The organism is Streptomyces sp. NPDC007971, assembly GCF_042958635.1.
GTDB lineage: Bacteria > Actinomycetota > Actinomycetes > Streptomycetales > Streptomycetaceae > Streptomyces.
In genome coordinates this window covers 226,152-329,332 of the sequence record NZ_JBIBJK010000012.1, presented here as the reverse complement: position 1 = coordinate 329,332, position 103,181 = coordinate 226,152, and the positions used below count along the sequence as shown (strand labels likewise).

Below are 103,181 nucleotides of genomic sequence, written 5' to 3'. Positions count from 1 at the left end.
CCAGGTCGAAGGGGATGACGCGCACGGTGATGTTGTCCGATTCGGAGCGCTCCAGCAGCTTGCCGAGTTGGGCTCGGGAGGCGGCGCGGTCGCTGACCCTGATACGCAGAGCTGCCTCATGGATCACCAGCTCGTACGAGATGGCCAACTGCTGGCGCCTCACGCGGTGCCGGACACGCAGCTCAAGCTCCTCTTGAGTGAGTTCCGGCACTCGGGCGGAGAAGACGGCACGCGCGTAGTCCTCTGTCTGAAGCAGACCCGGCACGTACAGGATCGCCACCTCGCGCAGGAATGTGGCGTGGTGATCCAGTTCGGCGAGGTCCAGGAACGAGTTGGGCAACGAACCCCGGAACTCCTCCCACCAGCCACGGGTTCGATCGGTGGCCATGGCCACCAGTGCGGCGATGAACTCCTCGTCCGTGCAGGCGTAGTGGGATGCAAGGCGGCGCAGGCGCTCCTCGCTCACTCCCGACAGGCCCGCCTCGATCTGGCTGATCTGGACGTTGCTCACGCCGAGCATGGCTGCCGCCTGCCGGGCAGTGAGGCCCGCAGCCTCGCGGAGTCTGCGCAGTTCGACCGCCAGACGCAGCTGCCGCGCCGTTGGTTCGCGCCTGGTGGGCATCGGCTGCTCCTAACTTCAACGCGCCCGCAGGCGCGACTCGTTCGGGGGTCAGATTACGCGACCGGCTTGCCGCGCCGAAACTTTCAGGTCTACCGTCGGTGACGCACCGCACACGCAGCGGAAGTGCACCGCGCCGTCCTGCCATCACGGCTGCGGCAATGCCACCGCGCGTCACGCCCCCACTCACCGACCGGAGTTGATGACCCATGCCCGAAATCGAGACGTGGGACTACACCCTCTACGTCCCCAACGACCTCAGAGCGGTGACGGTCTGTCGCCGCACCCTGCGTCTGATCCTGACCCTGCACGGACTGATCGGCCTGGTGGACACCGCGGAGCTGCTGGCGGCGGAGCTGGTCTCCAACGCCGTACGGCACACCAAGGGGCCGGCGGCGCTGAGGGTCCGCCGCACTCCCGAGGGCATGGTGTGGATCGGGGCCTGGGACACCGACCCGGCCCCGCCGGACCCCCCTCGCCCGCTGGAGCAGGTCGCGGAGTCGGAGGACGGGCGGGGGCTGGGGCTGGTGAGGGCGTGTGCGGAGTACTGGGGGTGGCAGCCGACGGCACGGTTCGGGAACCGGGGTAAATACGTGTGGTGCGAGCTGGAGGCCGCGTGATAATCGGCTCTTCGTCGGGTTCCGGCGGCCGGGAGGGGTACTGTCGGCCGCTCATGGAGGCCAACGGGCTTGCGGTAGTGCGCAGTTGAGGACGACCGCCCGCCCCGGACCGTCTCGCATCGAGTCATCTCTTGGGTACGAGGAGAGGCAATTCCATGTACGACTACGACCTCCTGGTCGTGGGTTCGGCCAATGCCGACCTGGTGATCGACGTCGAGCGGCGGCCGGCGGCCGGCGAGACGGTGCTCGGCGGCGACCTCGGCGTCCACCCGGGCGGCAAGGGCGCGAACCAGGCGGTCGCGGCCGCCCGGCTCGGGGCGGACACGACACTGCTGGCCCGCGTCGGCGACGACGCCCACGGCCGCCTGCTCCTCGACTCGCTGCGGGCGGCCGGGGTGGACACGGTGGGCGTGCTGGTGGGCGGGGCCCCGACGGGCGTCGCGCTCATCACCGTCGACCCGACCGGGGACAACAGCATCGTCGTCTCCCCCGGCGCCAACGCCCGGCTGACGCCCGTGGACGTCCGGGCCGGCGTCAGCCTCTTCCTCGCCTCACGGGTCGTCTCGGCGCAGTTGGAGATCCCGCTGGAAACGGTCGTGGAGGTGGTGCGCAACCTCGCGCAGGGAAGCCGGTTCGTGCTGAACCCGTCCCCGCCGCGGCCGCTGCCCACACAGGTCCTGGCGGCCTGCGACCCGCTGGTCGTCAACGAGCACGAGGCCCGGGTGATCCTCGGCGACGCCTGCGTGAGCGAGGAACCGGCCGACTGGGCGCGACTGCTGCTGGCCAAGGGCCCGCGCTCGGTGGTGGTGACGCTGGGCGCCGAGGGGGCGCTGGTGTGCGACACCTCCGGTGTGACCCGGGTGCCGTCGGTGAAGGTGGACGCCGTGGACACCACGGGCGCGGGCGACGCCTTCACGGCGGCGCTCGCGGTACGGCTGGGCGCGGGCGCGTCACTGGTGGACGCGGCACGGTACGCGGCCCGGGTCGGGGCGGCGGCCGTGACGAAGCGGGGCGCCCAGGAGTCGTTCCCGACCGCCGCGGAGGCCGACGCCCTGTGAGGGGCGCGGGCACGGGAGTGCGCACACTTCGAGGGGGCCCGGTGTGTCGGCCGGACCCCCTCGGCGTTCCCCTCCGTGCCGGAACCCGGAACCCCCGACCCCCGATCCCCCCGGATCCCCCTCCACGGGTTCGAACGCCGGGTACGACCGGCGGAGCGGGGAAAGGGTCGCGCGGGGCTTCGGGATTGCCCCGGGGGCTTCCCGGAATCAGCGGACCCTGACCGCCACCGGCTTGGACGCGGTCCGGCCGTCGACGGCGCGGAAGACCTCGACGCCGGTCCCCCGGAACCGGTCGGTGATCCGGTACCGGTCATGGCGGACGGCGGCGGTGGCGGGCAGCGACTTCCAGTGGGTGCCCTCCTTCACCTGGAGGGTGACCGTGCTGCCCTCCCTGAGGCCCCGGGTGCGGCCGGTGAAGGTGACGGTCGCCCCCCTCTTCGGGTGGGCGCTGCTCGCGGAGAGGGTGAGGGACGGCTTGGTGTGCACGGCCGGTGCCGCGCCGGCCGCCGCGGCACTGCCGGCGACGAGGGCGGCGGAGACGAGAGAGACGGCGGCAATTCGAGTCTTCACAGCGAACTCCTTGTTTTCTGAACGGGTCGGGAATTCTTCCCGGCTCCCCGGCCGGGGAGCACGTCCATACAGACATGACCTGCTGGTTCACGGGTTGCAGACTTTCCAGAATTTACCGAATTTACAGCGCTTCCACAGAAAGGAGAGAACGGGCATGAATCCTGATCAGGCCTTATAAGAAAGCCCTGTGAAAGTAATATTGTTCGCCTTCTTGCCCGCGTGCCTCTCCGCGCCCCCGCCCACCCCTCCGCACTTCTCCGCCCCCCCTCATCCGCACCCATCCGCACCCATCCGCACCCGGCGGACGTCACCGGATCACGTGCTCCACGAAGCGGCGCACCGTCTCCTCCAGCACCTCGCGGCCCTCGCGGGCCCACAGGCCGTCGTTGAACAACTCGACCTCGACGGGGCCCGTGTAGCCGGCCGCGTCCACATGCCCCTTCCACTCCCGCATGTCGATCGCGCCGTCGCCGAGCTGGCCACGGCCGCTGAGGACACCCTCGGGCAACGGCGTCGTCCAGTCGGCGAGTTGAAAGGCGTGGATACGGCCGCCCGCGCCCGCCCGGGCGATCTGCTCGGGCGCCGCGTCGTCCCACCAGACGTGGTACGTGTCCACCGTGACGCCCACCTGACGGGCCGGGAAGCGCTCCGCGATGTCCAGCGCCTGGGCCAGGGTGGAGACCACGCAGCGGTCGGAGGCGTACATCGGGTGCAGGGCCTCGACGGCCAGCCGCACCCCGTGCCGCTCCGCGTACGGGCCCAGCTCGGCGAGCGCGTCGACGATCCGTTCCCGCGCGCCGCGCAGGTCCCTGGAGCCGGGGGGCAGGCCGCCCGAGACCAGCACCAGCGTGTCCGTGCCGAGCGCCGCCGCCTCCTCGATCGCCCGCCGGTTGTCGGCCAGGGCCGACGCCCGGGCCTCGGGGTCGATCGCCGTGAAGAAGCCGCCGCGGCACAGGGTCGTCACCGTCAGGCCCGCGCCCCGGACCAGCTTCGCGGTCGCCTCCAGACCGTGGGACCGCACCGGCTCCCGCCACAGGCCCACCCCGGGCACGGCCAGCTCCCGGCAGGCGTCGACCAGTTCCGGGATCGTCAGCTGCCGCACGGTCATCTGGTTGATGCTGAAGCGTTCGAGACCGGTCACTGTCACTGGGGCACTCCGTGCAGGGCGAGCAGGTTCTTCATCCGCTCCTCGGCCGGCTTCGGGTCGGGGAACAGGCCCAGGCGGTCGGCGAGTTCGTAGGCGCGGGCGAGGTGCGGCAGCGAGCGGGCCGACTGGAGACCGCCGACCATGGTGAAGTGCGACTGGTGGCCGGCCAGCCAGGCCAGGAGGACCACGCCGGTCTTGTAGAAGCGTGTGGGCGGCACGAACAGGTGGCGGGACAGTTCGACCGTCGGGTCCAGCAGCCGCCTGAAGCCCGGCACATCACCCGCGTCCAGCAGGCGTACCGCCTGCGCCGCGAGGGGTCCGAGCGGGTCGAAGACGCCCAGCAGCGCGTGGCTGAAGCCCTGGTCGTCGCCCGCGATCAGCTCGGGGTAGTGGAAGTCGTCGCCCGTGTAGCAGCGGACGCCCGGCGGAAGGCGGCGGCGCAGGCCGGTCTCGCGCCCGGCGTCCAGGAGGGAGACCTTGACGCCGTCCACCTTGTCCGGGTGCTCGGCGACGACCTCCAGAAGGGTGCCGGTGGCCGCGTCGAGGTCCGGTGAGCCCCAGTAGCCCTCCAGCGCCGGATCGAACATCGGGCCCAGCCAGTGCAGGATCACGGGTTCGGCGGCCTGACGCAGGAGATGGCCGTAGATCTCCAGGTAGTCCTCGGGGCCGCGCGCGGTCGCGGCGAGGGCCCTGGACGCCATCAGGACGGCCTGCGCCCCCGCCTCCTCCACGACGGCGAGCTGCTCCTCGTAGGCGGCGCGGATCTCCGCGAGGGTGCCCCCGGTGATCTGGTCGGTGCCGGCGCCGCAGACGATACGGCCGCCGCACGAGCGGGCCTCGGCGCCGCTGCGGCGGATCAGCTCGGCCGCGCCCGCCCATTCCAGGCCCATTCCGCGCTGGGCGGTGTCCATCGCCTCGGCGACGCCCAGTCCGTGCGACCACAGGTGGCGGCGGAAGGCGAGGGTGGCGTCCCAGTCGACGGCGGCGGGCGAGTCCGGCGACACGTCCGCGAAGGGGTCGGCGACGACGTGCGCCGCGGAGAAGACCGTACGGGAGGTGAAGAGGGCGCCCGGGGCAGGGGTGCCCGGAGCGGGCACGACGGGGTCGGTGCGCGGCTCGTAGGTCCTCAAGTTCCCCTGGGAGTCCGGCAGTCGGATGGTCACAGCGCCAGCTCCGGCACGTCGAGACGGCGGCCCTCGGCCGAGGACCGCAGGCCCAGTTCGGCGAGCTGGACGCCCCGGGCGCCGGCCAGCAGGTCCCAGCGGTAGGGCGCGTCGGCGTAGACGTGTTTGAGGAACAGCTCCCACTGGGCCTTGAAGCCGTTGCCGAACTCGCCGTTGTCCGGGACCTCCTGCCACTGGTCGCGGAAGACCTCGGCGGCCGGGACGTCCGGGTTCCAGACGGGCCGGGGCGTGACGGAGCGGTGCTGGACCCGGCAGGTGCGCAGGCCGGCGACGGCGGAGCCCTCGGTCCCGTCCACCTGGAACTCGACCAGCTCGTCCCGGTTGACCCGCACCGCCCAGGACGAGTTGATCTGCGCGATCGCGCCGCCGTCGAGTTCGAAGACGCCGTAGGCCGCGTCGTCGGCGGTGGCCTCGTAGGGCTTGCCGCTCTCGTCCCAGCGCTGCGGGATGTGGGTGGTGGCCAGGGCCTGGACGGAGGTCACCCGGCCGAACAGCTCGTGCAGCACGTACTCCCAGTGCGGGAACATGTCGACGACGATGCCGCCGCCGTCCTCGGCGCGGTAGTTCCAGGAGGGGCGCTGGGCGGTCTGCCGGTCGCCCTCGAAGACCCAGTAGCCGAACTCGCCCCGGACGGAGAGGATCCGGCCGAAGAAGCCGCCGTCGACGAGCCGCTTCAGCTTCAGGAGGCCGGGGAGGAAGATCTTGTCCTGGACGACGCCGTGCCTGATGCCCCGGGCACGGGCCAGGCGGGCGAGCGCGAGGGCGCCCTTGAGCCCCGTGGCCGTGGGCTTCTCGGTGTAGATGTGCTTGCCGGCCGCGATCGCCTTCCTGATCGCCCCCTCGCGGGCCGCGGTGGCCTGGGAGTCGAAGTAGAGGTCGACGTCCGGGTCGGCGAGGACGGCGTCCACGTCGGTGGAGACGTGTTCCAGGCCGTGCCGCTCGGCGATCTCCCTGAGGGCGTGCTCGCGGCGGCCGAGCAGGATCGGCTCGGGCCACAGCACGGTGCCGTCGCCGAGACCGAGGCCGCCCTGCTCGCGCAGGGCGAGGATCGAGCGGACGAGGTGCTGGCGGTAGCCCATGCGTCCGGTCACGCCGTTCATGGCGATCCGCACCGTCTTGCGTGTCACGTCAGTCCCTTCGCGGGCGCCGCGCGCCCCGATCGCCCTCAGCAGGGTCATCGTCCTCGGTGGCCGGTGCGGAGCCGGCAGCGACTCGCACCACGCGCACAACTCGCGCAGCAAGCGCTTTCCGCCTTGAAAAGCTAGCCCTGGCCGAGGGCCGCGACAAGGCCCGGCCCCCTACGAGTTGTTCGAGGGGGCGAACAAACCGGTTGGTTGGCCTTATGGTCTGCTCGACACCGCGCGGAACCATGACCGTGCCCGGCCTGTCTACGAGGACGTACGAGCACCCCTGCACGACCCTGAGCACGACCGGAGGACGACGAGATGACGGTGACCCTTGCGGATGTGGCAGTCCGCGCACAGGTCTCTCCGGCGACGGTGTCGCGCGTGCTGAACGGCAACTACCCGGTCGCCGCCTCCACGCGCGAGCGGGTGCTGCGGGCGGTGGAGGAACTGGATTACGTCCTCAACGGCCCGGCCAGCGCCCTCGCCGCCGCCACCTCGGACCTCGTCGGCATCCTCGTCAACGACATCGCCGACCCCTTCTTCGGGATCATGGCGAGCGCGATCCAGGGCGAGATCGGCGGCCCGGGCGGCCGGGCCGGCGGCGAGCGTCTGGCCGTCGTGTGCAACACGGGCGGATCGCCGGAGCGCGAACTGACCTATCTCACCCTCCTGCAACGGCAGCGGGCCGCCGCCGTGGTGCTGACCGGCGGGGCGGTGGAGGACGCGCCGCACGCGGCGGCGGTGACGGCGAAGCTGCGCAAGCTGGCCGACGCCGGGACCCGGGTGGTGCTGTGCGGGCGGCCGCCGGTGGCGGACACCGACGCCGTCGCCCTGACCTTCGACAACCGCGGCGGCGCCCGCGCGCTGACGGACCACCTCATCGGCCTCGGCCACCGCCGCCTCGGCTACCTCGCGGGCCCCGAGGAGCGCACGACCACCCGGCACCGTCTGGAGGGCCACCGCGCCGCGCTCCGGGCGGCCGGCATCGAGGAGGACCCCGCCCGGACGGTGCACGGCCGCTACGACCGCCGGTCCGGCCACGAGGCCACGCTGGAGCTGCTGCGCCGGGACCCGTCGCTCACCGCGATCGTGGCCGCGAACGACTCCGTCGCCCTCGGCGCCTGCGCCGCCCTGCGCGAGTCCGGCCTGCGCATCCCCGAGGACGTCTCGGTGGCGGGCTTCGACGACCTGCCCTTCAGCATCGACGCGGTGCCGTCCCTGACGACGGTGCGCCTGCCGCTGTCGGAGGCGGGTGCCCGCGCCGGACGCATCGCGATGGGCCGGGAGGAACCGCCGCCCGGGGGGATCGCCTCGGTGCGCGGGGAGTTGATGGTGCGGGGCTCCTCCGGAGTACCGCGCGCCTGAGGGACCGGCCTGCGGAGGACGGCCTGCGGAAGAGAACCTGCGAAGGACGGCCTGGAAGAGAACCCATGAGGGCCTGTCAGGGACGGCCTGGAGGATCGCGGGCGTGGGTCAGCCGGTGTCTTCCGGCAGGGGCAGCGACGCCGGGGGCATGGACGGGCGGACCGTGCCGGACTAGCCTCAGAAGCAGCGTATCTCTGACTGGGTCAAGCATCCGGGGGCGAACATGAGCGTCCAGGACGTCCGGGCCTTCAACAGGTTCTACACCGGCGTCATCGGCGCCCTCGACCACGGCCGCCACCTCTACACGCCGTACACCCTCGCCGAAGCCCGTGTGCTCCACGAACTCGCGCACGCCGATCATCTGGACGCGGCCGACCTGCGCGGACGGCTCGCGCTGGACGCCGGCTATCTGAGCCGCATCCTGAACAGGTTCGAGGAGGCGGGGCTGGTCGAGCGCGGGCCGTCCGCGGCGGACCCGCGGCGCAGGCGCGTCGCGCTCACCGTGCGCGGGCGCGAGACCGCCGGGCTGCTGGACGAGCGGGCGCGGGAGACCGTCGGGGCGCTGCTGGACACCGTGGCGCCCGAGGAGCGGCCGCGCCTCGCGGAGGCGATGCGCACCATCCGGGCCGTCCTCGGGGACGAGCGGGCACCGGGTCCCGGGGAGGTCGTCCTGCGCGAGCCGCGCCCCGGCGACCTAGGCTGGATCGTGCAGCGCAACGCGGCGCTGTACGCGGCGGAGTACGGCTGGAACGCCGACTACGAAGGCCTGGTCGCGCGGATCGTCGCGGACTTCGCCGAGGACCACGACCCGCATCTGGAACGGGTGTGGATCGCGGAGCTGGACCGGCGGCCGGTCGGGTGCGTCATGTGCGTGCGGGACGACGTGCCGGGCACCGCCCGGCTGCGGCTGCTGCTGGTGGAGCCCGACGCGCGCGGGCGCGGCATCGGCGACCGCCTCGTGCGTGCCGTCGTCGACTTCGCCCGCGGGGTCGGCTACCGCGACCTGGTCCTGTGGACCAACGACGTGCTCGCCGGCGCCCGCCACCTCTACCGGCGACACGGCTTCGGTCTCGTCGCCGAACAACCCCACCGCTCCTTCGGCAAGGATCTGATCGGCCAGGACTGGCGATTGGATCTGCACCGATCGGGCACGTGACAAGTAGGGTCCACCATCATGAAGCTGGCGTTCTCCACCCTTGGCGTCCCCGGCCTGCCCGTCCCCGAGGTCCTGGCACTCGCGACCGCGCACGGCTACCACGGCGTCGAACTGCGCGCGCACCCCGAGGAGCCGGTGCACCCGGGCATCACCGCCGCCGCGCGGGCCGAGACGGCCGCGCTGTTCAAGGAGGCCGGGGTCGAGATCCTGGGCCTGGGCGGATACGCCCGCGTCGCCGCACCCGGCGACGACGGCCCGGTCCTGGAGGAGGTCCGCCTGCTCCTCCAGCTGGCCCACGACCTGGGCGCCCCGTTCGTCCGGGTCTTCCCCGGGGCCGACCCGGACCGCCCCCGCGAGGAGTCCGACGCCGTCGCCGCCCGGCGGCTGGGCACCGCGGCCGAGGACGCCTCCGCGCTGGGCGTGCGGATCCTGCTGGAGACCCACGACTCGCACCGCACCGGTGCCGATGCGATCCGCGTCCTCGGTCCGGTCGGCCACCGGCAGGTGGGCGCGCTCTGGGACGTGATGCACACCTGGCTGGGCGGCGAGCAGCCCTCGGACAGCTACGCGGCCCTCGCCCCGCACCTCGGCTACGTCCAGGTCAAGGACATCACCTCGGCCGAGGACACCACTCCGCTCCCGCTCGGCGAGGGCGTCCTGCCGCTGACCGAGTGCGTGGACGTCCTGTCCCGGCACGGCTGGGACGGCTGGCTGTGCTGGGAGTACGAGAAGCGCTGGTACGAGTCGGCCGCCCCGCTCCCGCCGCTGCTGGGCGCGGGCCGGGACCGTCTCGTCCGACTGCTCAGCGACGCCGCGTGAGAGCGATCCGGCCAGGAGCGCGGTCCCGGTAATCGGCTGGCCCGCCCGGCCTGGGCCCCGTTAACCTCCCCCGGTGATTCCACCGCCCGCCCTGCCGCGCCCCGCCCTGCTCTCATGAACCTGACGCGCTCGCTCCTCGACGTCAGGCCCCTGCGCACCTCGCCCGTCTACCGGCGGCTGCTGATCGGGCGGACCGTGTCCGTGCTCGGCGGGTTCATGACCATGGTGACGGTCATGTACCAGGTGTGGGACATGACCCGCAGCACGGCCTGGACCGGCGCGGTCGGGCTGGCACAGGCACTGCCGCTGGTGGTGTTCGGCCTGTTCGCGGGGGCCCGGGTGGACCGGGCGGACCGGCGCCGGGTCTATCTGACCGCCACCGTGGGCCAGGCCGCCTGTTCCCTGCTGCTGGCCGTGCAGGGCTTCACCGGGCACGTCCCGGTGGCGGCCGTTCTCGCGCTGGTCGCCGTGCAGTCGGCCTTCGGCGCGCTCGGCGCCCCGGCGGCCGGCACCTTCGTACCGCGTCTGCTGCCCAAGGACCAGGTGGCTGCCGGGCTGGCCCTGAACCAGATCACCGGCCAGTCGATGATGCTGCTCGGCCCGGCCCTGGCCGGGGTGCTGCTGGGCGGGCTGGGCATCGGCGCCTGCTACCTGCTGGACGCGCTCAGCTTCGGTGTCGCCTTCTACGGCGCCTTCGGGCTGCCGGCGCTGCCGCCCCGGGGCGAGCCGTCGCGGGCGGGGCTGCACGGGGTGCTGGACGGGCTGCGGTTCCTGGCCGGGCACCGGGTGGTGCGGGGCGCGCTGATCACGGACCTGGCCGCGACCGTGCTGTCGTTCCCGGTGAGCCTGTTCCCGCTGGTCAACGCCGAGCGGTTCGGGAACGACCCGCGCACCCTCGGCCTGTTCCTGTCGGCGCTCGCGGTCGGCGGCATCGCGGCGACGGCCCTGTCCGGCTCCCTGACCCGGCTCGGCCGGCCGGGCACGGTGATGCTGTGCACCTCCGCCACCTGGGGCGCGGCGCTGGTCGCTCTCGGACTGTCGACCGACCCCTGGACCGGTCTCGCGCTGCTCGTGGTGGCCGGGGCGGCCGACGCCACGTCGGTCGTCTCCCGTTCCACGATCGTGCAGACGTGTACGCCCGACGCCCTGCTCGGCAGGGTCACGGCGGCCGAGCAGATCGTGGGGCAGGCGGGCCCCAGCCTGGGCAACGTCCGCGGCGGTCTGGTCGCCGGCTGGAGTTCCGGCGCGACCGCCCTGATCTCCGGGGGCCTGCTGTGCGTGCTCGCGGTGGCGGCGGTGGCCGGGACGACACCCGAACTGCGGGACGCGGCGGCCGGGACGGACTGACGGCGAAAGGCCCGGACCGGTGAGCGGCCCGCGGCCGTGGTGAACGGCAACGATTTGTGGGCGGCCGCGTCCGTGGTGAACAGCACGGACCGGTGAGCAGCCCGCGGCCGTGGTGAACATCCCGGTGTCGCCATGAACGGCCCGAGTCGCTGTGAGCGTCATCGCGTCCGCAATGGACGTCCCTCTGCCGCGGTGAACGTCCCTGGGTCGTGCCGTGTGCCACCACGATCCGCTCCCCGCCGCGGGCGGACCCGTCACAGCCGCCGGGCGCAGCCCACCGGTTCGTTCCCGCCCAGTTGCACGTACAGGACCGTCGAGGCGGGGCAGGAGTCGCGGTCGGTGACCGCCGTCGTGACCCGGTACTGGGGTGCGCGGCGGCCGGAGCCGTCGCAGGCGGTCTCGCGCACCTGGCCGTCGCCCGAGGCGTATACGCAGTCGCCGGGGATCGTGCGCGGGCCGCCTCCGGCTCCGGGGTCGCCGGGGTGCGGGGCCTCCAGGTTGCGCATGCAGGCGTAGCCCCGGGGGATCGCTCCGTCGCCGTCCTCGTCGTCCTGCGGCCGCTGTTCGCTGATGTGCAGCACGAAGTCGGTGAGCGGCGGGCACCGGGGGCCGTCGGCGACCGTGCCGTCGTAGCGGGCGACGACGCGGGCCGCGGCCCGCTCGCTCACGCAGGGCACCTCGGTGAAGCTGGTGGTGCCGAAGGAGCTGCACTCACCGACCGCGAGGAACTGGGCGCCGTAGCCGGACGGGCGGGACGGGGTGGGCCGGGCGCTGCCGACCGGGGCGTCCGCCGGGCCCCGGCAGCCGGTGAGCAGGGCGGCCAGCAGGAACAGGGCCAGGGCGGGGGCGGCCGGCAGCAGCCGGCCCGCCACCCCGACGGCACCTTTCCTCCGCATCGCATTTCCCCCCGGACGCCCCGGTCCAGCGTGGCCCCCGGTATCGGGGCCACGCCAGACGTACGGGAGGGTTTCCCACCTTTGGGGGGAGTGTGCCCGGTGTGCGACGTACGTCTAGTACGTCAGCCCGTGGCCGAGCGGGTACAGCACCTGCCCCGGATCGTCCGCCCGTTGCACCGGCACCGGGAGCCTGCCGCTCGGGTCCACCCGGCCGGCGATCACCCGGGCGGCGGCACGCAGTTCGACGTCGGTCCAGGAGTAGGAGGCCAGGTACCCCTTGACGGCCGGGAACTGCGCGACGTCGTAGGGGTTCCTGATGGCGACGGCCACCACCGGCTTCCCGGTGGCGAGCAGCCGCTCCACCAGGGTCCGCTGACTGCTGCCCGCCGTCACGTTGTACGTCCCGACGACCACGGCGTCCGCGTCCCGCGCGGCCGCCTCCGCCTTGGCGATGACGGCCGGCGAGGGGGCGGTGCCGGTGGACAGGGCCGTCGCGGTGAAGCCCAGTTCGGTGAGGGTGGCGGCGAGGACACCGGTGGGCGGGCCGGTGGTGCCGGACGGGGAGTCCGGGTCGGCGCCGACGACCAGGATCCGGGGCACGGCGGCGTGGTCGAGCGGGAGGATGCCGTCCTCGTTGACCAGCAGGGTGGTGGTCCGCTCGGCGATGCGGTCGGCGGTGGCCAGGTGGGACTTGGTGCCCACCGTGTCGTCGACGCCGGCCCGCGTGACGTGGACCTTGTCGAGGAGTCCGAGCCGGGCCTTCAGCCGCAGGATCCGCAGGATCGATTCATCCAGGCGCGCCTCGGTCAGCTCGCCGATCTGCACCGCCTGGAGGACCGCGCGCCATGCCACGTCGAGCGAGGGCGGGTTGAGCAGTTGGTCGACGCCGGCCTTCAGGGCCAGCACCGGCACCCGGTTGTCGCCGTACTTGGTGCGCACCCCCTCCATGCCGAGGGAGTCGGTGACCACGACCCCGTCGTAACCGAGTTCGCCGCGCAGGATGCCGGTGAGGATCGGGTGCGAGAGGGTGGCCGGGTCGCCGGAGTCGTCGAGGGCCGGGAACTGGATGTGGGCGGTCATGATCGAGTCGATGCCCGCCTCGATCGCGGCCTTGAACGGCACGGCGTCCAGCGTCTCCCACACCTCCCGGGTGTGGGTGATGACCGGGAACCCGGTGTGGCTGTCCACGGCGGTGTCGCCGTGGCCCGGGAAGTGCTTGGCGGTGGCCGCGACCCGGGCGGCCTGATAGCCCTTCACCTCGGCCGTGACCAGGCCGGCCACCGCGTCCGGGTCGGCCCCGAAGGACCGTACGCCGATGACCGGGTTGGCCGGGTTGACGTTCACGTCGGCGTCGGGCGAGTAGTCCTGGTTGATGCCCATCGCGCGCAGCTCGGCGCCGGAGATGCGGCCGAGGGTGCGGGCGTCGGTCCGGGACCGGCCGGCCCCGATCGCCATCGCGCCCGGGAACAGCGTGGCCGGCTTGCCCACCCTGCACACTATGCCGTGCTCCTGGTCGGTGGTGATGAGCAGCGGCAGGCCGCGCGGCTGCTCCAGGGAGGCCCGCTGGATGCCGTTGGAGAGCTCGGAGATCTGGTGGGGATCGCGGGTGTTGTGGGCCCACGTGAAGTAGATGATGCCGCCGACCCGGTACTTCTCGATCAGCTCGGCGGCCGTGCGGACCCCGATCTCCTTGAGGTTGGCGTCGATGTCGGCCTGGTCGGGGTCGGTGGCGGAGTGGCCGTAGACCCGCATCACGAAGAGCTGGCCGACCTTCTCCTGAAGCGTCATGCGGGAGACGAGGGCGCGCAGCCGGCGCTCGTTCGGGGTGGCGGCGTGGGCGGTGGCCGGTACGGTCAGCGCGGCGGTGAGGCCCGCAGTGGCGGTGAGGACGGTCCGTCTGGACGGCCGTGCGGTGTTTCCCGTGCTTCCCGTGCTGTTGTCGTGCACGTGCGCTCCTTCCAGAGGAGAACCGCTGAAGGAAACTTCCGAGGAATCACGATTATCCGGGAAGTTTCTTTCCGTCAAGACAATGCACAGTAAGCCAGGATGAGCCCGCCACCGGCGCTTGGGAGGGGGGCGCGCCGGTGGCGGTGGGCTGTCGGGCGTGATGCGGCGGAGAGGGTGCGTCGGCGTTTCGCGGCCTGCGGCGAGGGCCGACACCGCACCACGGACTCGTCCGGCAGCCTGGACATGGGACGGTCGAAGGCCGCGACGGGTTCCCCCGGCCGGCAAGTCGGCCGGACCTGCGCCGACCGGAACAGGCCGCACCGGGCTACGCAGACTTCACCCTGTCGCCACAGGCCTCGTCCGGTCACACAGGCTGTGCCGGTGGGCTCAGCCCGTGCGGGTGGGCTCAGCCCGTCCCGGCGAGCTCAGCGGCCCGTGCCGGTGGGCTCAGCCGCCCGTGCCGGTCGGCGCAGGGCGTGCCGGTCCGCCCAGGCGGAGACGGCCGCCGCGATCGCGTCCGGGCGGTCCTCCGTGGCGTGGTGGCCGGCCGGGCCGCAGGCGACGGTCTCCAGACCCGCCAGGTGCGCGGCGCACCAGTCGGCCGTCTCGGCCCCGATCAGCAGGGTGGGCGAGCCTTCGAAGGTCAGCAGCAGCTTGGGCACCTCGGGGCTCTTGGCCAGCCAGGCGTCGTAGGCCTCGATGCGGGCCACGAGGCCGGCCGGTTCGCCGGCCGGCGGCAGCTGGCGCGCCCAGGCGAGCAGCGGGCGGCGGCTCTCGCGGGTGGGATAGGGCGCGAGGTAGGCCGCGAGGTCCGCGTCGGACAGGGGGGTGAGGACGCCGCCGGTGTAGGCCTGCCGTACGAACTGGTTCTCGTCCAGCATGCGCTCGCCCTCCGCCGAGCGGATCGCCTCGGAGCGGCGGCGGGCCTGCGGGCTCAGCTCGTCCCAGGTGATGGGCTTGACGATGGTCTCGAAGAAGGCGATGCCACGCACCCGCCCCGGGTGCCGCGCGGCCCAGTCGAAGGCGAGCGCGCCGCCCCAGTCGTGGCCCACCAGGACCACGCCGTCCAGGCCGAGTGCGTCGAACCAGGCGTCCAGGTACCGGGCGTGGTCCTCGAACCGGAGGTCGGCGTCCGGCTTGCCCGAGCGGCCCATGCCGACCAGGTCGGGGGCGAGCAGCCGCCCGGCGCCGATGCCGGGCAGCACATGGCGCCAGGTGTGCGAGGAGGCGGGATTGCCGTGCAGGAAGACGAAGGGAGTACCGCTTCCGGACTCCTCGTGGTGGATGAACGAGTCGAGAACTGGAGTCGTAGGCATGCTCGATACAGTACATGGATATTATGTACATGGCTAGTATCGGCCCGGGGTTCCCCCTCCGTCGGCCACCTCCGTCGGCCGTCGGCCGGCCCCCGGGCGGCAGGGGGCCGGCACCAGGGACCTACGGACGCAGCGCCGGCTCGCGCTCCACGTCCCGGACGTCCAGCTTCGCGTCGTAGCGGGCCAGCGGCTTCGCCACGGACGGGTCCGCCTCGACCGCGGCCGGAGCGACGCCCGCCCACTCCAGGATGCGGGCCGTGGCGAGCGCGTTCTGCTCGGGCACCAGGCCCGCCACGTTCGCCCCGTGGTTCATCCCGGGGGCCGTGAAGACGTACGCGTCACGGGCGCCCGCGCCGAGGCGGAAACGCTCCGAGCCCCACGGGTCGTTCTGGCCGTACACGAAGAGCATGTGCCGGGCGTGGTGGCGGACCCAGGTGTCCACGTCCCGCATGGCGCCCGGGTGGAAGCGCATCGGGATGGAGCGGGGCACGAAGGTACGCGGCGGCTGGTAGCCGTAGCGGATCAGCTTGTGCTCGATGCGCGGGAACCGGATGGTGGGCGCGCCCAGTTGGGTGCCCGCCTGGTAGTAGTACGGCGTGTACTGCTCCAGACCCTGGTCGGTGTAGGCCACGAAGCCGGAGATGGTGTCGACCGAGTCCCAGATCGCCTGGTCCGTGGCGTGCGGCGCGTCCGCCGGGACGGAATCGCAGTCCTTCAGCAGGCTGTACTGCCAAAAGCCCCAGACGTAGTCGAGGACGACCGCCTCGTAGGCCTTGTCGAGGCTGCCGGTGGTGGCGAAGGTGTAGCCGTGGTCGGCGGCGTACTGGGCGTACTTCTTCTCCAGCGGTCCACGGCGCACCAGCGCCTCCCGCTGGACGGCGTTCAGCCGGTCGCGGCACTCCTGGGTGCCGACCTTGGCGAAGAAGCGGTCGTAGGCCGAATCCTCTTTGTTCACCACGTCGTTGGGGGCGACGTAGGCGACGACGCCGTTCATGTCGTGGGGATAGAAGCGCTTGTAGTAGGTGGCGGTCATGCCGCCCTTGGAGCCGCCGGTGGCCAGCCAGTTGGCGGAGTAGACCGGCTTCAGTGCCTCGAAGACGCGGTGCTGGTCGCTCGCCGCCTGCCAGATGTCCAGCTTGGACCAGTCGGCCGGCTCGGGACGGGAGGGCGTGAAGAAGCGATACTCCAGAGAGACCTGGTTGCCGTCCACGATCCGGGCGGGCTCGCTGCGGGACGGGTTCGTGGAGACGTTGTAGCCGCTGGTGTAGAAGACCGTCGGGCGGCTGGTGTCCTTGTGCAGCACGGTGATCCGCTGCTGGAACGTTCCGCGGTCCGGGTGGCGGTGGTCGACGGGCTGGGTGTAGTCCAGGACGAAGTACCGGTAGCCGGGATACGGCTTCTCCTGGACCAGGCTCATGCCCGGTATCGCCAGGAGCCGGTCCTTGATGTCGGTGGGCCCCGGCTGTGACGGCTGGGCGGCGGTGGCCGCACCCGCTGTGCTCAGCGTTCCTATGAACACCGCGAGCGCCAGCAGCCATCTGAGCGCCTTGCGCATGCGCACTCTCCCCTGTGAGACAGATGTGCGCCGGAAGCTATCCGAGCAACTGCTGTCACACCAGGGGGTTTTGGAAGGTTGGCCTGGTCAGCACAGGATCCAGCCGGAGCTGACCGAACGGCCGTCCACCGAGCCCTTCAGCCACACACAGCGCTGTCCGGCATGGACCGTCACCGGGCCGGCCAGCAGCCGGTACTGCCCCTTGTCCACGACCGGCCGGTTCCCGCGCGCCTGCACGCTGACCGACATCTGGCGTCTGGCCCCGGGCTTGTGGGTGACGGTGACGGCACAGACGTAGCCGTCACGCTTGTAGACGTGCACCGTGCCGGTGCTGAAGGGCAGCGTCCGCACCTCGCGCCCGCCGCAGCCGCCGGCGGTCGCCGCCTGGGCACTGCCGGGCACCGCGAGGGCGAGCGCGCCGGATGCGGCCAGCACGGCCGCGCCGAGCGCCAGGCGTCGGCGTATCGCACCACTGTCCACTGTCGTCCTCCCGTACCACCGTCTTGCACGACCGATGACCGTACTGATGTACGGACGCATGGCATGTACCGGATGGTTGCACGACCGTCATCAGAACGCGCTGCCGGCCCGTCCGAACCCGCCTGTCCCACGAGGGCACACCGGTCCTGCGCGGACATACCGGCCCCATCAGGGCTTGCCGACCTCATCGGTCACACCGGTCTCATCAGGTCATGTCAACCCTGTGTGGGCATACCAGCCCGTCCAGTGCATTCCGGCCTCATGAGGACACGCCGACCGGCTCCTCCGGTTCGGCCTGGCCCACGAAGGTCCGCCACAGCTCGGCGTACCGGCCGTCGAGTGCCAGGAGTTCCTCGTGGGTGCCGTCCTCCGCCACCCGGCCATGGTCCATCAGCACCACCCGGTCCGCACGGGCGGCCGTGGTCAGCCGGTGGGCGACCACCAGCGTGGTACGGCGGCCCGCCAGCCGGTCGGTGGCCAGGTTGACCTGGGCCTCCGTGGCCAGGTCCAGGGCGGCCGTGGCCTCGTCGAGCAGCAGGACGTCGGGGTCGACCAGTTCGGCGCGGGCGAGCGCGATCAGCTGGCGCTGGCCGGCCGAGAGGTTGCGGCCGCGCTCGGCGACCTCGTGGAGGTAGCCACCGTCGAGCTTGGCGATCATCTCGTGTGCGCCGACCGTCCGCGCCGCCGCCTCGACCTCGGCGTCGGTGGCGTCGGGGCGGCCGTAGGCGATGGCGTCGCGGAGGGTGCCCTGGAAGAGGTACGCCTCCTGCGGGACGACGCCGAGGCGGTGGCGGTACGAGGTGAGGTCCAGGGTGCGCAGGTCCGTGCCGTCGGCGGTGACCCGGCCGGAGGTGGGGTCGTAGAACCGGGCCACCAGCTTGACGAGGGTCGACTTCCCCGCGCCCGTCTCGCCGACGAAGGCCACCGTCTGCCCGGCCGGGATCCTCAGGTCGATGCCGGTCAGGGCTTCCTCGGCCTCGTCGTCGGCGCCGTAGGCGAAGTGCACGTCCTCGAAGGCGATGTCGCCGCGCAGGGAGCGGACGCCGAGGGGTTCGTCGGCGGACTTCGTGGAGGTCGGCTCGCGCAGCAGTTCCTGGATGCGGCCCAGCGAGACCGTGGCCTGCTGGTAGCCGTCGAAGACCTGGGAGAGCTGCTGGACGGGCGCGAAGAACAGGTCGATGTACAGGAGGTAGGCGACCAGCGCGCCCGTGGTGAGCGTGGCCGCCTCCACCCGGCCGGCGCCCGCGACGAGCACCGAGGCCGCGGCGACCGAGGACAGCAGCTGGACGAACGGGAAGTAGACGGATATCAGCCACTGGCCGCGGATACGGGCCTGGCGGTAGCTGTGGCTGCGCTCGGCGAACCGCCGCCCGCCGTCCCGCTCGCGCCGGAACGCCTGCACGATCCTGAGCCCGGCCACCGACTCCTGGAGGTCGGCGTTGACCACCGACACCCGCTCACGGGCCAGCTCGTACGCCTTCACGCTCGCCCGGCGGAAGAAGAAGGTGGCGACGATCAGCGGGGGCAGGGTGGCGAAGACGACCAGGGCGAGCTGCACGTCGATCACCAGCAGGACGGCCATGATGCCGAAGAACGTGACGACCGAGACGAACGCCGTGACCAGGCCGGTCTGCAGGAAGGTGGACAGGGCGTCGACGTCCGTCGTCATCCGCGTCATGATCCGGCCGGTCAGCTCGCGCTCGTAGTAGTCGAGGCCGAGCCGCTGGAGCTGGGAGAAGATCTTCAGCCGCAGCGCGTACAGCACCCGCTCGCCGGTCCGGCCGGTCATCCGGGTCTCGCCGATCTGCGCGACCCACTGCACCAGCACGGTGACCAGGCCCAGCAGGGAGGCCGCCCACACCGCGCCGAGAGCCATCCTCGTGACGCCCTGGTCGATGCCGTGCCGGATCAGCACCGGCAGCAGCAGACCGGCGCCCGCGTCCACGGCGACCAGCAGCAGGCTCAGGAGCAGGGGCAGGCCGAAGCCGTGCAGGAGGCGGCGCAGGCCGTACGAGGCCTCGGGGCGGACCGCGCGGGCCTCGTCGATGTCGGGGGTGTCGGTGGCCGGGGGCAGCGCCTCGACCAGGGCGAGGAGCTCGGGGGTGGCCGGGGTGCCCGACAGCGCCGTGTCCTTGGCGTTCTTGGCCTCGCGGTCTCCGGTCCACAGCCGCGGGGTGACCCCGCGCTCGACGTCGAACTCGGCGTCCAGCTCCTCGCGGACGGACAGGTCCTCCCGCGGCCCGGCCGGCAGGGCGTGGCCCGGGGAGACCCCGCCCAGCTCGTCCGGGTCGGTGAGCAGACGGCGGTAGAGGGCGGAGCGCTCCTGGAGCTCCTCGTGTGTGCCGAGGTCGGCGAGCCGGCCGCCGTCCAGGACGGCGATACGGTCGGCGAGGCCCAGGGTCGAGCGGCGGTGGGCGATCAGGAGGGTCGTGCGGCCCTGCATGACGTGCTTGAGGGCCTCGTGGATCTCGTGCTCCACGCGGGCGTCCACGGCCGAGGTCGCGTCGTCCAGGACCAGCAGGCGCGGGTCGGTGAGCAGGGCGCGGGCGAGCGCGATGCGCTGGCGCTGGCCGCCGGAGAGGGTCAGGCCCTGTTCGCCGACCTTGGTGTCGTACCCCCGGGGCAGCTCGGCGATGAAACGGTCCGCCTGGGCGGCGCGGGCGGCGGCCTCGATCTCCTCCTGGCCGGCGTCCGGGCGGCCGTAGGCGATGTTGCTGCGGACGGTGTCCGAGAAGAGGAACGAGTCCTCGGGGACCAGCCCGATCGCGGCGCGCAGCGAGTCCGTGGTCAGCTCGCGCACGTCGTGGCCGCCGATCAGGACGGCACCGTGGGTGACGTCGTAGAAACGCGGCAGCAGGAGGGAGAGGGTGGACTTGCCGGAACCGGAGGAGCCGACGACGGCGAGCGTCTCCCCCGGGCGGATCTCGAAGCTGAGCCCTTCGAGGACCGGCCTGGTCCTGCCGGAGGTGCCCTCGTACCCGAACGACACGTCGTCGAACTCGACCGTCGCGGGCGCGTCGGTCGGCAGGGTCTTGGTGCCGTCCTTCATCGTCGGCTCGGTGTCGATCAGCTCCAGGACGCGCTCGGTGCCGGCGCGGGCCTGCTGGCCGACCGTGAGGACCATCGCGAGCATGCGGACCGGTCCGACCAGCTGGGCGAGGTAGGTGGAGAAGGCGACGAAGGTGCCGAGGGTGATGTGCCCGCGCACGGCCAGCCAGCCGCCGAGCGCCAGCATGGCGACCTGGCCGAGCGCCGGTACGGCCTGGAGGGCCGGGGTGAACCTGCTGTTCAGCCGTATGGTGCGCAGCCGTCCCGCGAAGAGCCGGCGGCCGACCTCCCGCAGCTTCCCGGTCTCCTGTTCCTCCTGCCCGAACCCCTTCACCACGCGTACGCCGCTCACGGCGCCGTCGACCACGCCCGCGACGGCTGCGGCCTGGGCCTGGGCGTACCAGGTGGCCGGGTGCAGCTTGCTGCGGCTGCGCCTGGCTATCCAGCCGAGGGCCGGGGCGACGGCCAGGGCGACCAGGGTCAGCGGCAGCGACAGCCACGCCATGATCACCAGGGACATCACGAAGAGCAGGACGTTCCCGATGGTCATCGGGAGCATGAAGAGCAGGCCCTGGATCAGCTGGAGGTCGCTGGTGGCGCGGCCGACCACCTGCCCGGTGGACAGCTCGTCCTGACGGCGGCCGTCGAGGCGGGTGATCGTCTCGTACATCGCGGTCCGCAGGTCGTGCTGGACGTCCAGGGCGAGACGGCCGCCGTAATACCGGCGAACGAAGGTGAGGCCGTAGACGAGGAGGGCCGCGCCGATCAGGGCGCCGGCCCAGGGGGTCATGGCACGGCGGTGGGCGCCGATCACGTCGTCGATGATCACCTTGGTGATCAGCGGGACGACGGCCAGGACCGCCATCCCGGCCAGGGAGGAGCCGAGAGCGAGGATCACGTCCGTGGGGTAGCGCCAGGCGTAGCCCGCCAGCCGTTTTGCCCATCCCCGTTGCGCCGCCACGCTGGTGCCTTCCGTCAGACCTGCTTTTGACATGCTCTTCCGGAAGACACCAACGCCGGCGAGGGCGGATTTCATCCCGCCGTAACAATGGCCGGGTGCGGACCTGCGGCGACTGCGGCTGCGACTGTGCCCGCCAGCGGCCCTGCGGCTATGACTACGGCTGTGACTACGGCTGTGATGACGACTGCGACTGCGGCTGCGACGTGGCCGGTCGCGCTCGCGCGACCGCCGGCCTCGTGCCGGTGCGGCCCGGCGCCCCCAGTGGGGGGGTACGGACCCGGAGGCATCCCTAGCGGGTGGTGCGAACCCGGAGGTAGTAGAACCGGGTCGTCTGTGCCGCGTTCTGGTTGTCGTCGCTGACCAGCAGGACCTTCAGACGGCCGGTGCGGTCACGCCCGGTGATCGTCATGCCCTCGATGTTGTCGAGGAGGGGGTTCGGCTGGGGCTGCCTGGCCGTCGCGCCCAGGGACGGGCAGGTGGCGATGTCGGTGAGCAGGGTCTTCCTGATCAGGCGGACGCCCGGCTGCCCCGTCAGGTTCTCGATGCCGCCGGTGTCCGTGGCGTGGCGGAGGTCGGCCTGGTAGAGGCGGACGGTGTTGCCGACGCCCGCGGTGAAACCGCGCTCCAGGACGAGGAGGCGGCCGTCGGGGGTGGCCTGGACCTCCGGGACGCCGAGGCCCGCGTCGGTGCGGTAGGCGTACTGGGCCGCGAGCTCGAAGCGGCCGTGGTGACGCTTCCAGGTCTGGAAGCGGACGATGCCGGTGGAGTCACCCGAGATCGCGTACTCCATGGAGGCCAGCAGGGTGCGTCCGCCGGGCAGCAGGGTCAGGCCCTCGAAGGTCTGGTTGCCCGTGGCGCGGCCGGCCGGGGCGACCCGGAGGGAGGAGGGGACCGGGAGGCGGTCGAGGATCTTCCCGTCGCGGGAGTAGCGGCGGACGGACGGCTCGGTCTCGGAGGTGATCAGCAGGGTGCCGATGGGGGTCCCCCCGCTCGAGCGAAGCCGAGAGTGGGGGAGGTCGATGACGAGCCCCTCGGAGTCGAGGTCGGCGCCCTTCTCGTCGGCCAGGTGGACGGCCGAGAGAGGCTGCAGGGTCCTCGGGTCCAGGCCGAAGAGGGAGGAGCGGTCCTCCAGCGCGGCGAGGGAGCCGTCCCGGTCCACCGCGAGGGCGGAGAAGTTGCCGACGAAGGTGCCCTGGTACGTCGTCTTGTCGAGCGCGTCGGAGAAGCGGTCGATCGAGACGGTGGGCGAACACGCGTTGCGGCCCGTGGAGTTGGCACTGGCGGGCCCGGCGGCGGACAGACAGGTGGCCGCCGCCAGGCCGGCGGTGAGGGTGGCGAGTACGGTTCTCAAGCGCATGGGCGCCACCGTAGATCGCCACGGTGACGCCCGGGAGACCGTCTCGTGAAGCGTCAGCCCTGCGGCGGCACCGCCACGAACGCCTCGCTGGGCGTGCTGGTCGGGGTGTACCGCGTGACGGCGGACGTCGTCGGCACCAGGTCCTTGTGGATGGCCTTGGCGACGTTCTGGATGGTGGTGACGCCGTAGTCCATGGTGCTGTTGTCCTGCGTCAGCACCGAGATCATGTAGTCGTGGCCGGCGCCGTTGAAGGTGCCCAGGCTGTGCACCCGCCAGCCGTGCGTGGCGCGCTGCAGCCAGCCGTTCTTGACGTGCACGGCGACCGAGGAGGGCGCGCCCGCGGGCGTGCCCCAGCGCTGCGAGGGGATGACCTTGCCCATCAACTTCAGGATGTAGGCACGGGAGTTGTCGCTCAGCACGGAGTTCTTGGCCGTCACGAGCTTGAGCAGCTTCTGCTCGTCGGTGACGTTCTCCTGGGTCAGACCCCAGTAGCCGTCCGCGCCCGGGATGGTCGTCGTCATGCCGGCGGCGGACAGGAAGCCCTTGATCTTCGTCATGCCCAGCTGCTTCCACAGCTTGCTGGTCGCCGCGTTGTCGGACTGGGTGATCATGGCTGTGGCGAGCGACTGCTCGGTGCTCGTCAGGTACCGGTCGTGCTTCTTGGCGTCCCACAGCAGCGTGGCGAGGACGGTGACCTTCACCGAGCTGGCCGAGTCGTACGCGGTGGTGGCACGCAGGGTGCAGGTGGTGCTGGTGCTGCGGTCGTACAGGCCGACCGCGACGGTGCCCTTGCGGTTCGCGAGGGCCGCCGTGATGTCCTTCTGCAGCTTGGCCGCCAGGCCCGCCTTGCCCGACGTACAGGTGACGGCCGGCGGCGCCGCGGCGGCCGGGACTGCGGCGGCCACGGACGGTATGAGCACCCCGGCGCCGAGAGCAGCCGTGGTCAGCACTCTGGCGCGCCGGGATATCCGGTGAGTCATCGAAGTTTCCCCTTGGAACGTCATGTTGGCGTCACCCGGACGCCGTCGGGCGCACCCCTGCGCCTGATGAAGTGACTCGCCGGTGTGGCCGAGAGTTGTACGCATGTTCCCAGGGAGGAAGTTCAAGGGGACGCGGGGGTGACACGGACAGGGCGACACCACCAACAAACCACCCCATAACGGACCTTCTGGAGCGGTTCACCGCCCTGCCGACGTCATCCCACGTCTACCGTCCGGGCCCGCCGACCCCGCGCCGGGGCATCATCGGCTCCATGACCGATACGGACGACCACCGGCGGTACGTCTTCCTCGACCCGGACGGCACGGGCATGGACCAGGGCTGGGTCTTCGTCGTCGTGGCGGCGCCGACCGGCGTGGTCTACCAGGTGCAGGGCGGCGGATTCCGCTGCGTCCGCTACGAGCAGGAGGGCTATCTGATCCCCCTGCTCGGGCGGGGGCTCGACGAGGAGCTGAAGGAGATCTTCGTCGGTGAGCTGAAGGGGCGGGGAGGCAGGGGGCTGGACTGGCCACCGGACCTGCTCGCCCGGCTCGGGAAGGCGGTCGCCTTCCACGTGTACGGCTCCGCGAACCGCGACGATCCGTTCCCCGCTCCCCTGGCCCTGGACGGGACACGCCTCGCCGGGATCGACGAGGCGTGGGTGCCGGTCGTGACGCCGGACGGGCCCGGGGTGCTGGTCTGGGAGAACTCCGACTAGAGCACCGGGGGCACCCCGGGGTCCTGGTCCAGGTGGGTCGGCGCGAACATGCGGAGCAGGGCGGGCAGGACGACCACCGACGGGCCGGAGGCGGCCAGGGCCTTCGCGAGGTCCGCCTCAAGGGCCTCCGGGGTCGTGCGGACTGCGGGCACCCCGAAGGACTCGGCCAGGGCCACGTAGTCGGGACGCGTCAGCTCCGTGGCCGTCGCCCGGCCGAAGGCGTCCGTCATGTACTCGCGCAGGATGCCGTAGCCGCCGTCGTCGACGATCAGCCAGGTGACGGGGAGGTCGTACTGGCGGGCGGTGGCCAGCTCGGCGATCGAGTACAGGGCGCCGCCGTCGCCGGACACCGCCAGCACCGGCCGGGCCGGGTCGGCCGCCGCCGCGCCCAGCGCTGCCGGGAAGCCGTAGCCGAGGCCGCCGGCGCCCTGGGCGGAGTGCATGGTGTTGGCGCCCCGGGGGTCGAACGCCGACCAGGCCCAGTACGCCAGGATCGTCATGTCCCAGAAGGAGGGGGAGCCGGCCGGCAGGGCGCGCCGGACGGCCGCCAACAGGTCCTGTTCCAGGGCCAGTTCCTGGGAGGCGATCCGCTCGCGTACGCGGGCCAGCACCGCCCGTACGCGCTCGGGGGCGGTCGCGTCCGTGCGCTCCTCCACGGTCTCCAGCAGCGCCTGGAGCGCGAGTCGGGCGTCCGCGTGGATGCCCAGCGCCGGGTGGTTGGACTCCAGCTTGCCGAGGTCCGCCTCGACCTGGATCACCCGGCCGCGGGGCTTGAACGTGTGGTAGTTGGAGGACAGTTCGCCCAGGCCCGAGCCGACCACCAGGAGGACGTCCGCGTCCTCCAGGAAATCCGTCGTGTGGCGGTCCTCCAGCCAGGACTGGAGCGAGAGCGGGTGCTCCCAGGGGAAGGCACCCTTGCCGCCGAAGGTCGTGACGACGGGGGCGTCGAGCTTCTCGGCCAGCGCCCTCAGCTTTCCGGAGGCGTCGGAGCGCACGACTCCGCCGCCCGCGATGATCGCCGGGCGGGCGGCGTGCGACAGCAGGTGCGCGGCCACCGCGGTCAGTTCGGGGCGCGGGACCAGTTCCTCGGGGGTCGCGTCCACCCCGGTGACCACCGGCAGGGTGGTCTCGGCGAGCAGCACGTCCTGCGGGATCTCCACCCACACCGGGCCGTGCGGAGCCGTCAGCGCGGACTTCCAGGCCGCCGCGACGGCGGAGGGGATCTGGGACTGGGTGCGGACCGTGTGCACCGACTTCACGACGCCCCTGAACGAGGCCGCCTGGTCCGGGAGTTCGTGGAGGTAGCCGTGGCGGCCGCCGCCCAGGCCCGCCGTCGGGATCTGGCTGCTGATCGCCAGGACCGGGGCGGAGGCGGCGGCGGCCTCCTGCAGCGCGGCGAGCGAGGTCAGTGCGCCCGGGCCGGTCGAGAGCAGCAGCGGGGCCGCCTCGCCGGTGACCCGGCCGTACGCGTCCGCCGCGAAGCCCGCGTTGTTCTCCACCCTGAGGCCGATGTAGCGCAGGCAGGAGCGGCTCAGGGCGTCGAACATGCCGAGGGCGTGCTGGCCGGGCAGACCGAAGACGGTCGTCGCGCCCAGCCCGGCCAGGGTCTCCACGACCAGGTCTCCGCCGTTGCGCCCCGGGGGCGGGTTCAGAGCGGTCGAGATCTGCGCCGCCGTCGGGCGGAGTACCAGGTCGTGGTCGTGAGTCACTGCGCTTACGCGTCCTTCCGGGCCGCCGCGATCTGGCGGCTCATGATGGTGGTCAGTTCGTAGGCCGTGTGGGAGGCCGCCACCGAGGTGATCTCGGCGTGGTCGTACGCCGGCGCCACCTCGACGACGTCCGCCGAGACCAGGTTGCACGAGGCAAGACCGCGCAGGATCTCCAGGAGTTCCCGGGAGGTCATGCCGCCCGCCTCCGGGGTGCCGGTGCCGGGCGCGTGGGCCGGGTCGAGGCAGTCGATGTCGATGGAGATGTACAGCGGGCGGTCGCCGATGCGCTGGCGCAGCTGGTCGGCGACCTCGTCGGCGCCGCGGCGGTAGATGTCCGCGGACGTGACGATGCCGAAGCCCATCTTCTCGTCGTCGGTGAGGTCCTGCTTGCCGTACAGCGGGCCGCGGGTGCCGACGTGGGAGAGCGCCTCGGTGTCGAGGATGCCCTCCTCGACCGCGCGGCGGAACGGGGTGCCGTGGGTGTACTCGGCGCCGAAGTAGGTGTCCCAGGTGTCCAGGTGGGCGTCGAAGTGGAGCAGGGCGACCGGGCCGTGCTTCTTGGCGACCGAGCGCAGCAGCGGGAGCGCGATGGTGTGGTCGCCGCCCAGGGTCATCAGGCGGGCGCCGGTGCCGAGCAGCTCGTCGGCCGCGGCCTCGATGGTGTCGACGGCCTCGTTGATGTTGAACGGGTTCACGGCGATGTCGCCGCCGTCCGCGACCTGGGCGAGGGCGAAGGGGGAGGCGTCCTGCGCCGGGTTGTACGGGCGCAGCAGCCGGGACGCCTCGCGGATGGCGTTGCCGCCGAAGCGGGCGCCCGGCCGGTACGAGACGCCGGAGTCGAACGGCACGCCGACGACGGCGACGTCGGCGGTGCCGACCTCGTCCAGGCGGGGCAGCCGGGCGAAGGTCGCGGGTCCGGCGTACCGCGGGATGCGGGAGGAGTCGACGGGGCCGCGGGGCGTCTCGTTGCTGCTCATGATGAATTGCCTTCTTTCCTGCGCTTCGTCGCGCATGTGCTGCTTGTCATACGACTCTACTGGTGAGCCGGGACCGGTTCGGACGCGAGTTCGGGGGACCGTCCCGCCAGGCGCTCGCGCCAGGCGGTGAGGACGGCCTCGTCGGTGGGCCTCGTGGCCAGGGAGACGGCCAGGTAGGCGGCGAGGGAGGCGAGCAGACCGTAGTAGACGGGCTCGTTGGCGAGGATGCCGTAGCCCGCCATCAGGCCGATCACGGCGAGGCCGCCGACGGTCACGGAGGCCAGCGCGCCCTGCACGGTGCCGCGCTTCCACAGCAGGCCGCCGAGGATCGGGACGAGCAGGCCGCCGACGAGGAGGTTGTAGGCGACGGTCAGGGCCTCGACGACGTTGTTCATCGCGATCGCGGTGCCGATCACGCCGACGCCCATGATCAGGATGAAGGCGCGGTTGCCCTTGACCTCGTCGTGCAGGGCCTGCTCCTCGCCGCCCCGGCGCACCACGCCCCGCAGCCGGGACCAGATGTCGTTGTTGGCGACGGTGGCGCAGGCGATCAGGGCGCCGGAGGACGTCGACATCACGGCGGCGAGGGCGGCGGCCAGCACCAGGCCGCGCACGCCGACGGGGAGTTCGTCCTTGACGATGGTGGCGAAGGCGTCGTCGGGGCTGCCGAGCTTGGGGTAGAGCACCTTGGCGGCCGTGCCGATGACGGCGCCGGCGAGGGCGTAGGCCAGACAGTAGGTCCCGGCCACGGTGCCGCCCCACTTGGCGGTCCTGTCGCTGCGGGCGGTGAACACGCGCTGCCAGATGTCCTGGCCGATGAGCATGCCGAAGGTGTAGATCAGCACATAGGTGAAGATCGTCTCGCCGCCGATGCCCAGCGGGTCGAAGTACGAGGTCGGCAGCTTGGCCTTCATCCCGGAGAAGCCGCCCGCCTTGACGACGGCGATGGGCAGCAGCAGGAGCAGCACGCCGATCGTCTTGACCACGAACTGCACCATGTCCGTCAGCGTGATGGACCACATGCCGCCGAGGGTCGAGTACGCGACGACGATCGAGCCGCCGAGGACGATCGCGACGGTGCGGTTCATGTCGAAGAGGACGTCGAAGATCGTGGCGTAGGCGATGGTCGAGGTGACCGCCAGCATGAGGGTGTACGCCCACATGACCACGCCGGAGATCACACCGGCCCGGCCGCCGTAGCGCAGGTCCAGCATCTCGGAGACCGTGTAGACCTTCAGCCGGGCGATGCGGGCCGAGAAGAAGACGCTCAGGGCGAGCAGGCCGAGGCCGATGGTGAACACCATCCAGGCGCCGGAGAGGCCGTACCGGTAGCCGAGGCCGACGCCGCCGATGGTGGAGGCGCCGCCGAGGACGATCGCGGCCATGGTGCCGGAGTACATGGCGGGCCCGAGGCGGCGGCCGGCCACCAGGAAGTCGCTCTTGGACCTGGCGCGGCGCATGCCCCACCAGCCCATGCCGAGCATCCCGGCGAGATAGACGACGATCACTGAGTAGTCGACGGCCATGAGCGGCCCTCCTTCGCGCACTGTCGGTGGCGTGTCGTGCAGAGACGTGGGTTTCCTGCGAAGAGGAGCGACGGCGAGGGATCGCGGGGACATCCGCCCGTACCCGCGGCTGCCGTGCTGACCCGACACTAGGTGGCCGGAAAGCGACTGCGAAGTGTACGTTTCATCCATTCGAAGCGGTACGGGGTGGAAGGAATGCACACCATGCCGGAGACGTTCGCCCCAGCAGTCCCACCGACCCCACCGGTCCCGCTGTCGGCCCTGCTGGCCCGCGAGGACCTGGCCCTGCGGCAGATCGCGGGCCCCTCGGACCCGGACATCGTGATCCACTGGGCCCACACCTCGGAGATGGCCGACCCCTATCCGTACCTGCTGGGCGGCGAGCTGCTGCTGACCGCGGGGGTGCACATTCCGGAGGGGCCGGGCCCGGCCCGGGACCACTTCGACGCCTATGTCACGCGGATCGTGGCCGCGGGCGGGGCGGCCCTCGGGTTCGGCCTGGCCCCCGTGCACGACGCGGTGCCGGGTGCGCTGGTCGCCGCCTGCGAGGCCCACGCCCTGCCGCTGCTGGAGGTACCGCCGCAGACCACCTTCTCCGGTGTCGCCCGCGCGGTCTGGCAGCTGATGGCACAGGCTCGCCTGGCCGAGCTGCGCCGCGTCACGGAGGCCCAGCAGAGCCTCGCGGCGGCCGCCTCGCGCCCGGACCCGGTCCCCTCGGTCCTGCGCCAGCTGGCCCAGCGCCTGAGCGGCCACGCCGTCCTGCACGGCCCCGACGGCACCGAGATCGCGGCAGCGGGCCGGGAGCCGGCCGAGGGGGTCCGCGAGGCGCTGGCCGGCCTGGCGGAGGTGGTGCGCCCGACGGGCCGCCCTGCCGCCGGGACGGAGCACGTGCCGCAGGGCTCCGCCGGGCCCCCTGACCCGTCCCACCCCGACTCCGCGTCCGGTTCCCCGGTCTCCCCGGCGGGCCCGCCCGACTCCCCCGGCGCTCCCGGCTCCACCGCCTCCCCCGACACTCCCGGCTCCCCCGGATCTCCCAACTCGCCCGTCTCCCACGGATCTCCCGGCGCTCCCAACGCTCTCAGCACTCCCGTCGCTCCCGTCGCTCCCGGCGCACGCGCCACCGCCCCCTCCCGTTCCACCCCCGCGCCCGCCTCCGCCTCCGACACCCTCGGCGGCACCCACCTGGCCGCCTACGCGCTGGGGGCCGAAGGCGGGTTCGTCCTCGGTGTGGCCAGTACGCGGCGCGAGCCGGGCGATCACACCATCGCCTCCGTCGCCGCCGTCCTGCTGTCGCTGCTCACCGGCGAGCACCACAGCGGCGCCGGTGCCGCACGCTCGTCCGCGCTCGTGCGGCTGCTCCTCGGCGCCGCGCCCGAGGCGGTCGCACCGCTGCTCGGCGAGGGGCGCTGGGTCGTCGTGCACGCGCGGCCGGAGGGACAACCGCCGGATGCCGTGGCCGCCTCCGCGCTGGGCGCGGCCCTGGGCTCACCGCTGGTGGACCTCGACCGGGACGTCGTCCGGGTGCTGGTCCCCGGCGAGCGGGAGCCTTACCCGCAGCCGGGCTGGACCCTCGGGGTCAGCGCCGCCGCCGGCCCGCCGGAGTGGCCGGCCGCGGACACCCAGGCGGCCCGCGCCCTGGCCCGCGCCCGCGCCACCCGCACCGCCCTGGTCCGCCACGGTGCCCGGCCGGGGCTGGAGGACCTGGTGCCGCCGGCGGACGCCGAGGCGCACGCCCGCGCGCTGCTCGCACCGCTCACGGACCGGGCCGCGCTCGCCGACACCCTGCGGACCTGGCTGTCCCTGCACGGCAGTTGGGACCGTACGGCGGTGGCCCTGGAGGTGCACCGCAACACGGTGCGGCAGCGGATCGCCCGCTGTGCCGCGCTGCTGGACGCCGACCTGGACGATCCGGACGTACGGATGGAACTGTGGTTCGCGCTGCGGCAGCGCTGAGTGAGCCGTGTCCCAGGAGGCGATATGCCTGCGACGCGCCCCGCCCGCTGCCCCACAATGGAAGGCATGCCGATATCCGGGACACCCAGCCGCGCCCAGCTCGTCGACCACCTGGTGAGGACCCGTATCGCGGGGGACGTCGCCACGCCCCGCGAGAACAACCTCTCCCACTACCGCAAGCTGGCCAACGGCGACCGCAACTACTGGTTCGGTCTGGAGCTGGGCGACCGCTGGACGGACGAGCAGGACGTGCTCGCGGTGATGGCCGAGCGGGTGGGCGTCAACGACGATCCCGAGTACCGGTACGGACAGGACACCATCGACCCCGAGCTGACCGTGGACGCGCTGGAGCGCCTGGCCAGGCGGCTGCGCAAGGCGGCGGACGCACAGAACCGGGTGCTGTTCGCGACCGGACACCCGGGCGGCCTGCTGGACGTTCACCGGGCCACGGCCGCCGCGTTGCGCGCCGCCGGCTGCGAGATCGTCGTGATCCCGGACGGGCTGCAGACGGACGAGGGCTATGTCATGCAGTTCGCGGACGTGGCGGTGCTGGAGCACGGGGCGACGCTGTGGCACACCCACTCCGGCGAACCGATGCGGGCGATCCTGACCGGACTTGAGCGCGAGGGGCGTGCGCTGCCGGACCTGGTGGTCGCCGACCACGGCTGGGCCGGGTACGCGGGGCAGCACGGCGTCGACTCCGTCGGCTACGCCGACAGCAACGACCCGGCGCTGTTCGTCGCCGAGTCCGAGGGCACCCTCCAGGTGGCGGTGCCGCTCGACGACCACGTGCTCAGCCCCCGCCACTACGACCCGATGACGGCGTATCTGCTGGCGGAGGCGGGTCTGGCCTGACGTCTGCGCGTTGGCCGGCGGGTGCGGCCCGGCCGGCCGACGCGCGTGGTGTGCGGCCCCGCCGGCGGGGCCGCACACCGTGCCTCAGGTTGTGGTCGGATCAGTGGCCGCCACCTCCCCCACCGCCGCCACCGCCGCCACCGCCGTGACCGCCGCCGCCACCGCCGCCGTGGCCGCCGCCACCGCCGCCGTAGCCGCCGCCACCGCCACCGCCGTGGTCACCACCGCCGTAGCCCCCACCGCCGTGGTCGCCGCCGCCGTAGCCGCCGTGGTCGCCACCGCCGCCGTAGCCGCCGTGGTCGCCGTAGTCGTCATCGCCGTTCCACCAGCCGCCGTGGTCGCTGCTGTAGGAGCCGTGGTCGTAGGACGAGCTCGCCGAGGCGGTGCCCGCTGCACCGATCGCTGCTCCGCCGGCCAGCAGAAGGCCTGCTGCGGACATCGCGACAAGGCGCCTGGTGCGCTGTGATCGCATGGGAATTACCTTCCATCTCCATCGTCTCTCGCGGCTCGTCGGGAGGCGCGAGGTGATGGCCGTCGCCGCGGCCCAAAAGGCCAAGAGGGGAAGAGAGGAAGAGCGGCGCGGTCTTCAGGTCACCGCAGTGGATTGAAGGGCACGGCGTGCTCCTCCGGTGCCGACACGTGCAGCCCACCCGTACGCGGTCGCGTCATCGGGTGCTGCGGCTGAGGTCCGTCGGGTACGGAGCCTCGTCGGCCGGGCATGCCGTGCGCTGCGGCTTTCACTCAAAGAGCCTAGTACCCCTTGCGTCACTCGTCATATCGAGCGAAAGCCCGCCGCCCAGGGCCCCCGAGCGGCCCCGAAGGCACCCGGTGCCAGGCCGGCCGGGCGGCCGGCTGCACGGCGGTCAACTCCGCTGCGGCAGCCAGGTGTTCGGCCTTCAACGGTTGCCCGGGGCCACCGGGATACGGCGGGGACCCCGGGAACGGGGAGATCACCGCGGGACGCGGACCACGCCCTCCTGGATCACCGAGATGGCGAGCCGGCCGTCCTGGGTGTAGATCCGGGCCTGGCCCAGGCCCCGCCCGCCGTACGCGGACGGTGACTCCTGGTCGTACAGCAGCCACTCGTCGGCGCGGAAGGGCCGGTGGAACCACATCGCGTGGTCCAGGGACGCCCCGACGACGTCCCCGACGGCCCAGCCGCCGCGCCCGTGGGCGAGCAGCACGGCGTCGAGGAGGGTCATGTCGGAGACGTAGGTGGCGAGGACGACGTGGAGCAGGGGGTCGTCGTCCAGCTTGCCGTTGGCCCGGAACCACACCTGGCTGTGCGGTTCGCGCGGCTCGCCGAACTGTCCGTACGGCGGCTCGTCCACGTACCGCAGGTCGATCGCCTCGCGGGCCTCCAGGAACTTCTCCACGACCGCCGCGTCCAGGTGGTCGTAGCCGCGCAGCCGCTCCTGGGAGGTGGGCAGGGTCTCCGGGGCCGGGGCGGACGGCATGGGGGCCTGGTGGTCGAGGCCCTCCTCGTACGTCTGGAAGGACGCCGAGAGGTGGAAGATCGGCTTTCCGTGCTGGACGGCGACGACGCGGCGGGTGGTGAAGGACCGGCCGTCGCGGATGCGGTCGACGCTGTAGACGATCGGTGCGCCGGGGTCGCCCGGGCGCAGGAAGTACGCGTGCAGGGAGTGGGCGGGACGGTCCGCGGGGACCGTGCGCCCGGCGGCGACCAGCGCCTGTGCCGCGACCTGCCCGCCGAAGACGCGCGGGACGACGGCGGAGCGGGACCGGCCGCGGAAGATGTCCTCCTCGATCTGTTCGAGGTCGAGCAGATCGAGGAGGTCCTGGAGTGCCTGGCTCATGGCGTGTAGTTGTACCGGCCAGTGATTGCGGGGGCCTTACAGACCCATGTCCTTGGCGATGATCGACTTCATGATCTCGCTGGTGCCGCCGTAGATGCGGTTGACGCGGTTGTCCGCGTACAGGCGGGCGATCGGGTACTCGTTCATGAAGCCGTAGCCGCCGTGCAGCTGGAGGCAGCGGTCGATGACGCGGTGGGCGACCTCGGTGCAGAAGAGCTTGGCGGAGGCGGCCTCGGCGGGAGTCAGCTCACCGGCGTCGAGGGCCTCGGTCGCGCGGTCGGCGACGGCCTGGGCGGCGTCCACCTCGGCCTGGCAGGCGGCCAGCTCGAACTTGGTGTTCTGGAAGGAGGCGACGGTCTGGCCGAAGACGGTGCGCTGCTGGACGTACTCCTTGGCGAACCGGACGGCCGCCGCGGCCTGCGCGTACGCGCCGAAGGCGATGCCCCAGCGCTCGGAGGCCAGGTTGTGGCCGAGGTAGTAGAAGCCCTTGTTCTCCTCGCCGAGGAGGTCCTCGACGGGCACCTTGACGTCGACGAAGGCCAGCTCGGCCGTGTCGGAGGTCTTCAGGCCCAGCTTGTCGAGCTTGCGGCCGACGGAGTAGCCCTCGGCCTTGGTGTCCACGACGAACAGGGAGATGCCGTGGCGGCGGTCCTCGGCGGTGGGCGCGGCGGTGCGGGCGCAGACGATCATGCGGTCGGCGTGCACGCCGCCGGTGATGAAGGTCTTGGCGCCGTTGAGGACGTAGTGCGTGCCGTCCTCGGAGAGCTTGGCGGTGGTCTTCATGCCCGCGAGGTCGGAGCCGGTGCCCGGCTCGGTCATCGCGATGGCCCACATCTCCTCGCCGGAGACGAACTTCGGCAGGTAGCGCTTCTTCTGCTCGTCGGTGGCGAGCAGCTTGATGTAGGGCAGGCCGAGCAGCACGTGGACGCCGGAGCCGCCGAAGGAGACACCCGCGCGGGCGGTCTCCTCGTACAGGACGGCCTCGAACTTGTACGAGTCGATGCCGGCGCCGCCGTACTCCTCGTCGACCTTGATACCGAAGACGCCCAGCTCGCCGAGCTTGTAGTAGAAGTCGCGCGGGGCCTGGCCGGCGGCGAACCACTCGTCGTACACCGGTACGACCTCGGCCTCGATGAAGGCGCGCAGGGTCTCCCGGAACGCCTCGTGATCCTCGTTGAACACCGTACGGCGCACGCCGCCCACCTCCACGTACCTCGGTATGACATCGGCATGTCTAAGCGCTTGCTCAGACTCAACCGTACCGGCGGGTACGGAACCCCGTCCAGGGGGGATCCGCCGTAACGCTCGTCACGCCGAGGGGGTGGTGCTCCCCGGGGCAGGCCGCCGCCCCGGGGGACGGCACCCCCGGAAGACCGGCACCCGGCCTCAGCGGGTGCGAGGGACGGCACTCCCCGGAAACAGCGTAGGCCTCAGGGGGCGACGCTCCCCAGGACCGGCCGCCGACCTGCGGAAACGGCCCGACGGCCCGGCCCGGCGGCCCGGCCGGACTACTCCTGGCCGGCGGCCGCGAACGATCCCCGCGCCATCCGGTGCAGCAGGGCGGCCGTCGCGCCCCGGCCGGGCAGGGTGCCGGCGCGGCCGAGGTGGGGCGTGGAGTTGAGCAGGCCGAAGACGGAGTGGACGGCGGAGCGCGCTGCGGGCTCGGTCAGCGCCGGGTACACCTCGCGGACCACCTCCACCCACAGCTCGACGTACTGCCGCTGCAGCTGCCGCACCAGTTTGCGGTCGCTGTCGCGCAGCCGGTCCAGCTCGCGGTCGTGCAGGGTGATCAGGGGGCGGTCGTCCAGGGCGAAGTCGATGTGGCCCTCGATGAGCGAGTCCAGGACGGCGGAGGGGCCGCTGTTCCCGTCGGCCTCCGCCAGACGCCGCTTGGCCCCCGTCAGCAGCTGACCGCTGATGCCCACCAGCAGCTCCGCGAGCATCGCGTCCTTGCCCGGGAAGTGCCGGTACAGGCCGGGGCCGCTGATGCCGACCGCGGCACCTATCTCGTCCACACCGACGCCGTGGAAACCGCGCTCGGCGAAGAGCCGGGCGGCCTCCTTGAGGATCTGCTCACGGCGGGTGGGTGCGTCGGCTCTGGTGACCATGCAAGCAATTCTAGACAGCGACGTTAGCGGTCGTTAACCTGAAGGAAATGGTTAACGCTCATTAACAGTAGGACCACTGGGTGAGGGGACCGCAGGATGCACGAGGCACCGGAGCTGACGAGCGCGGCCGATCCCGCGTCGGAGGCCTGGCGGGCCAATGAACAGGCCCACCTCGCACTCGTCGGGGAGCTGCACGCCAAGCTGGCCACGGCCGCCCTGGGCGGCGGCGAGAAGGCGCGGGCCCGGCACACCGCACGCGGCAAGCTGCTGCCGAGGGACCGGGTGGACACGCTGCTCGACCCCGGCTCGCCGTTCCTGGAGCTCGCCCCCCTGGCGGCCGACGGGATGTACGACGGACAGGCACCGGCCGCGGGCGTGATCGCCGGGATCGGGCGGGTCAGCGGGCGCGAGTGCGTGATCGTCGCCAACGACGCCACCGTCAAGGGCGGCACGTACTACCCGATGACGGTGAAGAAGCACCTGCGTGCCCAGGAGGTGGCCCTGGACAACCGGCTGCCGTGCGTCTACCTCGTGGACTCCGGCGGCGCCTTCCTGCCGATGCAGGACGAGGTGTTCCCGGACCGCGAGCACTTCGGGCGGATCTTCTACAACCAGGCGCGGATGTCCGGCGCCGGGATCCCGCAGATCGCGGCCGTCCTCGGCTCGTGCACGGCCGGCGGCGCCTACGTCCCGGCGATGAGCGACGAGGCCGTCATCGTCCGCAACCAGGGCACGATCTTCCTCGGCGGGCCCCCGCTGGTGAAGGCGGCCACCGGTGAGGTGGTGACGGCGGAGGAGCTGGGCGGCGGCGAGGTCCACTCCCGGATCTCCGGTGTCACCGACCACCTCGCCGAGGACGACGCGCACGCGCTCAGGATCGTGCGCAACATCGTGGCCACGCTGCCCGCCCGGCAGTCCCTGCCCTGGGAGGTCACGCCGGTCGCGGAGCCCAAGGTGGACCCGTACGGGCTCTACGGCGCCGTCCCGGTGGACTCCCGCACCCCCTACGACGTCCGCGAGGTCATCGCCCGCGTGGTGGACGGCTCGCGCTTCGCCGAGTTCAAGGCCGAGTTCGGGCAGACCCTGATCACCGGTTTCGCCCGGATCCACGGCCACCCGGTCGGCATCGTCGCCAACAACGGCATCCTCTTCTCCGAGTCCGCCCAGAAGGGCGCGCACTTCATCGAGCTGTGCGACCAGCGCGGCATCCCGCTGGTGTTCCTGCAGAACATCTCCGGGTTCATGGTCGGCAAGGACTACGAGGCGGGCGGCATCGCCAAGCACGGCGCCAAGATGGTGACGGCGGTGGCCTGCACCCGGGTGCCCAAGCTGACCGTCGTCGTCGGCGGCTCCTACGGCGCCGGCAACTACTCGATGTGCGGCCGGGCCTACTCCCCCCGCTTCCTGTGGATGTGGCCCAACGCCAAGATCTCCGTGATGGGCGGCGAGCAGGCCGCCTCCGTCCTCGCGACCGTCAAGCGCGACCAGCTTCAGGCGCGCGGCGAGGAGTGGTCCGCCGAGGAGGAAGAGGCCTTCAAGGCGCCGGTCCGCGCGCAGTACGAGCGCCAGGGCAGTGCCTACTACGCCACCGCCCGTCTCTGGGACGACGGCGTGATCGACCCGCTGGAAACCCGTCAGGTGCTCGGACTCGCCCTGACGGCCTGCGCCAACGCGCCACTGGGAGACCCCCAGTTCGGCGTCTTCCGGATGTGAGGAGGGGAACCGTGTTCGACACAGTGCTGGTGGCCAACCGGGGCGAGATCGCCGTACGGGTCATCCGTACGCTCCGCTCGCTGGGTGTCCGCTCGGTGGCGGTCTTCTCCGACGCCGACGCCGACGCGCGGCATGTACGGGAGGCCGACACGGCGGTACGGATCGGTCCGGCGCCGGCCGCCGAGAGCTATCTGTCGGTGGAGCGGCTCCTCGAAGCCGCCGCCCGCACCGGCGCCCAGGCCGTGCATCCCGGGTACGGCTTCCTCGCCGAGAACGCGGGCTTCGCGCGCGCCTGCGAGGAGGCGGGGCTGGTGTTCATCGGCCCGCCGGCGGACGCGATCGCCCTGATGGGCGACAAGATCCGGGCCAAGGAGACGGTGAAGGCGGCCGGGGTGCCGGTCGTGCCGGGTTCGAGCGGCAGCGGGCTCACCGACGCCCAGCTGGCCGACGCCGCCCGGGAGATCGGGACGCCCGTCCTGCTCAAGCCCTCCGCCGGCGGCGGCGGCAAGGGCATGCGCCTGGTGCGCGACATGAGCGCGCTGGAGGAGGAGATCGCGGCCGCCCGCCGCGAGGCCCGCGCCTCCTTCGGCGACGACACCCTGCTGGTGGAGCGCTGGGTGGACCGGCCCCGGCACATCGAGATCCAGGTGCTGGCGGACGGCCACGGGGGCGTGGTGCACCTGGGCGAGCGCGAGTGCTCGCTGCAGCGCCGGCACCAGAAGATCATCGAGGAGGCGCCGAGCGTGCTCCTCGACGAGGCGACCCGGGCGGCGATGGGCGAGGCGGCCGTCCAGGCGGCCCGCTCGTGCGGCTACCGGGGCGCGGGCACGGTGGAGTTCATCGTGTCCGGCGGCGACCCGTCCTCGTACTACTTCATGGAGATGAACACCCGTCTCCAGGTGGAGCACCCGGTCACCGAGCTGATCACCGGCCTGGACCTGGTGGAGTGGCAGCTGCGGGTGGCGGCCGGGGAGCGGCTGGGCTTCGCGCAGGAGGACGTGCGGCTGACCGGTCACGCGGTCGAGGCCCGGATCTGCGCCGAGGACCCGGCGCGCGGCTTCCTGCCGTCCGGCGGCACGGTGCTGCTGCTCGACGAGCCGCAGGGCGACGGCGTCCGCACCGACTCCGGGCTCAGCGAGGGCACCGAGGTGGGCAGCCTGTACGACCCGATGCTGTCCAAGGTCATCGCCTACGGTCCCGACCGGGACACGGCGCTGCGCAGGCTCCGGGCCGCCCTCGCCGACACCGTCACGCTGGGCGTGCAGACCAATGCGGGTTTCCTGCGGCGGCTGCTGGCGCATCCGGCGGTGGTGGCGGGCGAGCTGGACACCGGGCTGGTGGAGCGGGTGGTGGACGAGCTGGTCCCCGCCGACGTGCCGCCGGAGGTGTACGAGGCCGCCTCGGCGGTACGGCTCCAGGCGCAGCGGCCGCGGACCGAGGGCTGGGTGGACCCCTTCTCGGTGCCGAGCGGCTGGCGGCTGGGCGGGACCCCGAAGCAGCAGGCTTTCGACCTGCGCGTGGCCGATCCGGTCACGTACACCCCGCGGGGCGCGCACACCGTCACCGGGGACCGGGTCGGCGTCACCCTCGACGGCGTCCGGCACACCTTCCGGCGCGCCGGCGACTGGATCGGCCGTGACGGCGACGCCTGGCACGTGCGCGACCACGATCCGGTGGCCGCGTCCCTGACCCGGTCCGCGCACGCGGGCGCCGACTCGCTGACCGCGCCGATGCCCGGCACGGTGACGGTGGTCAAGGTGGCCGTCGGCGACGAGGTGTCGGCCGGTCAGAGCCTGCTGGTGGTCGAGGCGATGAAGATGGAGCACGTCATCTCCGCCCCGCACGCCGGCACGGTCGCCGAGCTGGACGTGACCCCGGGGGCGACGGTCGCCATGGACCAGGTGCTGGCCGTCATCGCGCCGAAGGAGGAGGCGGAGTGAGCACCGAGCAACTGCCCATGGTGGTACCGGCCCAGGACCTGCCCGAGCGGGTGCGTATCCACGAGGTCGGCGCGCGCGACGGTCTGCAGAACGAGAAGACGGCCGTACCGACCGCGGTGAAGGCGGAGTTCATCCGCCGGCTGGCCGACGCCGGCCTGACCACGATCGAGGCGACGAGCTTCGTGCACCCGAAGTGGGTGCCCCAGCTCGCCGACGCCGAGCAGCTGTTCCCCCTGGTCGGCGACCTCGGCGTCGAGCTCCCCGTGCTGGTGCCCAACCAGCACGGTCTGGAGCGGGCGCTGTCGCTCGGCGCCCGCCGGATCGCGGTCTTCGCCAGCGCCACGGAGTCCTTCGCGAAGGCCAACCTCAACCGCACGGTGGACGAGTCGCTGGCCGTGTTCGCACCGGTGGTGCGGCAGGCGAAGGACGCGGGCGCGCACGTGCGCGGCTATGTCTCGATGTGCTTCGGCGACCCCTGGGAGGGAGCGGTCCCGCTCCACCAGGTGGCCCGCGTCTGCACGGCCCTGCGCGACATGGGCTGCGACGAGCTGAGCCTCGGCGACACCATCGGGGTCGCCACCCCGGGCCACGTCCTGGAGCTGCTCTCCCTGCTGAACGAGGAGGGCGTGCCGACGAACACGATCGGCGTGCACTTCCACGACACCTACGGCCAGGCGCTCGCGAACACCTACGCGGCCCTGGAACACGGCGTGACGACGATCGACGCCTCCGCCGGAGGCCTCGGCGGCTGCCCGTACGCCAAGTCCGCCACCGGCAACCTCGCCACCGAAGACCTCGTATGGATGCTGCACGGCCTCGGCATCGAGACAGGGGTCGACCTGGGCCGTCTGACCGCCACCAGCGTGTGGATGGCCGAACAGCTGGGCCGGCCGAGCCCGTCCCGTACCGTCCGCGCTCTCTCCCACAAGGACCAGTGATCAGCATGGACCACCGTCTCAGCCCCGAGCTGGAGGAACTCCGCCGCACGGTGGAGGAGTTCGCGCACGACGTCGTGGCGCCGAAGATCGGCGACTTCTACGAGCGGCACGAGTTCCCGTACGAGATCGTCCGCGAGATGGGCCGCATGGGCCTGTTCGGTCTGCCGTTCCCCGAGGAGTACGGCGGCATGGGCGGCGACTACCTGGCCCTCGGCATCGCCCTGGAGGAGCTGGCCCGGGTGGACTCCTCCGTGGCCATCACCCTGGAGGCGGGTGTCTCCCTGGGCGCCATGCCGCTGCACCTGTTCGGCACCGAGGAGCAGAAGCGCGAGTGGCTGCCGCGCCTGTGCGCGGGCGAGATCCTCGGCGCGTTCGGCCTCACGGAACCGGACGGCGGCAGCGACGCGGGCGCGACCCGTACGACGGCCCGTCTGGACCCGGACACCGACGAATGGGTCATCAACGGCACGAAGTGCTTCATCACCAACTCGGGCACGGACATCACCGGGTTGGTGACGGTCACCGCGGTGACGGGCCGCAAGCCGGACGGCAAGCCGCAGATCTCCTCGATCATCGTTCCGTCGGGCACCCCCGGCTTCACGGTCGCCGCCCCCTACTCGAAGGTCGGCTGGAACGCCTCCGACACCCGCGAGCTGTCCTTCCAGGACGTCCGCGTGCCGGCCGCGAACCTGCTCGGCGAGGAGGGCCGGGGCTATGCCCAGTTCCTGCGCATCCTGGACGAGGGCCGGATCGCCATCGCGGCGCTCGCGACGGGTCTGGCCCAGGGGTGTGTCGACGAGTCGGTGAAGTACGCGAAGGAGCGCCAGGCCTTCGGCCGTCCCATCGGCGCCAACCAGGCCATCCAGTTCAAGCTCGCGGACATGGAGATGAAGGCCCACACGGCCCGCCTCGCCTGGCGCGACGCGGCCAGCCGGCTGGTCTCGGGCGAGCCCTTCAAGAAGGAGGCGGCCCTGGCCAAGCTCTACTCCTCCACGGTCGCCGTGGACAACGCCCGCGACGCCACCCAGATCCACGGCGGCTACGGCTTCATGAACGAGTACCCGGTGGCCCGCATGTGGCGCGACTCCAAGATCCTGGAGATCGGCGAGGGCACGAGCGAGGTCCAGCGGATGCTGATCGCACGGGAGCTGGGACTGGTGGGCTGAAGCTGGTGGGCTGAGGCTGGTCGCGTGAGGCTCATGTCCGCCGTGTGAAGCGGATGCCGGGGCCGCAGGGTTCGTCTGGGTCGAGGGTGACGCAGAGGGCCGTGCGGCCCTTCGCCGCTTTGACCGCCGAGAGGTCGATCGAGCAGTCCGACTGCGGAAGGTTGCCGAAGAAGAGCCCCACCTCGGAGCCGGAGACGGCCTTCTGCGAGGTGCTGGAGTCGCCGTCTCCGTCGTCGGCGAAGAACTGCCAGGTGCCGACGGCCCTTCCCGCGGGGCACCGCTCGTCGTAGTCGGCGAGTTTCTTCGAGGCCAGGCCGGTGGAGGTGAACGTGCGATCGGCCGCGAAGCTCAGCGTCGCGCCGTCGGCCGACGTCCAGGTGCCGACGACTCGGTCCACGGAAAGGGCGGCCATGTCGTCCACGAAACAGCCGGTGGCCAGCAGCGACGGCATCAGGAGGACGGCGGCCCAGCGGACGGGGCGTGACGGGGTGTCGAACACGCGCTCATCGTAAGGACATGCTCAACCGCGGACTCCCGCGGCCCGGACGGTGCCCACCCCCTGGACAGCAGGTGAGGTTAGGCTAACCTATTTTTGACCTTGTCCGGCGGGCGCCCCGCCCCGTTCGAAAGCAGTCATACCCATGCCCTATGCCCGTGCCACCCACCTCACCCGCCGCGGCCTGCTCGCCGCGGGCGGCGCCCTCGGACTCGGCGCCGCACTCGCCGCCTGCGGGGACGACAAGGGCAAAGGCAGCGGCTCCGGCAAGGACGCGAAGGTCGGCAAGTCGGGCCCCTGGAGCTTCAAGGACGACCGCGGCACGCCCGTGAAGCTGGACAGGGCCCCCGCGAACATCGTCGCCTTCACCGGTGTCGGCGCCGCCCTTTACGACTACGGCATCGAGGTCAAGGGCGTCTTCGGCCCGACCACGACCAAGGACGGCAAGGCCGACGTCCAGGCCGGCGACATGGACGTCAGCAAGCTGACGGTTCTCGGCAACGCCTGGGGCCAGTTCAACATCGAGAAGTACGCGTCCCTCGCGCCCGACGTGCTCATCACGACGATGTTCGACAACGCCGGCACCCTCTGGTACGTCCCCGACGAGTCGAAGAAGAAGATCGCCCAACTGGCGCCCAGCGTCGGCATCTCCGTCTACGACCGTCAGCTCACCCAGCCGCTGCAGCGCATGTGGGACCTCGCCGAGTCGCTCGGCGCCGACATGAAGGCCGTGAAGGTGACGGACGCGAAGAAGCGGTTCGAGGCCGCGGCCGCCCGGCTGCGGGCCGCCGCCAAGGCGAAGCCCGGCCTCAAGGTGATGGCCGGTTCCGCCAGCGACCAGCTCTTCTACGTCTCCGGCACCAACCTCTCGGTGGACCTGGAGTACTTCAAGGCCCTCGGTGTGAACTTCGTGGAGCCCCCACAGAGCGCGAAGAAGCAGGGCGGCGGCTGGTACGAGTCGCTGAGCTGGGAGAACGTCGACAAGTACCACGCCGACATCATCATGATGGACGACCGGTCCTCGACGATCCAGCCGGCCGACATCACGAAGGCGACCTGGAAGAAACTGCCCGCGGTGAAGGCGGGGCAGGTCATCGCGCGCTCGCCCGAGCCGATTCTCTCCTACGACAAGTGTGTGCCGCTGCTGACCGGTCTGGCCGAGGCCCTGGAGAAGGCGAAGAAGGTCGGTTAGGCGCCCCTTCGGAGGGGCCGTTCCGCGTCGTGGGTGACTGCGGGCCGCGTGTGGCCGGCCGCGCCCGCGCGGCGGAGCCGCGTATCGACACGGTCCCGCGCCCCTTCCGGTCTGCCGCAGTCCCCCGCATCGAGAACCTGACGCAGATTCAGGAGCTGACATGACGACGGCCGTAGCCGCCCCGTTCCGTTTCTTCTCCCTGCAGGTCGTGCGGACGAGGCGGCTCGGGCCGTCCCTGGTCCGGGTCACCTTCACCGGTGCCGATCTGCACGCCTTCCACTCCGACGGGCGTGACCAGTCCCTGTCGCTGTTCCTGCCACATCCGGGGCAGGCCGAACCCGTCGTACCGCTGGATCTGGGCGACGGCTGGTGGCAGGCCTGGCGTGAACTGCCGGACGACGTACGGGCCGTGATGCGCTCGTACACGCTCAGGGCGCTGCGCCGCGACCCCGACGAGATCGACATCGACTTCGCCCTGCACACTCCGGCCGGGCCCGCCTCCCGCTGGGCCTCCCGGACCGCGGCCGGCGACCGCGTCCTGCTGCTCGGCCCGGCGATCGCCGACAACCGGGCGATCCGGTTCCGGCCGCCCGAGGACACCGGGCTGGTCGTCCTGTGGGGCGACGAGACCGCCGTTCCGGCCGCCACCGCCATCCTGGAGTCCCTGCCGCCCGGCACCCGCGTCCGCGCCTGGCTGGAGGTGCCGCACGCCGGTGACATCCAGGACGTGGAGAGCGCGGCGGACGCGGAGATCACCTGGCTCGTCCGGCACGACGGGTCCCCCGCGGCCGTCGACGCCGTGCGGGATGCCCCGCTGCCCGCGTCCGAAGCACCGTACGTATGGATCGCCGGCGAGTCCGGCCGGGTGAAGGAGCTGCGCCGGCACTTCGTCGGCGAGCGCGGGATCGACCGGCGGCGCGTCACCTTCGTCGGGTACTGGCGGCGGGGCCTGACGGAGGAACAGCTCCGCGCCTCCGGCGAATAACTCCCCCTGGAGTGAAGTCGGTCACGGGACAGGCACACCCCGCCCCCTCAAACTTAGGTTAGGCTAACCTAAGTTCATCTCCCCGCACGGACAGTCCCCTCGGAGGACCCCCACATGCGCTCGCACCTGCTCAATGGCCGCACCGCGGAGCACTACCGCCGCTCCGTGACCGAAGGAGTCGAGCGGGTGGCGGCCAAACTGGCCACCACCGACCGTCCGTTCACCGGCGTCACCGTCGACGCCCTCGCACCGCGCGTCGACGCGGTCGACCTCGACCGGCCGCTGGGCGACACCACCGCGGCCCTCGACGAACTGGAAGACCTCTACCTCCGCGACGCGGTCTACTTCCACCACCCCCGCTACCTCGCCCACCTCAACTGCCCGGTCGTCATCCCCGCGCTGCTCGGCGAGGCCGTGCTCTGCGCGGTCAACTCCTCCCTGGACACCTGGGACCAGTCGGCCGGCGGCACCCTCATCGAGCGCAGGCTCATCGACTGGACCGCCGAGCGCATCGGCCTCGGCCCCGCCGCCGACGGCGTCTTCACCTCCGGCGGCACCCAGTCCAACCTCCAGGCGCTCCTGCTGGCCCGGGAGGAGGCGAAGCCGGGGCGGGCAGGATGGCACGTGGGGGACGCCCTCGCCGGGCTGCGCATCTTCGCCTCCGAGGTCAGCCACTTCAGCGTGCAGAAGTCCGCGAAACTGCTGGGACTTCCCCCGGACGCGGTCGTCTCCGTCCCCGTCGACCAGAACAAGCGCATGCAGACCGTCGCGCTCGCCCATGAGCTGGAGCGCTGCGCGAAGGACGGCCTCGTCCCCATGGCCGTCGTCGCCACTGCCGGTACCACCGACTTCGGCTCCATCGACCCGCTGCCCGAGATCGCCGAGCTGTGCTCCCAGTACTCCACCTGGCTGCACGTGGACGCGGCCTACGGCTGCGGGCTGCTCGCCTCCCTCAAGCACCGGGACCGCATCGACGGCATCGAGCGCGCCGACTCGGTCACCGTCGACTACCACAAGTCCTTCTTCCAGCCGGTGAGTTCCTCCGCCCTACTGGTCCGGGACGCCTCGACCCTGCGCCACGCGACCTATCACGCGGAGTACCTGAACCCCCGCCGTATGGTCACCGAGCGCATCCCCAACCAGGTCGACAAGTCCCTGCAGACCACCCGCCGCTTCGACGCCCTCAAGCTGTGGATGACGCTGCGCGTGATGGGCGCCGACGGCATCGGCGAACTCTTCGACCAGGTGTGCGAGCTGGCCCGGGAGGGCTGGAAGCTGCTCGCCGCCGACCCCCGCTTCGACGTCGTGGTGGAGCCCTCGCTCTCCACCCTCGTCTTCCGCTGCATCCCGGCGGCCGTCACCGACCCCGCCGAGATCGACCGCGCCAACCTGTACGCCCGCAAGGCCCTGTTCCTCTCCGGCGACGCCGTGGTCGCGGGCACCAAGGTCGGCGGCCGCCACTACCTGAAGTTCACCCTGCTCAACCCCGAGACGACGCCGGCCGACATCGCCGCCGTCCTCGACCTGATCGCCGGCCACGCCGAGCAGTACCTGGGAGAGTCCCTTGACCGCGCGTCCTGAAGCCCCGAACAAGACCTACGACTTCGTGGGGATCGGGCTCGGCCCCTTCAACCTCGGGCTCGCCTGCCTGACCGAGCCGATCGCCGAACTGGACGGCGTCTTCCTCGACTCCAAGCCCGGATTCGAGTGGCACGCGGGCATGTTCCTGGACGGCGCCCACCTCCAGACCCCGTTCATGTCGGACCTGGTCACCCTGGCCGACCCGACCTCGCCGTACTCCTTCCTCAACTACCTGAAGGAGAAGGGCAGACTGTATCCGTTCTACATACGCGAGAACTTCTATCCGCTGCGCGTCGAGTACGACGACTACTGCCGCTGGGCGGCGAACCGGCTCGGCAACGTCCGCTTCGGCACCACGGTCACCGAGGTGACGTACGAGGACGAGCTCTACGCCGTCCGCACCGCCGCCGGAGAAACGTTCCGCGCACGGCGCCTGGTCCTCGGCACGGGAACGGTCCCCTTCGTACCGCAGGCCTGCCGGGGCCTCGGCGGCGACTTCCTGCACAACGCGCAGTACATGCACCGCAAGGCGGAGCTGCAGGAGAAGAAGTCCATCACGATCGTCGGCAGCGGCCAGAGCGCCGCGGAGATCTACTACGAACTGCTCTCCGAGATCGACGTACGCGGCTACCGGCTCAACTGGGTCACCCGCTCCCCGCGGTTCTTCCCGCTGGAGTACACCAAGCTGACCCTGGAGATGACGTCCCCGGACTACATCGACTACTTCCGCGCGCTGCCCGAGGAGACCCGCTACCGGCTGGAGAAGCAGCAGAAGGGCCTGTTCAAGGGCATCAACTCGGACCTGATCGACTCGATCTTCGACCTGCTCTACCAGAAGAACGTGGAGAGCGGCGACCGCCCGGTGCCCACCCGCCTGCTCACCAACTCCTCGCTGAACAGCGCCCGGTACGAGGACGGCGCGTACACGCTCGGCCTCCGCCAGGACGAGCAGGGCAAGGACTTCGAGATCCGCACCGAGGGCCTGGTGCTGGCCACCGGCTACCACTACGAGCCGCCGGCCTTCCTCGACCCGGTCCGCGACCGCCTCCGCTTCGACGGCCACGGCCGCTTCGACGTCGCCCGCAACTACGCCATCGACGTCACCGGCCGCGGTGTGTTCCTCCAGAACGCCGGCGTCCACACCCACAGCATCACCTCGCCCGACCTCGGCATGGGCGCCTACCGGAACGCGTACATCATCCGTGAGCTGCTCGGCACGGAGTACTACCCGGTCGAGAAGACGATCGCCTTCCAGGAGTTCGCCGTATGACCAGCACGACCATGACCTTCACCTTCCGCCCGCTCGACCCGCTCGAAGACGCCGAGCTGCTGCACGGCTGGGTCACCCATCCCAAGGCCGCGTTCTGGATGATGCAGGACGCGAAGCTTCAGGACGTCGAGCGCGCCTACAGGGAGATCGCGGCCGACGAGCACCACCACGCCCTGCTCGGGCTGCTGGACGGCGAGCCCGCCTTCCTCATGGAGAAGTACGACCCCGCCCACCGCGAGCTGGTCGGGCTGTACGAGCCGGAACCCGGGGACGTCGGCATGCACTTCCTGACCCCGGCCACCGACACCCCGGTGCACGGATTCACCAAGGCCGTCATCACCGCCGTAATGGCCCACCTCTTCGAGGACCCCGCCGCGCTGCGGGTCGTCGTCGAGCCGGACGTGCGCAACAAGGCCGTGCACGCCCTGAACGAGGCCGTCGGATTCGTGCCCGAGCGGGAGATGCAGAAGCCGGAGAAGAAGGCGCTGCTGAGCTTCTGCACCCGCGAGCAGTTCGCCGCGGCGACGGGGGTGCCCGCATGAGCCTCGCCGACTCCGTGGCCCACCTGTCGCCGGAGCGCTGGGAGACCGCCAACCGCCTGCTGGTGCGCAAGGCGCTCGCCGAGTTCGCCCACGAGCGGCTGATCACGCCCGAGCGGGACGGGGACGGATACGTCGTCCGCAGCGACGACGGGCTCACCTCCTACCGCTTCGCGGCCACCCTGCGCGGCCTCGACCACTGGCAGATCGACGCCGGTTCCGTCACACGCCACCGCGGCGACGACGAACTCCCCCTCGCGGCGATGGACTTCTTCATCGAGCTGCGGCAGGCACTCGGGCTGAGCGACGAGATCCTGCCCGTCTACCTGGAGGAGATCTCCTCCACCCTCTCCGGCACCTGCTACAAGCTCACCAAGCCGCGGATCCCGGTGGCCGAGCTGGCGCGCAGCGGCTTCCAGGCGATCGAGACCGGGATGACCGAGGGCCACCCGTGCTTCGTCGCCAACAACGGGCGGCTCGGCTTCGGCGTCCACGAGTACCTGTCGTACGCGCCGGAGACCGCGAGCCCGATCCGGCTGGTGTGGCTGGCCGCGCACCGCTCGCGGGCCGCGTTCACGGCCGGGGCCGGGATCGAGTACGAGGAGTTCTTCCGGCAGGAACTGGGGTCGGCCACCGTCGAACGGTTCCGGCGGACGCTCACGGACCAGGGCCTGGACCCGGCCGACTACCTGTTCATCCCCGTCCACCCCTGGCAGTGGTGGAACAAGCTCAGTGTCACCTTCGCCGCCGAGGTGGCCCGCCGGTACCTGGTCTGCCTGGGCGAGGGCGACGACGAATACCTGGCCCAGCAGTCCATACGGACCTTCTTCAACGCCTCCGCCCCGCAGCGGCACTATGTGAAGACAGCCCTGTCCGTCCTCAACATGGGCTTCATGCGCGGGCTGTCCGCCGCCTACATGGAGGCGACCCCGGCGATCAACGACTGGCTCGCCCAGCTCATCGAGAACGACAGTGTGCTGAAGTCGACCGGGCTCACGATCATCCGGGAGCGTGCCGCCGTCGGCTACCGGCACCTGGAGTACGAGCAGGCCACCGACCGCCACTCGCCGTACCGCAAGATGCTGGCCGCGCTGTGGCGACAGAGCCCGGTGCCGTCGCTGCGGGAGGGCGAGTCCCTCGCGACCATGGCGTCCCTGCTGCACACGGACCACACGGACGCCTCCTTCGCGGGCGCGCTCATCGAGCAGTCGGGCCTTGCGCCCGCCGCGTGGTTGCGGCAGTACCTGCGGGCGTACTTCACCCCGCTGCTGCACAGCTTCTACGCCTACGACCTGGTGTTCATGCCGCACGGCGAGAACGTGATCCTGGTCCTGAAGGACGGGGTGGTGCAGCGCGCGGTCTACAAGGACATCGCCGAGGAGATCGTCGTCATGGACCCGGACGCGGTGCTGCCGCCCGAGGTGCGGCGGATCGCCGTCGACGTGCCCGAGGACCAGAAGCTGCTGTCCGTCTTCACGGACGTCTTCGACTGCTTCTTCCGGTTCCTCGCGGCGAACCTCGCCGCCGAGGGGATCCTGGAGGAGGACGGCTTCTGGCGCACGGTCGCGGAGGTCACCCGCGAGTACCAGGAGGCGACGCCGGAGCTGGCGGACAGGTTCCGGCAGTACGACATGTTCGCCCCCGAGTTCGCGCTGTCCTGCCTCAACCGGCTCCAGCTGCGCAACAACAAGCAGATGGTCGACCTGGCAGACCCCTCCGGGGCCCTCCAGCTGGTCGGAACCCTGAAGAACCCCATCGCCGGGTTCTGAAGCCGCCGCGAAGACGGACGGGCACCCCGCAGTACGGTCCTGCGGGGTGCCCCTCGGGCTGTGCCGACCACCGCTACCAGCTGTAGCTCTGCCCCTCCGGCGTGACGCGGAGTGTGAACCGCGCCGGCTCAGGTGCTCCAGCGGCGTTCCAGCGGCCCAACTGGTCTTCGGCGGTGTCCCACAGGGCGCGGGGGCCGTGCTGCCGCACGGTCCACCGGCCGGCCTCCTGGTAGAGAGCGGCTGATGAACCTGAGTCGCTGTCGATCAGTAGGTCCTCCTGCCGCCCGTCACGTTCCATGGCCAGGCGCCGGCCGCCCGGTACCGCACACTGCACGACGAATCGGGACGTCCAGTCGTCCAGAGCCTCGGCGCCGATGACGGCCTCGCGTTCCTCGCCCGCGCTCAGGTCCGGAAGCAGGCCGAGGGGTGGCGGCAGCTGCGGGCGGGCGAGCATGAAGCTGGCCCGGCCGCCCAGTAGCGGGCCGGATGCGGTGCCGTCGTCATGCACCGTCAGCCGAGTGAGTTCCGAGGCGCCGAGCCATCCACCGACGGTCGTAAGGATCTCTCCGCCAGGCCGCGTCTGCTCTATCCACTCGCGGGGCACGCTGCGTACGCCGCAGGTGGCAATGACCCGGTCGTACGGCGCGCCCTTGGCGAAGCCGATCAGACCGTCACCGGTAACGAGCTTCGGGTACATCCCGACCCGGGCGAGAGCCGTCTCCGCCCTGGCGGCCACCTCCGCGTCGTACTCGACGGAGGTGACGAAGCCTTCGCCCAGTCGGGCACAGAGCAGCGCGGTCGAGTAGCCGGTGCCGGTGCCGATCTCCAGAACCGTCATGCCCGGCTCCAGCCGCAGCTCCTCCAGCATGCGTACCACGAGTGAGGGCAGTGTGCTGGAACTGGTCGGCTCGCGCAGAATGTCACCGCGGATGTCCGTCGGCACGATCGTATTCGCGATCTGCGTCACGAGCGACTCGTCCGTGTAGCAGCCCCGGATCCAGTCAGCGCTGTCCTCCAGAACAGGCTGCCAGGCCACAGGGAAGGCGTTCGGAACCCGGCGAAAGAAGCCGCCCCGGAGAAACTCGTGTCGCGGAACCGACTCCACTGCCCGCCTCCATGGCTCGGTGCGCAGCGTCCCTGTCTGTTCCAGGCTGTTCACCAGCTGCTGATGCAGCCGTGCCACGTCGGTGCTCATGTCGTCCTCTCCAACAGATCGGCCATGGCCTCAAGCATCGGAAGACCGGTTTCCGGTTCGAGCCAGTACCACTGGCCGGAGGGGTTGCACTCCAGGAACCACCATCGCCCGTCCCCGCCCACGCAGAAATCGAAAGCGCCGAATACGAGCCCGAAGTGATCCAGGTACCGGAACAGTGACGTCCTGATCCGTGGTGGGAGCTCCACAGGGGTGTACTTCAGGCGGCCGTAGTCGGTGCGCCAGTCCAGCAGGTCGGAGTTGATACGGACACAGAACACCCGCCTGCCGATGACCGTGACCCGGACGTCCGCCGTCTTGAGAACGCGCTCTTGGAAGAGGTGCGCAGTGCCGCCCACGCTGTCGTCGATGTCCTCGGCGGCGACCTCGGCGATCCTGACAACCGAGGAGACCCCGTCGGCCTGGTAGGCCGGATTCGACAGCGGCTTGTAGATGACCGAGTGGTGGCGTTTGACGAACGCCCGGGCGGCGTCCGCGCTGGCGGTGATGAGCGTGGCCGGTACGTCGAATCCGGACCCGACCGCCGCGACGAGGCCGGAGGGCTTGAACTCGGCGTCGCCGATCCTGTGCGGGTGGTTGACGTACCGGCAGCCGGGTAAGGAGGCGAGCACGCCCCCGAGTCCGTACCGGGCCTGGGTGACTGCGAACCGTGCATCCTGCTCGGCCAGGTGCGGGAACGCGAACCCGGTCGGGCGGCGGTAGTACAGGGATCTCACGGTGGCCAGGTCAGCGGTTCGGGTGGGGGTGAGGAGGCGGCCCTGGACGCCGTGCTGGGTGATCTCGGCCTCCACCGACAGTGATGCGGGGAAGTCCCCGGAGTCGAGCCGCACGACCGGGACGCCCCGGTCGTGCAGCTCGCGGATCACCGCGTCGGCGGTGGGGTCGTACAAGCTGGTGACGACCAACACCGGACGAGGATCACTCACTGGTCGCCGTCGCTCCCCTGGTCGGAGTCGGTGTTGCCCTGGCCTTGCCCGTCAGGGCTTGTGCCCGTCACCGGGGTGGTGCCGGTGCTAGTGCCATGGCCAGGCATCTCCATGATCTGCCCGTGAGCGTCGAAGAACACCGCTGCCTGGGTGCTCGGGTTCAGTTCGGCACGCGCATAGCCCGGGGCCATCGTCGGATAAGGGGCCATGCGGCTCACCCCCCATGGGGCCGGAGTGCGGGTGCCGGACGGCCGCGACGTCTCGGTCGGGTATCGGTCGGAGTGGACGAACAAGGCGTACTCCTTCACTGCTTGTATCGGCTGATGAGCCCGCTGCGGATCGATGAGCGCAGGGGCCCGGAGCCCCTTCCGCCGGAGTCTTGCCGAACAGCGGCGGGAGGGACGATCTGGGGATGCGACCCTGACCCGGCGGCCGCAGGGGGGCGTCAGCCAGCCGTCCTCGTGAGCACCAGCGCGAGGACAGGGACGGTGACGGCAACCACTACATAAGCAGGCTGCCAATCGCGTTCATGACCGCTCGTTGGCCGGTGCTGCCCCGCCCAACTTCTCGTAGTGGTCGCAGAGCGCCTTGACGGAGCGGGCGAGCTTGCGCGCCACGGCCACGCGGACGGGCGACGTGCAACCGTCCCCGACCCGCGCCTTCCTGGTTGCCTCACCGACGCAGGCGAGGGCGCAGTATCGCGGAACGCTGTTCTTCGGCAGCCGTCCTGCCTTCGCCGCCACCTCGGGGATGAGCAGTTCCAGATGGCCGCGCAGCGTCGCAGTGAGGGTGCCCAGCTCCTTGAGCGCGGGGGGAGGTGTTTCGGGCCCGTCGTCCGGCCCCAGCAGCAGAGCTGCGGTCTCGCGCATCGTGGCGATGTCCACTGGGCCGGTGTCGTTGTCCCGCTTCATGGTGACGGTCACCGGCGCACCACCTGTCCAGTCCGGCAGTGCAGGCACCTGCATGGCGGGTACTGGGTGTCCATGGCCGGCGGCAGCGGCTGGTTCCCGTACGTCACGGTGATCGTGCCGCGGTCGCGGGTGATCGTGCCGTTGCGGTCCACGGCGTAGACCCGCATCGTCATACCGCCGCCCAGTGCCCTGGCCCGGAGTCGGGCTGTACCTTTCATCATGTTGACGCTCCCAACAGCGTTGGCCATGCCCCCGGATCGGTCGCACGGTCGCGGGGGTCTACTCGGTCGGTGCCGTTCATGCCGTGGCTTCCTTGCTTCGGCAGCCGCACGTGGCGATCTGCCACACGCGCGTGCTTTCACGGACCACGACATGCCCGGCAACGCGCAGGGTCTTGTTGACGGCTCCGCAGTAGAAGCAAGCCTCGCCATGCAATCGGACGACGCTCACACGCCCTTCGATGACCGTGGGCGCGAACGGATGTGAATCTGGCACTTCCCGGCTCCCATCTGCTGGCTCCTGCGCGTGCTACACAGATGGTGAGGGTGCGGCCACACGACAAGTACCCCTGTGAGGGGTAGCCATGGGACTGCGTCAGATGGCGGCGCACCACTCTGCGAATGTGGTGAGCGACTCGGAGTCGGCTCGCTTCAAGCGGCGCAGCCTGGCGGCGTCCTGACGGACCCAAGGATGTTCGCGCGTGTGCTGGGGTGCAATGTGACGCGCCACCCTGAGTGACTCGAAGGCGTCGTCGGCGAGCCCCGACCAGAGCTGGGCGCGGGCCAGTTCGATGTAGAAGCCACTGCGACGTTCGGCCGGGAGGTCCTGGGGCGGCTTCCACTCATCGGCGATTTCAAGGGCCCGGCCGACATGTTCGTCTCCGAGGCTGACGGCTACAGACACCTCGTGGGTGCGTACGGAGTCGGGCCCGAACGCTGTGCCGCAGTACACAGCTTCGCTGATCCGGTCACCGAGCTTGCGAGCTGCCAGCAGGTGACTGACTGCCGTTGAAGCGTCGCGGGCGCGACTGGCAATGACGGCAGCCCTCATGTGCAGCGAACCCCGTGCTGCGATCTCCGGGGCTGAGACGGGGGCGGGCGCTGCGTCCAGCGCTTGGTGCAACGCCCGCAAGCCTGGCAGGTACGCGTGGGCAGCAAAGAATGTCTCGGTGCGTACGTAGGCCACGGAGGCCGAGAGGAGAGGATCCCCGGCTTCGGGGGCTGCCCACCGCATGACATCGATGAGGCGGGCAGACAGATCGCGTGCGCCGAACTTGTAGGCGACGGCGTCAGCAGAACGACAGGCTCTTACCAGGAGACCCGCCGCCTTCGCCCGTTCGTCCGGGGCGGCCGTGTGGTAGGCGCGCAGGAGTTCTGCGAGCAGGTCGGGCAGCTCGCGGGCGATCTGGGTGTACTGGGCGGCGAGCCTCCACTGTGTGGCCGATTGAACAGTCTCTTGCAGGTCGTGCCAGGCCCGAACAGGTCCGTCCTCGGGCAGATCGTAGGCGGCGATCGCAGCGGACAGAGCGGGCAGAGCGTCGTGTACGCGGACGTGCGCCGGGCCGCGATCCGTACGCAGACGGGCAGGATCGACACCAAGGGCGTCTGCGATCGCATCGAGAGTCGAGTCGCTCACTCCGCGCTCGCCGCGTTCGATCTTGCGGATGGTTCCGAGGGCGACACACGCCGCTTCAGCGAGCTGCTGCTGCGTCAGCTTTGGGCGCATGGCACTGCGGTAGTAAGCGATGCGGTCGCCGACTCCGCCGCGAGGGCGTAAGGGCATGTTGGCTCCAGTTCGGTGTGTCCGCTCAGAACGTACTCACGGCCGCACACCATGTGGACAGCAACGCCCCCATCACATCCCGTTGGTGGTGCCGTTCACGGGTTTCATGCGCAGAGAAGCGCAGCCAGTTCTCCGAGACCGTCGATCCGCCAGTCCGCCGCAGCAATCACGTCCGGGTCGTCTGCCCACAGATGTCCCCACGGGCCGCGACGGATGTGGGCCGTACGCAGTCCGGCCTCCTTCGCCGGGAAGACATCGTTGGCCGGGTGGTCTCCCACGTACACAGTGCGCTGGGGAGAAGTCTGCGCCACCTCCCCAACCCGCCGGAAGAACTCCGGTTGAGGCTTGGCGACACCCCACTCCCCCGATGTCACGACGACATCGGCCGGCAGGTCCAGGCCTCGCAGCAGCTCCCCGGCTCGGACCGTCTGGTTCCCGGCGATGACCACCCGCACGCCGTGCTGCCGGAGCATGGTGAGAGCCGGTCGTACGTCCTCGTACAGGTCTGCCTCGTCGAGACACTCACCGCGCCCCGCTGCCTGCCGCGCCCGGTATTCGGCAGCGACGTCGATGCCGGGGCGGACGAGTCTCAGGGCTTCGGAGTTGTCCATGCCCCGGGCCACGACGGCTCCGACGAGCGCAGACAGGGTATGACGGGGGATGCCGAGCCAGTCGGCCCAGGACGCCCAGTACCGGTCGTCCCGGGTGATCGTCTCGCCGACGTCGAGCACAACGGTGTCAATCACCCCGGCAGCCTACGGCTGACGGGCGGGGCGTCAGCCCACCCACTCGCGCAACAGCTCCTCCCGCTCCGCCCTGCGAGGCGACCCGCCTTCCCACGTGCGGCCCCACTCCGACATCGCCGCCAGCGTCGTCGCCATCGTCGCGGCGCCCTCCGTGAGGCGGGACAGGAGAGCGTGGGAGAGGTCGACCTCTGTCCGGGAGTAGCCGACGGCCGCGGCGACGTACACCGCCAACTCGTGGTCGCCGTCGGCTGTTTCCACGTGCACCGTCATCAGCGGCGGGTCCTCGCCCGTCATACCGACACCGGCGGAGAGGGCCAGGTCCACCACCGTGCCCAGAGCCATGTTCCCGACCGCGCCGACCTGCCGCTTCAGGGTTTTCACGGGGACGGCGGTCAGCGTCAGGGCATGCACGTCCTCCCACAGGTACAGGCCGGACTGTCTGTGGCCGAGGGCCTCCACGCCCTCGGGGGTCAGGCGCACTCCGGGAGCCAGACCGGACGGCTTCGAGCCCACGTACACGTCGCTCCCGGCGACCCAGAACAGCCCCACCATGGCCATGGGTTCACTCACTCCCCCGACGACGGCACCGCCGTCGTGTCACACATCAAACGTTCAGATCGTCCCCGCAACGCGTGAAGGGGCCGGGAAGTTCCCGCTCCCGGTCCCCCCACACGGCCCCGACCGTCAGGAACGGCTCTCCGGGGTGCCCGTCAGCATGTACTCAACAGCATGTGCTCAGCCTGTCGGCCAGGGAACCTGAGGCGACTTGTAGTAGCTGATGCCGAGGGCGTCCCAGCGGGGGCCCTGGGCCGCGAGACGGTCCTTGTAGCGGTTCCAGTCGTGCGTGGCCGCCGGGGACCAGCCCAGCTCGGCCGCTCCGGCCAGGCGCGGGAAGGCCATGTACTCAAGATCGGCGGACGTGGCGAGCGTCTCGGACCACAGCGGCGCCTCGACGCCCTTGACCGCCGAGGCGGGTGCTCCGGGCAGGTAGGTGTCCGGGTTCCAGTCGTAGGAGCGCCGCACCTCCACCAGTCCGGCCCAGTCCAGGCCGAGCCGGGTGTCCTTCGTGTACTTCATGTCGAGGTAGATCCGGTCGGCCGGGGACAGGACGAGCCCGGTGCCGTGCCGGGCGGCCTCGGCCACCTGGGCCTTCTCCGCCGCGCTGGTGCTGTCCAGGCCCCAGTACTGGGCGAGGGCTCCCGCGGCAGGGGTGGCACCGGTCAGCTGGTGCCACCCGATGACCGTCTTGCCGTACTTGGCGACGATCGGCTGGATGCGGTCCATGAACGTCACGTAGTCCGCGTGGCTGGTGGAGTGCGCCTCGTCGCCGCCGATGTGCAGATAGCGGCCGGGGGTGAGGGCGGCCAGCTCGCGGATGACGTCGTCCGCGAAGTCGTAGGTGACCTGCTTGGGTACGCACAGCGAGCTGAAGCCGACGTCGGTGCCGGTGTAGAGCGGTGGCGCGGTGTCGTTGCAGTTCAGCTGTGCGTAGGAGGCGAGGGCCGCGTTGGTGTGGCCGGGCATGTCGATCTCGGGCACGACCTCCAGGTAGCGGGAGGCGGCGTGGCGGACGATCTCGCGGTAGTCGGCCTTGGTGTAGTGGCCGCCCGTGCCGCCGCCGACCTGTGTGGAGCCGCCGTAGGAGGCCAGGCGCGGCCAGGAGTCGACGGCGATGCGCCAGCCCTGGTCGTCGCTGAGGTGCAGATGCAGGGTGTTGATCTTGTAGAGGGCCAACTGGTCGATGTAGCGCTCGACTTGGGCGACGGTGAAGAAGTGCCGGGAGACGTCCAGCATGGCGCCCCGGTAGCCGTAGCGGGGGTGGTCCTCGATGGTGCCGCCGGCGATCTGCCAGGGGCCGCTCTGCACGGTCTTCTTCTCGACGGAGGCGGGCAGGAGCTGGCGCAGGGTCTGGACGCCGTGGAAGAGGCCGGCCGGTTCGCTCGCGGTGACCAGGACGCCCTGCGGGTCGCTGGTCAGGCGATAGCCCTCGGCGCCGTACGGGCCGCTCGCGAGCCGGAGCCGGATGCCGCCGCTGCCCTGCTCGGTGACGGGCAGTGGATAGCCGGTGGACGGCCGCAGGATGCCGGCGAGGTACTCGCCGATCCGGCGGACCTCGGCCGAGCCGTCGACGCGGACGAGGGTGGCGCGGGTGATGCGGAACGGGGATCCGGCGGGCGTGACCGAGGCGGGCGCGGGGACCACCCGGTCCAGCGGGGTCGGTGCGGCGGCCCCGGGGGCGGGCCCCGCGCCGACGGTGAACACGCCTGCCGCCGCCATGAGCAGCAGTGATCCGAGGATGCGGGTCAGTCGGGGAGTCGTGCTGTGGTTGCGTCTCACATGCGCTCCCTTCAGGAGTGGTAAAGACCACTCTCCCGCAGATCCGGTGAAACAATCCCCGCATGACGGAAATCATCCAGAAGGACGGCACCTGGGCCTTGGACGGGGACGCCCTGCGGCTGACCCCGGGACGGGACAAGAACATCGGTGTACTGCGCAGGAGCCTGGGTGAACTCGTCGTCCCGCTGGCCGCGTTGGCGGGTGTCTCCTTCGAGCAGGGCAAGAAGGCGGGGCGGCTGAGGCTGAGGCTGCGCGACGGCGCCGATCCGCTGCTGCACGCGACGGGCGGCCGGCTCACCGAGTCCCACGACCCCTACCAGCTGACCGTGGAGTCCGACCGGTACGGCGTCGCCGAGTACTTCGCGGACGAGGTCCGCAACACCCTGTTGCTGGACGGGGTTTCACCGGACCCGGTCACCGAGTACCTGCTTCCCGGTCCGGCCGTGCCGGTCACCGCCTCGGCCGGGGACGGCACGGCGGCCTTCGACGGGGAGCTGGTGCGGCTGGAGTGGAACTGGAAGACGGAGGACGCCAAGGCCGCCACCGGGCCCCGTGCGATCCCGGTCGCGGAGATCACCGCCGTGGAGTGGCAGCCGGCGGCCGGGCTGGAGAACGGGCACCTGCGCTTCACCGTGCGCGGCGCGCCGGTCACGGCTCCGCCGAAGTACGACCCCAACGCGGTCGAGCTGTGGGGGTTCAAGAAGGACCCGCTGATGGCGCTGGTCGCGGCCGCCGTGCAGGCCCGGCTGCCGCACCCGTCCGCTCCGGCGGACGAGGCGGACGCCCGGCCAGGGCCGCCGCGGCTCGCCAAGGCGCCCGCGGCCGAGGACGACCACGACGCGCTGCTGCGCAGACTGCGCGAGCTGGGCGAACTGCACCGCGGCGGGGTCCTGACCGACGAGGAGTTCGCGCTGGCCAAGGGGGCGGTCCTCAAGCGCATGTGAGAACCGCCCGCGACGCCCGTGCCCAGCCTTCGGGACACGGGCGTGACCCGTTTCACACCGTTGTGCCCCTACTTGGCCCGGCGGGCCACCGTGAAGTGGTCGATGCGGTCGCCGGTCTCGGCGATTCCCTGGACCTCCAGCGTGGTGTAGCGGCCCCGCGGCGCGGGGGTGACGTCCACGCGCAGGAAGGAGTAGTTCAGGTAGCGCACGCGCGACCAGGCGACGGTCTCGTTCTGCTTGCCGTCCTTGAGGTTGATGAAGGAGGCGACGGAGTCGACCTCGTTCTCGTGGCCCTCGTAGGAGTCCGGAGCGGTGAAGGCGTACAGGCTGCGGCCCGCGGCGCCCGCCGTGACGTAGACGACACCCTCGGTCTCGGGGTACGCCGTGCCGCCGATCGGCAGCTTCTTGGTGACCGTGTTGCCCTTGATGACGTCGGTGCGCTCGTACTGGTGGTTGTGGCCGTTGATGACCAGGTCCACCTGGTACTTGTCGAACAGCGGCACCCACTCCTGGCGCACGCCCCCCTCCGAGGCGTGCGCGGTGGAGGTGCAGTACGCGCAGTGGTGGAAGAAGACGACGATGAAGTCGACGTCCTTCGAGGCGCGGAACTTCTTCAGCTGGCCCTCGAACCACGCGGTCTGCGTTCCGCCCGAGATGCCCAGGTTCGCCGGGATCTCGAAGGAGACGTCGTTGGGGTCCAGCGAGATGATCGCCGTGTTGCCGTAGACGAAGGAGTAGACGCCCGGCAGGTTCTTCGCGTCCGGGCCGTTGTCCGGGAGCGTCCAGCGGGCCTCTTCGCCGCCGTAGCCGTTGGGCGAGTACCAGGCCTCCATGTCGTGGTTGCCGTACGAGACCATCCACGGGATCTGCTTGGCGACCGACTCGGTCTGGTAGAGGAATTGGTCCCAGGTGCGCGAGTCGAACCCGGTGTCGGTGGTCTTGCCCGCGCCGGACGGGTCGCCGTAGGCGATGTCACCGGCGTGCAGGTGGAAGGCCGGGTTCTGGCCGAGGATCAGGCTGTCGTTGGCCAGCGCGTGGTAGCTGACGCCCTGGTCGCCGAAGGCCGTGAAGGTGAACGGCTCCTTGCACTCGGGGGCGGTGGTGAAGGTGCCCAGGGTGCCCAGCAGGTGGCGCTCGGCCGGGTCGAAGCCCTCGTGACCCACGCCGTAGTAGTACGTCCTGCCGGGGCGCAGGTGGGTGAGCTGGGCGTGCAGGTAGTACTGCGTGTGGTCGCCGCTGGCGCCGACACCGGCCGGGGTGTAGAGGCTGCGGACCTCGGCGGGGATCTTGCGGGAGAGGTCCCAGGGGTGGGCGCCGATGCGGATGAAGGGCTTCTTCACCGCGACCGGGACCTGCCAGGAGACGGTGACCTCGGTGCGGGGGTCGTTGCCCCAGGCGAGGTGGCGGCCGAAGGGGGCGACCAGGGCGCCGTCGACCGTCTCGGCGGCGGATGCGGTGCGCTGGGTCGGCACGGCGGCCTGGGCGGTGGCGCCCGGCACGAATGCGCCACCCACGGCGGCGCCCAGCGTGACCGCGCCGCCCCGGATCATCGAGCGCCGCGAGAATCTCGACCGCAGGTACTCGTGCTGCTCGGCCATGCTCATACGCTCGGCGAGCTTGTCGGGTACTCCCATACGTGGAATGTCCATGACGTCTGAAAGTGGTCCACAACCGCAACGAGACACAAGACACAGGATGGACGGCTTGCGAACAGAGCCTCAACAAGCCCGCTAACAGGCGGTTGCCCGGAATCGGGCAGGATTCTTGCGAAAGCGGCGGCAGTACTTCAGGATCTACCGGGTGCACGAGGAACTTGTCGATCACCTGATGCGATCCACGCCCCTGAACCGGGGCGAGGCGCTGCGGGTGGTGCAGGACGTGCTCGCCTATTTCGACGAGACGACGCAGGACTACGTCCGTCGCCGCCACCGCGAGCTGCAGACCCAGGGTCTGCAGAACACGGCGATCTTCGAACGGATCGAGGCGGACCTGAAATACCGGGCGGTCGCGCCGCCGGAGCTGACGCTCAGGCAGCTGCGCCGCATGGTCTACGGCTGAAACGCCAGGCTGAGAGATACCTATACATGTGCGGAATTGTCGGATACATCGGGAAGCGTGATGTAGCCCCCCTGCTCCTGGAGGGCCTGCAGCGCCTGGAGTACCGCGGCTACGACTCGGCGGGCATCGTCGTCTCCTCCCCGAAGTCGGCCGGCCTGAAGATGGTCAAGGCCAAGGGCCGGGTGCGCGACCTGGAGGCCAAGGTCCCGGCGCGCTTCAAGGGCACCACCGGCATCGCCCACACCCGCTGGGCCACCCACGGCGCCCCCTCCGACCTGAACGCCCATCCGCACATGTCGGCCGACCAGAAGGTCGCCGTCGTCCACAACGGCATCATCGACAACGCCTCCGACCTGCGCCGCAAGCTGGAGGCGGACGGCGTCGAGTTCCTCTCCGAGACCGACACCGAGGTGCTCGTCCACCTGATCGCCCGCTCGCAGGCCGAGAAGCTGGAGGACAAGGTCCGCGAGACCCTCCGGGTCGTCGAGGGCACCTACGGCATCGCCGTCATGCACGCCGACTTCCCCGACCGCATCGTGGTGGCCCGCAACGGCTCCCCGGTCGTGCTCGGCATCGGCGAGAAGGAGATGTTCGTCGCCTCCGACATCGCCGCCCTGGTCACCCACACCCGGCAGATAGTGACGCTGGACGACGGCGAGATGGCCACCCTCAAGGCCGACGACTTCCGCACCTACACCACCGAGGGCACGCGCACGACGGCCGAGCCGACCACCGTGGAGTGGGAGGCCGCCTCCTACGACATGGGCGGCCACGACACCTACATGCACAAGGAGATCCACGAGCAGGCCGACGCCGTGGACCGGGTGCTGCGCGGCCGGATCGACGACCGCTTCTCCACCGTGCACCTGGGCGGCCTCAACCTGGACGCCCGCGAGGCGCGCAAGATCCGCCGCGTGAAGATCCTCGGCTGCGGCACCTCGTACCACGCGGGCATGATCGGCGCCCAGATGATCGAGGAGCTGGCCCGCATCCCGGCCGACGCCGAGCCGGCCTCCGAGTTCCGCTACCGCAACGCCGTCGTGGACCCCGACACCCTCTATGTCGCGGTCTCCCAGTCCGGCGAGACCTACGACGTGCTCGCCGCCGTCCAGGAGCTGAAGCGCAAGGGCGCCCGGGTGCTGGGCGTGGTCAACGTGGTCGGCTCCGCGATCGCCCGCGAGGCCGACGGCGGCATCTACGTGCACGCCGGCCCCGAGGTCTGCGTGGTCTCGACGAAGTGCTTCACCAACACCACCGTCGCCTTCGCACTCCTCGCCCTGCACCTCGGCCGCACCCGTGACCTCTCGGTCCGCGACGGCAAGCGGATCATCGAGGGCCTCAGGAAGCTGCCGGAGCAGATCACCGAGATCCTCAAGCAGGAGGAAGAGGTCAAGCAGCTGGCCGAGCAGTACGCCGACGCCCGCTCGATGCTCTTCATCGGCCGAGTGCGGGGCTACCCGGTGGCCCGCGAGGCCTCCCTGAAGCTCAAGGAGGTCTCCTACATCCACGCCGAGGCCTACCCCGCCTCCGAGCTGAAGCACGGCCCGCTGGCGCTGATCGAGCCCGCCCTGCCGACGGTGGCGATCGTCCCCGACGACGACCTCCTGGAGAAGAACCGCGCGGCCCTGGAGGAGATCAAGGCCCGCAGCGGCAAGATCCTCGCGGTGGCCCACCAGCAGCAGGAGAAGGCCGACCAGACGATCGTGGTCCCGAAGAACGAGGACGAGCTGGACCCGATCCTCATGGGCATCCCGCTCCAGCTGCTGGCCTACCACACGGCGCAGGCCCTGGGCCGGGACATCGACAAGCCGAGGAACCTGGCGAAGTCGGTAACGGTGGAATAGACGCCCTGAAAGGGGTGCGGGGAACTGCGCGGCAAGCCCCCACGCCCCCGCACCGGCAGAACAACAGAACGGACCCCCGCGTGTGCCACCAAACACGCGGGGGTCCCTTCAGTGCTGCTCGGATCAGCCGGCGGCCGTCACCCCCCGGCCCGCAGCACGCCTCGGGAGCGCCGTCGGCCAGTGCGCAAGCGCCGCCGTCGCCGCGTACCAGGCCACCGCACCGGAGACGGCGGCGGCCCAGCCGCCCACCTTGGTCAGGCTTGAGCTGTCCGCGAACTGCGCCACGGCGAGCACCAGCATCGCGAGGAAGAGCAGGCCGTGCGTCAGCTGCCCGAGCGTGTCCCCGCCCGCGAGCGTCAGCGAGAGCGCCACGAGGGCGAACAGCAGCAGGAAGAGTCCGGCCGCGTTGGCCGACATCTGACCCGCCACGGCCCAGGTGAACCAGAGTGCCCCGAGGGCCGCGAAACCGGTGCCGGAGGCACTGTCGCGGTCACGGAAGGCAAGAAGTCCGACGAGGAACAGGGCGACTCCGCCCACGTAATGAGCCAGTGACACGGCGTCGGATGCCCCCACGCCGTCGATGACGCCGGTCGTGCCGAGCCCGAACGCCAACAGGGTGACACCCAGGGCGAGTCGGCCGACCACGGTAGTGGTTCCGCTTCCCGCGGAGACGTCGTTGTCCACTGCGGGCTCCCTTCATGCATGTGCAGTTGCGCGGTGACCGGTATATGCCCTTCACAAGGGCACAAACACCTCTACGCGCGAGTAGTTTTGCGCTGCACAAAGGGAGTTGACGGGGCGTCGGAATGCCGGCGAACCCGGGAGGACGCAGCGGGACGCGGCTGCGCTCAGGGGATGACGATCACGGGCCGCTGCGCCCGCTTGGCCAGCCGTCCGGCGACGGAGCCGAAGATCCGGCCGACGATGCCGTGCGTCGAGCCGACCACGATCGCGTCGGCCTCGTACTCCCGCCCCACCTCTTCGAGTTCGTGGCAGATGTCGCCGCCCCGCTCGACCAGGATCCAGGGCACCTCGGCCAGATAGTCGGCGCAGGCGAGCTCCAGGCCGAGCACCTCGGTGCGGTGGTCCGGCACGTCGACGAAGACGGGCGGCTCGCAGCCGGCCCACACGGTGGTGGGCAGCCGGTTGGCCACATGGACGATGATCAGGCCCGACCGGGAGCGGTGGGCCATGCCGATCGCGTAGGCGAGGGCACGTTCACTGGACGTCGAGCCGTCGAAGCCGACGACGACGCCGTGCTTGAAGGCGGGGTCGCAGGAGGGGCGTGACTCTTCCGCGGCGAGGGGATCGGCCGCCGTGGGATCGGCGACCGGCCGCTTGCGGTCCGCGGGTTCGGAGAATTCGTGACCGGCCATGGCTGTCTCGGCGTTGTGATCCTTTGTGGCTGGGGGTGACATCGTGCAGCGGAGCTGTGTCCGGGAAACGTCTTCCCAACCCCATACCCCCAAGGGTACGGCGGCACGCCTCCTCTGCCCAGTTCCTGCGCACGCTCCGTGAGCGGGCCCCCCGGTGTCCGCAGGGGTTCCCCGGAGCATGCACGAGCGGCGCCCGTAACGCAATGGTTGCTGCCCCGTACAGGCTGTTTGCACAGGATTCACGCGGCCACCGCGGTATTCCCCGAGGCACGGCCGGTGACCGAGCGATCGAACAAGCGTTGAACCCGGTGACCCACCGCCACAGGGAGCACGAGATGTCCGGACCCCGATCCGCCCGCGATACGCACCCCACCCCGGACACCACGAGTGATGTGATCCGCTGGGCTGCCTTCAGCTGTGTCCTCGTCCCCGTGGTCCTCGTCTGGTACGGCACCTCGCTCGGCGGTGCCGCCGGCACCTTCCTGGGCCTGGCCGCCGTCACGGCGGTCTGCCGCATCCTGCTGCGGCACTCCGAGCGTTGCGCCACGCAAAGAGGCGGACGTCACACCCGGCAAAAGACACCGGTCGACTGACCGGTTTTTGCACCCTGGAACGTTGGTTTTCGGCCAACTTCTGGATACCGCTCCCGAGGGGTCCCCACCACCCCCCAACCCCCGTTCCACCTGCACGGAAAGGGTCTGAGCGACCCTTCGCACCCTACGTGGTTTGGCCACTGCGACAAGGCGCACTTCCCTGCACGCCCCACGAGTGCAACCCTTCGTGATCGAATGCTTCACGCCAAGTTGTCATGTCGACAATGTGCCGCGTGTGGAACTGGCCACCGACAGACCGCGGGAGCCAGTAAATTCGATCTTGACTGTCTTACGGCGGGGGACTCGTGCAGGACCGAGGGGAAACGTGCAGGAGCGACACAACCGAGGAGCCGCGACCACCGAGGGGGGCTTAGCAGCCATGAGCCACGACTCCACCGCCGCGCCGGAAGCCACGGCCCGGAAACTCTCCGGGCGACGCCGCAAGGAGATCGTCGCGGTGCTGCTGTTCAGCGGCGGCCCCATCTTCGAGAGTTCCATACCGCTTTCGGTGTTCGGGATCGACCGCCAGGACGCAGGCGTACCGCGCTACCGACTTCTGGTGTGCGCCGGCGAGGAAGGCCCACTGCGGACCACAGGGGGCCTGGAACTCACCGCACCGCATGGGCTGGAGGCGATCTCGCGCGCAGGTACGGTCGTCGTACCGGCCTGGCGCTCGATCACCTCACCGCCACCGGAGGACGCGCTCGACGCACTGCGCCGGGCGCACGAAGAGGGGGCCCGCATCGTCGGGCTGTGCACGGGCGCGTTCGTCCTCGCGGCGGCGGGCCTGCTGGACGGCCGACCGGCGACCACACACTGGATGTACGCACCGACGCTGGCCAAACGCTATCCGTCGGTGCATGTGGATCCACGCGAACTGTTCGTCGACGACGGCGACGTGCTGACGTCGGCCGGCACGGCCGCGGGGATCGACCTGTGTCTGCACATCGTGCGGACGGACCACGGCAACGAGGCGGCCGGCGCGCTCGCCCGCCGGCTGGTGGTCCCCCCGCGCCGCAGCGGCGGTCAGGAGCGCTACCTCGACAGGTCTTTACCGGAGGAGATCGGCGCCGACCCGCTCGCCGAGGTCGTCGCCTGGGCGCTGGAACACCTCCACGAGCAGTTCGACGTGGAGACGCTGGCGGCACGCGCCTATATGAGCCGCCGTACGTTCGACCGCCGGTTCCGCTCGCTCACCGGGAGCGCGCCGCTGCAGTGGCTGATCACTCAGCGGGTGCTCCAGGCGCAGCGGCTGCTGGAGACGTCGGACTACTCCGTGGACGAGGTGGCGGGCCGCTGCGGCTTCCGCTCGCCGGTCGCGCTGCGCGGGCACTTCCGCCGTCAGCTCGGCTCGTCCCCCGCCGCCTACCGGGCCGCCTACCGGGCCCGCCGGCCGCAGGGCGAGAGGCCGGGTGACCCGGAGGCGCCGGTGTCGCACTCCGGCCCGGCGGGTGTTCCGGCCGGCCTGGCCGGCCACGGACCGATGGGGCCCGTACCGGCCCTGCTACATCCGGAGCGGGACGCCGGGGTGCCGATGCAGAGCCGCCGCCAGACCGCGGGCGCGGGCGCGGTGAGCCTGCTGCCGGGACCGCGCAGCGGCAACTGAGCGCGCGCGGGCAAGGAGCGCGGACGAGGGGGGCGGGTCACACCCGCCCCCCTCGTCCGTGCCCGGCCGCTTCCGCCCGACGCGGGGGCACCCAAATGCCGGAGCCCGCTTTAGGGTGGTCGCATGAACGATCGCATGGTGTGGATCGACTGCGAGATGACCGGCCTCTCGCTGTCCGACGACGCTCTCATCGAGGTGGCCGCCCTCGTCACCGACTCCGAGCTGAACGTACTCGGCGAGGGGGTGGACATCGTCGTCCGCCCGCCGGACTCGGCGCTGGAGACGATGCCGGAGGTGGTGCGTCAGATGCACACCGCGTCCGGACTGCTGGACGAGCTGGCCGGCGGCACCACGCTGGCCGACGCCGAGGCGCAGGTCCTCGCCTACGTCCGCGAGCACGTGAAGGAACCCGGCAAGGCCCCGCTGTGCGGCAACTCCGTCGGCACCGACCGCGGTTTCCTGGCACGGGACATGCCGGCTCTGGAGGACTACCTCCACTACCGGATCGTGGACGTCTCCAGCATCAAGGAGCTGGCGCGGCGCTGGTACCCGCGGGTGTACTTCAACAGCCCGGAGAAGAACGGCAACCACCGTGCCCTCGCCGACATCCGCGAGTCCATCGCCGAACTGAGGTACTACCGCGAGGCGGTCTTCGTCCCGCAGCCCGGCCCCGACTCCGACACCGCCAGGGCGATCGCCGCCAAGCACGTCCTGCCTGCTCAGTAGGGCTTCGAAGGTCCCGCGCACGGGTGCCGTAAAACCTGTGCGCGAGCACCCCTTCGGACCCTGTAGACTTCTTCTCGGCCGGTCGGGGAAACGACAAGTTCGACCGCCGGTCATGGTGGGTGTAGCTCAGCTGGTAGAGCACCTGGTTGTGGTCCAGGATGCCGCGGGTTCGAGTCCCGTCACTCACCCTGAGTGATCAGCCGGTGACTCCGTCGCAAGACGGGTCACCGGCTGATTCGTTTCCGGAGTCCTCCGCCCGGCCTGCGCGCCGGGGCCGCCCCGCAGCGGCACCTCGATCAGCAGCACCGCCGCCACGAACCCCAGGGCGCACACCGCGGCCGCCGTCAGGAAGATGTGCTGCGTGCCGGTGGCCACCGCCGTCCGGTACGCCTCCCCCCTCGCCACGGTGGGCACCGCCCGTGTGAACAGCGAGCCGAAGACGGCGACGCCGAGGGAGCCGCCCAGGGTGCGGAACAGGTTCGCCGCCGCCGAGGCCGCTCCCATGTCCCGCAGTTCCACGCTGTTCTGCGCGATCGTCGACCCCATCTGCATCGTGAAGCCCATCCCGAGGCCGACCAGCGCCATGAAGCCGCCGGCCGCGACGCGGGAGGTGCCGGTGTCCATCGTGGCCAGCAGCAGCGTGCCCGCCGTGAGCAGCAGGGTGCCCAGCACCGGGAAGATCTTGTACCGGCCGGTGCGGGACATGACCTTCCCGGCGACGTTGGAGGCGATCACCACCGGGATCATCAGGGGCAGCAGGAGCAGGCCGGAACCGGTCGCCGTGGCGCCCTGGACCGCCTGCTGGAAGAGGGGCAGATACAGCGCCGAGCCGAACATCACCACGCCGGTCACGAGCAGCAGGCCGACGGCGAGCGGGAAGTTGCGGTGGCCGGTGAAGACGCGGGGCGGCAGCAGGGGTTCGGCGGCCCGCCGCTCCACGACGGCGAAGAGGGCGGCACCGAGGACGGCCACCGCCCACAGGAGAAGGATCTGCCAGGACGTCCACGCGTACGCCGTACCGGCCCAGGTCGCCGCGAGGACCGCCGCGACGATGGTGACCGTCAGGACGGCGGTGCCCGCCCAGTCGATCCGCGGCCGGGGTTTCGGCGCCCGGGCGGGCAGGTGCAGCCGCAACTGGATCCAGGCCAGGGCGATCAGACCGAGGGGCAGATTGACGTAGAACGCCCAGCGCCAGCCGAGGTGGCCGGTGACGAAGCCGCCGACCAGCGGGCCGCCGACCACGCCGACCGCCATCACGGTGGCCGTCATGCCCTGGTACCGGCCGCGCTCCCGGGGCGGGACCAGGGTGCCGATCAGGGCGAACGCCCCGGCGGCCAGTCCGCCCGCACCTATGCCCTGCAGGGCGCGGAACTCGATCAGCTGGACCATCGAGTGGGCCGCGCCCGCGAGCAGCGAGCCGGTCAGGAACACCGCGATCGAGGACTGGAAGACGGTCTTGCGGCCGTGGAGATCGCCGAGCTTGCCCCAGATCGGGGTGGCCACCGCGGTGGCCAGGGTGTAGGCGGTGACGACCCAGGACAGGTGCTCGAATCCCCCCAGGTCGCGGACGATCGTCGGCATCGCCGTGCCGACGATGTTGTTGTCGAGCATGCCCAGCAGCATCGCGAGCATGACGCCGAGCAGCGTCCAGCGGACGTTTTGGGTGTGTGCGGTCATGCGAGCAGAAAAGCACACCCACTAAATAAGTGCAACGATACACCTTTTGAAGCGCGGCAATCGAACGGGTACCCTACGGACATGACCGAGACCATGGGCCGCCGGGAACGGAAGAAGGCCGCGACCCGCCAGGCGCTGGCGGACGCGGCACTGGACCTGTTCCTGGAGCACGGCTTCGACGCGGTGAGCATCAGGGACGTGGCCGAGGCCGCGGACGTCTCCACCACGACCCTCTTCAAGCACTTCCCGAGCAAGGAGGCGCTGCTCTTCGACATGGACGTGGACCTGGAGTCCGCCCTCGTCGCGGCGGTCCGCGAGCGGTCGCCGGACACGTCGGTCATCCAGGCACTGCGCACGCACATGCTGGGCACGCGGGCCTTCAAGACGCAGTACGAGGAGCAGATCGCCGCGTTCCGGCAACTGATCGACAGCACTCCGGCGCTGATCGAGTACCACCGGAGCATGTGGATGCGACACGAACGCGCCCTCGCCGTGGCACTCGCCGACGACCTCGGCGCCCCGGCCGACGACCCGGCCTGCGCGGCCCTGGCCCACCTCGCCCTGGAGGCCCGCACCCTCGCCGGCACCTCCCCCGGCTCGGAAGCCGCCGTCAACGCGGCGTTCGATCTGCTGGAGAAGGGCTGGGAGTCCGTACGGCCCGGGAAGGGGCGGGCCGCGTAGGGCCGACCGGGGCAGGCTCAGCGGGCGGAGCCCGCGTCGGCCGGCAGCCGCAGACGGAACAGGGCGCCGCCGCCCGGAGCCTGATGGGCCGTCAGTTCGACGCGATGGGTGTGAGCGATCTGGCGGGCCATGGCCAGGCCCAGCCCGGAACCGGGGAGGGCACGAGCGGTGCGGGCCCGGTAGAAGCGGTCGAAGACATGGGGCAGGTCGGCGGGGTCGATGCCGGGGCCGTGGTCGCGCACGGTGATCTCCAGCCGGCCGTCCGCCGGTGACCGGAGCGCCGTGACCTCGACCCGGCCCCCCGCCGGGGAGAACTTCGCCGCGTTGTCCAGGAGGTTGGAGAACAGCCTCGCCAGACGGCTCGGTACGGCGGCCGCCAGGACGGACGCGGCCGGGGGACCGGCCTCCAGGACGAACTCGATGTGCGGCCAGTGGTCCCGGGCGGCGGCCACGGCGTGCTCCAGGAGGGCCGTCGGCTGCACCAGCTCCAGGGCCTGCTGCGGTTCCTCGTCGCGGGCCAGATCGATCAGGTCGTTGATCATGGTGGTCACTTCCCGCAGCTGGCGGGAGAGGGCGCCCGTCGCACGCTCCCGCTGGCGCGGGGTCAGCTGCTCGGCCCGCAGCAGGATCTCCGCGTTGGCGCGCAGCGCGGTCAGCGGGGTGCGCAGTTCGTGCGAGGCATCGGCGACCAGACGCCGCTGGGCGGCAAGGGACTCCTCCAGGGCGTCGAGCATGGTGTTGAAGCTGACCGCGAGCCGGGTGATCTCGTCCTCCCGTCCGCGCGGCCCGGCCGGCAGATCGATGCGGTGCCCCGCATCCCGCGTGGCGGTGATCCGCTCCGCCGTCGACGTCAGCCGGGCCACGGGCGCCAGCCCCGACCGGGACACCCAGTAACCCAGCAGCGCGGCCACCGGCACACCCGCCCCGCCGATCACGGCCAGCAGCCCGGCGGCCTGGCGCTCGGCTCGTTGCACGCCGTCGGAGCGGAGCGCCACCTGCATGGCCAGTCCCCTGCGGGCGGGCGTGGTCAGCACCCGCACCGGGTGACCGGTCACCGAAGCCGTGCTGTAGAAGGGTGCCCGGTCGCGGCTCGCCACCTGGCGCACGGCGCCGGTGACGGGCAGCAGATAGCTCCCTCGCGGGTCGCCGGCGGCCGACTCGGGCACGAGCTGGGCACACGCGGGCGCGGCCAGGAACCGGCACTCGCCGGCCTGCACTCCGGGCCCGTTCTCCTGGTGCTGCTGGATCGCCAGTGTCGCCGCCTGGGTGAGCTGCAGGTCGAACTGCCGGTTCAGGGTGTAGACGGTGACGGCGTAGGCGCCCGCGCACACGGCCAGCGCCACGCCCGCCACCGCGGCGCAGGCGGTGAGCGCCAGGCGGCGGCGCAGCGGGGGGCGGCGGTGCCTGCGGGGCCGGGTCACCGCTCGTCCAGCATGTAGCCGATGCCGTGCACGGTGTGGACGAGGCGCGAGGCACCGCCGGCCTCCAGCTTGCGGCGCAGATAACCGACGTAGACGGCAGGCGAGTTGGAGCCGGGGCCGAGATCGCGGCCCCACACCCAGCGCATGATCGTCTCCCGTTCCAGGACCTGTCCGGGGTGGCGCAGCAGCAGGTCCAGCAGGGCCCACTCGGTGCGGGTGAACTCCAGCCGCCGCCCCGCCCGCACCGCCGAGCGGCTCTCGGGGTCCACCACCAGGTCGGCGAAGCGCAGCACGCCCGGCCGGTCCGGCTCGCCGGGGCCGGCGCGGCGCAGCAGGGCGCGCAGCCGGGCCGCCAGTTCGTCCAGCGCGAACGGCTTGACCAGATAGTCGTCCGCGCCCGCGTCCAGACCGTCCACCCGGTCGCTGACGGCGTCGAGCGCGGTCAGCACCAGGATCGGCGTACGGTCGCCCAGTGCCCGCAGCTGCCGGCACACGGCCAGCCCGTCCACCACCGGCATCATCACGTCCAGCACCAGGGCGTCCGGCTCCCAGTCCGGCACCGCCGCGAGCGCGGCGAGTCCGTCCGCCGCGCCGCGGACGGTGAAGCCCTCCAGGCTCAGACCGTCCTCCAGGGCCGCCCGTACCTCCGGATCGTCGTCCACCACCAGCACGCGCCCGCCGGCGGCCGGGAACTGGTCCTGAGCTGCGTCGTTCATGGCCCCAGCCTGCCAAACAGCCTTCTTAGAAGCCTCTTAGGACGGGCCGGGACCGTGCCGGGCATGGAAACTCCGCTCTCCGTCGTGATCGGTGCCGGGGGCACCGGCGGCCATATCTATCCCGGGCTCGCGCTCGCCGACGCACTGCGCCGCAGCGCGCCCTGGACTACGTACGCATCCGGCACGGCATCGGGGACGGCTCGGACATCGGCCGGATCAGACGCCAGCAGGCCTTCCTCGCCGCCCTGATCAAGAAGATCAGGGCGGACGGCCTCACCCCGACCAGGCTCCTGCCCCTCGCGGACGCGGCCACGCGCTCCCTCACCGTCGACCCCGGCCTGGCCTCGGCGAGCAAACTGATCTCCTTCGCCATGTCGCTCAAGGACGTCGACCTTCACCGCACCACGTTCGTGACGATCCCCTGGCGGTACGACGGCGCCCGCGTCGCCGTCGTCGAACCCGACGCCTCCCGCCTGTGGGCGTCCCTGCGGGCGGACGGCCCCGCCCGCGCCCACCGTCCCGGGCGGCACGCTCCGACCGGCAACACCCGCACGGCCGACGACGATCCGTGCTCCCACCTGTCGTACGGATCCGGGGGACAGGGGGACAGGGGACAAGGGACAGGGGACAAGGGCGCCGACCGCGGACCGTCCCGCCGGCCGGGGACGGACTGCGGGGCGCGGCGCCCGACCCGCGTCACACAGGAGTGGCGGGCAGCGGCACGAGCCGATCCGGTCCGGTCCGGTCCGGTCCGAGGATCCCGGCCGGGCAGCCGGGGAACCCCGCCGCGGTGGGGTTACGGGCGCGCACGCCGACCGGATCCCCCCGGAACGGGAAGGAACGCCGCCGCAACCGGGCCGCTGCGTCGCCCCGCAGCGACCGGCCCGCTCACGACGAGGACCGGATCACCAGCTCCGTCGCCAGCACCGCCTGCCGCCGCTCCAGCCCCCGGCTCACGGCCGGGCGGCGGTCGGCGATCTCCGCGAGCAGCAGGTCGATCATCGCCCGGCCCATCTCCACGATGGGCTGGCGGACGCTGGTCAGCGGCGGGTCCATGTGGCGGGCGATGGCCGAGTCGTCATACCCGACGAGGGCCACGTCGTCGGGGATCCGGCGCCCCGCCTCGCGCAGCACCTGCCGGGCGCCCGCCGCCATCACGTCGGAGCCGGCGAAGACCGCGTCCAGATCGGGGTGGCGCGCAAGCAGCGTCGTCATCGCCCGTCGGCCGCCCTCCTCGGTGAAGTCGCCCGGCTCGACGAGGAGTTCGTCCACCGCCCGGCCGGCGTCCCGCAGGGCGTCGCGGTAGCCGTCGACGCGGCGCTGGGCGCCGTAGACGTCGAGGCGGCCGGTGATGTGGGCGATCCTGCGGCGGCCCCGGGCCATCAGATGCTCCACCGCCGAGCGCCCGCCGCCGTAGTTGTCCGAGTCCACCGAGGTGAGCGGCTCCATGGCCGAGCGCGGGCCGCTGATCACCGCGGGGATCTCCAGCTGGCCGAGCAGATCGGGCAGCGGGTCGTCGGCGTGCACCGAGACCAGCAGCACGCCGTCCACCCGGTGGGCCGCCAGATACTGCGCGAGGCGCTGCCGCTCCCGGTCGCTGCCCGCGAAGATCAGCAGCAGCTGCATCTCCGTGTCGGACAGTTCGCCGCCGACACCGCGCAGCATGTCCGAGAAGTACGGCTCAGCGAAGAAGCGGGTCTCGGGCTCGGGGACGACGAGTGCGATGGCGTCGGTGCGGTTGGCCGCGAGCGCGCGGGCCGCGGTGTTGGGGACGTAGCCGAGTTCGGCGACCGCCGCCTCGACCGCCGCGCGGGTCGCGTCGCTGACCCGGGGGGAGCCGTTGATCACACGTGAGACCGTGCCCCGGCCGACCCCGGCCCGGGCGGCAACCTCCTCGAGCGTGGGCCGCCCCCCGCTCCGGCTCCGCGCTCCGTGGCTTGCCATGGGCTCCGCCTCTCTCGACACCAGCATCCCGGCCGGCCTGGAATCTAACAGGCCGGGGCCTGCCCATCCGCCGGCCCGAGCGGGGCCTGTTAACGGCCCGATAACTGAAGGCGGTTGCCGCTGCCCACCGTCTTGACACCCCGCCCGGAACCGACGACTCTTCAACACATCACAGGTGGGAGCGCTCCCACGGTACCTGACACCTACACATCCCGCACGTTCCCCGCCCGAGCCGCAGCGAACACGAACGGGCCCGATTTCCATGCAGTCGGCCGGGGGGTCGGCACGTCAGGCAACAGGAGGACGCAATGCGCACGAGCATCCGCCGGTCCCACAGGCTGGGGGCCTTCTTGGCCGTCGCCGCGCTGACCACGGGGCTGCTGGCCGGCTGCGCCAAGGACTCTGACGACGGCTCGTCGGACAACCCGGACGGCGGCAACGGCAAGGGGAAGACCACACTGACCATCGGGACCTTCGGCGTCTTCGGCTACAAGCAGGCCGGTCTCTACGACGAGTACATGAAGCTCCACCCGGACATCAACATCAAGGAGAACGTCACCACCCGCACGGACGTCTACTGGCCGAAGGTGCTCACCCGCCTGCAGGCCGGGTCCGGCACCGACGACATCGAGGCCATCGAGATCGGCAACATCACCGAGGCCGTGCAGACCCAGGCCGACAAGTTCGTGGACCTCGGCAAGGACGTCGACAAGTCCCAGTGGCTGGACTGGAAGAACGCCCAGGCCACCACCAAGGACGGCAAGCTCATCGGGCTCGGCACCGACACCGGCCCGATGGCCATCTGCTACCGCAAGGACCTGTTCCAGAAGGCGGGACTGCCGACCGACCGCACCGAGCTGGCCCAGGCGTGGAAGGGCGACTGGTCCAAGTACGTCGACCTCGGCAAGCAGTACATGAAGAAGGCGCCCAAGGGCACCAGGTTCGTGGACTCGGCGGCCTCGGTCTACAACGCGGCGGTGGGCGGCGCGAGCGAGCGGTACTACGACAAGGACGGCAACGTCGTCTGGGACAAGTCCCCGGGGGTGAAGAAGGCCTGGGACGCCGCCATGACCGTCGCCACCAGCAACATGTCGGCGAAGCTGAAGCAGTTCGACCCGACCTGGGACCAGGGCTTCGCCAACGGCACCTTCGCCAGCGTCGCCTGTCCGGCCTGGATGATCGGCTACATCGAGCAGAAGTCGGGTGACTCCGGCAAGGGCAAGTGGGACGTGGCGGCGGCCCCGGCGGCGTCCAACTGGGGCGGCTCCTTCCTCGGCGTGCCCACCGCGACCAAGCACCAGAAGGAGGCCGTCGCGCTGACGAAGTGGCTGACCGCGCCCGAGCAGCAGGCCAAGGTCTTCGCCAAGCAGGCCAGCTTCCCGTCGACCCCCTCGGCGTACGCGAGCCTGAAGCCGCAGGCCGACACCACCGCGTACTTCTCCGGTGCGCCGCTCACCCAGATCTTCTCCGACGCGGCGAAGACCATCCCCGCCCAGCCCCTCGGCCCCAAGGACAAGCCGATCGACAACGCGATCAGCGACATCGGCATCCTCCAGGTCGAGCAGAAGGGCAAGTCGCCCTCCGAGGGCTGGGACGCCGCGTCCAAGGAGATCAAGGACGTGCTCGGCCAGTGACCGGTCCCGAGCAGGCTCTCGCGCACTCCGCGAAGAGCTCCGACGCCGCGCCCGGCACCCCGCCGGGCGCGGCCCGGGGCGCTCACGGTCGCGGCCGGCCGGCGGACGCCGACTCCTGGCGCAGCCGGCTGTACCGCTGGGACATGAAGGCGTCGCCGTACGCGTTCGTGGCCCCCTTCTTCGTCCTGTTCGGGGCCTTCACGCTGGTCCCGCTGCTCTACACGGCCTGGTACTCGCTGCACCATGTGCAGCTGTCGGCCCTGGACCACCAGACCTGGGCGGGCCTGGGCAACTACCAGAACCTGCTCACCTCGGACTTCTTCTGGAACGCCCTGGAGAACACCTTCACCATCGGTCTGATCTCCACGGTTCCGCAGCTGATGGCCGCGCTCGGCCTCGCCCACCTGCTGAACTACCGGCTGCGCGGCTCGACCGTGTGGCGGGTCGTGATGCTGACCCCGTACGCCACCTCGGTGGCGGCCGCGACCCTGGTGTTCACGCTGCTGTATTCCTGGGACGGCGGCATGGTCAACTGGATCCTCCACTTCTTCGGGGCGGGACCGGTCAACTGGCGCGAGTCGGACTGGGGTTCGCAGTTCGCAGTGTCCTCGATCGTGATCTGGCGGTGGACCGGGTACAACGCGCTGATCTATCTGGCGGCGATGCAGGCGATCCCGACCGATCTGTACGAGTCGGCGGCGATCGACGGGGCCAACCGCTGGCAGCAGTTCCGGCATGTGACGGTCCCGCAGCTCAGGCCCACGATCCTGTTCACGGTCGTCGTCTCCACGATCGGCGCGACCCAGCTCTTCGGTGAACCGCTGCTGTTCGGCGGGGTCAGCGGGTCCAAGGGCGGCTCCGAGCACCAGTTCCAGACGCTCGGTCTGTACATGTACGACCAGGGCTGGATCATCGGCAATCTCGGCAAGGCGTCCGCGATCGCCTGGTCGATGTTCCTGATCCTGCTGATCGTCGCGGCGGTCAACCTGCTGCTCACCCGACGGCTGAGGAAGTCCCAATGACGACCGGTGAAGTGACTCTGCCTGCGGTGAAGGCGAAGCGGCGCCGGGCGACGGGCGCGGGCAGGCAACTGCACGCGGGCCCGGTGACGTATGTCGTGCTGACCGTGTTCGCGCTGGTCTCGCTGGCCCCGCTGGTGTGGACGGCGATCGCGGCCTCGCGCACCGACCGGCGGCTCGCGCAGACCCCGCCGCCGCTGTGGTTCGGCGGCAACCTGTTCAGGAACCTGCAGTCGGCCTGGGACCAGGCGGGTCTCGGCACCGCGATGTTCAACTCGCTGATCGTGGCGGGCACGATCACGGTGAGCACGGTGCTGTTCTCCACGCTGGCCGGCTTCGCCTTCGCCAAGCTGCGGTTCCGGTTCTCCGGCCTGCTGTTGCTGCTGACCATCGGCACGATGATGATCCCGCCGCAGCTGGCCGTCGTACCGCTGTACCTGTGGATGTCGGACCTCGGCTGGTCGAACCAGCTGCAGACGGTGATCCTGCCGAGCCTGGTGACCGCGTTCGGCACCTTCTTCATGCGGCAGTACCTGGTGCAGGCGCTGCCGTCGGAGCTGATCGAGGCGGCCCGGGTGGACGGGGCGAGCAGCCTCCGGGTCGTCTGGCACGTGGTCTTCCCCGCCGCCCGGCCCGCGATGGCCGTGCTCGGCCTGCTGACCTTCGTGTTCGCCTGGAACGACTTCCTGTGGCCGATCATCGCCCTCAACCAGCAGAACCCGACCGTCCAGGTGGCCCTGAACTCGCTCGGCACCGGCTACGTCCCGGACCAGGCGGTGATCATGGCCGGCGCGCTGCTCGGCACGCTGCCGCTGCTGGCCGCCTTCCTGCTGTTCGGCAAGCAGATCGTGGGCGGGATCATGCAGGGCGCGATCAAGGGCTGACCTTCCCTTGCAGGGGCCGGGCCACCGCCGGCCCGGCCCTCCCCCTCTCCCCCGCCTCACCGGTCACCTACGACGTCAATGGGAGCGCTTCCATGCCCGACTCCGTTTCGCCTTCGCCCGTGACCTTCCCCGCTGCTTCCCCTGCGGCCGCGCCCTCCCCTTCTCCCGCGGCCTCGGCCGCCTCTTCTCCCGTGGCCTTCCCCGCCGCCTTTCTCTGGGGCGCGGCCACCTCCGCGTACCAGATCGAGGGGGCCGTGCGCGAGGGCGGCCGCACGCCCTCGATCTGGGACACCTTCAGCCATACGCCGGGCCGGACGGCGGGCGGCGAGACCGGTGACATCGCCGTCGACCACTACCACCGCTACCGCGACGACGTGGCGCTGATGGCGCGGCTGGGCCTGGGCGCCTACCGCTTCTCCGTCTCCTGGTCGCGGGTGCAGCCGACCGGCCGCGGCCCGGCGGTCCAGGTGGGCCTGGACTTCTACCGCCGCCTGGTGGACGAGCTGCTCGCACACGGCCTCAAACCCGCGCTCACCCTCTACCACTGGGACCTGCCGCAGGAGCTGGAGGACGCGGGCGGCTGGCCGGAGCGGGACACGGCGCTGCGGTTCGCCGAGTACGCACAGCTGGTCGGCGAGGCACTGGGCGACCGGGTGGAGCAGTGGATCACCCTCAACGAGCCCTGGTGCAGCGCCTTTCTGGGCTACGGCTCCGGCGTCCACGCGCCCGGCCGCACCGACCCGGCGGCATCGCTCAGGGCCGCCCACCATCTCAACCTGGCGCACGGGCTGGGCGCGGCGGCCCTGCGCTCGGTGATGCCGGCCCGCAACCAGATCGCCGTCAGCCTCAACTCCTCGGTGGTACGGCCCCTTACGCAGGACCCGGCGGACCTGGCCGCGGCCCGCCGGATCGACGACCTGGCCAACGGCATCTTCCACGGCCCGATGCTGCACGGGTCGTACCCCGCCTCGCTCTTCACCGCGACGGCCTCGGTCACCGACTGGTCCTGCGTCCTGGACGGCGACGTCCGCACCATCAACGCGCCGCTGGACGCGCTGGGCCTGAACTACTACACCCCGACGCTCGTCTCGGCGGCCCCCGGCGAGGTCGAGGGGCCGCGCCGGGACGGGCACGGTGCGAGCGAGCACTCCCCCTGGCCGGGCGCCGGCACCGTCCTGTTCCACCAGACACCGGGCGAGCGCACGGAGATGGGCTGGACGATCGACCCGACGGGCCTGCACGAGCTGATCATGCGGTACACGCGGGAGGCCCCGGGCCTGCCGCTGTACGTGACCGAGAACGGCGCGGCCTACGACGACAGGCCCGGCCCCGACGGCCGTGTGCACGACCCCGAGCGCATCGCCTATCTGCACGGCCATCTCTCGGCGGTCCACCGCGCCCTCACCGACGGCGCGGACGTGCGCGGCTACTACCTGTGGTCCCTGCTGGACAACTTCGAATGGGCGTACGGCTACGGCAAGCGGTTCGGGGCGGTGCACGTGGACTACGCGACGCTGGAACGGACACCGAAGTCCAGTGCGCACTGGTACGGGCAGGTGGCGCGGACGGGGGCGCTGCCGGCGGTGCAGGCGCACTAGCGGGCGCGGGCGCGGCACCCCTGCGAAGTGCCGCGCCCCTCGCGGTCAGGAGCCGTAGAGCTCGGTCATCTCGGTGAACTTGCCGGCGCCGTTCACGGCCACGTCGAAGAAGTTCTCGCCGTAGCAGTCGCCGGTGTCGGCCTTGGCCGTGGCGGTGTCCTGCGCGGTGCCGTTGACGCAGGTGCGGATGTGCTCGATGCCGCCGTTCGCGGCGGTCATCTTCGCCGGTCCCTTGTCCTTCACGTGGAGGACCGTGATGGGGGTGTCGCCGGAGGCGACGGTGTACTCCCGCTCCTTCCCTGTCGCCCGGTAGGAGGCGCCCTCGTCCGAGGACGGGTCGCAGGCCATCGTGGCGTCCTTGGTGGTGAGGGTGTTCATGGCACCGGAGACGCTCTCCACCAGGACGACCTTGTGGCCCTTGGCGAGGGTCGGGCAGTCCCCCTTGGCGTGGCCCGCGCCGTCGCCCTTGGCGGTGGGGCTCGCGGATGCCGAAGGACTGGCGGTGCCGTCGGCCTCGGCGGTGGTGTCGGTGGGCTGGCAGGCGGTCAGCGTGAGCGCGGCGCAGCCCAGCACGCAGCGACAAGGGCAGGGCGGATGGACTTCATGACTCCCCCGAGTTTCGAACCAAGATCGAATTGATACGGCGGGAAACTATAGAGGCATGAACATGTCCAACCGAAACCGGCGCGAGCCGGGCTTCACACCTCCCGCGGCGGGCGGGCGGGCCGCGCCCGGGTCAGCAGGCGGTGGGGACGAGGGTCTCGGGGTCGCCGTCGAACGCGGTGGCGGTGACCCAGGCCGTGCTGCCGTCGACGCGCCGCAGCCGGAACCAGAAGCTGCTGGTCCTGCCGTGGGCGGTGACCTCCTCGCCCTGCCGGACACACAGCGCCCGGTAGTCGTTTCCCGCCACGACACTGCTGACCTGCGCGCTCGTGGCGCTGGGCGCCGAGCGCACGGGCGCGTCGGCGTCGGCGTGGACGCTCGTGGTGCCCGCGGGGAGCACGTCCGGTGCGCCGGTGGGCGTGCCCTGGGGCGAGGTGCCGCTGTCGGTCGGCGTCGGCGAACCGTCGGTCGGCGTCGGCGAGCCGTCCGTCGGGTCCGGAGAACCGTCGGTCGGGTCCGGAGAACCGTCGGTCACCGAGGGGCTCGGCGTGACGGCGGGCCCGGCGACGTAGACCGTGGCCGCCTGCCGGGTGCTCGCGGTGACCTTGTCGCCTGGACCCGGGCCCCCGGCGGCGGGCGGGGGCAGCTGCACGGAGCCCTCGGGCACCGTGGGGATCACGACGCGGGACAGCGTGCCCTCGGACTGGTCGGCGGTCTCGATGGCGTACTGGACCGTGAGACAGAGGGCGGACAGCTTGGCCGCCGTGTCCGCGACGGAGTCGCCGGCCGACACCTTCGGCAGGGTGACCGGGGCGGAGGCGCCGCCCGGGCAGGAGGACGCCGAGGCGGTGGGGACCGGCGAGTTCTGCCGGATGTCGGAGATCTTCAGGCTCCCGCCGGAATTCCGGTGCGTGAAGTCGGCCCGGAGAATTCCTTTCGCCGGGGCCAGTGCGACTCCGTCCAGCGCCGGTTCCACCTTGTGATCGGTATGGACCAGATAACCGGATTCGACCACTCCGAGTTTCCTGTCGATGTACCGGATGACAGCGGTGAGATAACCCTTGGGACTGACCCCGAACTGATGCTCGACACCACCGTCCACGCTGAAAGTACCGATCGGTGTCACGAAGTTCTTGCCCGCGGAGACGCTGATCTTTCCCGAGGAGTCGAGCGTGAAGGTCACCGGCACGAAATCCGGCGTGTAGGAGACGGACGGATCCTGCTCCTCGCAGCCCGCCGCGCCCATCAGGGCGAATATGGATGTCCCCGCAAGAAGCAGGGCGGTCACACGCGCGCGTATCCAGCCCATGGCTCTCTCCCCCGATTCACCGCCGGCGCACAACGGCTCGGATCTTAGCCACGCAATTCTCGGCGCTGCCAGTGGAATTGGCCGATTGCGACGGCAGGGGCGAATGGGGTGGGGCCCGGCGCATACGATCCGCCGGGCCCGTTATCCACGCATGAGCAGAATGCGCGACTAGTTGTACGTCCCGAACGCCTTCGAGAACGCGAACTTGTCCTGCGCGATCGAGCTGCACGTGGCGTCGGCGGTGGGCTTGGTGCCGCCGACGCACTGCTTGTCGCGGGTCGCGGACCACATGGAGAGCCCGCCGAGGCCCTTGGACTTGGCGAAGTTCACCAACTGTGTGGCGTCGTCGACCTTGAAGACCTCGGAGGAGACGTCGTTGACGCCGATCATCGGGGTGACGGCGACCGTCTTCCAGGCGGCGGAGTCGGACAGCCCCAGCACGCTCTTGACCTGGGCCTGGGTGGCGGTGGCCGCCTGCTCGGCGTAGGTGCCCATGTCGCCGTTGTAGGAGGCGCCGTAGTCCATCGCCATGATGTTGACGGCCCCGGTCCTCACGCCGTTGGACTTGGCGTCGGCGAGGAGGTTCACGCCGTCCTGGGTCAGGCCCTCGGGCATCACGGGGAGGGTGAAGGAGACGTCCAGGTCCGGGTGCTGGGCCTGGAGCTTGGCTATGGCCTGGACCCGGCGGGTGTTGGCGGCCGTGTTGGGCAGCGCGCCGCCCTCGATGTCGAAGTCGACCTTGGTCAGCTTGAAGGCGTCGACGGCCTTGCCGTAGGCCGCCGCCAGCGCGTCCGCGGAGGAGCAGGTGGTGGCCAGCTCGGAACCGGAAGCACCGCCGAACGACACCCGGACGTCACCGCCCTTGGCGCGCAGGGCGCCGATCTGGGCGGCCACACCGTCACTGGTGAGGTCCGTGACACCGCCCCACTTGGGGGTGCAGCCCCCGCCGTCGGTGACGAAGGCCAGGTTGAAGTTCTTGACGCCGGTCGCCTCCACGGCGGCCGACAGATCGAAGGCCGGGTAGAGGGAGGTGTCGACGTAGGGCGCGAAGCCGGCGGAGGCGGTGGTGCCGCTGCCGGCGCTCCCGGTGGGGGTGGGCGTCGCGCTGTGGGTGGGGGTGGTGGTCTTCGTCGCGGTCGGGGTGGGGGTGGCGGTCCTGGTGGGGGCCGGGGCCGGCGACTGGCTCCGCGTCGGGCGGCCGCTCGGCTCGGGGGTGGCGCCGTCGTCCGCGGAACACTGCGCGCCGTCGATCCGGCAGCCCGTGGGAGCGGCGGTGCCGTTGACCACGAAGCCGACGGTGACCGACTTGCCCGGTGCGAGGCCCTCCGTGTCCCACTTGGCGGGCTTCACGGTGACGTGCCGACCGCTCACGCTCGACTCGCCGTTCCACAGCGAGCTCAGCTTCGCGCCCGCGGGGAGGTCGAACTCCAGCGTCCAGGTCTTCTCCGTCTGGGCGCTGTTGTTGGTGACGACGTACTGCGCGGTGTAGCCCGTCGACCAGTCGCTGGTCCTGGTGTACGCGGCGCCGATGCCGGCCGCGTGCGCGGTGCCGGTCAGCAGGACTGCGCCGCCACCGACCGCGGCCGCCGCGACCAGGCCGCCGATCGCCTTGTTCCTGCCACTGATCCTGCGCCGGTGCGTGCTCATGCGCGTGCCTGCCTTCGTTCATCACGGGGGGGTGAGGTGCGGCAGCACGCTAGCGGCCCGGAATCGGACAAACGGCTTGATCTGGACGGCTGTTGAAGACCTTAGGGTGCGCTTAAGGAAGGGATCGGGGGCGGTTAATGGTCGAGACCAATTTACGCGGTCGCCTCCTGCGCACACGCCCCCGCGCCGGACCCCGCCCGTCCAGCTGGAACCAGATCCGCACCTCGGTGCCGCCCAGCACCGATGCGCCAATGCGGACGTCTCCGCCGGTGGACTCGGCGAGGCGGCGCACGATGTCGAGGCCGAGGCCGGTCGAGCCCGCGCTGCCCGAGCCGCGGCCGCGGGCCATCGCCGCCTCGGGGTCGGGTATGCCCGGGCCCGCGTCGGAGACCAGCACGATCACCGCGTCCTCGCCGTTGTGCACGTCGACCGCGAAGGCGGTGCCCTCGGCGGTGTGCCGGAAGACATTGCCGAGCAGCGCGTCGAGGGCGGCGGCGAGGTCGGCGCGGGCCACGGGCGTGCGCACCGGCCGTTCCACCCCGGCCACCCGCCACTTGCGTCCCTCGTCCTCGGCGAGCGCCGACCAGAACTCCATGCGCTCGCGGACCACTTCGGCCGCGTCGCACCCGGCGCCGGGCCCGGCCGCCACGGTCTGCGGCTTGGCCTCGCGCGCGGTGCGGATGATGGTGTCGACCTCGCGCTCCAGCTGGGCGACGGCGGTGCGGGTCTGCTCGGCGGCGGGCCCGGCGCCGAGCGAGGCGGCGTTCAGCCGGAGCACGGTCAGCGGGGTGCGCAGCCGGTGCGAGAGGTCGGCCGCCAGCTCTCTCTCGTTCGCGAGGAGTTGGACGACCTGGTCGGCCATGGAGTTGAACGCGGCCGCGGCCAGCCGCAGTTCGGTCGGCCCCTCCTCCGGCACCCGGGCGCCCAGCTTGCCCTCGCCCAGTTCGTGCGCGCCCTCGACCAGCCGCTGTGCCGGGCGCACCATGCGCACCCCGAGCCGGTCGGCGACCGCGACCGAGCCGACGATCAGCGCGAGGCCGACGGCGGCGAGCACCGCCCAGGCCGTGCCGACGCCGTGGCTGGTCTCGGACTCGGGGACGTAGACCTCCACGACCGCGATGTCGCCGGAGCCGAGCGCGACCGGCTGCAGCAGGGTGGAGCCGCCGGTGACCGAGGTGGTGGAGGCGCGGCCCATGGTCCGTACGGCCTCGATGTCGTGGTCGGCGGCGCGCTGCCGGCCGAGGTCGAGCGCCGAGCGGGTGCCGTCGGCGGGCAGGTGCACGGCCATCCCGGAGTCGGTGCCGGCGGAGGCCACCACCCGCTCCAGCTTGTCCCGGTCGGTGGTGATGGACAGCGCGGGGGCGACCGCGGCGGCCTCCCGCTCGGCGTTGGAGAAGGCGCGGTCGCGGGCCATCTCCTGGACGACGAGGCCGAGCGGCACCGCGAAGGCGACCACGACCATCGTGGTGACCGCCAGGCAGACCTTGACCAGGGCCCATCTCATCACCGCGGCTCCCCTCCCCCGTCGGCCGGCACCGGCGGTTCCAGCTTCACTCCGACGCCTCGGAGGGTGTGCAGATAGCGCGGCCGGGCGGCCGTCTCCCCCAGCTTGCGGCGCAGCCAGGACAGATGGACGTCGATGGTCTGGTCGTCGCCGTAGGACTGCTGCCAGACCTCGGCGAGGAGTTCCTTGCGCGGCACGACGACGCCGGGGCGGCCGGCGAGGAAGGCGAGCAGGTCGAACTCCCGGCGGGTGAGGTCGAGCCGCGCACCGTCCAGCTCCGCCTGGCGGCGCAGCGGGTCGACGGTCAGGCCGCCGACCCGGATGACGGTGGACGGCGGGGCCTCGGTCCCGCCGGCGCGGGCCCGGCGCAGCACGGCCGCCATCCGCGCCGACAGGTGCTCGACCGAGAACGGCTTGGTCAGATAGTCGTCCGCCCCGGCGTTCAACAGCCGGACGATCTCCGTCTCGTCGTCCCGGGCGGTGGCGATGATGACGGGCACGTCGGTGATGCCGCGCAGCATCTTCAGCGCCTCGGAGCCGTCCAGATCGGGCAGTCCGAGGTCCAGGACGACCACGTCGAAGCGGAAATGGGCGACCTCGCGCAGCGCCTCAAGTGCCGTACCGACGCTGCGTACGGTGTGCGAGGCGTCGGTCAGATGACGGATGAGCGCCGAGCGGACGAACTGGTCGTCCTCGACCACGAGCACACTTGCCATGCGCCGCACCGTACGCCATGCGGCGCGACGCGGTCCGGCGCCCGGCGGCCCCCACCCGGGCGAAGTCGGGAGCGGGGGCGGACGGCCCGGGGCACGTGCGCGCGGCGGTACCCCTGGGGCAGTATGGCCCCCGATGCGCAGAGGACTCGTACACGTACTGGCGTGGCTGCTCGCGACGGGAGCGGCGGTCACGCTGTCGTGGTGGGGTGTGCACACGGTGATGGCCGGGACGGCGTACGACCCGCCGCGCGCGCTGCCGATCACGGCCGAGGACACGACCACGCAGCGTTCGAAGCCGCTGGATCCGCCGCCCCCTCGGTCCACTCCGCCGAAGAGTCCGTCGGCCGGGCCGTCCACCCCCGCCCCCTCCCGGACGCCGTCCTCCGGCACCAGCCCCACCGCCACCGCGTCCGGCAGCGTCAAGGCCTACGACACCGACGGCGGCCGGGCGGTCTTCGATCTGGGACCGGCGAGCGCCACCCTCGTCTCGGCGACCCCGGGGACGGGCTGGTCGATGCAGGTGTGGAAGACACAGACGTGGATCCGGGTGGAGTACAGCAAGGGCGCGGACCGGGTGTCGGTGTTCTGCACCTGGCACGACGGGCCGCCGCACGTGGAGGTGGGCACGTACTGATCCCCGCCGGCCGTGGGGACACACGGACCACGCTCACGAAAGAAGGGCCAGGGCCCTTCTTTCGTCCCCGGCAGGAACGGGAAGGCAGGTCCTGGCGGAACACAGGTCCTAGCGGAACACCGAGGGCGGCGGGGCCGGGGAGGCCACCGCCGCCGCGTCCGTCACGGGCAGGGCGCCGCCGGTGAAGTCGGTGAGCTGCCTACCGTGTTCGACCCGCGCGGGGTGCGGGTCGGAGGCGGCGCGGCGGGTGAGTTCGGCGAGCGGGAGCGGGAGGTCCGAGGCGACCAGGACGGCGTTGCCGAACCGCTTGCCGCGCAGCACGGCCGGGTCCGCGACGAGGGCGAGTTCCGGGAAGCGGGCGGCGGCGGTGGCGATCTGGCCGCGCAGATGGGCGAGCGGCGGGCCGTCGGCGAGGTTGGCGGTGTAGACGCCGGAGGGCTTCAGGGCCCGGCGGACCTCGTCCAGGAACTCGGCCGAGGTGAGGTGGGCGGGGGTCCGGGCGCCGCTGAAGACATCGACGACGACCAGGTCGGCCCAGCCGTCCGGCACCTTGGCCAGTCCGTCCCGGGCGTCCGCCGAGCGCACCCGGATCCGGGCGTTCGGATCCAGCGGCAGCTCACGGCGGACCAGTTGGACGAGGGACGCGTCCCGCTCGACGATCTGCTGGGTGGAGCGGGGGCGGGTGGCGGCGACGTACCGGGCGAGGGTGAACGCGCCGCCGCCGAGGTGCACCGCCTGCACCGGCCTGCCGGGCGGGGCGGCGAGGTCGATGACATGGCCGAGGCGGCGCTGGTACTCGAAGGAGAGGTGGGCCGGGTCGTCCAGGTCGACGTGCGACTGGGGCGCCCCGTCGATCAGCAGCGTCCAGGCCCGGGAGCGGTCCGGGTCGGGTATGAGTTCCGCGAGCCCGCCGTCGACCGCTTCCACCACGGCCGCGACGGCGGCCGACCCGCGCCGGTTGTTCCTGGACCTGCCCATCGGTCCATTTTCGCAGGTGCCGCGGGCCGGCGCTTCACCTGCGGCTGTCGGCGGCCTCGATCAGCCGGGCCGCCTCCCCGAGGGCCCGGCGCAGCACCACCGGGTCGGTCGCGAGGTCGGCGTCGCCGGGCGGCAGCAGCCAGTCCGAGCCCTCCACCGGCGGCTGGGGGGCCGGCCGCAGCCCCCGCCCGTTCGTCTCGGTGCAGGTGCTGCCCGGTACGTCCCAGCAGGCGGCGGTGCCGGCCGGCACCAGGAAGCCGAGGGTGTCGCAGCCGTAGTCGTGCAGGACGGGACCGACCGCCTCGCCGATCCCGCGCCTGAGGATGTCGACCGCCTCCAGCCCCTGCCGGGCCGGCACCGTCACGAGGTCGCAGGCCGCGCCACCGGCCGTCGGCACCGGTGACATCGACGCACCGGGCACAGTCGATGTGCCCGGTGTACAAGGATCGTTGCCCTGGCTGGTCTCCATGCCGGCCTCCACCACGCCTGTTGCAGTCCATGGTGTTCAACGCGCGAGCACGTCAACGGCTACGCCACAAGTGAGCCGCAAAGGATGGCAGTTCATGGCAGATCAGGTATGAGATATCCGGTTTGTAGCTAAACCCTGCGTGGCGGGTCCAACACAGCAGGTACGTTCTTGCTCGCCGGAACCAGGGTGTCACACGGACATCTCAGCCCGAACCCGCTCCGGATCCGGCACGGTTCGACGGTTCGCACGAGAGGACCGGCCATGGCGTCGTCAACCGAGACCTCGTCACAGCCCGAGCGGCCAGTACGGCCGAACCTCGCCTTCCGGCAGTTGCGCGGGCGGCGCTCACCGGCCGAGTTCGCGGCGCTGGTGCGGCGGGCCGCGCGCGAGATCGGCGAGCGGGTGAGCTGTGACGCGCGTTACGTCGGCAGGGTCGAGGCGGGTGAGATCCGCTGCCCGAACTACGCGTACGAACGGGTGTTCCTGCACATGTTCCCCGGTCGCACGCTCACCGACCTCGGCTTCGCACCGCGCTCGTCCGTCCGCGGACGAGCGGCACGTACGGCCGCGGACGCGCCCCCGGCGCTCGGCACCGCTGAGACGCCAGGGGCCCACGAGCCGTATGACACGCAGGACCGGTACGACCCGCAGGATCCGTGCGAACCGCACGAGCCGTACGAGAACGACCCACTGAACCACGAGGAGAGCGACGTGCTGCGTCGCGCATTCATGACCGGCGGGGGCGCCACGATGGCCGCCGCCACACTGGGCCCGCTGGGGCTCACCACCGGTGCAGCGGCGGCGGCCCGGCCGCTGCGGCGCGCCGGCACCCCGGAGGCCGCCGCCCTGGAAGAGGCCGTCCGCCGCATCCGGCTGCTCGACGACCGGCACGGCGCAGACGGCCTGTACCGGCGCGCGGCGGCTCCCCTGCGCGCCGCGTACGCGCTGTTGGACGCCGGCGCGACCCGGCAGACGACCGCCGAGAGACTGCACTCGGGCGCCGGTGAACTCGCCATCTCCGTGGGCTGGCTGGCCCATGACTCGGGCCGCTTCGACGACGCACGCTCGCACTACGCGGAGGCGCTGGCCACCGCCCGTATGACCGGCGACGCGGGCCTGGAGGCCCACGCCTTCTGCAACACGGCGTTCCTGGCCCGCGACGCGGGCCGACCCCGCGAGGCGGTACGCGCGGCGCAGGCCGCCCAGCGCGCCGCCCGCCACCTGGGCTCACCGCGCCTGATGTCCCTGCTCGCGCTGCGCGAGGCGGGCGGCTGGGCGGGCCTCGCCGACCGTACCGGCTGCGAGCAGGCGCTCGCCCGCGCGCAGGCCCTCTTCGAGCGGGGCCACTCGGAGGCCGACCCCGAGTGGATGAGCTTCTACGGAGAGGCCGAGCTGGAGGGGCTGGAGGCGCAGTGCTGGTCGACGCTGGGCGACTGGCGCCGTGCCTCGCGCCATGCCGACCGCGCGGCCCAGCTCCAGGACCCCCACTTCACCCGCAACATCGCCCTCTACACCGCCGAACTGGCCGACGACCTGGCCCGCGAGGGCCGTCCCGACGAAGCGGCGGCGGCCGCGCTGCGTGTGCTGGATCTTCTGGACCAGGTCCAGTCCTCCCGCATCCAGACGATGCTGGCGGGGACGGCCCGGGTGCTGCTTCCGCACCGGCGCGCCTCGGGGGTCTCGGCGTTCCTCGACCGGCATGCCTCGCAGCCCAGGCTCGGCCGGGCGTAGCAAACAGCTCTGCGACCGCCCCTCGGACTGCGGGCCGCCTTTCGCCTGCGGGCCGTCATTCGGCTGCGGGCCGCCTTCCGGCCAAGGGCCCCTTTTCGGCGAAGGATCCCCTTCGGCTGCCGGCCGGTGGGGGCTGGTCGCGCAGTTCCCCGCCCCCTTCAAGGGGGCTTGGCCGCGGGTCGGCGGGGTGCCCCGCAGGGTGAGCATCGGACGGGCATGGTGTTCAAACTGGCGGCCGGTGGGGGCTGGTCGCGCAGTTCCCCGCGCTCCTTCGGGGGCGCGACGGGTCAGCCGGCCAAGTGCCCGAGGTCGTTCCAGCTCTCGATCGCCGGCTCCCCGTACGCCCATCCCAGCACCGACAGCGAGGTCGGGTTCAGGCGTATCCGCGCCGCGAAGTCCAGCGGCAGTCCCAGCCACCGCGCACCGATGGACCGCAGTATGTGCCCGTGGGCGAAGACCAGGACGTCGCGGTCGGCCGAGCGGGCCCACGCGACGACCTCGTCCGCGCGCGCGGCGACCTCGGCGAGGCTCTCCCCCTGCGGAACACCGTCCCGCCAGATCAGCCAGCCCGGCCGCACGGCCTGGATCTCGGCGGGAGTCATGCCCTCGTACGCCCCGTAGTCCCACTCCATCAACGTGTCCCACAATTCGGCACGCTCACCGAACCCGGCCAGCTCGCACGTCTCACGCGCGCGTGCCAGCGGACTGGTCCGCACCTCGACGCCGGGCAGCCCGTCGAACGGCGCCCGGTGCAGCCGCTCGCCGAGCAGCTTGGCCCCGCGCCGGCCCTCCTCCAGGAGCGGCACGTCGGTCCTGCCGGTGTGCTTGCCGGACAGCGACCATTCCGTCTGTCCGTGCCGGGCCAGCAGGATGCGCGGTGCCATGGGGGACCTTTCCGGGAGGGGGACGCCACGGGGACGCCACGAGAACGACAGGAAGCGGATTCCCTCCATCATCGCTCACCCCGGGCAGGGGCAACCCGGCGGGCGATCCCGACGTCTTTGAGGGCTGAAGCGCCCGCCGGGGCGGGAGAGCGCCCGCATGGCCGGGATATGGACACCGTAAAGTGGCACGGTCGCCCGCCGGGGCGGACCACAGCAGGAGGGGGAGGGCGATCCGATGCCGCAGACCGACACACCGGGCACCGAGGCGGTCCCGCGAACCCGGTTGCGGTGGTGGACCGAGCTTCCGCTGATCCTGCTGGTCTACGGCTGCTACTCGGCCGGACGGCTCCTCGCCCGCGGTGACGTCTCCTCGGCCATCGACCACGGCCTGGCGATCCTGCGCATCGAGAAGGCCCTGAACCTCAACGCGGAGCACCCGCTGAACCGGTTGTTCACGCGGGAGCCCTGGCTCGGCGTACCGGCCGACTTCTGGTACGCCTCGCTGCACTACCTGATCACGCCCGCCCTGCTGATCTGGCTGTTCCGGACCCGCACCGCGCACTACCGGGCGGCCCGCACCTGGCTGATGGCGTCCACGTTCATCGGCCTGATCGGCTTCACCCTGCTGCCCACCTGCCCGCCGCGTCTGCTGCCCGGCCACCACGGCTTCGTCGACACGATGGCCCACTACAGCTCGTACGGCTGGTGGGGCGGCGAGGCCAGCGCCCCGCGCGGCATGGGCGCCATGACCAACCAGTACGCGGCGATGCCGAGCCTGCACGTGGGCTGGGCGCTGTGGTGCGGGGTCATGCTGTGGCGGCACGGCGGCACCCGCCTGGCGAAGATCCTCGGCGTCGTCTATCCGCTGCTGACCGCGATCGTCGTCATGGGCACCGCCAACCACTACTTCCTGGACGCGGTCGCGGGCGTGGCGGTCATGGGCGTGGGCCTGCTGCTCGCGCCGCACGTGATGCGCGGCGCGGACCTGCTCCGGTCCCGCCCGACCCGCCGCACCGCACCGGTCCCGGCGGCCACGGGGTCCCCGATTGTCAGTGCCGGATGCGAGACTTCCGCGGGTGAGCGAATTCCACGGCAGCGCGAGTCGCAGCGCGCATCCGCAGCCGACCCGGACGTCTCCCCCAGCGGCGCGGGCGAAGGGGCTCCGGCACCGACTCGCTGAGCTGCGCGGTCCCGACGTACCGGCGAAGGCGCTGGACGCGCGCGCCCTCGCGGCGCTGGCCGCGAACCCCGGTTGCCGCAGACGGGCCATCCTGGACGGCGCCGGGGTCGACAAGGCGGCGCTGGCGAGCGCGCTCGGCTCACCTTCCGGTTTCGGTCAGTCGCAGTTCGCGCTGACCCGGGGCAACGCGTTCGAGGCGCGGGTGAAGGCGGACGGCGGCGCGGAACTGCTGCAGCTGGTCCACTCCCGCCTCGACGCGGGCGCCGAGCCGCCCGCGTCGGCCGCCGTCCCCGACCTGTCCGCGCCCGGCCCCGAGGGGCGTACGGCCCGTACGGCGCTGGCGCTGCGCGAGGCCGTGGCCGCGGGCGGCTGGACGCTGCTCGACCACCCGATGCTGGCCCTGGACGTGGCCGGCTCGCTCGCGTTCCTGGAGCCGGACGCGGTGGTGGTGCACCCGGACGGCAGCTGGACGGTCGTGGAGATCAAGTCCTTCCCGATGCTGGACGGTTCGGCCGACCCGGCGAAGGTGGGCGCGGCCGCCCGGCAGGCGGCGGTGTACGTGCTGGCCCTGGAGGCGGTCGCGGCCCGTCTCGGCCAGGACGGCACCCCTGCTCCCCGGGTACGGCAGCGAGTGCTGCTGGTGTGCCCCAAGGACTTCTCCAACCTGCCCGCCGGCTCGGCCGTCGACGTGCGCAAGCAGCGCGCGGTCACCGCCCGCCAGCTGGCCCGGCTCACCCGCATCGAGGAGATCGCCGACGCACTGCCCGAGGGCACCTGTTTCGCCCCGGACCGGCCGGCCGAGGAGCTGACGGCGGCCGTGGAGGCGGTCCCGGCTGCCTACGCACCCGAGTGCCTGTCCGCCTGCGAACTGGCCTTCCACTGCCGGGAACGCTCCCGCGCGGCGGATGCCGTGACCCGTCTCGGCCGCCCCCTGCGTGCGGAGCTGGGCGGCCTTGCGACGGTCGCGGACGTCCTCGCGGCGGCCCGCGGTGAGAGCGGCGACCCCGACGACCCGGCGGTGGCGGCCCTGCGCCGGGCCGCGGCCCTGCGCGCCGAGGCACTCGCCGCGGCCGGCCGGGAGGTGGCCCCGTGTCGCTGATCGCCACCCTGGCCCGGCTGGAGGCCGTCAGCACCGGACACGCCCAGCCCGCCGCGACCGTCCGCCACCGCCGTCTGTCCGACCGCCCGCTGGTCCTGGTGCCGCTCACCACCGCCGGTGAGGCCGGCGCCCCGCTCGGCGCGCTCGTCGGCACCGAACGGGAGGCGCCGCGCCTGCTGGTCGTGCCGCAGCCCCGCGACCGCGATCTGCGCTTCGCGTTCCTCGCCGACCTGGCCGATGTCGTCCTGCCGTACCTCGACTCCTATCAGGAGGACGTCGAGACCGCCGAGCGCACCGAGACCGACCCGGAGACCGGCAAGCGGGTCAAGGTCGAGGTCGAGCTGTGCGCGGACGCGCCCCAGCTGATCGTGCCGAGCCGTGCGGGCCTGGACCTCGTACGGCTGCTCGGCCGGTCCATGCGCTTTCGCCGCACCGCCGAGCAGGACCCGGAGACGCCCCACCCCGCACCGCCCCGCATCCCCCTGCTCGGCCGCTGGCTGACCCACTACGGCGAGCGGGCCCGGGTACCCGGTTCCTCGCTCCTGCTGGCCCTCACCGAGGTGCTGTCCCGGCACTGGGCGACCGGCCAGTCGGGCCTGGAGGACCAGCACCTGGGCGCGCTGCTCGCCTGGATCGACCCTCCCGCGCTCCCGGCTCCGTCCGAGCCGGGGGGCTCCCGGCGGACGGGCACCGGCGCCGAGGCCGCCCGCCGGGCCGAGCTGGCCCGCGACGCCGACGGCCAGCTGCTGTGCCCGCCGGCCGGCCCGGCCACCGACCCCGCGTTCGACAACAAGCTGCTGGCCCCGGCCATCGAGCGCCACGACCGCGCCCGTGCCGCACTGGCCGCCGCCGAGGACGCCCTTCAGGCCGACGACCGGCTGGCCGCGCTCACCGCCGCCGAGCGGGAGATCCGCGACCTGGTCGACAGCCGCACCCGGCCCACCTGGGACGCGGTCTGGCGGGGCCTGGACCTGCTGCGGGCGCTGCCGGAGGGGGCGCACGTCGAGGAGCGCTGGACGCGCGACCGCTGGTCGTTCACCGGCCACCGCGACCGGATCCTGGCCGGTGAGCCCCCGCAGCCGCGCCGCGACGACGCGGTGACGGCCGCGAACAAGCTGGCCACGCGGGAGCGCGAACAGGCCCGCCTCGAAGCGCAGGAGGCACTGGACGACCCGCTGGTGATGGCGGGACGGCGACTGGCCGGGGAGGCCTTCGCGGGCGAGGTGACCGACGTCGTCCTCGCCCACAGCGAGGGCAGGCGGCCCAGCCCGCGCCCGCTGGTGACCGTCCGCACCGAGGACCGGCCGCATCTGGCGGAGCGGGCGAAGGTGTACCGCTCGCTGGGCGGCAGACCGCAGGCCGCGGAGTTCGTCGGGTACGACGGCTCGGCGGAGGAGGGACTGCTGGTGCTGCGGATCGTGGACAAGATGGGCCGGGGCAAGGAGCCCGAGCCCGGTTCGGTGCCGGAGAAGGGCGACGCGGTGTGCTTCACCCTCTTCGAGCACGAGCAGCGCGGCGGCGCGAAGCTGCCCGACCCGGAGGAGACCCCGTGGACGCACGGCGGCCCGCCGGGTGAGGCCGTGCCGGAGGCGCCCGACGCCGTGACCGCGGAGGACATGCTGTGACGACCGTCGGCTTCGATCCCTCGGCCGCGGCGACACGCGCCACCGACGCGATCCTCCACGACACCCTGCACGGCACCGAGCGCGGAGTGGTCGTCGACTCCCCGCCCGGCGCCGGCAAGTCCACCCTGGTGGTGCGGGCGGCCCTGGAACTCGCCGACGCCGGGCGCCCGTTGATGGTGGTCGCCCAGACGAACGCCCAGGTGGACGACCTGGTGCTGCGGCTCGCCAAGAAGAACCCCGAGCTGCCGGTGGGCCGGCTGCACAGCAGCGACGCCGACCCGTACGACAAGGCGCTGGACGACCTGCCCGCCGTTCGTACGTCGGCGAAGGCGGCCGACCTGCAGGGCCTGCCCGTCATCCTGTCCACCGCCGCGAAGTGGGCGCACGTCACGGTGGACGAGCCGTGGCGGCACGCGATCGTGGACGAGGCGTACCAGATGCGCTCGGACTCCCTGCTGGCGGTGGCCGGCCTGTTCGAACGGGCGCTGTTCGTGGGCGACCCGGGCCAGCTGGATCCGTTCGCGATCGTGGGCAGCGAGCAGTGGGCGGGCCTGTCCTACGACCCGTCGGCCTCGGCCGTGACCACGCTGCTGGCGCACAACCCGGAGCTGCCGCAGCACCGCCTTCCGGTCTCCTGGCGCCTCCCGGCCTCCGCGGCCCCGCTGGTCTCGGACGCCTTCTACCCCTACACCCCGTTCCGCAGCGGCACCGGCCACGGCGACAGGAGCCTCGCCTTCGCCGTCCCCTCCGACGGCTCGGGCCCGGACCGGGTGATCGACGAGGCGGCGCGGTCCGGCTGGGGCCTGCTGGAGCTGCCCGCCCGGCACACCCCGCGCACGGATCCGGAGGCCGTCCGGGCAGTGGCAACGGTCGTACGACGCCTGCTGGACCGCGAAGGCGCGACCGTGTCGGAGCTCTCCCCGTCTCGACTTCGTTCGACCGGGGGGACCCCCGTCCCGGTCCCCTCCGCCCTCACCGCCGACCGCATCGCCGTCGGCACGGCCCACCGGGACCAGGCGGCCGCGATCCGCTCGGCACTCGCCGAGCTGGGCGTGGCCGACGTCACGGTCGACACCGCGAACCGCCTCCAGGGCCGTGAGTACGACGTCACGGTCGTCCTGCACCCGCTCTCCGGCCGCCCCGACGCGACCGCCTTCCACCTGGAGACCGGCCGCCTGTGCGTCCTGGCCTCCCGCCACCGGCACGCCTGCATCGTGGTGTGCCGCGCCGGAGTGGGCGACCTCCTGGACGACTACCCGTCCACGGAACCGGTCCAGCTGGGCACGCTGGTGAAGTTCCCGGACGGCTGGGAGGCGAACCACGCGGTGCTGGCGCGCCTGGGAGAGCACCGGGTGAGCTGGCGGCCCTGAGCCCGGCACCGGACCGGCACGGCCCCGGACCGGCCCGTCGCCGGCACCGCACCGGACCCGCATCGGCCTGGTACCGAGCCGGGCGGGACGCCGGGCGGCCGGGGAGGCTTCGGGGCGCCCCTGAGGTCCCCTTGCCCGCGCGCGAGACAATGGACGATGGCCCACCGGAACGTACGAGGAGGAGAGAAGACATGGCGGAGCCCACGCCGCGTCGGAACGAACCGCGGCTACGCCCCGCGCCCCTGATCTTCGAGCCTGCACAGGCGGCCGGCGATCCCGAGCACTTCTTCGCCCTGGAGTCGATCGAGGATCCGCGGGCGCTGCTGGCCCGGGCGACGGAGCTGGCCCAGGCGTTCCGGGCAGCGGCCGACCGGGCCGTGGAGTTCCAGGCCGTCGCGGCGGCCCAGCTCGCCGACCCGCGCCGCTTCGACCGGCTGACCCCGGCGGCCATCGCCGAGCAGGCGGAGTGGACCGAGGACTACGCGAAGCGGATGGTGGAGTTCGGGCAGGACCTGATGCGGGGTGCCGACACGGAGGGCCGGACGCCCGTCGACCCCGTGTAGCCCAGGTCCAGCCCGCTGGTCCGCTGGGTCCGGCGCGGTCGGCGGGTCCGCCGGTGGCCGGTCGGTCACCAGTCGGTCCAGCGCGGCCGCCCCGTCCAGCCCCTACGGCCGTTCCCACCCGTTCGGCCAGTCCGGCCGTTCCAAGCCGTCCAAGCCGTCCGGCCCGTGCGGTCCCCTGTCCCGGTCGGCCGTCCCGCCCGCCTGGCATATGCCAGGCGGGCAAGATACTCCTCCCCACCCTCCCCTGTCCCGAGTTTTCGCAACTCAGGAGAACCGCGCACTCACAGCCGGTACATCTGGTTGGCATGAGCAGTACGCCGAATGTCACCTGTGCCACCCCCGACGGGGCCGCCTGGCTCGCCTCGACAGGAACGTATCCGCGCAGCACGCTCGCGAACTGGCAGGAGCACCCCGACGCCCCGCTGGTCCTGCCCTGCGGCGCCGTCTTCGACGTGGTGAGCGCCCCCGTGGTCTTCGGGCGGCGCATGCTGGACCGGTTATGGGACGAGGGGCCGGGCTCGGGACCGGTCGCCGTGTTCCGGGGCCGCATGCTGCTGTTCGCCGCCCCGGGCACGGCCCAGCGCCTGCCCTCGCTGCTGACCTGGGAGGAGTGGGGCGGCGGCCACGGCAGCCGGACCGCGGCCGTGCCGCCGCTGCTGTGCCACGGCACGGGGGACGCGGTGACCGTCCCCGCCCTGTCCGGCGGCGACTCCCCCACCCCGGGCGGCTCCCGCTGGCTGGTCGCCCCCGACACCCGCCACCCCTGGCTGCCCGGCCCCGAGGTGGTGCTGTGGGCGGCCGTGCGGGCGGCCCGTGCAGCCGTGCGGATATCGATTTTTCCTCCCGCCGACCAGGATGCTAAGGTCTACGACGTCAGCAGGCGCCGCTAGCTCAGTTGGTTAGAGCAGCTGACTCTTAATCAGCGGGTCCGGGGTTCGAGTCCCTGGCGGCGCACATGACGACGGCGGGTCGGTTTCGAAAGATTCCGGCCCGCCGTTTTTCGTACACCCACACCCTGCACAGTCGGCCCGCACCCCCCGCACAGTCGGCCCACACACCCGACAGGCCGGCCGGCCCCGCGTCCCCGGACGTCAGGCGGCCACCCCCGGCGTGATCTTCACGGTCCACGCCCCGGACGCCGTCCGGTCCTCCACCTCCACCTTCACACCGTCCCCGGGCACCGTGAAGCTCTCGCCGAGGGAGACCGGGGCGTCGGCGAGGGGCGGATAGACCGAGTTCTCCCAGCACGCCTCCGTACGCGGGTGGGCGTCCACCACCTCGACCGGGCCGCCCCCGGACTCCGCGCCGCCGCGCACCCGGTAGACCAGGACCCCCTGCCGGCAGACCGCACGGTCGTTCCCCGCCGGGCCGCGCGCCTCGAAGGCCAGTGCGCTGTCCGGGCCGGTGCGCACGACCGCCAGCTTCGCGCCGTGGCCGAGACCGAAGGCGGGGGCGCCCGCCGCGCCCTGCACCGGGACGCCCGGACCGGCCTCCAGCGGCTCCAGGGTGAGACGGGTCGGACCGGCCCCGCGCACACACACCACCTGGCGCGGATCCAGCCAGCCCAGCTTCCACTTGTGCCAGCCGAACAGATCCGGGGACAGCCCGAACTGGCTGCCCATCAGGTCCCAGTCGCCGACGTAGGTGTCCCAGTCCCCCTTGCCGTCGACCGGGCGGTGGTAGAGGTCGGGGAGGTCGAAGACGTGGCCCGTCTCATGGGCGAGGACCAGACGGTCGGGCGGGTGCTTCTCGAAGACCGTGACCACCCTGCGCACATCCGTGCCATCCACGTGCATGGGGGTGTCCAGATTGACGACCTTGGTCGCGTCGGAGTCCACGCCGGGCGCATCGGGATCGGCGACGAAATAGACGACGTCGTAGCGGGAGAAGTCGACCTCCTTGTCGGCCACGGCGAACGCATCGTGCAGGTAGGCGGCCCGGTCGGCGGCGCTCCAGTCGCGTTTCATGGCGTAGGAGGACGACGGCCGCGGCATGCGCAGCCAGTGCCCCAGCGGATGCGGGTGCAGGGTGAACCTGCCATAGGAAGCCTGTTCGAAGAACCGACTGGTGGCCGGGAAGTGGTCGGCCGTCAGCTCGGCGGGAGTGGCGCTCGGGACGGCGTCCGGGAAGGAGAGGAAGATCATGACGGCGTTGCGCACGCCGGTCGGGCGGGCGTAGTCGGAGTTCCAGGTGTCCACGCCCTCCGAGTGGTGGGCCTCGGTCCGGTGCAGGGCACAGGGGGCCGGCGAGAAGGGCTCGGCGACGGACGGGCCGGTGAGGATCGAGGTCGCGGCCAGCGCCGACATCGTGGTGAACACGGCGGCGGTGCTGCGCAGCTTGGGCACGGAAGGACCTCCGGATGCGGTTCACGGGACACCACATCCAGACTGTGGGCGTTTGTTGATGTTCGTCCTGTTTGCCTGAACCAGAAGGGTGAGTACGCCCATTCGGGCGCCGGGCGTGCACCGGCGGTCGACACCCCGAAACACTCACGGAACGTCACAACTGGTCGGCGGCTTGAAGAACCCGCCCAGGTGCGGGCAGAAACGATCTGTCAGAACCTGTGGTCCGTCATGGACACTGGAGAATGGCTGGAAGGGCCCGGGGCCAGCCTCTATGATCGGCACACTTTCCGGCACGGACAGAGATCGAGTGCACTGCGGGAGCGAGCGGTGAGCGGAACGTCCGAAGGGCCGACGCCCGCGGCAGACCTCGACCGGTCAGCCGTCACAGACAGTGATCACAACACCTATCACCGTGTCTTCGCGGCTGCCCCGCTCTCCATGGCTGTCGTCGACCGCGAAGGCCTGGTCGTGAGCGCCAACGCCGCCCTCGGCGAGCTGCTCGGCACCGACCCCGACGGCCTGCCCGGCCGGGTGGCCGCGGACCTGGTGGACCTGGCCTCCGACGCCCGCACCTGGCACGCCTACCGCGAGGTCCTGCGCGGCCGGCAGGCCAGACTGCGCTGCACCCGCCGGCTCAAACACCCCGAGGGGCACTCGGTCTGGGTGCAGGTCACCGTGGCCCCGCTGGCGGACGCCGGGACCGGCGTCCTCGTCTCGGTCGCCGACATCAGCGCCCGCCGTGAACTGCAGGCCCGGCTGCGGCACTTGCAGATGCACGACCCGGTGACCCGGCTGCCCAACCGCACCCTCTTCTTCGAGCGCCTGTCGGGCGCCCTGGAGGCGGAGTCGTACGAGCTGAGCGGCACCGGCCGGATCGGCCTGTGCTACCTCGACCTGGACGGCTTCAAGGCCGTCAACGACACCCTCGGCCACCGGGTCGGCGACCGGCTGCTCGCGGCCGCCGCCGAGCGGCTGACCCGGGTCGCCGACGAGGCCGGGTACGCTCGCGCCCAGACCCCCCTGGTGGCCCGGCTCGGCGGCGACGAATTCGCCCTGCTCGTCGAGGACTCCACCGGCACCGAACAACTCGCCGACCTCGCCGAGTCCGCCCTGAAGGCCCTGGAGGCCCCCTTCGACCTGGCGGGACAGCGGCTGTCGCTGACGGCCTCCATCGGGGTCGTGGAGCGGCACGCGGCCGGTACGACCGCCACCGGGCTGATGCAGGCGGCCGACACGACCCTGTACTGGGCGAAGGCCGACGGCAAGGCCCGCTGGACACTGTTCGACCCCGAGCGCAACGCGCACCGCATGACCCGCCAGGCCCTGTCCTCCACGCTCCGCCCGGCCATCGAACGCGGTGAATTCGCTCTGGAGTACCAGCCGTTGGTGGGCATGGAGGACGGCAGGCTGAGCGGGGTCGAGGCGTTGATCCGCTGGAATCATCCTCAGTTCGGCACACTGACGCCGAATCGGTTCATCGGATTGGCCGAGGAGGACGGCTCGATCGTGCAGCTCGGCCGCTGGGCGCTGGAGACCGCCTGCCGGCAGGCCCGCCGCTGGCAGCTGGACAACCCCGGCGAGCCGCCGATCTTCGTGAGCGTCAACGTGGCGGTCCGCCAGGTGTGGGACTCCGACCTGGTGGCGGACGTGGCGCAGACCCTCGCCGAGACGGGACTCGCCCCGCACCTGCTCCAGCTGGAGCTGACCGAGTCCGCCGTGATGGGCTCGGGCGGCCGCCCGCTGCAGGCCCTCCAGGCCCTCAGCGACATGGGCGTGCGCATCGCCATCGACGACTTCGGGACGGGCTACTCCAATCTGGCGTATCTGAGCAGGCTGCCCGTGTCGGTGCTGAAGCTGGACGGCTCCTTCGTGCGCGGCTTCCAGTACGAGGGCGACAAGAGCGCGGTGGCCGTGCCGCCCAACGGGGCCGACGAGGTGATCGTGGAGGCGATGATCCAGCTGGCCCACCGGCTCGGGCTGACCGTCACCGCGGAGTGCGTGGAGACCTCGGCGCAGGCCACGCGGCTGCGCCGGATCGGCTGCGACACCGGGCAGGGCTGGCTGTACTCGCGCCCGGTGCCGCCGGATCGCATCTCCGAGCTGCTGGAGTCGCAGACCTACGCGGCCGGCAAGCCGTAGGCGTCCGCGATCAGCTCGTAGGAGCGCAGCCGCAGTTCGCCGCGGTGGGCGTGCGAGGTGAGCATCAGCTCGTCGGCGCCGGTGCGCTTGTGCAGCTCGTCCAGGCCCGTGCGGACCTCGTCCGCCGTTCCGTGCACGATGTTCGCGCTCCAGGAGGCGACGAACTCCTCCTCCATCGGGCCGAACTCGTGGCGCTCGGCCTCCTCCGGGTCCGGGAACAGGCCCGGGCGTCCGGTGCGCAGCCGGATCATGTTCAGCGCGGTGGCCCTGACCTGGCGGCGGGCCTCGCGCTCGTCGTCCGTGGCGAGGGCGGAGACGCCGATCAGGGCGTACGGCTCGTCGAGCACCGCGGAGGGGCGGAAGGTCTGCCGGTACAGGTCGAGGGCCGGGATGGTGTTCTGCGCGGAGAAGTGGTGCGCGAAGGCGAAGGGCAGCCCCAGCAGGCCGGCCAGACGGGCGCTGAAGCCGGAGGAGCCGAGCAGCCATATCGGCGGCCGGTGCGGCGACTGGACGCCGCCGGGGCTGCTGCCCTGCACCGGGCCCGGGATCGCGTGAATGCGGCCGTACGGGTGTCCGTCGGGGAAGTCGTCGTCCAGGAAGCGGGTGAGCTCGGCCAGCTGCTGCGGGAAGTCGTCGGCGCCCTCGTTCAGGGTGTCCGTGCGGCGCAGGGCTGCGGCGGTGGCCCCGTCGGTGCCGGGGGCCCGGCCCAGGCCCAGGTCGATCCGCCCGGGGGCCATTGCCTCCAGCGTGCCGAACTGCTCGGCGATCACCAGGGGCGCGTGGTTGGGCAGCATGACGCCGCCCGAGCCGAGCCGGATGCGGTCGGTGTGGGCGGCGAGGTGGGCGAGGATCACGGCGGGCGAGGAGGAGGCGACGCCGGGCATGGAGTGGTGCTCGGCCACCCAGTACCGGTGGAAGCCGCGTGCCTCGGCGAACCGGGACAGCTCCACGCTGGTGCGCAGCGCATCGGTGGCGGTCCGGCCCGCGCCGACCGTCACCAGGTCCAGTACGGAGAGGGGGACGGGGGCGGTCCCGCGCGTCGTGCCCCGTATCTCGTCTGCCGACACGGTCCATACCTCCTGCTGTCCGGCCGATTGCTCTCGTCCCACCCCTAACAGGAGGCAGTCCCCGCTTATTCCACCCACCCCCCACCCGTCCCACCCGAGTCCGACGGCAGCCCCGGCCTACGGGCAATCGATCGGCCACGCGAGCCCGAGGAGGGCCTCGTGACGACGGGCAACCGCCCAGCCGCCCGAGTCCGGTGGCGGGGCCGGGGCTGAGAAGCTTCCCGGCCGCCCGAGTCCGGTGGCGGGGCCGAGGCTGAGACAGCCTCCCGGCCGCCCGAGTCCGGTGGCGGGGCCGAGGCTGAGACAGCCTCCCGGCCGCTCGAAGCCGACAGCGGGGCAGGCGCCAGGGGCAGTCACCGGCCGATCGAGTCGGCGACGAGCCAGGGCTGGGGGCACCCGCCCGACCGCCCGAGCCTGGTGGCGGGGCTGCGGCTCGGGCTTGGCCTCGGCCTCGGGCTTGGCCTGGGGCTCGGGCTCGGGCCCGGGCTCGGGCTCGGGCTTGGCCTCGGGCTCGGGCTTGGCCTCGGGCCCAGGCTGGGGCTGGGGCTGGGGGGCAACCTGTCGGCCGAGCGAGTCGGGTGGGTGGGTGGGAAAAAAGGGGGGCCAGGGGCGGAGCCCCGGGGTCGGCCCGTCAGACCTGCACGATCGGCTCCCTGGTGAACAGCGTCCCCAGCGCCGGCGCATTGACCCGCCGGTCGGCAAGCCTGAGCCCCTCCCACACCGACACCTGGTTCGCCGTGAGCACCGGCTTGGACAGCGCCTTCTCCAGCAGGGGAAGATGCGCCGCCGTGTGCAGCGCCGTGTCCGGCAGGAGCACCGCCTCCGCCTCGGCACCGTCGGCCGCCCGCGCCAGCGTCAGCACCTCCTCCTCGCCCCACGTCCCCACTTCCGCGGCCGTGACGATGCCGGACGACCGCACCGCCACCACCTCCAGCCCCGCGGCCCGCAGGAAGTCCGCGAACAGCGCGGCCACGTCCTCGGGGTAGGTGGCGCCCACGGCGACCCGCCGTACGCCGATCTCCCGGGCCGCGTGCACGAAGGCGAACGAGGTCGAGGAGGCCGGCATCCCGGCCACCCGGGCGAGCGCCCGCACCTGCTCCTGGGCGCCCTCCCAGCCGTACACGAAGCTGCCGCTGGTGCACGCCCACACCACCGTCTCGGCGCCGGTCAGCCGCAGCTCCTCCATGCCCGCGGCCAGCCGCGCGGCCGAGCCCATCTCGCGCAGCGCCTCCGGCCGGTGCGCGTCCTCCCCGATGTCGGTGTGCACCACGTCCAACCGGATGTCGCTGCCCAGGAGCTGCTCGATGCGCGGATAGTCGTCCTCGCCGGAGTGGCCCGGGTAGAGGAGTCCGAGTGCCGTCATGTCAGCCCTTCTCCGTGTTCCTGATGCTTCTGTGTCTGTTCCGGCAGTGCGGGCCAGTCACGCGCGGCCTCATCCAGCAGCGCCTGATAGGGCCCCACCGCTCGGGTACCCAGCCGGCGCAGTGCCGCCCACATCGTGACCTGGTTGGCCGACAGCACGGGGATGCGCAGCTCGGCCTCCAGCTGGGGGATGACGTCGTAGGTGGGGAGGTTGGTGCAGGAGATGAAGAGCGCGTCGGCGCTGCCGGGGCGCACCGCGGCGCGGGCCATGGTGACCACGTCCCGGTAGGGCACCTGCCAGATGTGCCGGGTCAGCCCCATGAAGGCACAGCCGGTGACCCGTACGCCCGCCTCGGCGACGTACTCCTCCAGGGAGCGGGTGACGGACACCGTGTACGGGGTGACGAGGGCGACCCGTCGTACCCGCAGCTCCGTCAGTGCCTCCAGCAGCGCCCCGGAGGTGGTGACCGAGGACAGCCCGCCGCCGGACCGGCTCATGGCCGCGCACATCGCCTGCTCGCCCGCGATCCCGGCGACGAAGCTGCCGGAGGTGCAGGCGTAGGCGACGACCTCGGGGGCGACGGCGATCAGCGCGCGCACCGCCTCGTCGAGGGTCTCGTGCTCACTGACCAGCCGGGCCAGGTCCAGGCTCACCTCGACCGGCACGAACGGGGTCCGGGTCAGGTGCAGCGACACCTCGTCGGGCACCCAGCGCCACAGCTCGCGGTCGAGGGCGAAGTCGAAGGGAGCCACCACACCGACACCACGCTGGGGGCGGGGACCGCCGAGAAAGGAGACGTCCATGGCAGGCACCGGCCTCACGCTCGGAGACAAGAGGGAACGGTCAGTGGATGCGCCCGTGTTGACGAAGGTAGGTTCCGGTGCGAGCGTGGTCAATCCGCGCATGTCAGACGCTCGGAGCGGCCCCGAATGACGACGCTGACCCTGCCCACCCTCCTCGTCCTGGACGCCGACCCGCCGCCGCGGCTCGGCCGCCTCACCGGACGGGCCCGGATCGTGCGGACCGACGCGGCCGGGCTCGCCGGCCGGCTGCCGGAGGCCGACGTGCTGCTGGTGTGGGACTTCACCTCGCACGCCGTGCGCGAGGCCTGGCCCGGCACGGGGCCGCGGCCGCGCTGGGTGCACACGGCGAGTGCGGGTGTGGACCACCTGATGTGCCCGGAGCTGGCGGCGTCGGACACGGTGGTGACCAACGCGCGCGGGATCTTCGACCAGCCGATCGCCGAGTACGTGGCCGCTCTGGTGCTGGCGGTCGCCAAGGACCTGCCGCGCACGCTGGAGCTGCAGCGGGAGCGGACCTGGCGGCACCGGGAGACCCGGCGGGTGGCGGGCACGCGCGCGTGCGTGGTCGGCGCCGGGCCGATCGGCCGGGCGATCGCGCAGACGCTCAAGGCCCTGGGCGTGACGACGGCGCTGGTCGGGCGGGTCCCGCGGACCGGTATCCACGGCCCGGGCGATCTGGACCGGCTGATCTCCCGCGCGGACTGGGTGATCGCCGCCGCACCGCTGACCGAGCAGACGTCCGGCATGTTCGACGCCCGCCGGTTCGGGGTGATGCAGCCCTCGGCGGTCTTCGTGAACGTCGGCCGCGGGCAGCTGGTCGACGAGGACGCGCTCGCCGAGGCCCTGCGCAGGCGCTGGATCGCGGGCGCGGCCCTGGACGTGTTCGCCTCCGAGCCGCTGCCCGCGGACAGCCCGCTGTGGGAGCTGCCGGGGCTGGTCGTCTCGCCGCACATGAGCGGGGACACCGTCGGCTGGCGCGATGAACTGGGAGTCCAGTTCGTGGAGTTGTACGAGCGGTGGGCGGCGGGCAGATCACTGGTGAACGTGGTCGACAAGAAGCGTGGTTACGTACCGGGCCACTGATCCACCAGGAGGGTGCATGCAGCTCACCGACCTGACCGCCGTACAGCTCCTCGACGGCTACCGCAAGGGCGAGTTCGGTCCCGTGGAGGCGACCGGGCAGGCCCTGGAGCGGGCGCGGCGGATCCAGCCGGAGGTGAACGCGTTCGTGCGGCTCACCGAGGAGGACGCGCTGGAGCGGGCCCGTCAGTCGCAGGAGCGGTGGCGGCGCGGTGAGCCGGCCGGGCTGCTGGACGGGGTGCCGGTGACCGTGAAGGACATCCTGCTGCTGCGCGGCCATCCCACCCTGCGCGGCTCGAAGGCGGTTGCCGAGCAGGGGCGTTGGGACGAGGACGCGCCCGCCGTGGCCCGGCTGCGCGAGCACGGCGCGGTCTTCCTCGGCAAGACGACGACGCCCGAGTACGGCTGGAAGGGCGTCACCGACTCGCCGCTGTCCGGGGTGACCCGCAACCCGCACGATGCGTCCCGCACCGCGGGCGGCTCCAGCGGCGGCAGCGCGGCGGCGGTCGCGCTCGGTGCGGGCCCGCTGTCGCTGGGCACGGACGGCGGCGGCAGCATCCGTATCCCGGCGGCGTTCTGCGGGATCTTCGGGCTGAAGCCGACCTACGGCAGGGTGCCCCTGTATCCGGCGAGC

At 71.8% G+C, this 103,181-nt stretch carries 90 protein-coding genes, 2 tRNA genes and 2 pseudogenes (1 of these 94 only partly in view); 45 read left to right on the top strand and 49 right to left on the bottom strand.

Translation table 11 applies throughout. From position 1 onward, the window contains the following. A partial coding sequence (locus ACFZCP_RS26405) for a Scr1 family TA system antitoxin-like transcriptional regulator (protein WP_391430797.1) occupies window positions 1–622 on the bottom strand: 622 nt, incomplete at its 3' end. A gap of 206 nt (window positions 623–828) precedes the next feature. Between ACFZCP_RS26405 and ACFZCP_RS26400 the strand changes: the two genes are divergently transcribed. Beyond that, window positions 829–1,239 (top strand): ATP-binding protein, encoded by a 411-nt coding sequence (locus ACFZCP_RS26400; protein ID WP_391430794.1) that lies wholly within the window; start codon window positions 829–831, stop codon window positions 1,237–1,239. A 155-nt stretch (window positions 1,240–1,394) separates the two neighbouring features. Further along, on the top strand, window positions 1,395–2,297 hold the full coding sequence (locus tag ACFZCP_RS26395) for a PfkB family carbohydrate kinase (protein WP_391430791.1): 903 nt from the start codon (window positions 1,395–1,397) through the stop codon (window positions 2,295–2,297). Between the two features lie 207 nt (window positions 2,298–2,504). Here ACFZCP_RS26395 and ACFZCP_RS26390 read toward each other — a convergent pair whose 3' ends face one another. The 4 genes from ACFZCP_RS26390 to ACFZCP_RS26375 all read right to left on the bottom strand — a co-directional run bounded on the left by ACFZCP_RS26390 (window position 2,505) and on the right by ACFZCP_RS26375 (window position 6,325). Continuing rightward, entirely contained in the window at window positions 2,505–2,867 is a 363-nt protein-coding gene (locus tag ACFZCP_RS26390) for a hypothetical protein (RefSeq protein WP_391430787.1), read from the bottom strand. A gap of 307 nt (window positions 2,868–3,174) precedes the next feature. Continuing rightward, window positions 3,175–3,975 (bottom strand): TIM barrel protein, encoded by an 801-nt coding sequence (locus ACFZCP_RS26385; protein WP_391430842.1) that lies wholly within the window; start codon window positions 3,973–3,975, stop codon window positions 3,175–3,177. Between the two features lie 35 nt (window positions 3,976–4,010). After that, window positions 4,011–5,177 (bottom strand): DUF993 family protein, encoded by a 1,167-nt coding sequence (locus tag ACFZCP_RS26380; protein WP_391430784.1) that lies wholly within the window; start codon window positions 5,175–5,177, stop codon window positions 4,011–4,013. After that, window positions 5,174–6,325, bottom strand: a complete 1,152-nt coding sequence (locus tag ACFZCP_RS26375) for a Gfo/Idh/MocA family oxidoreductase (RefSeq protein ID WP_391430781.1) — start codon at window positions 6,323–6,325, stop codon at window positions 5,174–5,176. Before ACFZCP_RS26375 ends, ACFZCP_RS26380 begins: the two co-directional genes overlap by 4 nt. A 318-nt stretch (window positions 6,326–6,643) precedes the next feature. Between ACFZCP_RS26375 and ACFZCP_RS26370 the strand changes: the two genes are divergently transcribed. The 4 genes from ACFZCP_RS26370 (at window position 6,644) to ACFZCP_RS26355 (ending at window position 11,012) form a co-directional block, all read left to right on the top strand. Continuing rightward, the gene (locus tag ACFZCP_RS26370; protein ID WP_391430778.1) at window positions 6,644–7,690 is read left to right on the top strand and encodes a substrate-binding domain-containing protein; all 1,047 of its coding nucleotides are present in this window, start codon (window positions 6,644–6,646) and stop codon (window positions 7,688–7,690) included. A gap of 223 nt (window positions 7,691–7,913) precedes the next feature. Beyond that, entirely contained in the window at window positions 7,914–8,846 is a 933-nt protein-coding gene (locus ACFZCP_RS26365) for a GNAT family N-acetyltransferase (RefSeq protein ID WP_391430774.1), read from the top strand. Between the two features lie 18 nt (window positions 8,847–8,864). Beyond that, window positions 8,865–9,665 (top strand): sugar phosphate isomerase/epimerase family protein, encoded by an 801-nt coding sequence (locus ACFZCP_RS26360; RefSeq protein ID WP_362691359.1) that lies wholly within the window; start codon window positions 8,865–8,867, stop codon window positions 9,663–9,665. Window positions 9,666–9,779: 114 nt separating this feature from the next. Further along, window positions 9,780–11,012 (top strand): MFS transporter, encoded by a 1,233-nt coding sequence (locus ACFZCP_RS26355; RefSeq protein ID WP_391430770.1) that lies wholly within the window; start codon window positions 9,780–9,782, stop codon window positions 11,010–11,012. A gap of 254 nt (window positions 11,013–11,266) precedes the next feature. Here ACFZCP_RS26355 and ACFZCP_RS26350 read toward each other — a convergent pair whose 3' ends face one another. The 8 genes from ACFZCP_RS26350 to ACFZCP_RS26315 all read right to left on the bottom strand — a co-directional run bounded on the left by ACFZCP_RS26350 (window position 11,267) and on the right by ACFZCP_RS26315 (window position 23,552). After that, window positions 11,267–11,908, bottom strand: coding sequence for a hypothetical protein (locus ACFZCP_RS26350; protein ID WP_391430766.1), 642 nt, complete (start codon window positions 11,906–11,908; stop codon window positions 11,267–11,269). 114 nt (window positions 11,909–12,022) lie between these two features. Next, window positions 12,023–13,855 carry a glycoside hydrolase family 3 N-terminal domain-containing protein gene (locus tag ACFZCP_RS26345; RefSeq protein WP_391430762.1) on the bottom strand — a complete coding sequence of 611 codons (1,833 nt, stop codon included), beginning with the start codon at window positions 13,853–13,855 and terminating at the stop codon, window positions 12,023–12,025. Between the two features lie 425 nt (window positions 13,856–14,280). After that, window positions 14,281–15,171, bottom strand: coding sequence for a haloalkane dehalogenase (locus ACFZCP_RS26340; protein WP_391430758.1), 891 nt, complete (start codon window positions 15,169–15,171; stop codon window positions 14,281–14,283). Window positions 15,172–15,292: 121 nt separating this feature from the next. Then, complete coding sequence (locus ACFZCP_RS26335) at window positions 15,293–16,726, bottom strand: S28 family serine protease (RefSeq protein WP_391430755.1); 1,434 nt, start codon at window positions 16,724–16,726, stop codon at window positions 15,293–15,295. Between the two features lie 87 nt (window positions 16,727–16,813). Continuing rightward, window positions 16,814–17,206: a hypothetical protein gene (locus tag ACFZCP_RS26330; protein WP_391430751.1), complete on the bottom strand. Its 393-nt coding sequence runs from the start codon at window positions 17,204–17,206 to the stop codon at window positions 16,814–16,816. 259 nt (window positions 17,207–17,465) lie between these two features. Beyond that, window positions 17,466–21,215 (bottom strand): ABC transporter transmembrane domain-containing protein, encoded by a 3,750-nt coding sequence (locus tag ACFZCP_RS26325; protein WP_391430748.1) that lies wholly within the window; start codon window positions 21,213–21,215, stop codon window positions 17,466–17,468. 289 nt (window positions 21,216–21,504) lie between these two features. Beyond that, the gene (locus ACFZCP_RS26320; RefSeq protein WP_391430742.1) at window positions 21,505–22,572 is read right to left on the bottom strand and encodes an esterase-like activity of phytase family protein; all 1,068 of its coding nucleotides are present in this window, start codon (window positions 22,570–22,572) and stop codon (window positions 21,505–21,507) included. Window positions 22,573–22,625: 53 nt separating this feature from the next. Then, window positions 22,626–23,552: a serine hydrolase gene (locus tag ACFZCP_RS26315; protein ID WP_391430739.1), complete on the bottom strand. Its 927-nt coding sequence runs from the start codon at window positions 23,550–23,552 to the stop codon at window positions 22,626–22,628. A gap of 272 nt (window positions 23,553–23,824) precedes the next feature. On the opposite strand from ACFZCP_RS26315, the gene ACFZCP_RS26310 reads away from it, so the two are divergent. Further along, window positions 23,825–24,268 carry a DUF6210 family protein gene (locus ACFZCP_RS26310; protein WP_391430736.1) on the top strand — a complete coding sequence of 148 codons (444 nt, stop codon included), beginning with the start codon at window positions 23,825–23,827 and terminating at the stop codon, window positions 24,266–24,268. On the opposite strand, the gene ACFZCP_RS26305 is transcribed toward ACFZCP_RS26310, so the two are convergent. From ACFZCP_RS26305 to ACFZCP_RS26295, 3 genes are read right to left on the bottom strand one after another with little or no spacing between them, the layout of a single operon-like run. After that, on the bottom strand, window positions 24,265–25,977 hold the full coding sequence (locus tag ACFZCP_RS26305; protein WP_391430731.1) for a thiamine pyrophosphate-dependent enzyme: 1,713 nt from the start codon (window positions 25,975–25,977) through the stop codon (window positions 24,265–24,267). The genes ACFZCP_RS26310 and ACFZCP_RS26305 overlap by 4 nt on opposite strands. Window positions 25,978–25,982: 5 nt before the next feature. Continuing rightward, on the bottom strand, window positions 25,983–26,954 hold the full coding sequence (gene speB, locus ACFZCP_RS26300; RefSeq protein ID WP_067131203.1) for an agmatinase: 972 nt from the start codon (window positions 26,952–26,954) through the stop codon (window positions 25,983–25,985). A gap of 56 nt (window positions 26,955–27,010) precedes the next feature. Further along, complete coding sequence (locus ACFZCP_RS26295; protein WP_391430726.1) at window positions 27,011–28,480, bottom strand: sodium:solute symporter; 1,470 nt, start codon at window positions 28,478–28,480, stop codon at window positions 27,011–27,013. A 204-nt stretch (window positions 28,481–28,684) separates the two neighbouring features. On the opposite strand from ACFZCP_RS26295, the gene ACFZCP_RS26290 reads away from it, so the two are divergent. Further along, window positions 28,685–30,433 carry a PucR family transcriptional regulator ligand-binding domain-containing protein gene (locus ACFZCP_RS26290; protein WP_391430722.1) on the top strand — a complete coding sequence of 583 codons (1,749 nt, stop codon included), beginning with the start codon at window positions 28,685–28,687 and terminating at the stop codon, window positions 30,431–30,433. A 66-nt stretch (window positions 30,434–30,499) separates the two neighbouring features. After that, window positions 30,500–31,288 carry a phosphatase gene (locus tag ACFZCP_RS26285; protein WP_391430717.1) on the top strand — a complete coding sequence of 263 codons (789 nt, stop codon included), beginning with the start codon at window positions 30,500–30,502 and terminating at the stop codon, window positions 31,286–31,288. Window positions 31,289–31,388: 100 nt separating this feature from the next. Here the strand turns inward: ACFZCP_RS26285 and ACFZCP_RS26280 are convergent, their stop codons facing one another. The 4 genes from ACFZCP_RS26280 to ACFZCP_RS26265 all read right to left on the bottom strand — a co-directional run bounded on the left by ACFZCP_RS26280 (window position 31,389) and on the right by ACFZCP_RS26265 (window position 35,213). Then, a complete protein-coding gene (locus tag ACFZCP_RS26280; RefSeq protein ID WP_391430714.1) occupies window positions 31,389–31,727 on the bottom strand; it encodes a hypothetical protein in 339 nt (112 codons plus the stop codon). 511 nt (window positions 31,728–32,238) lie between these two features. Continuing rightward, window positions 32,239–33,105, bottom strand: a complete 867-nt coding sequence (gene tesB / locus ACFZCP_RS26275) for an acyl-CoA thioesterase II (protein WP_362691310.1) — start codon at window positions 33,103–33,105, stop codon at window positions 32,239–32,241. 36 nt (window positions 33,106–33,141) lie between these two features. Further along, complete coding sequence (locus ACFZCP_RS26270; RefSeq protein ID WP_391430708.1) at window positions 33,142–34,299, bottom strand: acyl-CoA dehydrogenase family protein; 1,158 nt, start codon at window positions 34,297–34,299, stop codon at window positions 33,142–33,144. Window positions 34,300–34,613: 314 nt separating this feature from the next. Next, complete coding sequence (locus tag ACFZCP_RS26265) at window positions 34,614–35,213, bottom strand: TetR family transcriptional regulator (protein ID WP_391430705.1); 600 nt, start codon at window positions 35,211–35,213, stop codon at window positions 34,614–34,616. Between the two features lie 96 nt (window positions 35,214–35,309). Here ACFZCP_RS26265 and ACFZCP_RS26260 point away from each other — a divergent pair, with 96 nt between their 5' ends. The 4 genes from ACFZCP_RS26260 to ACFZCP_RS26245 are packed head-to-tail and all read left to right on the top strand — an operon-like array spanning window position 35,310 to window position 40,970. Beyond that, window positions 35,310–36,926, top strand: a complete 1,617-nt coding sequence (locus ACFZCP_RS26260) for a carboxyl transferase domain-containing protein (RefSeq protein ID WP_362691301.1) — start codon at window positions 35,310–35,312, stop codon at window positions 36,924–36,926. Window positions 36,927–36,937: 11 nt separating this feature from the next. Then, entirely contained in the window at window positions 36,938–38,866 is a 1,929-nt protein-coding gene (locus ACFZCP_RS26255; protein WP_391430700.1) for an acetyl-CoA carboxylase biotin carboxylase subunit, read from the top strand. A 17-nt stretch (window positions 38,867–38,883) separates the two neighbouring features. Continuing rightward, a complete protein-coding gene (locus tag ACFZCP_RS26250; RefSeq protein ID WP_391430837.1) occupies window positions 38,884–39,804 on the top strand; it encodes a hydroxymethylglutaryl-CoA lyase in 921 nt (306 codons plus the stop codon). A 5-nt stretch (window positions 39,805–39,809) separates the two neighbouring features. Next, entirely contained in the window at window positions 39,810–40,970 is a 1,161-nt protein-coding gene (locus ACFZCP_RS26245) for an acyl-CoA dehydrogenase family protein (RefSeq protein WP_362691292.1), read from the top strand. Between the two features lie 31 nt (window positions 40,971–41,001). On the opposite strand, the gene ACFZCP_RS26240 is transcribed toward ACFZCP_RS26245, so the two are convergent. Then, window positions 41,002–41,469: a hypothetical protein gene (locus tag ACFZCP_RS26240; RefSeq protein WP_391430696.1), complete on the bottom strand. Its 468-nt coding sequence runs from the start codon at window positions 41,467–41,469 to the stop codon at window positions 41,002–41,004. 142 nt (window positions 41,470–41,611) lie between these two features. Here ACFZCP_RS26240 and ACFZCP_RS26235 point away from each other — a divergent pair, with 142 nt between their 5' ends. From ACFZCP_RS26235 to ACFZCP_RS26210, 6 genes are all read left to right on the top strand, one after another. Next, window positions 41,612–42,658, top strand: a complete 1,047-nt coding sequence (locus ACFZCP_RS26235) for an ABC transporter substrate-binding protein (RefSeq protein WP_391430693.1) — start codon at window positions 41,612–41,614, stop codon at window positions 42,656–42,658. Between the two features lie 160 nt (window positions 42,659–42,818). After that, window positions 42,819–43,643, top strand: coding sequence for a siderophore-interacting protein (locus tag ACFZCP_RS26230; RefSeq protein WP_391430689.1), 825 nt, complete (start codon window positions 42,819–42,821; stop codon window positions 43,641–43,643). Between the two features lie 114 nt (window positions 43,644–43,757). Then, window positions 43,758–45,224, top strand: coding sequence for a lysine decarboxylase DesA (desA, locus tag ACFZCP_RS26225; RefSeq protein WP_391430686.1), 1,467 nt, complete (start codon window positions 43,758–43,760; stop codon window positions 45,222–45,224). Continuing rightward, window positions 45,208–46,494 carry a SidA/IucD/PvdA family monooxygenase gene (locus ACFZCP_RS26220; protein ID WP_391430681.1) on the top strand — a complete coding sequence of 429 codons (1,287 nt, stop codon included), beginning with the start codon at window positions 45,208–45,210 and terminating at the stop codon, window positions 46,492–46,494. The genes desA and ACFZCP_RS26220 overlap by 17 nt, the downstream gene beginning before the upstream one ends. Further along, the gene (locus ACFZCP_RS26215; RefSeq protein WP_391430678.1) at window positions 46,491–47,036 is read left to right on the top strand and encodes a GNAT family N-acetyltransferase; all 546 of its coding nucleotides are present in this window, start codon (window positions 46,491–46,493) and stop codon (window positions 47,034–47,036) included. Before ACFZCP_RS26220 ends, ACFZCP_RS26215 begins: the two co-directional genes overlap by 4 nt. Beyond that, window positions 47,033–48,802 (top strand): IucA/IucC family protein, encoded by a 1,770-nt coding sequence (locus ACFZCP_RS26210; protein ID WP_391430675.1) that lies wholly within the window; start codon window positions 47,033–47,035, stop codon window positions 48,800–48,802. The genes ACFZCP_RS26215 and ACFZCP_RS26210 overlap by 4 nt, the downstream gene beginning before the upstream one ends. Window positions 48,803–48,875: 73 nt before the next feature. On the opposite strand, the gene tgmC is transcribed toward ACFZCP_RS26210, so the two are convergent. The 9 genes from tgmC to ACFZCP_RS26165 all read right to left on the bottom strand — a co-directional run bounded on the left by tgmC (window position 48,876) and on the right by ACFZCP_RS26165 (window position 56,657). Further along, window positions 48,876–49,997, bottom strand: a complete 1,122-nt coding sequence (gene tgmC, locus ACFZCP_RS26205) for an ATP-grasp peptide maturase system methyltransferase (protein WP_391430672.1) — start codon at window positions 49,995–49,997, stop codon at window positions 48,876–48,878. Further along, entirely contained in the window at window positions 49,994–50,941 is a 948-nt protein-coding gene (tgmB, locus tag ACFZCP_RS26200; RefSeq protein WP_391430669.1) for an ATP-grasp ribosomal peptide maturase, read from the bottom strand. Before tgmB ends, tgmC begins: the two co-directional genes overlap by 4 nt. Beyond that, the gene (gene tgmA, locus ACFZCP_RS26195) at window positions 50,938–51,249 is read right to left on the bottom strand and encodes a putative ATP-grasp-modified RiPP (RefSeq protein WP_391430665.1); all 312 of its coding nucleotides are present in this window, start codon (window positions 51,247–51,249) and stop codon (window positions 50,938–50,940) included. Before tgmA ends, tgmB begins: the two co-directional genes overlap by 4 nt. Window positions 51,250–51,468: 219 nt before the next feature. Further along, the gene (locus ACFZCP_RS26190; protein ID WP_391430662.1) at window positions 51,469–51,864 is read right to left on the bottom strand and encodes a DUF6415 family natural product biosynthesis protein; all 396 of its coding nucleotides are present in this window, start codon (window positions 51,862–51,864) and stop codon (window positions 51,469–51,471) included. Further along, on the bottom strand, window positions 51,861–52,073 hold the full coding sequence (locus ACFZCP_RS26185) for a hypothetical protein (RefSeq protein ID WP_391430659.1): 213 nt from the start codon (window positions 52,071–52,073) through the stop codon (window positions 51,861–51,863). Before ACFZCP_RS26185 ends, ACFZCP_RS26190 begins: the two co-directional genes overlap by 4 nt. Before the next feature lie 373 nt (window positions 52,074–52,446). Beyond that, the gene (locus tag ACFZCP_RS26180; protein WP_391430656.1) at window positions 52,447–53,577 is read right to left on the bottom strand and encodes a helix-turn-helix domain-containing protein; all 1,131 of its coding nucleotides are present in this window, start codon (window positions 53,575–53,577) and stop codon (window positions 52,447–52,449) included. Between the two features lie 161 nt (window positions 53,578–53,738). After that, on the bottom strand, window positions 53,739–54,380 hold the full coding sequence (locus ACFZCP_RS26175; protein WP_391430652.1) for an HAD-IIIA family hydrolase: 642 nt from the start codon (window positions 54,378–54,380) through the stop codon (window positions 53,739–53,741). A gap of 30 nt (window positions 54,381–54,410) precedes the next feature. Beyond that, window positions 54,411–54,938 (bottom strand): hypothetical protein, encoded by a 528-nt coding sequence (locus ACFZCP_RS26170; RefSeq protein ID WP_391430649.1) that lies wholly within the window; start codon window positions 54,936–54,938, stop codon window positions 54,411–54,413. A gap of 177 nt (window positions 54,939–55,115) precedes the next feature. After that, entirely contained in the window at window positions 55,116–56,657 is a 1,542-nt protein-coding gene (locus ACFZCP_RS26165) for a family 20 glycosylhydrolase (protein ID WP_391430834.1), read from the bottom strand. A 122-nt stretch (window positions 56,658–56,779) separates the two neighbouring features. Here ACFZCP_RS26165 and ACFZCP_RS26160 point away from each other — a divergent pair, with 122 nt between their 5' ends. Continuing rightward, window positions 56,780–57,661, top strand: a complete 882-nt coding sequence (locus ACFZCP_RS26160; RefSeq protein ID WP_391430646.1) for a DUF4429 domain-containing protein — start codon at window positions 56,780–56,782, stop codon at window positions 57,659–57,661. Window positions 57,662–57,729: 68 nt separating this feature from the next. On the opposite strand, the gene ACFZCP_RS26155 is transcribed toward ACFZCP_RS26160, so the two are convergent. Next, window positions 57,730–59,295 carry a fibronectin type III domain-containing protein gene (locus ACFZCP_RS26155; protein ID WP_391430644.1) on the bottom strand — a complete coding sequence of 522 codons (1,566 nt, stop codon included), beginning with the start codon at window positions 59,293–59,295 and terminating at the stop codon, window positions 57,730–57,732. 166 nt (window positions 59,296–59,461) lie between these two features. On the opposite strand from ACFZCP_RS26155, the gene ACFZCP_RS26150 reads away from it, so the two are divergent. Both ACFZCP_RS26150 and glmS read left to right on the top strand, forming a co-directional pair. Further along, window positions 59,462–59,719, top strand: coding sequence for a hypothetical protein (locus ACFZCP_RS26150; protein ID WP_362691805.1), 258 nt, complete (start codon window positions 59,462–59,464; stop codon window positions 59,717–59,719). Window positions 59,720–59,745: 26 nt separating this feature from the next. Continuing rightward, on the top strand, window positions 59,746–61,563 hold the full coding sequence (glmS, locus tag ACFZCP_RS26145) for a glutamine--fructose-6-phosphate transaminase (isomerizing) (protein WP_362691259.1): 1,818 nt from the start codon (window positions 59,746–59,748) through the stop codon (window positions 61,561–61,563). A gap of 123 nt (window positions 61,564–61,686) precedes the next feature. Here the strand turns inward: glmS and ACFZCP_RS26140 are convergent, their stop codons facing one another. Further along, a complete protein-coding gene (locus ACFZCP_RS26140; RefSeq protein ID WP_362691256.1) occupies window positions 61,687–62,247 on the bottom strand; it encodes a GPR1/FUN34/YaaH family transporter in 561 nt (186 codons plus the stop codon). A 164-nt stretch (window positions 62,248–62,411) separates the two neighbouring features. Beyond that, window positions 62,412–62,939: a universal stress protein gene (locus tag ACFZCP_RS26135; protein WP_362691253.1), complete on the bottom strand. Its 528-nt coding sequence runs from the start codon at window positions 62,937–62,939 to the stop codon at window positions 62,412–62,414. A gap of 335 nt (window positions 62,940–63,274) precedes the next feature. On the opposite strand from ACFZCP_RS26135, the gene ACFZCP_RS26130 reads away from it, so the two are divergent. From ACFZCP_RS26130 to ACFZCP_RS26115, 4 genes are all read left to right on the top strand, one after another. After that, the gene (locus ACFZCP_RS26130; protein ID WP_362691250.1) at window positions 63,275–63,532 is read left to right on the top strand and encodes a hypothetical protein; all 258 of its coding nucleotides are present in this window, start codon (window positions 63,275–63,277) and stop codon (window positions 63,530–63,532) included. Between the two features lie 379 nt (window positions 63,533–63,911). Beyond that, complete coding sequence (locus ACFZCP_RS26125; RefSeq protein WP_391430636.1) at window positions 63,912–65,138, top strand: helix-turn-helix domain-containing protein; 1,227 nt, start codon at window positions 63,912–63,914, stop codon at window positions 65,136–65,138. A gap of 123 nt (window positions 65,139–65,261) precedes the next feature. Continuing rightward, a complete protein-coding gene (gene orn, locus ACFZCP_RS26120; RefSeq protein WP_362693641.1) occupies window positions 65,262–65,864 on the top strand; it encodes an oligoribonuclease in 603 nt (200 codons plus the stop codon). A gap of 115 nt (window positions 65,865–65,979) precedes the next feature. Continuing rightward, window positions 65,980–66,052, top strand: a tRNA-His gene (locus tag ACFZCP_RS26115). Here the strand turns inward: ACFZCP_RS26115 and ACFZCP_RS26110 are convergent. Beyond that, window positions 66,048–67,541: an MFS transporter gene (locus tag ACFZCP_RS26110; RefSeq protein WP_391430633.1), complete on the bottom strand. Its 1,494-nt coding sequence runs from the start codon at window positions 67,539–67,541 to the stop codon at window positions 66,048–66,050. The two genes, ACFZCP_RS26115 and ACFZCP_RS26110, sit on opposite strands and share 5 nt — an antisense overlap. Before the next feature lie 81 nt (window positions 67,542–67,622). Here ACFZCP_RS26110 and ACFZCP_RS26105 point away from each other — a divergent pair, with 81 nt between their 5' ends. After that, a complete protein-coding gene (locus tag ACFZCP_RS26105; RefSeq protein WP_391430631.1) occupies window positions 67,623–68,222 on the top strand; it encodes a TetR family transcriptional regulator in 600 nt (199 codons plus the stop codon). Window positions 68,223–68,239: 17 nt separating this feature from the next. Here the strand turns inward: ACFZCP_RS26105 and ACFZCP_RS26100 are convergent, their stop codons facing one another. After that, the gene (locus ACFZCP_RS26100; protein WP_391430628.1) at window positions 68,240–69,643 is read right to left on the bottom strand and encodes an ATP-binding protein; all 1,404 of its coding nucleotides are present in this window, start codon (window positions 69,641–69,643) and stop codon (window positions 68,240–68,242) included. After that, on the bottom strand, window positions 69,640–70,359 hold the full coding sequence (locus ACFZCP_RS26095; protein ID WP_391430625.1) for a response regulator: 720 nt from the start codon (window positions 70,357–70,359) through the stop codon (window positions 69,640–69,642). Before ACFZCP_RS26095 ends, ACFZCP_RS26100 begins: the two co-directional genes overlap by 4 nt. A gap of 63 nt (window positions 70,360–70,422) precedes the next feature. Here ACFZCP_RS26095 and ACFZCP_RS26090 point away from each other — a divergent pair. Further along, window positions 70,423–70,521: pseudogene (locus ACFZCP_RS26090) on the top strand (glycosyltransferase); the annotation flags it as partial. Continuing rightward, window positions 70,512–70,863: pseudogene (locus ACFZCP_RS26085) on the top strand (LCP family protein); the annotation flags it as partial. The pseudogenes ACFZCP_RS26090 and ACFZCP_RS26085, both read left to right, overlap by 10 nt. 384 nt (window positions 70,864–71,247) lie before the next feature. On the opposite strand, the gene ACFZCP_RS26080 reads toward ACFZCP_RS26085, so the two are convergent. Then, window positions 71,248–72,303 (bottom strand): LacI family DNA-binding transcriptional regulator, encoded by a 1,056-nt coding sequence (locus ACFZCP_RS26080; RefSeq protein ID WP_362693620.1) that lies wholly within the window; start codon window positions 72,301–72,303, stop codon window positions 71,248–71,250. A gap of 308 nt (window positions 72,304–72,611) precedes the next feature. Between ACFZCP_RS26080 and ACFZCP_RS26075 the strand changes: the two genes are divergently transcribed. The 4 genes from ACFZCP_RS26075 (at window position 72,612) to ACFZCP_RS26060 (ending at window position 77,438) form a co-directional block, all read left to right on the top strand. After that, entirely contained in the window at window positions 72,612–73,937 is a 1,326-nt protein-coding gene (locus tag ACFZCP_RS26075) for an extracellular solute-binding protein (RefSeq protein WP_391430620.1), read from the top strand. Continuing rightward, on the top strand, window positions 73,934–74,959 hold the full coding sequence (locus tag ACFZCP_RS26070; RefSeq protein WP_362693613.1) for a sugar ABC transporter permease: 1,026 nt from the start codon (window positions 73,934–73,936) through the stop codon (window positions 74,957–74,959). Before ACFZCP_RS26075 ends, ACFZCP_RS26070 begins: the two co-directional genes overlap by 4 nt. Further along, entirely contained in the window at window positions 74,956–75,840 is an 885-nt protein-coding gene (locus ACFZCP_RS26065; RefSeq protein WP_362693610.1) for a carbohydrate ABC transporter permease, read from the top strand. The genes ACFZCP_RS26070 and ACFZCP_RS26065 overlap by 4 nt, the downstream gene beginning before the upstream one ends. 92 nt (window positions 75,841–75,932) lie before the next feature. After that, on the top strand, window positions 75,933–77,438 hold the full coding sequence (locus ACFZCP_RS26060; protein WP_391430615.1) for a GH1 family beta-glucosidase: 1,506 nt from the start codon (window positions 75,933–75,935) through the stop codon (window positions 77,436–77,438). Between the two features lie 45 nt (window positions 77,439–77,483). Here ACFZCP_RS26060 and ACFZCP_RS26055 read toward each other — a convergent pair whose 3' ends face one another. The 5 genes from ACFZCP_RS26055 to ACFZCP_RS26035 all read right to left on the bottom strand — a co-directional run bounded on the left by ACFZCP_RS26055 (window position 77,484) and on the right by ACFZCP_RS26035 (window position 83,217). After that, window positions 77,484–78,011, bottom strand: coding sequence for a hypothetical protein (locus ACFZCP_RS26055; protein WP_391430612.1), 528 nt, complete (start codon window positions 78,009–78,011; stop codon window positions 77,484–77,486). 163 nt (window positions 78,012–78,174) lie between these two features. Next, window positions 78,175–79,350 carry a hypothetical protein gene (locus tag ACFZCP_RS26050; protein ID WP_391430609.1) on the bottom strand — a complete coding sequence of 392 codons (1,176 nt, stop codon included), beginning with the start codon at window positions 79,348–79,350 and terminating at the stop codon, window positions 78,175–78,177. 168 nt (window positions 79,351–79,518) lie between these two features. Continuing rightward, window positions 79,519–80,997, bottom strand: a complete 1,479-nt coding sequence (locus ACFZCP_RS26045) for a cellulose binding domain-containing protein (protein WP_391430606.1) — start codon at window positions 80,995–80,997, stop codon at window positions 79,519–79,521. 112 nt (window positions 80,998–81,109) lie between these two features. After that, complete coding sequence (locus ACFZCP_RS26040; protein ID WP_391430603.1) at window positions 81,110–82,501, bottom strand: ATP-binding protein; 1,392 nt, start codon at window positions 82,499–82,501, stop codon at window positions 81,110–81,112. After that, entirely contained in the window at window positions 82,501–83,217 is a 717-nt protein-coding gene (locus ACFZCP_RS26035; RefSeq protein WP_391430600.1) for a response regulator, read from the bottom strand. The genes ACFZCP_RS26040 and ACFZCP_RS26035 overlap by 1 nt, the downstream gene beginning before the upstream one ends. Window positions 83,218–83,350: 133 nt before the next feature. Between ACFZCP_RS26035 and ACFZCP_RS26030 the strand changes: the two genes are divergently transcribed. Next, the gene (locus ACFZCP_RS26030; RefSeq protein WP_362693589.1) at window positions 83,351–83,851 is read left to right on the top strand and encodes a hypothetical protein; all 501 of its coding nucleotides are present in this window, start codon (window positions 83,351–83,353) and stop codon (window positions 83,849–83,851) included. 108 nt (window positions 83,852–83,959) lie between these two features. Here ACFZCP_RS26030 and ACFZCP_RS26025 read toward each other — a convergent pair whose 3' ends face one another. After that, window positions 83,960–84,829 (bottom strand): fused MFS/spermidine synthase, encoded by an 870-nt coding sequence (locus ACFZCP_RS26025; protein WP_391430595.1) that lies wholly within the window; start codon window positions 84,827–84,829, stop codon window positions 83,960–83,962. 34 nt (window positions 84,830–84,863) lie between these two features. Beyond that, the gene (locus tag ACFZCP_RS26020) at window positions 84,864–85,298 is read right to left on the bottom strand and encodes a hypothetical protein (protein ID WP_391430592.1); all 435 of its coding nucleotides are present in this window, start codon (window positions 85,296–85,298) and stop codon (window positions 84,864–84,866) included. A 261-nt stretch (window positions 85,299–85,559) separates the two neighbouring features. Here ACFZCP_RS26020 and ACFZCP_RS26015 point away from each other — a divergent pair, with 261 nt between their 5' ends. Next, entirely contained in the window at window positions 85,560–87,029 is a 1,470-nt protein-coding gene (locus ACFZCP_RS26015; RefSeq protein ID WP_391430590.1) for a hypothetical protein, read from the top strand. A gap of 287 nt (window positions 87,030–87,316) precedes the next feature. Here the strand turns inward: ACFZCP_RS26015 and ACFZCP_RS26010 are convergent, their stop codons facing one another. Beyond that, on the bottom strand, window positions 87,317–87,913 hold the full coding sequence (locus tag ACFZCP_RS26010; RefSeq protein WP_391430587.1) for a histidine phosphatase family protein: 597 nt from the start codon (window positions 87,911–87,913) through the stop codon (window positions 87,317–87,319). A 235-nt stretch (window positions 87,914–88,148) separates the two neighbouring features. Between ACFZCP_RS26010 and ACFZCP_RS26005 the strand changes: the two genes are divergently transcribed. From ACFZCP_RS26005 to ACFZCP_RS25975, 7 genes are all read left to right on the top strand, one after another. After that, the gene (locus tag ACFZCP_RS26005) at window positions 88,149–89,093 is read left to right on the top strand and encodes a phosphatase PAP2 family protein (protein ID WP_391430584.1); all 945 of its coding nucleotides are present in this window, start codon (window positions 88,149–88,151) and stop codon (window positions 89,091–89,093) included. A gap of 1 nt (window position 89,094) precedes the next feature. Beyond that, window positions 89,095–90,192 carry a hypothetical protein gene (locus tag ACFZCP_RS26000; protein ID WP_362693692.1) on the top strand — a complete coding sequence of 366 codons (1,098 nt, stop codon included), beginning with the start codon at window positions 89,095–89,097 and terminating at the stop codon, window positions 90,190–90,192. Further along, window positions 90,183–91,817: a hypothetical protein gene (locus tag ACFZCP_RS25995; RefSeq protein WP_391430582.1), complete on the top strand. Its 1,635-nt coding sequence runs from the start codon at window positions 90,183–90,185 to the stop codon at window positions 91,815–91,817. The genes ACFZCP_RS26000 and ACFZCP_RS25995 overlap by 10 nt, the downstream gene beginning before the upstream one ends. Beyond that, a complete protein-coding gene (locus ACFZCP_RS25990) occupies window positions 91,814–93,187 on the top strand; it encodes an AAA domain-containing protein (RefSeq protein ID WP_391430579.1) in 1,374 nt (457 codons plus the stop codon). Before ACFZCP_RS25995 ends, ACFZCP_RS25990 begins: the two co-directional genes overlap by 4 nt. Before the next feature lie 191 nt (window positions 93,188–93,378). Beyond that, entirely contained in the window at window positions 93,379–93,750 is a 372-nt protein-coding gene (locus ACFZCP_RS25985) for a hypothetical protein (protein ID WP_362693565.1), read from the top strand. A gap of 305 nt (window positions 93,751–94,055) precedes the next feature. Then, window positions 94,056–94,640, top strand: a complete 585-nt coding sequence (locus ACFZCP_RS25980; RefSeq protein WP_391430574.1) for a bifunctional DNA primase/polymerase — start codon at window positions 94,056–94,058, stop codon at window positions 94,638–94,640. Next, window positions 94,631–94,704 (top strand) — tRNA-Lys (locus tag ACFZCP_RS25975). The genes ACFZCP_RS25980 and ACFZCP_RS25975 overlap by 10 nt, the downstream gene beginning before the upstream one ends. A gap of 137 nt (window positions 94,705–94,841) precedes the next feature. Here ACFZCP_RS25975 and ACFZCP_RS25970 read toward each other — a convergent pair. After that, window positions 94,842–96,056: a M6 family metalloprotease domain-containing protein gene (locus ACFZCP_RS25970; RefSeq protein ID WP_391430830.1), complete on the bottom strand. Its 1,215-nt coding sequence runs from the start codon at window positions 96,054–96,056 to the stop codon at window positions 94,842–94,844. Between the two features lie 366 nt (window positions 96,057–96,422). Here ACFZCP_RS25970 and ACFZCP_RS25965 point away from each other — a divergent pair, with 366 nt between their 5' ends. Beyond that, on the top strand, window positions 96,423–98,234 hold the full coding sequence (locus ACFZCP_RS25965; protein WP_362693559.1) for a bifunctional diguanylate cyclase/phosphodiesterase: 1,812 nt from the start codon (window positions 96,423–96,425) through the stop codon (window positions 98,232–98,234). Here the strand turns inward: ACFZCP_RS25965 and ACFZCP_RS25960 are convergent. The 3 genes from ACFZCP_RS25960 to ACFZCP_RS25950 form a co-directional block, all read right to left on the bottom strand. Further along, window positions 98,213–99,301, bottom strand: coding sequence for an MsnO8 family LLM class oxidoreductase (locus ACFZCP_RS25960; protein WP_391430571.1), 1,089 nt, complete (start codon window positions 99,299–99,301; stop codon window positions 98,213–98,215). The two genes, ACFZCP_RS25965 and ACFZCP_RS25960, sit on opposite strands and share 22 nt — an antisense overlap. A gap of 631 nt (window positions 99,302–99,932) precedes the next feature. After that, on the bottom strand, window positions 99,933–100,664 hold the full coding sequence (locus ACFZCP_RS25955) for a decarboxylase (protein ID WP_391430567.1): 732 nt from the start codon (window positions 100,662–100,664) through the stop codon (window positions 99,933–99,935). Next, the gene (locus tag ACFZCP_RS25950; protein WP_391430564.1) at window positions 100,661–101,467 is read right to left on the bottom strand and encodes a decarboxylase; all 807 of its coding nucleotides are present in this window, start codon (window positions 101,465–101,467) and stop codon (window positions 100,661–100,663) included. The genes ACFZCP_RS25955 and ACFZCP_RS25950 overlap by 4 nt, the downstream gene beginning before the upstream one ends. A gap of 126 nt (window positions 101,468–101,593) precedes the next feature. Here ACFZCP_RS25950 and ACFZCP_RS25945 point away from each other — a divergent pair, with 126 nt between their 5' ends. Continuing rightward, window positions 101,594–102,550 (top strand): D-2-hydroxyacid dehydrogenase, encoded by a 957-nt coding sequence (locus tag ACFZCP_RS25945; RefSeq protein WP_362693547.1) that lies wholly within the window; start codon window positions 101,594–101,596, stop codon window positions 102,548–102,550. A gap of 16 nt (window positions 102,551–102,566) precedes the next feature. Further along, window positions 102,567–103,181, top strand: partial view of an amidase gene (locus ACFZCP_RS25940; protein ID WP_391430559.1) — the 5' end (the start) only. Its footprint extends 762 nt past the window's final position; 615 of the gene's 1,377 nt are visible here — the first part of the coding sequence; its start codon is at window positions 102,567–102,569; its stop codon lies beyond the right edge, outside the window.

What these genes read in the sequence shown, in the direction of transcription:
- ACFZCP_RS26235 (WP_391430693.1), top strand. Translation starts at nt 41,612, where the DNA reads ATGCCCTATGCCCGTGCCACCCACCTCACCCGCCGCGGCCTGCTCGCC.
- ACFZCP_RS26395 (WP_391430791.1), top strand. Translation starts at nt 1,395, where the DNA reads ATGTACGACTACGACCTCCTGGTCGTGGGTTCGGCCAATGCCGACCTG.
- ACFZCP_RS26015 (WP_391430590.1), top strand. Translation starts at nt 85,560, where the DNA reads ATGGCGTCGTCAACCGAGACCTCGTCACAGCCCGAGCGGCCAGTACGG.
- ACFZCP_RS26230 (WP_391430689.1), top strand. Translation starts at nt 42,819, where the DNA reads ATGACGACGGCCGTAGCCGCCCCGTTCCGTTTCTTCTCCCTGCAGGTC.
- ACFZCP_RS26045 (WP_391430606.1), bottom strand. Translation starts at nt 80,997, where the DNA reads ATGAGCACGCACCGGCGCAGGATCAGTGGCAGGAACAAGGCGATCGGC.
- ACFZCP_RS26160 (WP_391430646.1), top strand. Translation starts at nt 56,780, where the DNA reads ATGACGGAAATCATCCAGAAGGACGGCACCTGGGCCTTGGACGGGGAC.
- ACFZCP_RS26400 (WP_391430794.1), top strand. Translation starts at nt 829, where the DNA reads ATGCCCGAAATCGAGACGTGGGACTACACCCTCTACGTCCCCAACGAC.
- ACFZCP_RS26245 (WP_362691292.1), top strand. Translation starts at nt 39,810, where the DNA reads ATGGACCACCGTCTCAGCCCCGAGCTGGAGGAACTCCGCCGCACGGTG.
- ACFZCP_RS25970 (WP_391430830.1), bottom strand. Translation starts at nt 96,056, where the DNA reads ATGTCGGCGCTGGCCGCGACCTCGATCCTCACCGGCCCGTCCGTCGCC.
- ACFZCP_RS26350 (WP_391430766.1), bottom strand. Translation starts at nt 11,908, where the DNA reads ATGCGGAGGAAAGGTGCCGTCGGGGTGGCGGGCCGGCTGCTGCCGGCC.
- ACFZCP_RS26335 (WP_391430755.1), bottom strand. Translation starts at nt 16,726, where the DNA reads ATGCGCAAGGCGCTCAGATGGCTGCTGGCGCTCGCGGTGTTCATAGGA.
- ACFZCP_RS26135 (WP_362691253.1), bottom strand. Translation starts at nt 62,939, where the DNA reads ATGGCCGGTCACGAATTCTCCGAACCCGCGGACCGCAAGCGGCCGGTC.
- ACFZCP_RS26370 (WP_391430778.1), top strand. Translation starts at nt 6,644, where the DNA reads ATGACGGTGACCCTTGCGGATGTGGCAGTCCGCGCACAGGTCTCTCCG.
- ACFZCP_RS26155 (WP_391430644.1), bottom strand. Translation starts at nt 59,295, where the DNA reads ATGGGAGTACCCGACAAGCTCGCCGAGCGTATGAGCATGGCCGAGCAG.
- ACFZCP_RS26040 (WP_391430603.1), bottom strand. Translation starts at nt 82,501, where the DNA reads ATGAGATGGGCCCTGGTCAAGGTCTGCCTGGCGGTCACCACGATGGTC.
- ACFZCP_RS26210 (WP_391430675.1), top strand. Translation starts at nt 47,033, where the DNA reads ATGAGCCTCGCCGACTCCGTGGCCCACCTGTCGCCGGAGCGCTGGGAG.
- ACFZCP_RS26010 (WP_391430587.1), bottom strand. Translation starts at nt 87,913, where the DNA reads ATGGCACCGCGCATCCTGCTGGCCCGGCACGGACAGACGGAATGGTCG.
- speB (WP_067131203.1), bottom strand. Translation starts at nt 26,954, where the DNA reads ATGAGCAGCAACGAGACGCCCCGCGGCCCCGTCGACTCCTCCCGCATC.
- ACFZCP_RS26180 (WP_391430656.1), bottom strand. Translation starts at nt 53,577, where the DNA reads ATGCGCCCAAAGCTGACGCAGCAGCAGCTCGCTGAAGCGGCGTGTGTC.
- ACFZCP_RS26060 (WP_391430615.1), top strand. Translation starts at nt 75,933, where the DNA reads ATGCCCGACTCCGTTTCGCCTTCGCCCGTGACCTTCCCCGCTGCTTCC.
- ACFZCP_RS26355 (WP_391430770.1), top strand. Translation starts at nt 9,780, where the DNA reads ATGAACCTGACGCGCTCGCTCCTCGACGTCAGGCCCCTGCGCACCTCG.
- ACFZCP_RS26260 (WP_362691301.1), top strand. Translation starts at nt 35,310, where the DNA reads ATGCACGAGGCACCGGAGCTGACGAGCGCGGCCGATCCCGCGTCGGAG.
- ACFZCP_RS26165 (WP_391430834.1), bottom strand. Translation starts at nt 56,657, where the DNA reads ATGGCGGCGGCAGGCGTGTTCACCGTCGGCGCGGGGCCCGCCCCCGGG.
- ACFZCP_RS26315 (WP_391430739.1), bottom strand. Translation starts at nt 23,552, where the DNA reads ATGACTCACCGGATATCCCGGCGCGCCAGAGTGCTGACCACGGCTGCT.
- ACFZCP_RS26215 (WP_391430678.1), top strand. Translation starts at nt 46,491, where the DNA reads ATGACCAGCACGACCATGACCTTCACCTTCCGCCCGCTCGACCCGCTC.
- tgmC (WP_391430672.1), bottom strand. Translation starts at nt 49,997, where the DNA reads ATGAGCACCGACGTGGCACGGCTGCATCAGCAGCTGGTGAACAGCCTG.
- orn (WP_362693641.1), top strand. Translation starts at nt 65,262, where the DNA reads ATGAACGATCGCATGGTGTGGATCGACTGCGAGATGACCGGCCTCTCG.
- ACFZCP_RS26020 (WP_391430592.1), bottom strand. Translation starts at nt 85,298, where the DNA reads ATGGAGACCAGCCAGGGCAACGATCCTTGTACACCGGGCACATCGACT.
- ACFZCP_RS26295 (WP_391430726.1), bottom strand. Translation starts at nt 28,480, where the DNA reads ATGGCCGTCGACTACTCAGTGATCGTCGTCTATCTCGCCGGGATGCTC.
- ACFZCP_RS25980 (WP_391430574.1), top strand. Translation starts at nt 94,056, where the DNA reads ATGAGCAGTACGCCGAATGTCACCTGTGCCACCCCCGACGGGGCCGCC.
- ACFZCP_RS26035 (WP_391430600.1), bottom strand. Translation starts at nt 83,217, where the DNA reads ATGGCAAGTGTGCTCGTGGTCGAGGACGACCAGTTCGTCCGCTCGGCG.
- ACFZCP_RS26080 (WP_362693620.1), bottom strand. Translation starts at nt 72,303, where the DNA reads ATGGCAAGCCACGGAGCGCGGAGCCGGAGCGGGGGGCGGCCCACGCTC.
- ACFZCP_RS25945 (WP_362693547.1), top strand. Translation starts at nt 101,594, where the DNA reads ATGACGACGCTGACCCTGCCCACCCTCCTCGTCCTGGACGCCGACCCG.
- ACFZCP_RS26030 (WP_362693589.1), top strand. Translation starts at nt 83,351, where the DNA reads ATGCGCAGAGGACTCGTACACGTACTGGCGTGGCTGCTCGCGACGGGA.
- ACFZCP_RS26290 (WP_391430722.1), top strand. Translation starts at nt 28,685, where the DNA reads ATGCCGGAGACGTTCGCCCCAGCAGTCCCACCGACCCCACCGGTCCCG.
- ACFZCP_RS26265 (WP_391430705.1), bottom strand. Translation starts at nt 35,213, where the DNA reads ATGGTCACCAGAGCCGACGCACCCACCCGCCGTGAGCAGATCCTCAAG.
- ACFZCP_RS25985 (WP_362693565.1), top strand. Translation starts at nt 93,379, where the DNA reads ATGGCGGAGCCCACGCCGCGTCGGAACGAACCGCGGCTACGCCCCGCG.
- ACFZCP_RS26340 (WP_391430758.1), bottom strand. Translation starts at nt 15,171, where the DNA reads ATGCCTACGACTCCAGTTCTCGACTCGTTCATCCACCACGAGGAGTCC.
- ACFZCP_RS26185 (WP_391430659.1), bottom strand. Translation starts at nt 52,073, where the DNA reads ATGATGAAAGGTACAGCCCGACTCCGGGCCAGGGCACTGGGCGGCGGT.
- ACFZCP_RS26280 (WP_391430714.1), bottom strand. Translation starts at nt 31,727, where the DNA reads ATGTCCGCAGCAGGCCTTCTGCTGGCCGGCGGAGCAGCGATCGGTGCA.
- ACFZCP_RS26065 (WP_362693610.1), top strand. Translation starts at nt 74,956, where the DNA reads ATGACGACCGGTGAAGTGACTCTGCCTGCGGTGAAGGCGAAGCGGCGC.
- ACFZCP_RS26285 (WP_391430717.1), top strand. Translation starts at nt 30,500, where the DNA reads ATGCCGATATCCGGGACACCCAGCCGCGCCCAGCTCGTCGACCACCTG.
- ACFZCP_RS26170 (WP_391430649.1), bottom strand. Translation starts at nt 54,938, where the DNA reads ATGGCCATGGTGGGGCTGTTCTGGGTCGCCGGGAGCGACGTGTACGTG.
- ACFZCP_RS26320 (WP_391430742.1), bottom strand. Translation starts at nt 22,572, where the DNA reads ATGCGCTTGAGAACCGTACTCGCCACCCTCACCGCCGGCCTGGCGGCG.
- ACFZCP_RS26095 (WP_391430625.1), bottom strand. Translation starts at nt 70,359, where the DNA reads ATGAACGACGCAGCTCAGGACCAGTTCCCGGCCGCCGGCGGGCGCGTG.
- ACFZCP_RS26050 (WP_391430609.1), bottom strand. Translation starts at nt 79,350, where the DNA reads ATGGGCTGGATACGCGCGCGTGTGACCGCCCTGCTTCTTGCGGGGACA.
- ACFZCP_RS25955 (WP_391430567.1), bottom strand. Translation starts at nt 100,664, where the DNA reads ATGACGGCACTCGGACTCCTCTACCCGGGCCACTCCGGCGAGGACGAC.
- tesB (WP_362691310.1), bottom strand. Translation starts at nt 33,105, where the DNA reads ATGAGCCAGGCACTCCAGGACCTCCTCGATCTGCTCGACCTCGAACAG.
- glmS (WP_362691259.1), top strand. Translation starts at nt 59,746, where the DNA reads ATGTGCGGAATTGTCGGATACATCGGGAAGCGTGATGTAGCCCCCCTG.
- ACFZCP_RS26025 (WP_391430595.1), bottom strand. Translation starts at nt 84,829, where the DNA reads ATGGGCAGGTCCAGGAACAACCGGCGCGGGTCGGCCGCCGTCGCGGCC.
- ACFZCP_RS26125 (WP_391430636.1), top strand. Translation starts at nt 63,912, where the DNA reads ATGAGCCACGACTCCACCGCCGCGCCGGAAGCCACGGCCCGGAAACTC.
- ACFZCP_RS26310 (WP_391430736.1), top strand. Translation starts at nt 23,825, where the DNA reads ATGACCGATACGGACGACCACCGGCGGTACGTCTTCCTCGACCCGGAC.
- ACFZCP_RS26360 (WP_362691359.1), top strand. Translation starts at nt 8,865, where the DNA reads ATGAAGCTGGCGTTCTCCACCCTTGGCGTCCCCGGCCTGCCCGTCCCC.
- ACFZCP_RS26250 (WP_391430837.1), top strand. Translation starts at nt 38,884, where the DNA reads ATGGTGGTACCGGCCCAGGACCTGCCCGAGCGGGTGCGTATCCACGAG.
- ACFZCP_RS26005 (WP_391430584.1), top strand. Translation starts at nt 88,149, where the DNA reads ATGCCGCAGACCGACACACCGGGCACCGAGGCGGTCCCGCGAACCCGG.
- ACFZCP_RS26365 (WP_391430774.1), top strand. Translation starts at nt 7,914, where the DNA reads ATGAGCGTCCAGGACGTCCGGGCCTTCAACAGGTTCTACACCGGCGTC.
- ACFZCP_RS26105 (WP_391430631.1), top strand. Translation starts at nt 67,623, where the DNA reads ATGACCGAGACCATGGGCCGCCGGGAACGGAAGAAGGCCGCGACCCGC.
- ACFZCP_RS26110 (WP_391430633.1), bottom strand. Translation starts at nt 67,541, where the DNA reads ATGACCGCACACACCCAAAACGTCCGCTGGACGCTGCTCGGCGTCATG.
- ACFZCP_RS25950 (WP_391430564.1), bottom strand. Translation starts at nt 101,467, where the DNA reads ATGGACGTCTCCTTTCTCGGCGGTCCCCGCCCCCAGCGTGGTGTCGGT.
- desA (WP_391430686.1), top strand. Translation starts at nt 43,758, where the DNA reads ATGCGCTCGCACCTGCTCAATGGCCGCACCGCGGAGCACTACCGCCGC.
- ACFZCP_RS26385 (WP_391430842.1), bottom strand. Translation starts at nt 3,975, where the DNA reads ATGACCGTGCGGCAGCTGACGATCCCGGAACTGGTCGACGCCTGCCGG.
- ACFZCP_RS26130 (WP_362691250.1), top strand. Translation starts at nt 63,275, where the DNA reads ATGTCCGGACCCCGATCCGCCCGCGATACGCACCCCACCCCGGACACC.
- ACFZCP_RS26075 (WP_391430620.1), top strand. Translation starts at nt 72,612, where the DNA reads ATGCGCACGAGCATCCGCCGGTCCCACAGGCTGGGGGCCTTCTTGGCC.